Origin of the sequence: Micromonospora sp. NPDC047527 (assembly GCF_040643015.1) — a bacterium.
GTDB lineage: Bacteria > Actinomycetota > Actinomycetes > Mycobacteriales > Micromonosporaceae > Micromonospora.
On record NZ_JBEYTK010000001.1, the window covers coordinates 1,573,564 to 1,688,906 of the forward strand.

The 115,343-nt window shown below is 71.6% G+C and carries 98 protein-coding genes, 1 pseudogene and 1 riboswitch (2 of these 100 only partly in view); of the genes and pseudogenes, 39 read left to right on the forward strand and 60 right to left on the reverse strand.

Annotated features, from left to right (window positions below):
• The 5 genes from ABZ808_RS07020 to ABZ808_RS07040 all read left to right on the forward strand — a co-directional run.
• On the forward strand, positions 1-192 hold the 3' end of the coding sequence (locus ABZ808_RS07020) for a response regulator transcription factor (RefSeq protein WP_357001992.1). It extends 489 nt beyond the left edge of the window; 192 of the gene's 681 nt are visible here — the last part of the coding sequence; its start codon lies beyond the left edge, outside the window; its stop codon occupies positions 190-192.
• Positions 193-207: 15 nt separating this feature from the next.
• The gene (locus ABZ808_RS07025; protein WP_357001995.1) at positions 208-1,665 is read left to right on the forward strand and encodes a HAMP domain-containing sensor histidine kinase; all 1,458 of its coding nucleotides are present in this window, start codon (positions 208-210) and stop codon (positions 1,663-1,665) included.
• A complete protein-coding gene (locus ABZ808_RS07030) occupies positions 1,662-2,564 on the forward strand; it encodes a Gmad2 immunoglobulin-like domain-containing protein (RefSeq protein WP_357001998.1) in 903 nt (300 codons plus the stop codon). Before ABZ808_RS07025 ends, ABZ808_RS07030 begins: the two co-directional genes overlap by 4 nt.
• A 225-nt stretch (positions 2,565-2,789) precedes the next feature.
• Positions 2,790-4,283: an MFS transporter gene (locus ABZ808_RS07035; protein ID WP_357002001.1), complete on the forward strand. Its 1,494-nt coding sequence runs from the start codon at positions 2,790-2,792 to the stop codon at positions 4,281-4,283.
• A gap of 70 nt (positions 4,284-4,353) precedes the next feature.
• Positions 4,354-5,145, forward strand: coding sequence for a maleylpyruvate isomerase family mycothiol-dependent enzyme (locus ABZ808_RS07040; protein ID WP_357002003.1), 792 nt, complete (start codon positions 4,354-4,356; stop codon positions 5,143-5,145).
• Positions 5,146-5,186: 41 nt separating this feature from the next.
• Here ABZ808_RS07040 and ABZ808_RS07045 read toward each other — a convergent pair whose 3' ends face one another.
• From ABZ808_RS07045 to ABZ808_RS07060, 4 genes are all read right to left on the reverse strand, one after another.
• Positions 5,187-6,386, reverse strand: coding sequence for an RtcB family protein (locus ABZ808_RS07045; protein WP_357002006.1), 1,200 nt, complete (start codon positions 6,384-6,386; stop codon positions 5,187-5,189).
• A gap of 385 nt (positions 6,387-6,771) precedes the next feature.
• On the reverse strand, positions 6,772-8,037 hold the full coding sequence (locus ABZ808_RS07050; protein ID WP_357002009.1) for an RICIN domain-containing protein: 1,266 nt from the start codon (positions 8,035-8,037) through the stop codon (positions 6,772-6,774).
• A gap of 209 nt (positions 8,038-8,246) precedes the next feature.
• Positions 8,247-8,984, reverse strand: coding sequence for a M15 family metallopeptidase (locus ABZ808_RS07055; RefSeq protein ID WP_357002808.1), 738 nt, complete (start codon positions 8,982-8,984; stop codon positions 8,247-8,249).
• Positions 8,985-9,138: 154 nt separating this feature from the next.
• Entirely contained in the window at positions 9,139-10,155 is a 1,017-nt protein-coding gene (locus ABZ808_RS07060) for an acetylxylan esterase (protein ID WP_357002810.1), read from the reverse strand.
• Between the two features lie 262 nt (positions 10,156-10,417).
• Here ABZ808_RS07060 and ABZ808_RS07065 point away from each other — a divergent pair, with 262 nt between their 5' ends.
• Positions 10,418-11,455, forward strand: a complete 1,038-nt coding sequence (locus tag ABZ808_RS07065; protein ID WP_357002011.1) for a LacI family DNA-binding transcriptional regulator — start codon at positions 10,418-10,420, stop codon at positions 11,453-11,455.
• A 166-nt stretch (positions 11,456-11,621) separates the two neighbouring features.
• Here the strand turns inward: ABZ808_RS07065 and ABZ808_RS07070 are convergent, their stop codons facing one another.
• The 5 genes from ABZ808_RS07070 to ABZ808_RS07090 all read right to left on the reverse strand — a co-directional run bounded on the left by ABZ808_RS07070 (position 11,622) and on the right by ABZ808_RS07090 (position 17,344).
• Positions 11,622-12,530: a peptidylprolyl isomerase gene (locus tag ABZ808_RS07070; RefSeq protein WP_357002013.1), complete on the reverse strand. Its 909-nt coding sequence runs from the start codon at positions 12,528-12,530 to the stop codon at positions 11,622-11,624.
• Between the two features lie 70 nt (positions 12,531-12,600).
• Positions 12,601-13,941: a D-alanyl-D-alanine carboxypeptidase gene (locus ABZ808_RS07075; protein WP_357002016.1), complete on the reverse strand. Its 1,341-nt coding sequence runs from the start codon at positions 13,939-13,941 to the stop codon at positions 12,601-12,603.
• A 185-nt stretch (positions 13,942-14,126) separates the two neighbouring features.
• The gene (locus ABZ808_RS07080; RefSeq protein WP_357002019.1) at positions 14,127-14,546 is read right to left on the reverse strand and encodes a protein-tyrosine phosphatase family protein; all 420 of its coding nucleotides are present in this window, start codon (positions 14,544-14,546) and stop codon (positions 14,127-14,129) included.
• A gap of 496 nt (positions 14,547-15,042) precedes the next feature.
• Positions 15,043-15,600 carry a hypothetical protein gene (locus ABZ808_RS07085; RefSeq protein WP_357002021.1) on the reverse strand — a complete coding sequence of 186 codons (558 nt, stop codon included), beginning with the start codon at positions 15,598-15,600 and terminating at the stop codon, positions 15,043-15,045.
• Positions 15,601-16,552: 952 nt separating this feature from the next.
• Positions 16,553-17,344 carry a DedA family protein gene (locus tag ABZ808_RS07090; protein WP_357002023.1) on the reverse strand — a complete coding sequence of 264 codons (792 nt, stop codon included), beginning with the start codon at positions 17,342-17,344 and terminating at the stop codon, positions 16,553-16,555.
• A 112-nt stretch (positions 17,345-17,456) separates the two neighbouring features.
• Between ABZ808_RS07090 and ABZ808_RS07095 the strand changes: the two genes are divergently transcribed.
• Complete coding sequence (locus ABZ808_RS07095; RefSeq protein ID WP_357002025.1) at positions 17,457-18,125, forward strand: carbon-nitrogen hydrolase family protein; 669 nt, start codon at positions 17,457-17,459, stop codon at positions 18,123-18,125.
• Positions 18,126-18,146: 21 nt separating this feature from the next.
• Here the strand turns inward: ABZ808_RS07095 and ABZ808_RS07100 are convergent, their stop codons facing one another.
• Positions 18,147-18,488: a DUF1330 domain-containing protein gene (locus tag ABZ808_RS07100; RefSeq protein ID WP_357002027.1), complete on the reverse strand. Its 342-nt coding sequence runs from the start codon at positions 18,486-18,488 to the stop codon at positions 18,147-18,149.
• A 95-nt stretch (positions 18,489-18,583) separates the two neighbouring features.
• Between ABZ808_RS07100 and ABZ808_RS07105 the strand changes: the two genes are divergently transcribed.
• Both ABZ808_RS07105 and ABZ808_RS07110 read left to right on the forward strand, forming a co-directional pair.
• Positions 18,584-19,375 (forward strand): helix-turn-helix transcriptional regulator, encoded by a 792-nt coding sequence (locus ABZ808_RS07105; protein ID WP_357002812.1) that lies wholly within the window; start codon positions 18,584-18,586, stop codon positions 19,373-19,375.
• Positions 19,376-19,401: 26 nt separating this feature from the next.
• Positions 19,402-19,899, forward strand: a complete 498-nt coding sequence (locus tag ABZ808_RS07110; protein WP_357002029.1) for a DinB family protein — start codon at positions 19,402-19,404, stop codon at positions 19,897-19,899.
• Between the two features lie 42 nt (positions 19,900-19,941).
• Here ABZ808_RS07110 and ABZ808_RS07115 read toward each other — a convergent pair whose 3' ends face one another.
• The 6 genes from ABZ808_RS07115 to ABZ808_RS07140 all read right to left on the reverse strand — a co-directional run bounded on the left by ABZ808_RS07115 (position 19,942) and on the right by ABZ808_RS07140 (position 25,028).
• Positions 19,942-20,577: a histidine phosphatase family protein gene (locus tag ABZ808_RS07115; protein WP_357002031.1), complete on the reverse strand. Its 636-nt coding sequence runs from the start codon at positions 20,575-20,577 to the stop codon at positions 19,942-19,944.
• A 33-nt stretch (positions 20,578-20,610) separates the two neighbouring features.
• Complete coding sequence (locus ABZ808_RS07120; protein WP_357002033.1) at positions 20,611-22,116, reverse strand: protein kinase; 1,506 nt, start codon at positions 22,114-22,116, stop codon at positions 20,611-20,613.
• A 124-nt stretch (positions 22,117-22,240) separates the two neighbouring features.
• Positions 22,241-22,444: a hypothetical protein gene (locus ABZ808_RS07125; RefSeq protein WP_357002036.1), complete on the reverse strand. Its 204-nt coding sequence runs from the start codon at positions 22,442-22,444 to the stop codon at positions 22,241-22,243.
• A gap of 2 nt (positions 22,445-22,446) precedes the next feature.
• Positions 22,447-23,511 carry a LacI family DNA-binding transcriptional regulator gene (locus ABZ808_RS07130; RefSeq protein ID WP_357002039.1) on the reverse strand — a complete coding sequence of 355 codons (1,065 nt, stop codon included), beginning with the start codon at positions 23,509-23,511 and terminating at the stop codon, positions 22,447-22,449.
• Between the two features lie 252 nt (positions 23,512-23,763).
• The gene (locus ABZ808_RS07135; protein WP_357002042.1) at positions 23,764-24,651 is read right to left on the reverse strand and encodes a helix-turn-helix transcriptional regulator; all 888 of its coding nucleotides are present in this window, start codon (positions 24,649-24,651) and stop codon (positions 23,764-23,766) included.
• A 137-nt stretch (positions 24,652-24,788) separates the two neighbouring features.
• On the reverse strand, positions 24,789-25,028 hold the full coding sequence (locus ABZ808_RS07140; RefSeq protein WP_357002044.1) for a DUF397 domain-containing protein: 240 nt from the start codon (positions 25,026-25,028) through the stop codon (positions 24,789-24,791).
• Positions 25,029-25,296: 268 nt separating this feature from the next.
• Between ABZ808_RS07140 and ABZ808_RS07145 the strand changes: the two genes are divergently transcribed.
• Positions 25,297-25,941, forward strand: a complete 645-nt coding sequence (locus tag ABZ808_RS07145; protein WP_357002047.1) for a GGDEF domain-containing protein — start codon at positions 25,297-25,299, stop codon at positions 25,939-25,941.
• 272 nt (positions 25,942-26,213) lie between these two features.
• Here the strand turns inward: ABZ808_RS07145 and ABZ808_RS07150 are convergent, their stop codons facing one another.
• Positions 26,214-26,705, reverse strand: a complete 492-nt coding sequence (locus ABZ808_RS07150) for a type II toxin-antitoxin system PemK/MazF family toxin (protein WP_357002049.1) — start codon at positions 26,703-26,705, stop codon at positions 26,214-26,216.
• Between the two features lie 126 nt (positions 26,706-26,831).
• Here ABZ808_RS07150 and ABZ808_RS07155 point away from each other — a divergent pair, with 126 nt between their 5' ends.
• Both ABZ808_RS07155 and ABZ808_RS07160 read left to right on the forward strand, forming a co-directional pair.
• Positions 26,832-27,347, forward strand: coding sequence for an NUDIX domain-containing protein (locus ABZ808_RS07155; RefSeq protein WP_357002051.1), 516 nt, complete (start codon positions 26,832-26,834; stop codon positions 27,345-27,347).
• A 51-nt stretch (positions 27,348-27,398) separates the two neighbouring features.
• Positions 27,399-28,808, forward strand: coding sequence for a hypothetical protein (locus tag ABZ808_RS07160; protein ID WP_357002053.1), 1,410 nt, complete (start codon positions 27,399-27,401; stop codon positions 28,806-28,808).
• A gap of 109 nt (positions 28,809-28,917) precedes the next feature.
• Here the strand turns inward: ABZ808_RS07160 and ABZ808_RS07165 are convergent, their stop codons facing one another.
• The 4 genes from ABZ808_RS07165 to ABZ808_RS07180 all read right to left on the reverse strand — a co-directional run bounded on the left by ABZ808_RS07165 (position 28,918) and on the right by ABZ808_RS07180 (position 32,714).
• Entirely contained in the window at positions 28,918-29,451 is a 534-nt protein-coding gene (locus ABZ808_RS07165; RefSeq protein ID WP_357002055.1) for a DUF2267 domain-containing protein, read from the reverse strand.
• A 69-nt stretch (positions 29,452-29,520) separates the two neighbouring features.
• Complete coding sequence (locus tag ABZ808_RS07170; RefSeq protein ID WP_357002057.1) at positions 29,521-30,858, reverse strand: hypothetical protein; 1,338 nt, start codon at positions 30,856-30,858, stop codon at positions 29,521-29,523.
• Complete coding sequence (locus ABZ808_RS07175; protein ID WP_357002060.1) at positions 30,855-31,676, reverse strand: sugar phosphate isomerase/epimerase family protein; 822 nt, start codon at positions 31,674-31,676, stop codon at positions 30,855-30,857. Before ABZ808_RS07175 ends, ABZ808_RS07170 begins: the two co-directional genes overlap by 4 nt.
• Entirely contained in the window at positions 31,677-32,714 is a 1,038-nt protein-coding gene (locus ABZ808_RS07180; RefSeq protein WP_357002063.1) for a zinc-binding alcohol dehydrogenase, read from the reverse strand. It abuts the gene before it with no gap.
• Between the two features lie 297 nt (positions 32,715-33,011).
• Here ABZ808_RS07180 and ABZ808_RS07185 point away from each other — a divergent pair, with 297 nt between their 5' ends.
• Positions 33,012-33,617, forward strand: coding sequence for a class I SAM-dependent methyltransferase (locus ABZ808_RS07185; RefSeq protein WP_357002065.1), 606 nt, complete (start codon positions 33,012-33,014; stop codon positions 33,615-33,617).
• Between the two features lie 18 nt (positions 33,618-33,635).
• Here the strand turns inward: ABZ808_RS07185 and eccB are convergent, their stop codons facing one another.
• A complete protein-coding gene (gene eccB, locus ABZ808_RS07190) occupies positions 33,636-35,018 on the reverse strand; it encodes a type VII secretion protein EccB (protein ID WP_357002068.1) in 1,383 nt (460 codons plus the stop codon).
• A gap of 131 nt (positions 35,019-35,149) precedes the next feature.
• Here eccB and ABZ808_RS07195 point away from each other — a divergent pair, with 131 nt between their 5' ends.
• On the forward strand, positions 35,150-35,869 hold the full coding sequence (locus tag ABZ808_RS07195) for a spermidine synthase (protein ID WP_357002069.1): 720 nt from the start codon (positions 35,150-35,152) through the stop codon (positions 35,867-35,869).
• A 94-nt stretch (positions 35,870-35,963) separates the two neighbouring features.
• Positions 35,964-36,140, forward strand: coding sequence for a hypothetical protein (locus ABZ808_RS07200; protein ID WP_357002071.1), 177 nt, complete (start codon positions 35,964-35,966; stop codon positions 36,138-36,140).
• 18 nt (positions 36,141-36,158) lie between these two features.
• On the opposite strand, the gene ABZ808_RS07205 is transcribed toward ABZ808_RS07200, so the two are convergent.
• Positions 36,159-37,958: an acyl-CoA dehydrogenase gene (locus ABZ808_RS07205; RefSeq protein WP_357002073.1), complete on the reverse strand. Its 1,800-nt coding sequence runs from the start codon at positions 37,956-37,958 to the stop codon at positions 36,159-36,161.
• 177 nt (positions 37,959-38,135) lie between these two features.
• Between ABZ808_RS07205 and ABZ808_RS07210 the strand changes: the two genes are divergently transcribed.
• Positions 38,136-38,558, forward strand: coding sequence for an MmcQ/YjbR family DNA-binding protein (locus ABZ808_RS07210; protein WP_357002076.1), 423 nt, complete (start codon positions 38,136-38,138; stop codon positions 38,556-38,558).
• 289 nt (positions 38,559-38,847) lie between these two features.
• The gene (locus ABZ808_RS07215; RefSeq protein WP_357002078.1) at positions 38,848-39,543 is read left to right on the forward strand and encodes an alpha/beta hydrolase; all 696 of its coding nucleotides are present in this window, start codon (positions 38,848-38,850) and stop codon (positions 39,541-39,543) included.
• Positions 39,544-39,657: 114 nt separating this feature from the next.
• Here the strand turns inward: ABZ808_RS07215 and ABZ808_RS07220 are convergent, their stop codons facing one another.
• From ABZ808_RS07220 to ABZ808_RS07230, 3 genes are read right to left on the reverse strand one after another with little or no spacing between them, the layout of a single operon-like run.
• Entirely contained in the window at positions 39,658-40,908 is a 1,251-nt protein-coding gene (locus ABZ808_RS07220) for an MFS transporter (protein ID WP_357002081.1), read from the reverse strand.
• The gene (locus ABZ808_RS07225) at positions 40,905-41,573 is read right to left on the reverse strand and encodes a helix-turn-helix domain-containing protein (protein WP_357002083.1); all 669 of its coding nucleotides are present in this window, start codon (positions 41,571-41,573) and stop codon (positions 40,905-40,907) included. Before ABZ808_RS07225 ends, ABZ808_RS07220 begins: the two co-directional genes overlap by 4 nt.
• Before the next feature lie 43 nt (positions 41,574-41,616).
• Complete coding sequence (locus tag ABZ808_RS07230) at positions 41,617-43,188, reverse strand: LLM class flavin-dependent oxidoreductase (protein WP_357002085.1); 1,572 nt, start codon at positions 43,186-43,188, stop codon at positions 41,617-41,619.
• 114 nt (positions 43,189-43,302) lie between these two features.
• On the opposite strand from ABZ808_RS07230, the gene ABZ808_RS07235 reads away from it, so the two are divergent.
• Entirely contained in the window at positions 43,303-43,848 is a 546-nt protein-coding gene (locus ABZ808_RS07235; protein WP_357002087.1) for a MarR family winged helix-turn-helix transcriptional regulator, read from the forward strand.
• Between the two features lie 95 nt (positions 43,849-43,943).
• Here the strand turns inward: ABZ808_RS07235 and ABZ808_RS07240 are convergent, their stop codons facing one another.
• On the reverse strand, positions 43,944-45,452 hold the full coding sequence (locus tag ABZ808_RS07240) for a phosphoesterase (protein ID WP_357002089.1): 1,509 nt from the start codon (positions 45,450-45,452) through the stop codon (positions 43,944-43,946).
• A 223-nt stretch (positions 45,453-45,675) separates the two neighbouring features.
• Positions 45,676-46,338, reverse strand: a complete 663-nt coding sequence (locus ABZ808_RS07245; protein ID WP_357002091.1) for a hypothetical protein — start codon at positions 46,336-46,338, stop codon at positions 45,676-45,678.
• A 430-nt stretch (positions 46,339-46,768) separates the two neighbouring features.
• Here ABZ808_RS07245 and ABZ808_RS07250 point away from each other — a divergent pair, with 430 nt between their 5' ends.
• Positions 46,769-47,731 (forward strand): helix-turn-helix transcriptional regulator, encoded by a 963-nt coding sequence (locus ABZ808_RS07250; protein ID WP_357002093.1) that lies wholly within the window; start codon positions 46,769-46,771, stop codon positions 47,729-47,731.
• Between the two features lie 83 nt (positions 47,732-47,814).
• On the opposite strand, the gene ABZ808_RS07255 is transcribed toward ABZ808_RS07250, so the two are convergent.
• Positions 47,815-48,219, reverse strand: coding sequence for a helix-turn-helix domain-containing protein (locus ABZ808_RS07255; RefSeq protein ID WP_357002095.1), 405 nt, complete (start codon positions 48,217-48,219; stop codon positions 47,815-47,817).
• 87 nt (positions 48,220-48,306) lie between these two features.
• Between ABZ808_RS07255 and ABZ808_RS07260 the strand changes: the two genes are divergently transcribed.
• The gene (locus ABZ808_RS07260; RefSeq protein WP_357002098.1) at positions 48,307-49,164 is read left to right on the forward strand and encodes an SDR family oxidoreductase; all 858 of its coding nucleotides are present in this window, start codon (positions 48,307-48,309) and stop codon (positions 49,162-49,164) included.
• 88 nt (positions 49,165-49,252) lie between these two features.
• On the opposite strand, the gene ABZ808_RS07265 is transcribed toward ABZ808_RS07260, so the two are convergent.
• Complete coding sequence (locus ABZ808_RS07265; RefSeq protein ID WP_357002102.1) at positions 49,253-50,413, reverse strand: epoxide hydrolase family protein; 1,161 nt, start codon at positions 50,411-50,413, stop codon at positions 49,253-49,255.
• A 255-nt stretch (positions 50,414-50,668) separates the two neighbouring features.
• Here ABZ808_RS07265 and ABZ808_RS07270 point away from each other — a divergent pair, with 255 nt between their 5' ends.
• The 5 genes from ABZ808_RS07270 (at position 50,669) to ABZ808_RS07290 (ending at position 55,316) form a co-directional block, all read left to right on the forward strand.
• Positions 50,669-51,616 (forward strand): ion transporter, encoded by a 948-nt coding sequence (locus tag ABZ808_RS07270; protein ID WP_357002104.1) that lies wholly within the window; start codon positions 50,669-50,671, stop codon positions 51,614-51,616.
• A 79-nt stretch (positions 51,617-51,695) separates the two neighbouring features.
• On the forward strand, positions 51,696-52,865 hold the full coding sequence (locus ABZ808_RS07275; protein WP_357002106.1) for an acyl-CoA dehydrogenase family protein: 1,170 nt from the start codon (positions 51,696-51,698) through the stop codon (positions 52,863-52,865).
• The gene (locus ABZ808_RS07280) at positions 52,865-53,710 is read left to right on the forward strand and encodes a PhnD/SsuA/transferrin family substrate-binding protein (protein WP_357002109.1); all 846 of its coding nucleotides are present in this window, start codon (positions 52,865-52,867) and stop codon (positions 53,708-53,710) included. The genes ABZ808_RS07275 and ABZ808_RS07280 overlap by 1 nt, the downstream gene beginning before the upstream one ends.
• A complete protein-coding gene (locus ABZ808_RS07285) occupies positions 53,707-54,924 on the forward strand; it encodes a ferritin-like domain-containing protein (RefSeq protein ID WP_357002111.1) in 1,218 nt (405 codons plus the stop codon). The genes ABZ808_RS07280 and ABZ808_RS07285 overlap by 4 nt, the downstream gene beginning before the upstream one ends.
• Before the next feature lie 38 nt (positions 54,925-54,962).
• Positions 54,963-55,316, forward strand: a complete 354-nt coding sequence (locus ABZ808_RS07290; RefSeq protein ID WP_357002114.1) for a TraR/DksA C4-type zinc finger protein — start codon at positions 54,963-54,965, stop codon at positions 55,314-55,316.
• Positions 55,317-55,425: 109 nt separating this feature from the next.
• Here the strand turns inward: ABZ808_RS07290 and ABZ808_RS07295 are convergent, their stop codons facing one another.
• Both ABZ808_RS07295 and ABZ808_RS07300 read right to left on the reverse strand, forming a co-directional pair.
• A complete protein-coding gene (locus ABZ808_RS07295; RefSeq protein WP_357002117.1) occupies positions 55,426-56,835 on the reverse strand; it encodes an NAD(P)-binding domain-containing protein in 1,410 nt (469 codons plus the stop codon).
• 52 nt (positions 56,836-56,887) lie between these two features.
• Positions 56,888-57,385, reverse strand: a complete 498-nt coding sequence (locus ABZ808_RS07300; RefSeq protein WP_357002120.1) for an N-acetyltransferase family protein — start codon at positions 57,383-57,385, stop codon at positions 56,888-56,890.
• A 99-nt stretch (positions 57,386-57,484) separates the two neighbouring features.
• Between ABZ808_RS07300 and ABZ808_RS07305 the strand changes: the two genes are divergently transcribed.
• The 5 genes from ABZ808_RS07305 to ABZ808_RS07325 all read left to right on the forward strand — a co-directional run bounded on the left by ABZ808_RS07305 (position 57,485) and on the right by ABZ808_RS07325 (position 61,802).
• Complete coding sequence (locus tag ABZ808_RS07305; protein WP_357002123.1) at positions 57,485-57,859, forward strand: metalloregulator ArsR/SmtB family transcription factor; 375 nt, start codon at positions 57,485-57,487, stop codon at positions 57,857-57,859.
• A 40-nt stretch (positions 57,860-57,899) separates the two neighbouring features.
• Positions 57,900-59,009 (forward strand): ACR3 family arsenite efflux transporter, encoded by a 1,110-nt coding sequence (gene arsB / locus ABZ808_RS07310; protein ID WP_357002126.1) that lies wholly within the window; start codon positions 57,900-57,902, stop codon positions 59,007-59,009.
• A complete protein-coding gene (locus tag ABZ808_RS07315; protein WP_357002129.1) occupies positions 59,006-59,413 on the forward strand; it encodes an arsenate reductase ArsC in 408 nt (135 codons plus the stop codon). The genes arsB and ABZ808_RS07315 overlap by 4 nt, the downstream gene beginning before the upstream one ends.
• 293 nt (positions 59,414-59,706) lie before the next feature.
• On the forward strand, positions 59,707-61,101 hold the full coding sequence (locus ABZ808_RS07320) for an enolase C-terminal domain-like protein (protein ID WP_357002132.1): 1,395 nt from the start codon (positions 59,707-59,709) through the stop codon (positions 61,099-61,101).
• A gap of 8 nt (positions 61,102-61,109) precedes the next feature.
• A complete protein-coding gene (locus ABZ808_RS07325) occupies positions 61,110-61,802 on the forward strand; it encodes a FadR/GntR family transcriptional regulator (RefSeq protein ID WP_357002135.1) in 693 nt (230 codons plus the stop codon).
• A gap of 48 nt (positions 61,803-61,850) precedes the next feature.
• Here ABZ808_RS07325 and ABZ808_RS07330 read toward each other — a convergent pair whose 3' ends face one another.
• The 3 genes from ABZ808_RS07330 to ABZ808_RS07340 are packed head-to-tail and all read right to left on the reverse strand — an operon-like array spanning position 61,851 to position 64,769.
• Positions 61,851-62,669 (reverse strand): ATP-binding cassette domain-containing protein, encoded by an 819-nt coding sequence (locus ABZ808_RS07330; protein ID WP_357002138.1) that lies wholly within the window; start codon positions 62,667-62,669, stop codon positions 61,851-61,853.
• Positions 62,669-63,721: an ABC transporter substrate-binding protein gene (locus ABZ808_RS07335; protein WP_357002140.1), complete on the reverse strand. Its 1,053-nt coding sequence runs from the start codon at positions 63,719-63,721 to the stop codon at positions 62,669-62,671. The genes ABZ808_RS07330 and ABZ808_RS07335 overlap by 1 nt, the downstream gene beginning before the upstream one ends.
• Before the next feature lie 40 nt (positions 63,722-63,761).
• A complete protein-coding gene (locus ABZ808_RS07340; RefSeq protein ID WP_357002143.1) occupies positions 63,762-64,769 on the reverse strand; it encodes an ABC transporter permease in 1,008 nt (335 codons plus the stop codon).
• A gap of 668 nt (positions 64,770-65,437) precedes the next feature.
• On the opposite strand from ABZ808_RS07340, the gene ABZ808_RS07345 reads away from it, so the two are divergent.
• On the forward strand, positions 65,438-66,778 hold the full coding sequence (locus tag ABZ808_RS07345) for a hypothetical protein (RefSeq protein WP_357002146.1): 1,341 nt from the start codon (positions 65,438-65,440) through the stop codon (positions 66,776-66,778).
• Positions 66,779-66,918: 140 nt separating this feature from the next.
• Here the strand turns inward: ABZ808_RS07345 and ABZ808_RS07350 are convergent, their stop codons facing one another.
• On the reverse strand, positions 66,919-68,502 hold the full coding sequence (locus ABZ808_RS07350) for a glycoside hydrolase family 43 protein (RefSeq protein ID WP_357002149.1): 1,584 nt from the start codon (positions 68,500-68,502) through the stop codon (positions 66,919-66,921).
• A 291-nt stretch (positions 68,503-68,793) separates the two neighbouring features.
• Between ABZ808_RS07350 and ABZ808_RS07355 the strand changes: the two genes are divergently transcribed.
• Entirely contained in the window at positions 68,794-69,678 is an 885-nt protein-coding gene (locus tag ABZ808_RS07355; RefSeq protein ID WP_357002152.1) for an SGNH/GDSL hydrolase family protein, read from the forward strand.
• A gap of 65 nt (positions 69,679-69,743) precedes the next feature.
• Here ABZ808_RS07355 and ABZ808_RS07360 read toward each other — a convergent pair whose 3' ends face one another.
• From ABZ808_RS07360 to ABZ808_RS07375, 4 genes are read right to left on the reverse strand one after another with little or no spacing between them, the layout of a single operon-like run.
• Positions 69,744-70,898 carry a serine hydrolase domain-containing protein gene (locus ABZ808_RS07360; RefSeq protein WP_357002155.1) on the reverse strand — a complete coding sequence of 385 codons (1,155 nt, stop codon included), beginning with the start codon at positions 70,896-70,898 and terminating at the stop codon, positions 69,744-69,746.
• Positions 70,899-70,901: 3 nt separating this feature from the next.
• Entirely contained in the window at positions 70,902-71,726 is an 825-nt protein-coding gene (locus tag ABZ808_RS07365) for a carbohydrate ABC transporter permease (protein ID WP_357002157.1), read from the reverse strand.
• Positions 71,723-72,694 carry a sugar ABC transporter permease gene (locus ABZ808_RS07370; protein ID WP_357002159.1) on the reverse strand — a complete coding sequence of 324 codons (972 nt, stop codon included), beginning with the start codon at positions 72,692-72,694 and terminating at the stop codon, positions 71,723-71,725. Before ABZ808_RS07370 ends, ABZ808_RS07365 begins: the two co-directional genes overlap by 4 nt.
• On the reverse strand, positions 72,691-74,046 hold the full coding sequence (locus ABZ808_RS07375; RefSeq protein WP_357002161.1) for an extracellular solute-binding protein: 1,356 nt from the start codon (positions 74,044-74,046) through the stop codon (positions 72,691-72,693). Before ABZ808_RS07375 ends, ABZ808_RS07370 begins: the two co-directional genes overlap by 4 nt.
• 372 nt (positions 74,047-74,418) lie before the next feature.
• Between ABZ808_RS07375 and ABZ808_RS07380 the strand changes: the two genes are divergently transcribed.
• Both ABZ808_RS07380 and ABZ808_RS07385 read left to right on the forward strand, forming a co-directional pair.
• Entirely contained in the window at positions 74,419-75,444 is a 1,026-nt protein-coding gene (locus ABZ808_RS07380) for a LacI family DNA-binding transcriptional regulator (protein ID WP_357002163.1), read from the forward strand.
• 39 nt (positions 75,445-75,483) lie between these two features.
• A pseudogene (locus ABZ808_RS07385) lies at positions 75,484-76,467 on the forward strand (family 43 glycosylhydrolase); the annotation flags it as partial.
• A gap of 247 nt (positions 76,468-76,714) precedes the next feature.
• Here the strand turns inward: ABZ808_RS07385 and ABZ808_RS07390 are convergent.
• The 8 genes from ABZ808_RS07390 to ABZ808_RS07425 all read right to left on the reverse strand — a co-directional run bounded on the left by ABZ808_RS07390 (position 76,715) and on the right by ABZ808_RS07425 (position 88,172).
• Positions 76,715-78,361, reverse strand: a complete 1,647-nt coding sequence (locus ABZ808_RS07390; protein ID WP_357002166.1) for an alpha-galactosidase — start codon at positions 78,359-78,361, stop codon at positions 76,715-76,717.
• A gap of 190 nt (positions 78,362-78,551) precedes the next feature.
• Positions 78,552-79,928, reverse strand: coding sequence for an RICIN domain-containing protein (locus ABZ808_RS07395; RefSeq protein ID WP_357002169.1), 1,377 nt, complete (start codon positions 79,926-79,928; stop codon positions 78,552-78,554).
• Positions 79,929-80,131: 203 nt separating this feature from the next.
• Positions 80,132-82,525, reverse strand: a complete 2,394-nt coding sequence (locus ABZ808_RS07400) for a ricin-type beta-trefoil lectin domain protein (protein WP_357002172.1) — start codon at positions 82,523-82,525, stop codon at positions 80,132-80,134.
• Positions 82,526-82,570: 45 nt separating this feature from the next.
• Positions 82,571-83,452, reverse strand: coding sequence for a sugar phosphate isomerase/epimerase family protein (locus tag ABZ808_RS07405; protein ID WP_357002175.1), 882 nt, complete (start codon positions 83,450-83,452; stop codon positions 82,571-82,573).
• A 6-nt stretch (positions 83,453-83,458) separates the two neighbouring features.
• Entirely contained in the window at positions 83,459-84,643 is a 1,185-nt protein-coding gene (locus ABZ808_RS07410; protein WP_357002178.1) for a substrate-binding domain-containing protein, read from the reverse strand.
• Positions 84,644-84,653: 10 nt separating this feature from the next.
• Positions 84,654-85,628 (reverse strand): ABC transporter permease, encoded by a 975-nt coding sequence (locus tag ABZ808_RS07415; protein ID WP_357002181.1) that lies wholly within the window; start codon positions 85,626-85,628, stop codon positions 84,654-84,656.
• 2 nt (positions 85,629-85,630) lie between these two features.
• Complete coding sequence (locus ABZ808_RS07420) at positions 85,631-86,605, reverse strand: ABC transporter permease (protein WP_357002183.1); 975 nt, start codon at positions 86,603-86,605, stop codon at positions 85,631-85,633.
• Between the two features lie 55 nt (positions 86,606-86,660).
• Positions 86,661-88,172 (reverse strand): sugar ABC transporter ATP-binding protein, encoded by a 1,512-nt coding sequence (locus tag ABZ808_RS07425; RefSeq protein WP_357002186.1) that lies wholly within the window; start codon positions 88,170-88,172, stop codon positions 86,661-86,663.
• 520 nt (positions 88,173-88,692) lie between these two features.
• Here ABZ808_RS07425 and ABZ808_RS07430 point away from each other — a divergent pair.
• Positions 88,693-92,241 (forward strand): ThuA domain-containing protein, encoded by a 3,549-nt coding sequence (locus ABZ808_RS07430; RefSeq protein WP_357002189.1) that lies wholly within the window; start codon positions 88,693-88,695, stop codon positions 92,239-92,241.
• 54 nt (positions 92,242-92,295) lie between these two features.
• On the opposite strand, the gene ABZ808_RS07435 is transcribed toward ABZ808_RS07430, so the two are convergent.
• The 8 genes from ABZ808_RS07435 to ABZ808_RS07470 form a co-directional block, all read right to left on the reverse strand.
• Positions 92,296-93,285: an aldo/keto reductase gene (locus ABZ808_RS07435; protein WP_357002192.1), complete on the reverse strand. Its 990-nt coding sequence runs from the start codon at positions 93,283-93,285 to the stop codon at positions 92,296-92,298.
• Positions 93,279-94,157 (reverse strand): amidohydrolase family protein, encoded by an 879-nt coding sequence (locus tag ABZ808_RS07440; RefSeq protein WP_357002194.1) that lies wholly within the window; start codon positions 94,155-94,157, stop codon positions 93,279-93,281. The genes ABZ808_RS07435 and ABZ808_RS07440 overlap by 7 nt, the downstream gene beginning before the upstream one ends.
• Positions 94,154-94,915 carry an SDR family oxidoreductase gene (locus ABZ808_RS07445; RefSeq protein ID WP_357002196.1) on the reverse strand — a complete coding sequence of 254 codons (762 nt, stop codon included), beginning with the start codon at positions 94,913-94,915 and terminating at the stop codon, positions 94,154-94,156. The genes ABZ808_RS07440 and ABZ808_RS07445 overlap by 4 nt, the downstream gene beginning before the upstream one ends.
• Positions 94,912-95,940 carry an alcohol dehydrogenase catalytic domain-containing protein gene (locus ABZ808_RS07450; protein ID WP_357002199.1) on the reverse strand — a complete coding sequence of 343 codons (1,029 nt, stop codon included), beginning with the start codon at positions 95,938-95,940 and terminating at the stop codon, positions 94,912-94,914. The genes ABZ808_RS07445 and ABZ808_RS07450 overlap by 4 nt, the downstream gene beginning before the upstream one ends.
• Positions 95,941-96,207: 267 nt before the next feature.
• Positions 96,208-97,437 (reverse strand): mandelate racemase/muconate lactonizing enzyme family protein, encoded by a 1,230-nt coding sequence (locus ABZ808_RS07455; RefSeq protein WP_357002202.1) that lies wholly within the window; start codon positions 97,435-97,437, stop codon positions 96,208-96,210.
• Position 97,438: 1 nt separating this feature from the next.
• Positions 97,439-98,266: a carbohydrate ABC transporter permease gene (locus tag ABZ808_RS07460; protein ID WP_357002213.1), complete on the reverse strand. Its 828-nt coding sequence runs from the start codon at positions 98,264-98,266 to the stop codon at positions 97,439-97,441.
• A complete protein-coding gene (locus ABZ808_RS07465) occupies positions 98,266-99,189 on the reverse strand; it encodes a sugar ABC transporter permease (protein ID WP_357002215.1) in 924 nt (307 codons plus the stop codon). The genes ABZ808_RS07460 and ABZ808_RS07465 overlap by 1 nt, the downstream gene beginning before the upstream one ends.
• A 64-nt stretch (positions 99,190-99,253) precedes the next feature.
• A complete protein-coding gene (locus ABZ808_RS07470) occupies positions 99,254-100,522 on the reverse strand; it encodes an extracellular solute-binding protein (protein ID WP_357002218.1) in 1,269 nt (422 codons plus the stop codon).
• 148 nt (positions 100,523-100,670) lie between these two features.
• Here ABZ808_RS07470 and ABZ808_RS07475 point away from each other — a divergent pair, with 148 nt between their 5' ends.
• From ABZ808_RS07475 to ABZ808_RS07485, 3 genes are all read left to right on the forward strand, one after another.
• Positions 100,671-101,441 (forward strand): FadR/GntR family transcriptional regulator, encoded by a 771-nt coding sequence (locus tag ABZ808_RS07475; RefSeq protein ID WP_357002221.1) that lies wholly within the window; start codon positions 100,671-100,673, stop codon positions 101,439-101,441.
• A gap of 477 nt (positions 101,442-101,918) precedes the next feature.
• On the forward strand, positions 101,919-103,736 hold the full coding sequence (locus tag ABZ808_RS07480) for a family 43 glycosylhydrolase (protein WP_357002224.1): 1,818 nt from the start codon (positions 101,919-101,921) through the stop codon (positions 103,734-103,736).
• Between the two features lie 218 nt (positions 103,737-103,954).
• Positions 103,955-106,759 carry a glycoside hydrolase N-terminal domain-containing protein gene (locus ABZ808_RS07485; protein ID WP_357002227.1) on the forward strand — a complete coding sequence of 935 codons (2,805 nt, stop codon included), beginning with the start codon at positions 103,955-103,957 and terminating at the stop codon, positions 106,757-106,759.
• Between the two features lie 86 nt (positions 106,760-106,845).
• Here the strand turns inward: ABZ808_RS07485 and ABZ808_RS07490 are convergent, their stop codons facing one another.
• The 3 genes from ABZ808_RS07490 to ABZ808_RS07500 form a co-directional block, all read right to left on the reverse strand.
• On the reverse strand, positions 106,846-107,841 hold the full coding sequence (locus ABZ808_RS07490; RefSeq protein WP_357002814.1) for a ribonucleotide-diphosphate reductase subunit beta: 996 nt from the start codon (positions 107,839-107,841) through the stop codon (positions 106,846-106,848).
• Between the two features lie 50 nt (positions 107,842-107,891).
• On the reverse strand, positions 107,892-110,210 hold the full coding sequence (locus tag ABZ808_RS07495; protein ID WP_357002816.1) for a ribonucleoside-diphosphate reductase subunit alpha: 2,319 nt from the start codon (positions 110,208-110,210) through the stop codon (positions 107,892-107,894).
• A gap of 190 nt (positions 110,211-110,400) precedes the next feature.
• Positions 110,401-110,618, reverse strand: a riboswitch (cobalamin riboswitch).
• An 86-nt stretch (positions 110,619-110,704) separates the two neighbouring features.
• Complete coding sequence (locus ABZ808_RS07500) at positions 110,705-111,931, reverse strand: MFS transporter (protein ID WP_357002230.1); 1,227 nt, start codon at positions 111,929-111,931, stop codon at positions 110,705-110,707.
• Between the two features lie 41 nt (positions 111,932-111,972).
• Between ABZ808_RS07500 and ABZ808_RS07505 the strand changes: the two genes are divergently transcribed.
• On the forward strand, positions 111,973-113,067 hold the full coding sequence (locus tag ABZ808_RS07505; RefSeq protein ID WP_357002233.1) for an ROK family protein: 1,095 nt from the start codon (positions 111,973-111,975) through the stop codon (positions 113,065-113,067).
• 77 nt (positions 113,068-113,144) lie between these two features.
• Here the strand turns inward: ABZ808_RS07505 and ABZ808_RS07510 are convergent, their stop codons facing one another.
• A protein-coding gene (locus tag ABZ808_RS07510; RefSeq protein ID WP_357002235.1) for a GH92 family glycosyl hydrolase crosses the window boundary here: on the reverse strand, positions 113,145-115,343 show its final stretch. The gene runs 3,426 nt beyond the window's last position; the window shows 2,199 of its 5,625 coding nt (coding positions 3,427-5,625); its start codon lies beyond the right edge, outside the window; the stop codon is at positions 113,145-113,147.

The window sequence follows — 115,343 nt, forward strand, 5'->3', positions numbered from 1 at the left end:
GCCCGCCGCCCCGGCCAGGTCTTCACCCGGGAACTGCTGCTGGACCTGGTCTGGAACCACAGCTTCCTCGGTGACTCGCGCCTGGTCGACGTGGCGGTGCAGCGGCTGCGCGCCAAGGTCGAGGACGACCCGGCGCACCCACGGCTGGTCCGCACCGTGCGCGGCGCCGGGTACAAGTTGTCCACGGGCTGAGAAGGAGGGTCGGCGATGGCCGGTCGCGCGGTGGCACCGGGCCGCCTGCGGCGCCGGCTGACGATCGCGTTCGTGCTGGTCGCCGGAGTGTCCGCCGGTCTGCTGGCCGGCGGCACCGGGCTGCTGCTGCGGCAGTCCTGGTTGGACGCCTCGCTGCACCAGGCCGCCGCCGACGCCCGCTACCAACTCGTCCTCGCCGGGCAGTTCCTGCCGCTGACCGAGCAGCGCGGCACCGATCTGCTCACCAGCTTCGAGGGCAGCGGCCGGCACGTGGTGCTCGTCGACGGACCGACCCGACCCTCGCACCCGGCGTACGCCCCGACGCTCGGCGGTCGGCTGCGGGCCACCGTGGCCGAGGGACAGCTCGGCTACCAGCGGTCCGCGCCGGGGACGCGCCCTCGACTCCTGGTGGTCGGCGGGCGCATCCCCGGCTCGACCGCCGAGCTGTACGTGATCACCGAGGAGGACGGCATCGCGGCCGACGTGGATCAACTGCGCAACGCGCTGCTGGCCGGGTGGGTGCTCGTGGTGCTGCTCGCCGCCGGGGTGGGGCACGCGCTGGCCCGCCGCACGCTGGAGCCGGTGGGCCGGGCCAGCCGAGCCGCCCGGGCGCTCACCGAAGGGCTGCTCGCCACCCGACTGCCGGTGCGCGGACGCGACGAGTTCAGCGACTGGGCGGCGTCGTTCAACGAGATGGCCGAGGCGTTGGAGTCGAAGATCGCCGCGCTCTCGGCGGCGCAGGCCCGGGAACGGCGGTTCACCGCCGACGTCGCGCACGAGCTGCGTACCCCGGTGACCGCCCTGGTCGCCGCGGCCTCGCTGCTGCGCGAGCACCTCGACCAGCTGCCCGACGACGCCCGGCCGGCCGCGCGGCTGCTGGTCGGCGACGTGGTCCGGCTGCGCCGGCTGGTCGAGGACCTGATGGAGATCTCCCGGCTGGACACCGGGCGGGAGCGCCCGAGCATTGAGCTGGTGGACACGTCGGCGCTGCTGCACAGGATCGTCGCGGCGCGCGGCTGGTCGGCACGGGTGGTGATCAGTGGCGAAGCGGTGGCGCTGCGCACGGACCCACGCCGGCTGGAGCGGGTGCTGGCCAACCTGGTGACCAACGCGGTCGAGCACGGCGGCGGCGAGATCCGGGCGACCGTGGCCGGGGTGGGTCCGCTTGTCGTCGTCGAGGTCACCGACCAGGGGCCGGGCATCCCGGCCGAGCACCTGCCCCGCCTGTTCGACAGGTTCTACAAGGTCGACCCGGCGCGCTCCGCTTCCGGCAGCGGCCTGGGGTTGGCCATCGCCCGGGAACACGCCGCTCTGCTCGGCGGGGTGCTGAGCGTCCGCAGCGACCCGGGCGCCGGCACCCGGTTCCGGCTGGAACTGCCCGCGCACGGTCCCGACGGGCCGCCCGGCGGCGTGCCACGCCCGGCCGGGCACGTCGACGTGGACACCACCAGCCCAACCGGTGGTGCGGGATGAACCGGCGCGGCGGGCGGTCCGCGACGGGCGTCGCGGTGCTTGTCGCCGTGCTTATCCTCGGCGGCTGCGCCACCCCGCGCTCCGGTGCCCTCGGCCCGGCGCCGACCACGTCGCCGTCGAGCGCCGCACCCACCGAACGCCCCACCCCCACCCCGCCGGCCGCGCCGACACCGTCACCGTCGGCCAGCGGCACTCCGCCGCGTCCGCCGACGCCGGCCACCACCGGCCCGCGCCAGCAGGCGACGGTGACCATCGAGCTGTGGTACGTCCGGTCCGGGCAGCTCGTACCGACCCGGCGGACCCGGCCGGCGACCATCGCGACGTCCCGGCTGGCGCTTACCGAACTGGCCGCCGGGCCCACCCCGGCGGAGGCCGCCACCGGGCTGACCACCCTGCTCCCGGCCGGCGTCGAGGTCACCCGGATCACCGACGGCGTGGCGACGTTGCGGCCCCTTCCGTCCGCCGACGACCCGGCGCGCCGGCGGCTGCGCGAGGCACAGGTGGTGTGGACGCTCACCCAGTTCCCAACCGTGCGGCAGGTCCGCTTCGGCGACGGCTCCCCGGTCGACCGGGCCGACTATCCGGGGCTGCTGCCGCCGATCGTGGTCACCGGCCCGAGCGTCGGTGAGCGGGTCACCGCCCCGCTCACCGTCACCGGCACCGCCGACGCGTTCGAGGCCACGGTCAGCGTCCGGGTCCTGGACGCCGCCGGCCGGGAGGTGGCCACCGGCTTCGGTACCGCCAGCTGCGGCAGCGGCTGCCGGGGCGCGTACCGCTTGGTGGTCGGCTGGCGCACGCCCCGGGAGCAGCGCGGCACCATCGAGGTGTACGAGGTGTCCCCGCACGACGGCGCACGGATCAACACGGTGGCCGTGCCGGTGCTCCTCGCGCCCGCCTGAGCCCGGAGGGCGGAACGTAGCCGCTCTCCCGACCGAATGCGACGTAATTCGCAAAGAGACCCACGATCATCTGACCGCGACCTACCGTCAGTACGACCTCGTTCGGGAGGTCGGAACGCTCGGCGGTCCGCGGGTGGGCCCGGTTGCGGGGTGCCGGCCGCCCGGTGCACCGCTGCCGGACCCAGCGCCTGATCCATCGTCGCTCGCCACCCGAAAGGCTGCACCATGCCCGGAACCGCCTCGACCGCACCCGGCGCACCTGGCGCCGGGGCGTCGACCGGCACGCCGTACCCGCGGCGTTGGCTCGCGCTGGTGGTCATCGCCCTCGCGCAGCTGATGGTGGTCCTGGACGCCACCATCGTGAACATCGCGCTCCCCCAGGCCCAGGCGGACCTGGGGATCAACGACGCGAACCGACAGTGGGTGGTCACCGCCTACACGCTGGCCTTCGGTGGCCTGCTGCTGCTCGGCGGCCGGATCGCCGACTACTGGGGTCGCAAGCGCGCGTTCATCGTCGGCATGATCGGCTTCGCGCTGGCCTCCGCGCTGGGCGGTCTGGCGACCACCGGCGAGATGCTCTTCGCCGCCCGGGCGTTGCAGGGCGTCTTCGGCGCGCTGCTCGCCCCGGCCGCGCTGGCCCTGCTCACCGTCCTGTTCACCGAGACGACCGAGCGCGCCAAGGCGTTCGCCGTGTACGGCGGCATCGCCGGCGGCGGGTCGGCGGTCGGCCTGCTGCTCGGTGGGGTGCTCACCGAGTACGCCAACTGGCGCTGGTGCCTGCTGGTCAACATCCCCGTCGCCGCCGTGGCGATCGCCCTCGCCCTCCCACTGGTGCCGGAGAGCCGGGCGCACGGGAACACCCGTTACGACGTACCGGGAGCGGTCGTCGTCACCGCCGGCCTGGTCTCCCTCGTGTACGGCTTCACCAAGGCCGCCGAGGACGGCTGGGAGGCCGCCGCGACGCTCGGGTTCATCGCCGCCGGTGTGGTGCTGCTCGCCGTCTTCGTGGTGATCGAGCTGCGCTCCAACCACCCGCTGCTGCCGCTGCGGATCATCCTGGACCGCAACCGGGGCGCGGCGTACCTCACCTCGACGCTGATCGGCGCCGGCCTGTTCGGCGCGTTCCTCTTCCTGACCTTCTACTTCCAGGTGGTGCTTCAGTACACGCCGCTGGAAGCCGGGCTCGCGTCGCTGCCGGTCACCGCGGGCGTGCTGATCGCCGCCGCCGGCGCCAGCCAACTGTTGCCCCGGCTGGGTGCCAAGCCGCTGATGGTCGGCGGCGCCGCGCTCGCCGCCGTCGGCATGCTGCTGCTCACCCAGATCGACGTGGACACCTCGTTCCTCACCCTCCTGCTGCCCGCCCAGGTCATCCTCGGCCTGGGCCTCGGTTTCACCTTCGTGCCGCTGTCCAGCCTGGCGCTGTTCGGGGTGCCGGAGCACGACGCCGGCGCGGCCAGCGCAACGCTCAACGCCACCCAGCAGATCGGCGGCTCGTTGGGCACCGCCCTGCTGAACACCATGTACACCAGCGCGGTCACCGCGTACCTGGTGGGCCGGGCACCGAGCCCGGCCACCCAGGTCAAGGCGCTGGTGCACGGCTACAGCGTGGCGTTCGCCTGGGGTGCGGCCCTGATCGTGCTCGCCGGCCTGATCACCCTGTTCCTGATCAAGGTGCGTAAGGGGGACATCCGGACCGGCGGCCCCGTGCACATGGGTTGAGCGGACCGACGGACGCCGGCCGGCGTCGGATAGCGTTCTGGGCAGCGTCGACAACCCGTTGAGGAGACACATGCCCACCCCTGCCGATGAGATCATCGCCGCTCTGCGCGCGGGCCACGAGGAGCTGGCCGCACTCGTCCGGGACCTCAAGGAGGACGACCTGGTCCGACCGTCGGGGGCCAGCGAGTGGCAGGTGTCCCAGGTGCTCAGCCACCTGGGCAGCGGCGCCGAGATCGGCCTCGCCACCCTGACCGCCGCCCGCACCGGCGCTCCCGGCCTGGACGGCGACTTCAACCGCGGCGTCTGGAAGCGCTGGGACGCGATGTCCCCGGCCGAGCACGCCGCCGGGTTCCTGGCCGCCAACGAAGAGCTGGTCGAGGCGTACGAGGCGCTCGACGCCGACACCCGCGCCACGCTGCGCATCGACATGGGTTTCCTGCCCGAGCCGGTGAACGTCGCCACCGCGGGCCGGTTCCGGCTCAGCGAGTTCGCCCTGCACCAGTGGGACGTCGAGGTGGCGTTCAACCCGTTCGCGTCGGTGACGCCGCAGGCGGTGACGCTGCTGCTCGACCACGTCGGCGGCATGCTGGGCTGGACCAGCCGGCCACAGGAACTGGCCGGCCGGGAGGCCACCCTGCTGCTGCGGCTGCACCAGCCGGAGCGGACGTACGGGCTGCGGCTGGGCGAGAAGATCGAGCTGGTCGACGCGCCGGAACAGCCCGACGGCGAGCTGACCGCTCCGGCCGAGGCGTGGCTGCGACTCGCCGTCGGCCGGCTCGGGCCCACGCACACCCCCGACGGGGTGCGGGTGACCGGCCCAGTGACCCTGGACGACCTGCGCCGGGTCTTCGTCGGCTTCTGACGCGTACCGCGCGGGCCGGTCCTCCCGGCCCGCGCGGCTCGTCACCCCTTCACGCAGACCACCTGCTTGAGGTGCGCCACCACCTCCACCAGGTCCTCCTGCTGGGCCATCACCTCGGTGATGTCCTTGTAGGCGCCGGGGATCTCGTCGACCACCCCGGCGTCCTTGCGGCACTCGACCCCGGCGGTCTGCGCGGCCAGGTCGTCCGTGCTGAAGGTCCGCTTGGCCTGCGCCCGCGACATCCGCCGCCCGGCCCCGTGCGAGGCCGAGCAGTACGCGTGCGGGTTGCCCCGACCCCGCACGATGTACGACCCGGTGCCCATCGACCCGGGAATGATGCCCAGGTCGCCCCGCCCGGCCCGGATCGCGCCCTTACGGGTGACCAGCACGTCCACCCCGTCGTAGCTCTCCTCGGCGACGTAGTTGTGGTGACACGAGATCGGCTCGTCGAAGCCCACCTGCGGGAAGTGCTCCCGCACCACGCCGCAGAGCAGCGCCAGCATGACCGCCCGGTTGCGCCGCGCGTACTCCTGCGCCCACCACAGGTCCCGCCGGTAGGCGTCCATCTCCGGCGTGCCGGCGAGGAACACCGCCAGGTCCCGGTCGGGCAGGTCGACGTTGTGCGGCAGCCCGCGGGCCACCCCGATGTGCCGCTCGGCCAACTCCTTGCCGATGTTGCGGGACCCGGAGTGCAGCATCACCCACACCCGGCCCTCGTCGGCGCCACCCTGCTCCAGGCAGACCTCGATGAAGTGGTTGCCGCCGCCGAGCGTGCCGAGCTGCCGCTGAGCCCGGGTCTCCAGCTGCGCCACCCGACGGTCCAGCCCGGCGAACCGGCCCCAGAAGTCGTCCCACCCGGCCTGCTCCAGGCCCCGAACCCGGCGCGGGTCGACGGCCCGGTCCCGCTGGGCGAAGCCGACCGGGATGGTGGCCTCGATCGCGGACCGCAGGCCGGCCAGGTCGTCCGGCAGGTCAGCGGCGGTCAGCGAGGTACGCACCGCCGACATGCCGCAGCCGATGTCGACGCCGACGGCGGCGGGCGAGACGGCCTGCCGCATGGCGATCACCGACCCGACCGTGGCGCCCTTGCCGAAGTGCACGTCCGGCATCACGGCGACGCCCTGCACCCAGGGCAGCGCGCCGATGTTGCGCAGCTGCCGGGCGGCCTGCGGCTCGATGGCGTACGGGTCGGTCCAGACCCGGACCGGCGCCCGGGTACCGGCGAGGGGCGTGAATCCCATCGTGGTCTCCTTGTGTCGTACCGGCACCATCGTCGCAGGGGTGACCGGAAATGATCGCGCCAACGGATCGGCCGGGCGCGGAGAGGCTGGTCGGATACGAAAGGCCGCCCGACCCTCAGCGGGGTGGGCGGCGCCGGACGCGCTGTCGTCAGCGGTGGCGTCGCCCCGAGTGCCGGGTCTGTTCGGGCTGGCCGAGACACCGGCACCCCGCGCCGGACGGCAACGCGGCACCGGCACCTGGCGTGCGCCAGGTGGCGTCGGTGGGTTGGCGTTGCGACACGGCGTACTCCCGGGGTCTGCGCGGTTGACCTTGCTCCAGTGACGCTAGGCGGGCCGAGCCGCGTCCGCAATGGATATTGCGAGCGGCCCGGCCGCGCCGGCTCGGTTACGGCTGCGGCACCAGCCGGAAGGACTGCGCCGCGGTGCCGTTGCAGGTGTACTGGATGAGCTGGACGCTGTTCGCCGTGGACGCCCCCGGCACGTCGAGACACTTGCCGCTGAGACGGTTGACCAGGCGGTAGTAGCCACCACCCTCCGACTCGGCCCGCCACTGCTGGTTGGTGCCGCCGCTGTAGGACCAGAGTTGGATCGGCGCCGAGTCGGCGGTCGACACGTTCGTCACGTCGAGCACCTGGGCGCTGTTGGTGCGGTTGTTGACCCGCAGGTAGCCGCCGCTGGTCGGCGCGAACTGGTACTGCTGGGCGGCGCTGTTGTTGCAGGTGTACTGCTGGATGGCGGTGCCGTTGGCGCTGGCGGCGGCCCGCGCGTCCACGCACTTGCCGCTGCCCCGGTTGACCACGGTGTGCCAGGCGGTCGGCGAGATCGGGCCGGTCGGCGTGGGCGTCGGGGTGGGCCCGGTGGCGACGCCCGCGAGCCAGTGCAGCCCGTCGATCAGCAGCCGGTTCTGCGGCTCGCTGTCGAAGGTGGAGGACAGCCCGGTGTTGGTGCTGTAGTTCATCGCGTTGTGGCCGAAGTTGGCGTACAGCATCTTGTAGTTCCTGTTGCTCCACACCAGCGGGTAGTAGCCGCTGTACCAGGTCTGGGTGGGGTCGGTGCCGACCGGGAAGCTGGACGGGTCGATCGAGGCCAGGATGTCGATGTTGGGGTTCTGCCGCAGGTCGTTGCTCCAGGAGTACCACTCGCTGATCGACGAGGAGAACGTCGCCGGGAGGTTCCGGGTGGCCGCGTGGGTGCGGTTGTCGGCGCGCAGCGTGACCCGGGTCGGCCCCCAGGTGTTCGACTGGAACGCGCCGGTGCCGAGGAAGGTGTTGTAGTACCAACTCCAGCTCGACGGGTTGTCGGTCCACGCGCTGACGTGGAAGCCCAGCCAGCCACCGCCGTTCTGCATGTACTGCTGGAACGCGGCGCGCTGCGCGGTGGGCGGGGCGTCGTCGAGGAACATGATGACCTTGTACTGGGCCAGGTTCGCGGTGTTCAGCAGGCTCCAGTTGGTGGTCGCCTCCCAGGAGAAGCCGTACTGTGCCGCGGCCCGCGGGAACCAGGCGCGGGCGTCACGGACGAAGTCGATGTGCGCGGCGTCCCAGGTGCCGTTGTAGAAGGCCAGGACCTTGAACGTCGGCGCGGCCTGCGCGCCCCGCGAGGCGCCGCCCACGAGGCCGGCGCTCACCGCGACGAGGAGCGCGACGAACACCGACAAGATCCTTCTGGTACGGGTGGAGAGCTGTGTGATCACGTGATCGCCCCTTCGGTGTGGCCCGGGACGCGCGCCGCCGCGTCAGCGTGAACTATCAGTTCACAACCTTTACAGATAGACGAAGATTATGCGCCCCACCGCGAGGGCGTCAATCGCGCCGGCCCATCACCTCGGTGGCCACCAGGTCGACGAGGCGACCGTCGAGGTCAGCCGACCGAGGACCGGGCCACCGGCAGGGCGAAGTAGGTGTCCGGGTAGGGCTCGTCGCGATAGCGGTAGTGCCACCACTCGCGGTCGTAGTTGACGAAGCCGGCGTCGGTCATCAGCCGCCGCAGCAACTGCCGGTTCTCCCGGGCCGTGCCGGTGATGCGGGGGTCCGCGGTGTGCGCCCGGGCGTCGAAGCAATCGAAGCCGGTGCCCATGTCGATGCTGTTGTCGGCGAACCGTTGGCCGACCGGGGCCGTGCAGGCGACAAGCGGCTGCCCCGGCACGAACGGGGGTTGGGTGGCGGCGGGCTCGTCGACCAGCGTCAGGTCAAGCGTGCTGCCCCGACTGTGCGCGGTGGGGGCGCCGATGTAGCCGTCGGCGAAGAGCCGGTCCTTGGCCAGATCCGGATAGAACTCGGCCTTGGTCTGCTGTTCGAGCGGGCTCTTCGACCAGGCGACGAAGTCGTCCACCGCGGGCTGCGGGCGGTAGCAGTCGTACACCTTGAGGCTGTGTCCGCCGGCCAGCGCGGCGTCCTGCACCCGGCGCAGCGCCTCGGCCGCCTGTCGGGTGAGCAGGCACAGGGGCTCGCGGTAGGCGGTGACCGGCCGGCCGACGAAGTTGTGCGCCGTGGCGTACCGGATGTCGGAGTGGATGCGCGGATCGACGTCGGACAGCACCACGAACCCCGGCAACCGGCCCGTGGCGGAGGGCTCAGCGCTCGCCGGCCCCGGGCTCACCGACGTCGTCGCCGGGACCGACGGCTGCTGGCCGGCGGGCGGGTGCGAGCAGCCACCGAGCACCGCGACGACCGCGAGCACGGCGGCGTTGCCCACCCGGCCTGACCTGCGCACCCGTCCTGTCTATCAGCCTGGGCGAGGGGTCCGCGCCGGATCAACCCGCGGCGCCCGGATCTTCCCCCGCCGCCGGCCGCACCGAGTCGGTGTCGTCGACCAGGTGCCCGCGCAGGAACCGCAGCGCCGCCTCGTCGTCGTCGATCCCGCCGCCCTCGTGGCCGTTGTAGCGCCACACCGCCAACTCGGTCGGCCCCGCGTGGGCGTTCACAGCCGCGTAGACCCCCGACGGCGGCACGATGTCGTCCATCAGCGCCACCGAGTACCGGGCGGGCCGGCGGCAGCGCCGCGCGAAGTTGACCCCGTCGACGTACGACAGGGTCGTCAGCACCCGCTCCTCGGCGTCCCGGTGGATCGCCAGGTAGTCGCGGATCTCCCGGTACGGGCGGGCGTCGGTGACCACCACCGCGCGCGGGATGTCGCAGAGGAACGGCACGAGGGCGACCACCGCCCGCACACCGGGTGCCAGCGCGCCGGCCGCGAGGGCCAGCCCGCCGCCCTGGCTGTGCCCGAGCACCGCCACCCGGGTCGGGTCGACCATCGGCAGGGTGCGGACGGCATCCACCGCCCGGACCGCGTCGGTGATCAGCCGCCGGTAGTAGTACGTCCGGGGGTCGGCGATGCCCCGGGTCGCCACGCCCGGCGCCTCCGGACCGGACGTGCCCGGATCCGGGGTGACACCCCGACTCCAGCCCGAGCCCTGCCCTCGGGTGTCCATCTGCAGGTGGGCGAACCCGGCCGACGCCCACAGCAGGTTCTCCAGCGGGTGCCCCCGCCCGCCGCCGTAGCCGACGTACTGCACGAGGGTCGGCAGCGCCGCGTCGGCCCCGCGGGGCACCCGCAGCCAGGCCCGTACGGGCTGACCGGCGAAGCCCGCGAACGTCACGTCGAACACGTCGATGCTGGTCAGAGCGGTCGCCACCGGCTCGACCCGGATCGGCCATCCGGCGGCCCGGGCCTCGGCCAGCGTGCCGTCCCAGAACTCGTCGAAGTCCGCGGGGTCGGTCACCACGCCGCGGTGGTCGCGTAGCTGCTCCTCGGACAGGTCGGTGTACATGGCGTCCTCGGTCCGTCGGATTGACACTGATGCAGGGGGCGGTCGCCGGGGGCGACGGCGCGGGCGTCGGGCAGCACACCGGAAGGTGTCCGATAAGTTACCGGAACCTTTCCGCAACTGTGCCGAACGCTAGAACCGACCTGCCATGTCGTCAACCCCCGTCCGTGGGGCAAGATGACGCGGAGGAGCGGGAATGCCGTTCCGGGACAATGGCATGGCGACGGCTTGCGGTCGCTCTTGCGGACCGGTGAAGGAGACGCGGATGGGCGCGGACGACGGACGCAGGGTGACCATCACCGCGATCGCGCGGGAGGCCGGGGTTTCGGTGCCGACCGTGTCGCGGGTGCTCAACGGTCGGTCCGATGTGGCCCCCGACACCCGGGAACGGGTCGAGGAACTGCTGCGCCACCACGGCTACCGGCGCCGCAGCAGCCGCAGCGTGCGACGTGCCGGCCTCGTCGACCTGGTCTTCAACGACCTGGACAGCCCGTGGGCCGTGGAAATCATCCGCGGTGTGGAGGACGTCGGGCACGGCGCCGGCGTCGGCACCGTGGTCTCCGCGATCCACCGCCAGCCCACGGCCGCCCGGCAGTGGTTGCAGAACCTGCGTACCCGGGCCACCGACGGCGTCATCTTCGTGACGTCGCACCTGAGCCCACCCCTGCACGCGCAGCTCCGCCGCCTCAACGTGCCGGTGGTCGTCGTCGACCCGGCCGGCGTGCCGGCGATGGACGTGCCGACGATCGGCGCCACCAACTGGGCCGGCGGGCTCGCCGCGACCGAGCACCTGCTGGCGGTCGGGCACCGGCGGATCGGGTTCGTGGCCGGGCCGACGCACCTGCTGTGCAGCCGCGCCCGCCTCGACGGCTACCGGGCCGGGCTGGAGGCCGCCGGCGTCCCGGTGGACGACGCGCTGATCTACCCGGGCGACTTCTACCACGCCTCCGGCTTCGCTGGCGGCACGGCGCTGCTCGAACTGGACGACCCGCCGACCGGCATCTTCGCGGCCAGCGACCAGATGGCCTTCGGTGTCTACGAGGCCATCCGGCGCCGCGGGCTGCGAGTCCCCGACGACGTCAGCGTGGTGGGTTTCGACGACCTGCCCGAGGCGCGCTGGGCCTCACCGCCACTGACCACCGTGCGTCAGCCGCTGGTCGAGATGGGCCGGCTCGCGGCGCGGACAGTGCTGCGGCTGGCCCAGGGCGAGAGCATCGACTCGCCCCGGGTGGAACTCGCCACCGAGCTGGTCGTACGGGACAGCACCACCGCGCCGCCGAACGGGTCAGCGCACTCGTCGTGAGGGTCCGAGCCGTTCCGGAAGCGGGTCCGCCCGTTCCGGTCCGGCAGCCGAAATTTCCGGTTCGACCCGGTCCCGCCGCAGGTCGGGCGACGGCCGGCACGTCCAGCGGCGGCCGTCGACGTGCCGGCGCGGTGAGCGACCCGAGCCGCTCACCGCGCCGTACGCGTCAGTGGTGGTGGTGTGCGCGGACAGCCCGACGGATGCTGACCGGCAGCGCGGGCGCGCCGTCGACCGGTGCCGGATCCTCGGCGGTCGGCGCCACTCCCCCGGCGGCAATCCGGTCCAGGGTGGCAAGGCCAGCGGGGTCGACCTCGCCGAAGATCGTGTAGTTGGGGCGCAGCGCCGAGTTGGCGTACACCAGGAAGAACTGACTGCCGTTGGTGTCCGGCCCGGCGTTCGCCATGGCCAGCACGCCCCGTGCGTAGAGCCGGCGCTCCCCGGTCGGGTCGGTCGGCGCCGGCGGCAGATCGGTCGGCAACTCGTCGCGGTACCGGTAGCCCGGGCCGCCCTCGCCGGTGCCGGACGGGTCACCGCACTGCAGGACGCTCAGCGTGGGGTAGGCGGTGAGGCGGTGGCACGAGGTGCGGTCGTAGAAGCGCTTGCCGACCAGGTGCAGGAAGCTCTGCACCGTGCACGGCGCGGCCTCCCGGTCCAGGGTCAGCCCGATCGGCCCATGGTTGGTGGAGAGCGTCACCCGGACGCTGCCCCGGCCCGGGGTCCGGCGGGGGTCCGGCGGCAGCGGCACCGGGCGGGCGGCCGGCTCGTCAGGCGTCTCGGTGTACGCGCACGGGCCGTGCGTGGTGCGCGGCGGCCGGACAGCGGCAGCGGCGGCGACAGACGACGCGGCGGACGCGGTGACCGCGTCGACGGACCCGCCCGGCGCGGTTGTCGCGTCGGCGAGCCTGGCCTGCGCGTTTGTCGCGTCGACGGACCCGCCCGGCGCGGCCACGGCGGCGGCGGAGGCGCCGACGACCAGCGCCCCGGCGAGCGCCGTCACGCCCGCGAGGCGGGTGAGCACGCGCACCGGCCGGCGGGGTGCCGCCGCGCCGGAGGGCGGTTCGAGTTCACTCGACACAGGGATCCTCCTGGACTCGTGGTACTGAAACGACCGGAGTCTATGGATCCCAGAGCCGGTTGTCGATCCGTCAGGGCAGTTGGCGGCGACGCCACAGCAGCCCGCCCAGCAGCACCAGCACCGCCGCAGCGCTCACCGCGGTCACCAGCCACAGCCATCCCGAGCCGGGGTGCGGGCCACTGGCCGCGGCCGGTCTGGGCGCACCGGGTGCGGCCAGCGCGGACGGCAGGGCCGACGGCGTGGCGGTCAACTCGCCCGGCTCGACCAACCGGCCCACGGCGGCGTCGCGGGGCACCGAGAAACCCCAGTCCAGCAGGGCCGCGCCCTGCTCCCAGCCGCGCATCGGCGCCGGCTCGGCACCCAGCAGCGTCGCCACGAGCCGCCGCCCGTCGCGCTCCGCAGCACCCACGTACGTGTGCCGGGCCAGGTCGGTGAAGCCGGTCTTGCCGCCCAGCGCACCCGGGAACCGGTAGATGAGCTGGTTCTCGTTCTGGATCTGGAAACCCTTGGTGCGCTGCGCCGGCTGGGCCGGGATGGTCGCCTGGTCGGTGAGCGCGTACCGCCGGAAGGTCGGCTGCGCGAAGCAGGCCCGGGCGATCAGCGCCAGGTCGTACGCGCTGGTGAACTGGCCCTTGCCGTCCAGGCCGGACGGGGTGACCGCGTGCGTCTGGAGCGCTCCGAGCCGGTGTGCCTGCTCGTTCATGGCGCGGACGCCGCCGGCCGCCCCGTCGGACCCGCCGCCCAGCCGGGCCAGCGCGTTCGCCGCCTCGTTGCCCGAGTTGAGCAGCAGCCCCAGCCAGATGGTCTCGATGGTGTACCGGCCGCCCTCGACCAGGCCGACGGCGGAGGAACCCGGCTCGATGTTCATGTCCGCCGCGGTGACGGTGACCATCTGCTTCGGGTCGAGCCGGGGCATCATGGTCGCCGCCAGCAGCAGCTTCTGCACGCTGGCCGGGGTGCCGTACTCGTGCGGGCCGCAGCCCCCGAGCACCTGCCCGGTGTCCAGGTCGGCGACCAGCCACGACGTGGCCGTGATCGCCGGCGGGGCGCCCACGCCGGCCGGCACGACCAGACCGCTGGTGGCCAGCCCGGCGCCGCCGACGGTCCGCTGCTCGGGCACGTCGGGCGGGGGCGTGGGCCGGGGCGGCCGGGACACCGCCGGCGCCGGCACCCGCGGGCACCGCACGGCGGCGGTCTCCGTGGCGGCAGCGGCCACCGGCGCGGCCGATGCGGCCCGCGTTGCCGGCGCGGCCCGCGTTGCCGGCGCGGCCTGCGTTGCCGGCGCGGCCTGCGTTGCCGGCGCGGCCTGCGTTGCCGGCGCGGTCGATGCGGGCGCGGCCGATGCGACGGTGACCGGCGCGGGAGCGAGCAGGACGACGGTCGCCGTGGCCGCCAACAGCGCAGCTCTCATGTGCCCGACCCTAGTCAACAAGATCGCCCGGCGGGACCGGATGCCGCCGCACGATGGCGGCGGTGACGGGTGCCGACGCACGACGGCGGTGGCCCGGGGACGCGGGCCGGCGCACGACGGCGTCGGGTGGTGGTGGCGGCACGACGGCTTTAGCGCGGCGGTCCGGCGCGTTTGGCGGCTGTGGGTCAGGTGACGCGGCGCAGCCAGCGCCGCTGCCAGGGGGCCTCCACGGCCTTCGGGTGGTAGCCCGCCCGGACCCACGGCACCACCCGCTCGGCCGGCAGGCCGTCAAGGATCGCCAAGGCGGCCAATGCCGTACCGGTGCGGCCCACCCCACCCCGACAGGCCACCTCGACGCGCTCACCGTCGTGCGCCCGCCGCAGGACGTCCCGCAGGGCGTCGAGCGCGTCCGCCCGGTCGAGCGGTATCCAGAAGTCCGGCCATCGGATCCGCCGGTGCGGCCAGGCCGGCTCCGGGCCGGGCGCCAACAACAGGGCGAAGTCGGCGGGCGAGGCGGTCGCGGCGATGCGGCGTCCGCGCACCGGCGCCCCGCTGGGCAGTACGAGCACACCTGGCTGCTCAGACCAGGGCTGAGCGACAGTCACCCGAGCATTGTGCCGCAAACAGGGCCAGGCGTCGTGCCGCTATCAACTCCGACCACCGTGCCGCACTGACTCCCCGGCGTCATGCCGCTATCGGCTCCCGGCCACCGTGCTGCCGTGGGCTCCCGGGGCGTCGTGGCGCCGCCACGGGGCACAGACAGCGCCGCCCCCGACCGGAGTGGGTCGGGGGCGGCGCCGGTGTCGGTGTGCAGGTCGCCACGCCGCCACGCCGCCACGCCGCCACGCCGCCACGCCGCCACGCCGATCTTGGACAGTTTCCGTTAGCTGGGCCCGCCCTGCTAAACGGAACTGTCCAAGATCTCGTGGCCAGCACCAGACGCGGCAAGGCCAACCACCTACCCCGCGCCAGCCAACGACGCGTCGCGCGCCAACCCGACCCACACCAAGCCGACGCCCTGGCCTCCAGACCCCGGACATGCCGCTGGCCGGCCCCCCGCGTTCGGGGTGCCGGCCAGCGGTTCTCTCGTGGTGCCGGGGGTCAGCTGTTCCAGTACTGGCCGACGAGGTCGGCGGCCTGCTGCTCCCACTGGGCGTAGGCGTCCGGGTAGGCCGAGACCTGCACGGTCTGCGCGGCGTCGGTCAGCGGCATGTCCTGCCAACCGTCGACCTGCTTGAGGCCCTTGAGGAAGGCGGTGGTGGAGTAGTCGGGGTCGGTGATCTGCTCCGGCGCACCCCAACCCGAGCTCGGGCGCTGCTGGAACAGGCCCAGCGAGTCGTGGTCGTTACGGTCACCCAGGTGACCCAGGTTCTCCAGCTTCGACTCCTGCAGACTCGTCGCGATCGAGATCACCGCGGCCCGCTCCGGCAGACCAGCCTTCTTCGTCGCGGCGATGATCGCCTTCACGTTCGCGGTCTGCTCATCGTTCAGCGGAATCCGGGACTGCTCGCCCTGCGGCTTGGCGGTCTGGACCGCGACCGCGGCGGGCTTGCCCTCGGCCGGGGTGGCGGCGTGGGCGGCGATCGGACCGGCGAACACACCACCGGCGAACGCGAGACCAGCAACAGACAGCACACTCTTACGAATAATCGTGTTCATGGGTTAGCTCCTTCGGGGGTAAGAACACCCACCCACCAGGGGACGGTGGCGCGGGTGTGAGCACCTCGTCCGGCGCTGCACAAACGGGGGAAAGTCTTAACGTCGGCGGCCTACGGGCGGGGGGCTCGTGGCGCCGGGTCCATGTGTAACGACCGGCGGGCCAGGCACATTCCGGGGGGCGGCCCATCCACACGCCGAACCGGTGCGGCCGGTCGTGGGGGATGTAACGACCGAGGGGCCGAGGTCATTCCGGGGTGGCCCGTCGAGCCGGTGCGGTCGGTCGTAGGGATTACAACGACCGGGCCCGGCCTGGCATTCCAACCCCGGGTGCGGGGCGGGCCGGCGGCCGGTGGTGCTGCGATCGTCAGGGTATGTAACCCGTCCGGGGCCGCCACCATTCCGGCCTCAGGATGCCACCGGTCACACCCAGAAACCACCCATAATCAGACATCCCGCCCGGCGTGCGTGGTGCGGTTCCGGTCAGACCGGCTGTGCGAGGGGTGATCCACTCGACATCGCCGATATCGGTGTATCGACGGCACCCGGATACCCCGATATCGGCGATGTGGAGTCGATCAACTTTGGGACGGCCCAACCAGACCCGGACGACGGCTGAAGTACTGGGCCACCAACGCCCCACAACTGCCCATACCGGACAAACTTCTGCATCGGGCGCGTGGATCCAGCCCGACAGGCAGGCGACAACTCTGCCCGACGCACGACGCACGACGCACGACGCCCACCCTGACGCCCGACCCCGACCACTCCTGATGCCCGGCACCGACGACCCGACGACCCGATGACGCCCGACGCCCGGAACGCCGGATGTCGGACGCCGACGACGTCTGATGCTGATAGCTGACGTCCCGACCGACCGCCCGGCAACCGGCGCGCTGCGCGGTGCCGCCAGCCGAGATCCTCCCGACTGCCGGCTCTGGGTGACGGTACGGCGTCAGCGTCCGTTCGGGGTCCACCCGCCGCTGCGGTACAGGGTTCCCCGACCGCCCGGGTCGGGCACCCCGCGCTGCCCCAGGCCGGCGGGCTCGGCGGGCTCGGTGGGTTCGGGGTTGCGGGCGGCGCGGCGTGCCCGCACCACGCGGGAGCCGACGAACCAGGCGACGGCCGCCACGCAGGCCACGATCACCAGGTTCTGGAGGACTCCGACGTACCCCTCGACGAGGTGCCAGTTGTCGCCGAGCAGGTAGCCGGCGAGCACGAAGGTGGTGTTCCAGATGAGGCTGCCTAGCGTCGTGTAGAGCAGGAAGATCCGCACCGGCATCCGCTCCACCCCGGCCGGGATGGAGATCAGACTCCGGAAGATCGGAATCATCCGGCCGAAGAAGACGGCCTTCACGCCGTGCCGGAGGAACCACGCCTCGGTCCGGTCCACGTCGCTGAGCTTCACCAGCGGCAACCGCTCCACGATGGCGCGCATCCGGTCCCGCCCCAGGGACGCGCCGATCATGTAGAGCGCCAGTGCGCCCACCACCGAACCCAGCGTCGTCCAGAAGATCGCACCGACCAGGCTGATCCGACCCTGCGCGGCGACGAACCCGGCCAGCGGCAGGATGATCTCGCTGGGGATCGGCGGGAACAGGTTCTCCAACGCCACCGCCAGGCCGGCGCCCGGCCCGCCGAGCCGTTCCACCAGGTCGCTGACGTAGCCGACAAGGCCATCCTGGGGCGGTTCGGCCGCAGCGATGGGGGTTCCGGCGGCGAGCACGGCGTGGGACGTTCGAATCATGCCCCTACGCTACGAAGCGATCCTGAGAGTCGACCATGAGGGCGACAGTCCGGCCGAGCGGGCCGACAGCGCCGTAGGGGGTGCGCAAGACCGTACCCCGCTGCGGATCGCGGTGGCGCAGCCTCCGTGCGTACCCCTGGATGTCGAAGAGAACGCGCGGGCGCACGCCGCCGCGGTCCGCGCGGCGCGCGCCCGGGTGGTGGTCTTTCCGGAGCTGTCACTGACGGGGTACGAGTTGGACGGCCCGGTCGTGTCGGTCGACGATCCCCGGTTGGCGCCGCTGGTCGAGGCGTGCGCCGAGGCGGGCACCCTCGCTCTCGCTGGCGCTCCGGTCGCTGGTGAGCACATCGCGACGCTGGCCGTGACCGGCGACGGCGTGACGGTGGCGTACCGCAAGATGTGGCTGGGGGACGCGGAGGCCCGCCGGTTCCGGCCGGGCGGGGCGCCGGCGGTGCTCGATGTGGACGGTTGGCGGGTGGGCCTGGCGATCTGCAAGGACACCGGCGTCGCCGAGCAGGCGGCGGAGACGGCCGCGTTGGGGATAGACGTGTACGCGGCGGGCGTGCTGGAGTCGGCGCGCGACGCCGCCGTGACCGACGAGCGGGCACGGCGGATCGCCACGACGCACCGGGTCTGGGTGGCGGTGGCGAGCTTCGCGGGGTCGACCGGCGGTGGCTACACCGAGGCGGCCGGCGGGTCCGCGATCTGGTCGCCGGGCGGTGACGTGTACGCCCGGGCGGGCACCGAGCCCGGCGAGCTGACCCGGGCCGACATCGGCTGACCGCTTCGGCGGAGCAGGCGGTCACCCCCTTCGGCGGAGCAGACTGGCCGCCAGCTCGGCTGAGCTGTGGTCGGGCTCGACTCCGTCGACCAGGAGCACGTCGCCGGCGAGGTGCCGGGTCCGCAGGGGCTTGATCTGCTGGTAGTCGCTGGAGTCGTACCAGGATCGGGCGCTGGGCAGGTCCGGAAACTCGATGATCACCAGGTTGCCCGGCCAGTTGCCCTCCAGGACGTCGACGGCGCCGCCGTGGACGAGGAACCGGCCGCCGAAGGGGGCGAGGGTGGCGTCGATGCGGTTCAGGTATTCCAGCACGTCGGGGTGGGTGGATGTGGTGCGCAGGTGAGCAAGCGCGTACGCGGTCATGAGGAGATGATTTCGGGGTCCTGGCGCGCTGTCGATTACCTCGCGGGTAATGGTGGGTGCGCCGCTGCGGTCACTAGGGTCGAGGCGTGACGACGATGGCCCGGCCCACGCGACCAGTCGGGGAGCTGCTGCGCGACTGGCGCCGAACGCGCGGGATGAGTCAGCTCGACCTGTCGATCGAGGCGGGGGTGTCGGCCCGGCATCTGAGCTTCGTGGAGACCGGCCGGTCGCGTCCCAGCCCGGAACTGCTCCTGCGGCTGGCCGAGCAGCTCGACATGCCGCTGGCCGAGCGCAACGCGATGCTGCTCGCCGGGGGCTACGCGCCCGCCTACTCCAGTCACGAGCTGACCGATCCGGAGCTGGGCCCGGTGCGTGCGGCCGTACGGCAGATCCTCGACGGGCACAGCCCGTACCCCGCGCTGCTGGTCGACCAGCACTGGCACCTCGTCGAGGCGAATCCCGCCGTCGCCCTGTTCACCGCCGGCGCCGCGCCCCACCTGCTGAGCCCACCGGTCAACGTGCTGCGGCTCAGCCTGCACCCCGACGGCATGGCCCCGCGCATCCTCAACCTGCCCCAGTGGCGCGCCCACCTGCTCAGCCGGCTGCGCCAGCAGGCCGTGACCACCAACGACCCGATCCTGCACGACCTGCACGAGGAGCTTCGCGGCTATCCCGGCGGCAACTCCCGCACGGCGCCGATCAGCGCGGCGGTGTCGCGCGTCGTCGTCCCGCTCCGGTATCGCCACGACGACCAGGAGATGTCCTTCCTCAGCACCACCACCCTCTTCGGTACGCCGCTGGACGTCACCGTCGCCGGGTTGGCCGTCGAGGCCTTCTTCCCGGCCGACCCGGCGACCACCGAAACACTGCGGGCCCTCGCCGGGTAGCAGGCGGGTGGTCCTAGGCTTCGGGCATGACCTCCTTTCCGCCGACCTTCGCCATCGACGTGGTCAACGCGCCCGATCGGGCGCAGTTCGAGGCGTTCATAGAGGAGCACCGCAGCGCGCTCGACGGCTGTCTGGACGGGTTGACCGAGGAGCAGGCGCGCCGGTCGTTGGTGCCGTCCCGCACGACGCTGCTGGGCCTGGTGAAGCACGCCACGTTCGTCGAGAAGGTGTGGTTCGACGAGGCCGTCACGTGCCGGTCCCGCTCGGAGATCGGCATCCCGGCGAACTCGGAGGATTCGTTCCTCCTCGACGACGGCGACACCATCGCCAGCATTCAGCGGGCACACCGCGAGGCGTGTGCGGCGTCCCGCCTCGCGACGGCCTCCCTGAGCCTGGACGACGTGCTGCGCGGCAACCGGCGAGGGCCGTTGCCGCTGCGCTGGGTCTATCTCCACGTGCTCCGCGAGCTGGCGCAGCACTGCGGGCACGCGGAGATCCTCCGGGAGCAGATCCTGAACGAGTAGGGCGGCCGCGCGTCGATCGTCGAGGACGACCGGACGCGCGCTTCAGGCCACGCCGTGGGTGTCGCCGAAGCGCCGGAGCGTCCAGCGGGCCGGGGGCCAGCCCCCGGTGTCGTGGTCGGTGGTCCATTCGGTGATCGAGGCAGGCGCCACCGCCAGGTCGAAGGGCCGGTGCAGCGGCTGGGCGGCGAGCGCGTGGAAGGCCCCTTCGACGGTCGCGGTGTGGCCGACCAGCAGAACGGTGGAGTCGCGGTGCCGGTGTGCGATCTCCGTGATCGCGCGGCTGACGCGGACGACCAGTTCGGCCCAGCTCTCGTTGCCGTCCTCGAACGGCCGGAACAACCCTCCGCCCACTGTGGCGTGCTCGGCCCGGAAGCGGGTGATCGGCAGCCCGTCGGCGTACGGCGGCGTGTGCCAGGTGCACAGACCGCAGTCGGCCACGGGGCGGACGCCGAACGCCTCGGCGATCGGTTGCGCGGTCTCGACGGTGCGGCGCAGCACCGACGAGTAGACCGCCGCCGGCCGGTCGGCGCCGTAGTCGTCGACGAGCCGCCGAGCCAGCCGATGTGCCTGGTCGTGGCCCAACGCGGTCAGCCCCCGGCAACCGTGCGGGCCGCCCACGACCCCGTCGACCTGGTGGACCGACTCGCCGTGCCGCACGAAGATCAGCCGTGTCCGCATCGGACCATCATGCCAGTGAGGCAGGCAGATGGATCAGTCGTCGGTGCGGCCGGTGGAGACGGTGTTGGCCTGGGTGAGCAGAGCGTCGAGCTGAGCTGCCGTACGCGCTGGCAGCTCACGCCGCTCGACCAGCTCGGCGATGCGTTCCCGCAGGTCGGCGACGTTTCTGGCCCGGTCGCGCGGCCGACGGTCCAACTCGTCGAGGTCGTCACGCAGGTCCTCGGCGGTCCTGCGGTCGATGTCGCCACGCGCCAGGGCCTGGGCGAGCACCGCGGCGAACTCGCTGGTCACCTGCCGCAGGCTGACCGGCACCTGCTGGCCGAAGGCCGGAGTCGGGGTCAGGGTCGGAGTCGGTGCGCTGCTGGTGGAGGGTGGTGCGGACGGTGCTGCCGGCGTCGGCGACTGTGTGGTGGCCGAGGGCGCCGGGGTGGAGGTCGCCGACGGGCCGGCGAGCGGCGGGGAACTGGACGAGTTGAGGCCCTGGGCGAGCAGCGCGCCGAGCCCGACCACGGCCGCGAGGCCGCCAGCGGTCAACACGGCGAGCGGCCGACGGGACCGACGCCGACGGGGTGCGACACCCTCCGGCGCGAGGGCCGGAGGGGCCGCCGAACGGTCGATCAGCGTGGGCGGGTGGGCTGCCTGGGCCGACGGCGGGACGCGCAGCATCTCGGTGGGCGGGTGGGCTGACGGCAGCAGCGCGGTGGGTGGCTCGACCGGCTGGGCGGCGCCGAACCGGCGGGCGAGCCGCGCGGCGCTCGGCCGGCGGGCCGGGTCGGCGGCGAGGCACGCGACGGTCAGCTCGGCGATGTCGGCGGGCAGGCCGGGCACCCGCGGCGGCGTCACCGGGGTGCGCTGGCGGTGCACCTCCAGCGCGTCCTCCCAGCTCTGTACGGGCAGCGGCGCCCGGCCGGTGAGGGTGCGGTAGAGCAGCGCGCCGAGGGCGTACACGTCACTGGCCGGGTCGGGTGGGCCGGCGGCGAGGCGCTCGGGGGCGAAGTAGGCGGGTGTGCCCATCACCGGCTCGCCGGACCGGCTGTCGAGCCCGCCGAGCGCGGCGATGCCGAAGTCGAGCACCTTGGCGCCGGTGTCGGTGAGCATGACGTTGCCGGGCTTGATGTCCCGGTGCACGACGCCGATGCGGTGCGCGGCGGCCAGCGCGGCGGCGATCTGCCCGGCCACCCGGACGGCCTCCGGCCAGGGCATCGGCCCGGAGCGCATCCGGTCGGCCAGGTTGTGCCCCTCGACCAGCTCCATCACCAGGTACGGCACGACGACCCCGCCGGCCAGGGTCGCCTCGGCGTAGTCGTACACCTGGGTCACGTGCGGATGGGTCAGCCGGGCGGCCGCGCGGGCCTCGCGCCGGATGGTGGCCCGCAGGTGCGGGTCGGCGGTGAGTTGCCCGGCGAGCACCTTGACCGCGACGGGCCGGCCGAGCACCTCGTCGTCGGCCCGCCACACCTCGGACATGCCGCCGAGACCGATCCGCTCGTGCAGCACGTAGCGGTCGTGGAGACGGAGAGTGGGCGTGAACGGTGACATGGCCTCACCAGTTTGCCTGGCCATGCCCCGCTCGACCACCCGCGATGCCCGGTGCGTACCCGCTCATCCCGTGCGTACCGAAATATGAGGGGTTATGCGGGTGGCACCGGGCCTGGCGAGCTGGTCAGGAGCAGTGGGTGGTGGCCGGCAGCGGTCGCGGCTGGATCCGGTCGGCCAGCCGGCGCAGGGCGCCGGCGGTGGCCTGGCGGGTCGGGGCGAGCAACGGCCGGCGGGGCCGCTCGACCTGGACCGGGGCGTCCGGTCGGGCCGAGTTGATGTGTCGGTTCATCGCGTCGAGAGCGGTGACGTACCCGGTCGGGAATTCCATGGTCAACTCCTCGGGACAGGTCCGGTGGAGGCCCGGACGACGAGTGCGGTGGGCAGCAGCACATGACCGGCTGCGGGGTCCGTGGGTGGGTCGAGCAGCAGTTCGGCGGCGATCCGGCCCTTTTCTTCGGCCGGTTGCCGGACGGTGGTGAGGCCGGCCGACGCGGCCTCGGGAACGTCGTCGAACCCGGTCACCGAGACCGGCGGGTTGTTGCCGCCCGGCCGCTGGGCCAGCGCGTCGAGCACGCCGAGGGCGAGCACGTCGGAGCCGGCGAGCACGGCGGTCGGCGGCGCGGGCCGGTCGAACAGCCCGGCGACGGCGGCGGCCGCGGCCTGGCGGCTGTTGCCCGGGGCGCTGACCAGGGTCAGCTCGGCCCAGCCGACGCCGACCTCGGCGAACGCGTCGGCGAAGCCGGCGAGCCGGCCGCGGGTGGTGGGGTGCCACACCTCGTGCACCCCGGACAGGGTGAGTGGGCCGGCCGGCGCGTCGGGCAGCACGCCGTCGGCGAGCAGGGCCACCCGGCGGTGACCGAGACCGGCCACGTGCGCGGCGGCGCTGTGCGCCGCGGCTCGCTCGTCGATGCCGACGAACCGCTCGTCTGCGCCGGCGTCGTCGTGGGGAGCCGTGCTGACGTAGGGCAGCCCGCGATCCCGGATCACGTCCAGCGCCCATTCCTCGTCGGCCACGCAGTAGACGCAGAAGCCGTCGACGGCGGCGTTCTCCACCGCCCGTCGGGCGTCGGTCTGCCCCGGCGGCAGCGGCACGAGCAACATGCTGGTGCCGTGCCGCTCGGCGGCACCACTCACGCCAGCGAGGAAGCGAATCGCGAAGGGGTCGGTGAAGGCGTACGACAGCTGCGAGGTGAACAGCACCCCGATCGAGCCGACGAAGCCACGTCGCAGGGATCGGGCGGTGGGGTTGGGACCGGGGTAGCCGAGCTGGCGGGCGGCGTCGAGGATCCGCTCGCGCAGGGCTGCGGAGAGCTGGTCGGGACGGCTGTAGGCGTTGGACACGGTGCTGCGGGAGACACCGACCGCCTCCGCCACGGCTTGCAGTGTTGGCTTCACCCGGCACCTCTCTGCATCGATTCAGAACTGTATCGATCCAGAGACTAGCGTCACGGGTCGGCATCGGTCAATGCCACAGTCCGGCGCGTCACGGCACCAGCACCAGACGGCTACCGGCTGACGCCGCTGGGCGAGAGCCTGTTTCCGGCGCAGCGGGCGATCAGGGCGTGGGCCGAGTCGCACATCGCCGAGGTGCACGAGGCCCGAGCACGCTACGACGGCACGGACGCCTGAGACCGCGGGCCCGCCCCGTCACTCCGGGTAGGCGTCCTTCAGCAGCCGGCCGAGGATCTCCGGGGTGCGCTCCGGCGGCTCGGCCTCGACACAGAGGCGCTCCATGGCCACGGCGTAATAGTCGAGGTCGTCGCGCTTGTCCAGGTAGATGGCGCTGGTGAGCTGTTCGATGTAGACGATGTCGGGCAACTCCTGGTCGCCGAAGCGCAGGATGGTGAAGGCACCGCCGGCCGCCGCGTGGCCGCCGGCCGCGAACGGGATGACCTGGAGCCGGATGTGGGGCGACCGGGTCGCCTCGATGAGCGCCTCGACCTGCCCGCGCATCACCTCGACACCGCCGATCGGACGGCGGAGCGCCGCCTCGTCCACCACGGCCCAGAGCTGCGGTGGATCGTCGCGGCGCAGCAGTTGCTGACGTTGCATCCGCAGCGCCACCCGGCGTTCGATCTCGGCCGCGTCCGCCGTGCCGTGCCCGAGCAGGACGACCGCGCGGGCGTACTCCCGGGTCTGCAACAGGCCGGGTACGAATTGCACCTCGTAGCTGCGGATCAGCGCGGCCGCCGCCTCCAGGCCCAGATAGGACTGGAACCAGCTGGGCAGGACGTCGCCGTAGCGGTGCCACCAGCCGGGGCTGTTGGCATCCCGGGCGAGCTTGAGCAGCGCGTCGCGCTCCTGCCCGTCCGTGACGCCGTACAGGGTGAGCAGGTCAGACACGTCGCGTTCCTTGAAGCCGACGCGACCCAGCTCCATTCGACTGATCTTCGACTCAGAGGACCGGATCTCCCAGCCGGCGCCTTCGCGGGTCACCCCGCTGGCTTCCCGCAGCCGGCGCAGTTGGGCACCGAGCAACATGCGCAGCACGGTTGGCCCGGTTGTCGGGCCGCCCTCGGCGGGAACCATCGTCACGTGCGGACCTCCGCATACCGACCACAGGGTCGGGCATCCGGCCCGGCCGACGTGTAAGCATGCCATGGACCAACAGTGAGATGTACTCCTCCGGGCCGGCGATTCAGTCCCATCCCCGGGACGGCCTGTCCGACCGCTCAGTTGATCAGATGATCGAAGTCTCCGTCGCGGGCGCCGAGCACGAAGGCCGCGATCTCGTCCACTGTGTAGATCAGGGCCGGCCCCTCCGGATGCCGCGAGTTGCGGACGGCGATGCCCGCCCCCCCGGGCAGTTCGGCGATTTCGACGCAGTTGCCGCTCGGGTTGCTGCGACGACTTTTCTGCCAGCTCAGCGGGGGCAACTGATGGATCGGAACGCCATTGGGTGGCTGCTGCATGAGAGGCGTCTTTCTGGTCACGAGCCCGCCGATGCCCGTGGGGAGGAGCGGTGACGGCGAGGGTGCGGTATCAACGACGGACAGTTCTGCACGTGCATCTGCTATTGCATCTGCACCGGACGGCGAGCATGATAACGCACGTGATCGGTGCTTATCCGTTCACTTTGAGTGACCCCAACTGGGGCGCCAACGGGGACAACTGGGCCCGACGCGGCAACCGCGCCGCGTCGACCGACGGCTGGAGGCGGTCGCGGCGATGGGAGGTCTCGTGCCGGATCCGATGAGTGTCGCCTCCGGCATCTGTGCGGCGGGAGCGCTGCTGTCCTCCTGGCAACTGCGTCGACGGGCGCTGCGGGCCGAGGCCGAGATCGAGCACCTCCAGGCCGAGCTCGCCGCGGAACGGCACGCCGCCAGCCACGACCCACTCACCGGGCTACCGAACCGGCGGGCCTTCTACCGGCTCGCGGCCGCTCTCCTCACCGACGCCGCAGGCCAACCGCTGATCGCCATCGTGCTCGACCTCGACGACTTCAAGCAGATCAACGACCGGTACGGGCACGCCGCCGGTGACCAGGTGCTGATCAGCGTCGCCGACCGACTGGCCGGCTTCGCCGGGGACAACCTCGTCGCCCGCCTCGGCGGCGACGAGTTCGCCGGCCTGCTCGCCAGCCCGACCATCGACCGGCGCTGGATCGAGCACGCCACCCGACGGCTCAGCGAGACCGTCGCCGCACCGATCCGGCTCAGCGGGTGCAGCGTCCGGGTGACCGCCTCCGTGGGGCTCGCCCCGGTGACCGGCCCCGCCCAACTCACCGAGGCGCTCAGCCGCGCCGACGCGGCCATGTACCAGGCGAAGAGCCTCTCCGGCGCCCGGCCGGCCCACCAACTCACCGACCGCACCCGCCTGGTGTAGCGCGCTGACCGTCCTGACGTCCCCTACCGGGTCGGCGAGGCACTGCACACGGTGGACTACCGCGACGCCGGCCCCAAGCCCGACACCACCGGTCGCACCACGAATGCCCTGGCCCTCAACAGCGCGCACCTGGCCCGGCTGCTCGCCGAGCAGCCGTACCCCCCGCCGGAGGCCCAGGACGCCGCCGGAGGCCCAGGACGCCGCCGGAGGCCCAGGACGCCGCCGTCGGCCCGAGCCGCGAGACGGCCTGACCGGCTTTCACCGGGGTACGGTCAGCGCCAGCCGTAACCGGCGCGCAGCGCCTGCCCGACCCGGTCGAACCGAGGCCGGTCCAGCACAGCGCCCTCCCGACGGATGCTGTCCTCGCGCATGGTGAGCACCCGGTCCAGCCGGACCCAACTGGGCCGGTTGTCCCGGTCCCACTCGCCGGGGCCGAGCGCGAACCAGTGCCGCTGCCCGTCCCGGTCACTCTGGCTGGACAGCATCAGCCCGAACAGCGTCCGGCTGTGCCTCCCGACCACCAGCACCGGGCGGTCCTTGCCCTGGCGGGGGTCGTCCTCGTACGGCACCCAGGTCCAGACGATTTCCCCGGGGTCGGCCTGACCGTCCTGCTCGGGGGCGTACGTCAGCTCCCGCCGCTGCAACGCGTTGACCTGCCGGGGACGGGCCACCCGCGCGGGGGCCGGCCCGGACCGTCGGGGCGACGGGATAGCCGCGCCCACCCGGGAGATGCGTTGCGCCATGTTCCTCAACAGACCAGCCACGGCGGGCAGCCTACCGGCCTCGCTGCGGGCGACCGGAGGCGGCGCTACGGGCGACTGGAGGCGGCGCTACGGCAGGGCTGGTCGGCGCTGCGGCGGAGACGGGCGGCGCTGCGGCAGACTGGCCCGATGACCGAGCTGCCCGACGACCTGCCCGTGTGGGAGCGACGCGCGGTGCGCGTGGTGGTCTGTGACGGCGGCGACCGGGTGTTGCTGTTCCACACCCGCGACCCGGACCATCCCCGACTCGGCACCTGGTGGGAGCTTCCCGGCGGCGGCATGGACCCCGGTGAGACGTACCGCGACACGGCGGTACGGGAACTCCGCGAGGAGACCGGCATCGTGGTCACCGCCGACCAGGTGGGTGCGCCGACCTGGCGACGACGGGCGAGTTTCCTGCACCGCCAGCTGCGCCACGTCCAGGACGAGGTCATCGTCGCGGTACGGCTCGCCGGCCCCGGGCCGGACGTGGACGAGGCGGACCGGCTCGACTACGAGCGGGAGGACTACTTCGGTTTCCGCTGGTGGCCGCTTTCGGAGGTGGTGGCCAGCCGGGAACGCTTCTACCCCGGGCAACTCCCCCAGCTCATCACACCCTTCCTGGCCGGCGAGACCATCGACGAGCCGTTCGAGCTGTGGTCGTGAACCAGGGTCGGTGAGGATGCCGGAGCGGGCGGCGGCGGGCAGAGTGGGGGCATGACGACCGACCTGCACGGGCCGCTCTGCGCGTACGCCGAGCGCCTGCACGCCACGATCGGCGACCGGCACCACGTCGCCTCCCCCCTCGGTGCCTGGCTGCTGCTCGCCCTCAGCGCGGCGGCGTCCAACCCCGACCCGACAGCCGAGCACGCCGGCGTGCCCGACACGGCCGGCGACCCCACGGTGCCCGGCGCGCCTGCGGTGGCGGGCGAGCGCGAGACGGTGGCTGCGGAGCTGGCGGCGGCCCTGGGCACGGACCTGGCCAGCGCGGCGCAGGTCGCCCGCGCGCTGCTGGACGCGCCGCACCCGCTGGTCGCGTCCGCCACCGCGCTCTGGCACCGACCGGGCCGGGGCCTCGACGGTACCGCCGGGCAGCGGGCGGCCCTGCCCGCGACCCGACCGGGCCGGGGCCTCGACGGTACGGCCGGATGGCGGGCGGCCCTGCCGGCGACGACCGAGGTCGGCGCGCTACCCGACCAGGCCGGGTTGGACGCGTGGGCGCGCGAGCACACCGACGGCCTGATCGACACGTTCCCCCTGAAGGTCAGCCCGGACGTGGTGTTCGCCCTGGCCAGCGCCCTCGCGACCCGGATCTCCTGGGCCGAGCCGTTCGAGGTCACCGACGCCCGCGCGCTCGGCCCGGGCAGCGTCTGGGCGCGCGACCTGCGCCGCGTCCTGCGCAGCCCGAGCCACGGTCACCGCGGCGCCATCGCCACGACCACGCGGGCCGGTGACGTGATCGTGCACGCGGCACCAGCCCAGACGGCCGACGGCTCAGGGCTGGTGGTGCTGTCGGTCGCCGCCGCACCGGACGTGCCGCCGGGCGACGTGCTGGCCACCGCGTACCACCTCAGCGCCGGCGCGGCCGACGGCGCGCAACCGGCCGGCCGGCGGTCGCTGTTCGACCTGCCGCTCGGCGACGCTCCGCTGTGGACGATCCGGGAGGAGCGAGTCCGGACCCGGGCCCGCGACGGCCGCGAGGAGCGGCACAGCGCGGTGCTTCCCTGCTGGTCGGCGCGCAGCGAGCACGACCTCACCGCCGAGTCGCTGGGCTTCCCGGCCGCCACGGCGGCGCTGGCGCGAGCGCTCGCCCAGCCGGCACAGGGCTTCGAGGCGCGGCAGGTGGCGATGGCCCGCTACGACCGGTACGGCTTCGAGGCGGCGGCGGTGACCGGCATGTTCGGGACGGTCAGCCTCCCGCCGGAGGGCGTGGCACGCACCGCCGAGTTGCGCTTCGGCCACCCGTACGCCGTCGTGGCCGTCGCCACCGAACGCCGGCCGGACGGGACCACCGGGCCGTGGCACGGGGTGCCGGTCTTCTCCGCCTGGGTCGCCGAGCCCGAGGAACTCTCCGACGCCGCCCCAGATCCGGACCGACGTCCCGGCTCGGCCTCGCGTCGCGCGTGATCGACTCCAGGTCGCCGACATGGCGGTATCCGATTGCCTGGATGCCGCGACATCGCCGATCTGGAGTGGATCTCGACGCGCCGGCCGCGCCGGCGGCATTCGCGACGAATCAGGGCCCGTACGGGTCGGGCGAAACGGGCGCGGCACCGCCGTCATCGTCGCGGGGCAGTCGCGCGACCATCTGCCGGAACTCCCCCACCGTGACCGCCTCGCGCAGGGTCGCGAAGACCGCGCCGGTGCCGGCCCCTGCCGTAACCGGGTCCACGCCGGCTCGCTGGCCCACCCGGCGAAGAAACTCCGCCGGCCCAGCGTCCACCGGCGGCCGGGTCGCAGCAGGCCCACCGACGTCGAGGCCGACGCCGGTGTCGAGCCCATCGACGCCGCTGGCCGGGCCCGGAGTCAGGTCCGAAGGCAGGCCGGTCGGGCCCGAAGGCGGGCTCGGCACGGCGCCGTCCAGGTAGCCGTCCACCTCATCGGGGAGGTGCCCGACGAGGTCGTCGGGCACGCCGCCGGTGACTCGTTCGGCCATCGTCTGGAGCACCGCGCGGGCGAGCGCGGCGGCCTGCTCGGTCGGTAGGCCGGACCGTCGGGACACCGCCTCGATGAAGCGCGGGAACCCGTCGCCGCCCAGGCTGTCGGTCACGCCCGGGCGGTTACCCACGGCCGGTGCCGGCAAACGGCACCGGCAGCGCGGGAGTCCGCAGGCTCACGGTCAGGGCTCGTCGGCCAGCAGGTCGAGCAGCAGCGCGGCGGTCCAGCCGAACGCCGGTGAGCCCAGCCCGGCGCCGGTGTCCGGGTGGAAGTACTCGTGGCAGCCCGCCCCGGCGACCAGCCCGATCATCGACCGGCGCAGCCCGGACGCCAACGCCGGGTGCCCGTGCGCGAGCAGCCCGCGCCGCACCAGCCAGCCGATGTTCAGCCAACTCGGCCCGCGCCAGTAGCGCAGCGGCTCGAAGTCGGGCGCGGTCCGGTCGTGGCTCGGTAGCGGGCGGTCCATCCGCGCGGCCACCCCGAAGCGCGCCGACCGTGCCTCGACGACCAGCGCGTCAACCTGCCGGGCGGGCAGGTCGGGCAGGATCAGCGGCGTCAGCCCGAGCACGGTACGCGCGCCGAGCAGCCGGCCGGCGCGCACGTCGCGGGGCTGGAAGGTGCCGTTGACCGGGTCGTACAGCCGACGTACCAATGCCTCGGTGATCCGGCCCGCGCGGACCCGGTGCGGCTCGGGGTCGGCGCCGATCAGCGCGGCGATCTCGGCGAGGGCGTGTTCGGCGGCCCCGAAGGCGGCGTTGAACAGCGGGCACTCCACCAGGAAGGGATGGTCGGCCAGCGCGCGGTCGGCGTAGCCGTGGTCGCGGTAGGCCGCGACGATCGCCAGGTAACGCGCGTAGTCCAGGTCCGTGGGGCGGTGCGCGGCGTCGGCGTGCGCGGTGTCGTGCCGACGGTACGCGCGCATGACCGCCGCCTCGGCCGGCACCGCGGCCATCGGCTCGTCCCACGCGGGACTGTTGTCCAGGCCCGACTCCCACGGGTGCACGACGCAGATCAGCCCGTCACCGGCCACGTCCCGGTGGTCGGCCAGATAGCGCTGCTGCGCGACCAACGCCGGGTAGAGCCGGTGCAGCGCGGCCAGGCCGGCCTGCCCGGGTGCCCGCCGGTACGCCAGCAACGCGGCGAGCGCGTGCACCGGCGGCTGGACCAGGCCGGAGGTGTGCACGGCCGGCGAGCCCTGCGCGTCGGCGGAGCGCCACAACTCCGGGCCGGGGAAGTACGCCCCGACGCGCAGCGCCGGGTTGAACACGATGTGCGGCACCCGCCCGTCGGCCCACTGCGCCCTGAACAGACTCGCCAGCTCCTGCCAGGCCCGCTCGGGACGGACGTGGGCCAGGCCGATCGCGATGAACGCCGAGTCCCAGCTCCACTGGTGGGGATAGAGGGTGCGCGACGGCACGGTGTGGTCGTGTTCCCAATTGGCGTCGAGGGTGGCGGCGGCGAGTCGGCGCAGCCCGGCGAGATCGGCCGGACCGCCGGTGCGCGCCGGGGCGGCGGTCATGCCGCGGCCCGCCGGGGCAGCGCGTGCCGCAGCACCGTGGCGGCCTGTTGCAGGGCCCGCACCGGGTCGCCGCGCAGCCGGCACTCCAGCGCCAGCCAGCCCCGGTAGTCCAGCTCCAGGAGAGTCCGCACGAGCGCCGGCCAGTCCAGGTGCCCGGCGCCCGGCTGGTAGCGGTTGGAGTCGCTGACCTGCACGTGCCCGAGGTACGGCGCGGCGGCGCGCAGCGCCCGGTGCACGTCGTCCTCCTCGATGTTCATATGAAAGGTGTCGGCGACCACCCGGACCGAGGGCAGGCCGACCGCAGCGCAGAGGGCGACAGCCTCGTCGAGACGGTTGACCATGTGGTCCTCGTACCGGTTGAGGGGTTCGAGAAAGAGGGTGACTCCCTCGGCGCGGGCGTGCGCGCCCAACTCGCCGAGGGCGTCCAGGAGCACCAGCCGGTCGCCGGCGGGCGGGCGCGGTGGCTCGAACGGCGGCAGCCGCCGCGAGAACATCCCCCAGGACGCCGGGGTCATCACCCCGACGCCGCCCAGCTCGGCGATCACCGACAGTTGGGAGCGCAGGTTGCGGACCGCGTCGGCGGAGCGGGCCGGGTCGAAGTCGCCGATGAAGTGGTCCATCTCGACGCAGACGGTGGGCATCACCACCCCGGCGGCGCGGGCCCGGCGTAGCTCGGGAAGCCGGCGGGCGAACGCGCCGTCGCCGCGCCCGCGTAGCTCAATGCCCTGGTAGCCGAGGGCGGTGGCGAGGGCGTACTTCTGGATCAGGTCGGTGCCCGGCAGGAGCTGTTCCTGGCAGGCCAGCGCGATGGTGGTCATCTAGAACCTCAACACCACTTGGAGGACGTCACCGGCGCCGCTGTCGAGCAGCGCGAGGGCGTCGGCGACCGCACTGGCGTCGACGATGTGGCTGACCAGCGGCAACGGGTCGACCCGATGCTCAGCCACCAGCTCCATGAAGGTCTGCGCCACCCGGTCGCCGGTCCACCGGCCGGCCATGCTCGGCGCGGGGGTGGGGCCGGAGACCTGGGCGGCCACCAACTGGATGCGGTTGTGGTGGAACTCCTCACCGAGGCCGAGCCCGTCGGCCTGGCCCTGGTAGAAGCCGGCGGCCACGACCCGGCCGGCGTGCGCCGTGGACCGGATCGCCTCGTGCAGCGCCGGGTACGCCCCGGACAGCTCCAGGCAGACGTCCGCGCCCCGGCCGTCGGTGGCCCGGCGCAGAACGGTGGCGGCGGATTCGGCGTCGGCGTCCACTGTGGCCCGTGCGCCGTAGCGGGCCGCGTGCTCCAGTCGGTCGGGCACCCGGTCGACGGCCACCACCCGGGCCCCGGAGAGGACGGCGAGCCGGGTGGCGAGCAGGCCGATGACGCCCTGCCCGAAGACGCCCACCCAGTCGCCGAGGTGCAGGTCGGCGGCGAGCACGGCGGTCAGCGCGATGGCACCCGGCCGGGCGAAGACCGCGGCGAGCGGGTCCAGGTCGGCGGGCAGCGGACGGACCGCGCCGGCGGCGAGCACGGCCTCGGCCCGGTGCCCCCAGATGCCCCACACCAACTGCCCCGGGTGCCGGTCGGTGACCTCCGGTGCCACCTCGACGACCTCGCCGACTTCCTCGTAGCCGAAGCCGATCAGCGGGTAGGGCACCGGGGTCTGCCGGGGGACGAACATCCGGGCGGCGTCGTCCCAGTCTTTGCTGAGCCGGGGATTGCTGCCCCGGTAGAGGGTCAGCTCGGTGCCGGCGGAGATGCCCGAGTAGCAGGTGCGGACCCGGACCTGGCCGGGGCCGAGCGGATCCGGTGGGCAGGGCTCAAGGCTGATCTGCCGAGGCCCGGCGAGGGAGACGACCCAGTTGCCCATGTGTCACATCCCGGTAGCACTGGGCTCCAGGATAGCAAAAAATCGCCATATGTCTTGTCATTGATCAATCGAAGGCGTTGAATCCGGCATGTACCCTTCGAGAGGAGTGCCACCGATGTCAGCACCTCCGAGGCGGACACTCTCCCATTACTCTCCGTCATCCTCTTCTTCGCCAGCGAGCGGCTGCTCACCGAGGGGCTGACCAGCGGCGCCGAGAAGGGCTGAGCCGCCACGGTGGCCGGGCCGGCTGCTCCGGGTCGCCCGTCGCGCCCCGGTCGGCCCGGCTACCGTGACCGTATGGCCAACCCGACCCGCTGGGCGACCGACACCGGCCCCGAGCACTCGCAGTGGTACATCGAGCGGTTCCGCAAACTCGCGGCCGAGGGCGCGGATCTGGCCGGCGAGGCCCGTCTGGTGGACACGCTTGTCGCGCCCGGATCGCGGATCCTCGACGCCGGCAGCGGCACCGGGCGCGTCGGCGCGGCCCTGGCCCAGCGGGGGCACACCGTGGTCGGTGTCGACGCCGACCCCGCGCTGGTCGACGCCGCCCGCGCCGACTACCCCGGCCCGCACTGGCTGGTCGCCGACCTGGCCGAGTTGGACCTGCCGGCGCTCGGCGAGGCGGAGCCGTTCGACGCGGCGGTCCTGGCGGGCAACGTGCTCGCCTTCGTGGCCGCCGGCACCGAGCCGGAGGTGCTGCGCCGCATCGCCGGGCACCTGCGCCCGGACGGTGTGCTGGCGGTGGGTTTCGGCACCGAGCGCGGTTACCCGCTGACCGCGTTCGACGCCGACGCGGTCGCCGCCGGGCTGCGCCTGGAGCACCGCTTCGCCACCTGGGACCTGCGCCCGTGGCGCGACGACGCGGACTTCGCGGTCAGCGTCCTGCGCCGCCCGGCCGGCTGACACCTGGGTTGGCCTGGGTCACGCCGGAGCGGCCACCGCCCGCGCGGCGGCCGGATCCAGGGTTGCGCCGGCCGGCACGAGGCTGACCAGGCCGGCGGGCAGCCGCACCGGTCGCAGGTCGCGGTAGCCGAGCATCGCCAACACCTCCCGGTCGGCCAGCACGTACCGCCGGCCCAGGTCGGTGACCACGGACACCGCGCCGCCGGACGCGCCGGGCGCCGCGGCGGCCTCGACGACCGCGCCGCGGCCCGGCTCCACCACCACGTGGTCGGCCAGCACGGCACCACCGGCCGGCGCGGTCCGCGGCACGGCGGCCAGGTCCGGCAGGTGTACGCCCCAGCGCACCTCGCTGGCCCCGCCGTCGTCGCCGACGCGGGCGCAGACCGCCGCGTCGGCGGCGGCGAGCCGGGGTGGTGCCGGCGGTGGGGCGGTCGGGCCGCTCGGCGCGAGGTCCGGCATGGTGGGCAGCGCGGCGAACCGGCCGAGCGTCATCGGCTCCGGCTCGCCCTGCCCGGTGCGGGCCAGCAGCAGCCCGGCCTGCAACTCGGTGATCCCGGCCAGCCCGTCGTCGAGCGCCACCGCGTGCTGCCGGCCGCCGCCGGAGTTGCGCACCAGGTAGACCTGACCGATCGTGGCGCCCGGCACTCCGGTGGACGGGCTGCCCGCACCGGGCAGCGCGAGCGGGGCCAGGTCGACGCCGGCGGGCAGCGAGTTGAGCAGGGCGGGCGCCACCGGCACGGCCCGAGCGCTGGTGGTCGCCAGCGCCGCCAGCACCCGGTTGGGATCGCGGACCAGGTAGCGGCGTTGATGCCACACCAGGTGCAGGCCACCGTCGGGGTGGCGCAGCAGCAACGCGTCGTCGCCCAGCGGCCGGCCGCCACCAGGCTCGGTGCCGATGAGCAGCGCGGAGCGGGGCTCATCGCCGCCCGCGCCCGCCGGGGTCGTCGAGCAGACCGTCCAGGGCGACGTCGCCAGCCGGCCCGGCGCGGGCAGCGAATCCGGTGCGTCGGCGATGCCCAGCGGCAACCCGCGCGGCACGCCGTCGATCGAACGGCGGGACACCAGCACGGTCTTGGACCGGTCCGCGCCGACGATCAGCAGTGCCGAGGCGTAGTTGAGCACCGGGTGCAGTCTCTGGTCGCGGTAGACGAACCGGGCACCGGACTCCTTCTCCACGATCACCGCGCCCGGATCGCGCCACCCCTTGCCACCGCCGGCGAACAGGCCGTAGAGCGCCGAACCACCCAGCCCGATCGCCGCGACCAGGACGCTGGCCAGGCCCGCGCCGGCGAGTCGCCGAAACGGCGACTGGGCCGGGTCGGTCTCCCGCATGACCAGGGCGGCGACGGCCCGCTGGACGCTGAACTGGTAGGAGTGCAGCTGGTCCTGCCGCGACGGCATCGGGTCCCTTCCGGTGGATTCGGCCGGCCACAGAATATGCGTTGCGTCGATGTCCCGTGGACCCTGCGTGGCCGGGGATCAACCGAGCGGTAGCATCCGGGGACGAATCCGGCGGCGGAAGGGCACCACCCGTGGGCGCGCGTTTCGAGGAGTTGGCCTGGCGGGAGACCCCGATCGGAGCGATCAGCCTGCGTCGACGCCGGGACCCGGCACTTCAGGTCGAGGTGTACGAGGTCAAGCTCGACGACGAGTACCTGATGTCCAGCCTGTTCCCCGTCGCGGAGATCGAGCTGGCCCGCCTGGGGCTGGCCGAACTGACGGGTGACGCGCTCGACGTGGTGGTCGGTGGGCTCGGCCTGGGCTACACCGCCCGCACCGCGCTGGACGACCCGAGGGTGCGGTCGCTGGTGGTGGTGGAGGCCATCGAGGACGTGATCGACTGGCACCAGCGCGGGCTGCTGCCGTTCGCGGCGGGGCTCGCCGAGGATCCACGGACCCGTTTCGTACGCGCCGACTTCTTCGCGGCGGTGGCCGGCGACGCCGGGTTCGACGCCGAGGCGCCCGGACGGCGGTTCGACGCCGTGCTGCTCGACGTCGACCACTCACCCCGCAACGTCCTGCACCCCAGCCACGCACCCTTCTACGAGCCGGATGGGCTGCGGCGACTCACCGCGCTGCTGCGCCCGGAGGGTGTCTTCGCGCTCTGGTCGGACGACCCGCCGGACGCCGAGTTCACCGCCGCGCTCGCCGAGGTGTTCGCGACCGCGCGGGCGCACGTCGTGCCGTTCGCCAACCCGCTGACCGGCGGCCAGTCCGCCAACACCGTCTACGTCGCCCGTACCGCGTCCTGAACCGGCTCCTCCGCCCGGTTGGGCATGGTGGCGGCGGGATCGGGAAGGTGACCGGCGGGTCGCCGCACGGGCGGGGCCGTCACGGGAGGTCGAGATGCGTGCCATGCTCTGGGTCGTCGGCGTGGTGGCCGGCGTGCTGATCCTGCTCGGGCTGCTCCTCGAAGCCGTCCGCTGGCTGATCATCATCGGGCTGATCGCGCTCGTCGTGGTGATCGTGCTGGGCGTGGTCAAGGGGCGGCAGGCGATGCAGCACCAGAGCCGGCGACGGTGAGACCGGCCAGACCCCCGTTCAGAACCAGTCCGCGCGCATGTCGAGCGTGGTCCGGTCGCGGCTGTTCAGCAGGTCGAACTGGGGGCCGGTGCGGGGCAGTTCGACAGTGAAGAAGTAGCGGGCCGCCTGCCGCTTGCCGGCGTGGAACGCGTCCCCGGACCCCTCCGGCGGCAGCGCCAGCCACTGCTCCAGCCACATCCACGCGATCACCACGTGCCCGACCGCCTCCAGGTAGGCGCTGGCGTTGGCCAGGGCCACCACCGGGTCACCGTCGGCCCAGAGTCGACGGGTGACCGCGACGATCCGGTCCACCGCGGCGGCCAGTCGGTCGGCCAACTCGGCGGCCTCCCCGCCGGCCTTGCGTCCCCGGGTGGCGGCGTCCCCCATCGTCTCGGTCAGCAGGAGCAGACCCGCGCCGTCGTGCATGGTCATCTTGCGTCCCAGCAGGTCCAGCGCCTGGATGCCGTGGGTGCCCTCGTGGATCGGGTTGAGCCGGTTGTCCCGGTAGTGCTGCTCCACGTCGTGATCGCGGGTGTAGCCGGCGCCGCCGAGCACCTGGATCGCCAGGTCGTTGGCGGCCAGGCACCACTGCGACGGCCAGCTCTTCGTGATCGGGGTGAGCACCTCCAGCAGCAGGTGCGCGCGTTCGCGGTCGACCTGTTCCGGGGCGGTCTTCTCCTCGTCGAGCAGCCGGGCGCAGTAGAGCACCAGGGCCAGCGCTCCCTCCACGTAGCTCTTCTGCGCCAGCAGCATCCGTCGTACGTCCGGGTGATCGATGATCGGCACCTGCGGCGCGGACGGGTCCTTCGCACCGACCGGCCGGCCCTGCGGTCGCTCCCGGGCGTACTCGAGGCTCTTGAGATACCCGGTGTAGCCCAGCGCGGTGGCGCCGGCGCCGACGCCGATCCGGGCCTCGTTCATCATGTGGAACATCTGGGCGAGCCCCTGGTGCGGCGTACCGACCAGGTGGCCCACGGCGCCGGCGCGACCGCCCGGGGCGTGCCCGCCGTCGCCGAAGCTGAGCAGGGTGTTGGTGGTCCCCCGGAAGCCCATCTTGTGGTTGAGCCCGACCAGCACCACGTCGTTGCGGTCGCCGAGCGACCCGTCCGGCCCGACGAGCACCTTCGGTACGACGAACAGCGAGATGCCCTTCACCCCGGGCGGTCCGCCGGGGATCCGCGCCAGCACCAGGTGGACGATGTTCTCGGCCAGCTCGTGATCACCGCCGGAGATCCACATCTTGGTGCCGAAGATCCGGTACGTGCCGTCCGGCTGCGGCTCGGCCCGGGTGGTGATGTCGGCCAGGGAACTGCCCGCGTGCGGCTCGGACAGGCACATGGTGCCGAAGAACCGACCCTCCAGCATCGGCCGGACATAGGTGTCGACCTGCTCCGCGCTGCCGTGTGCCAGCAACAGGTTCGCGTTGCCCAGGGTGAGCATCGGGTACGCCGAGGTGGCCACGTTGGCCGCCTGGAACCAGGCGAAGCAGGCGGCGGCGACGGCGTGCGGCAGTTGCAGACCGCCGACCGAGGCGTCCAGCCCGGCGCTGAGCAGACCGGTCTCGGCGAAGCTGTCCAGCGCCGCGCGGACCTGCGGGATCAGCCGTACCTGCTGCCCGTCGAACGTCGGCTCGGCGAGGTCGGCGGCTCGGTTGTGCGAGGCGAACTGCTCGGTGGCCACCCGCTCGGCGAGGTCCAGCGCGTCGTCGAACGTCTCCCGAGAATGCTCGGCGTAGCGAGGACGCTCGACGAGCTGCGACACCCGCAACCATTCGTGCAGCAGGAAGTCCAGGTCGCGGCGTGAGAGCAGGGTGGACACGGCACTCCTCGGTGGGCGGGGGCGGCGGGTGGGTGCGGCGGTCGGGGCAGTCGTCGGGCGTGTGCCGCTCCGGCCTCATCCTGTCGGATCGGTCGGACGGGCACCACACCGACGGGACCGGACTGACGCCCATCGACGGACGAGAATTGTCACACCGGGCGGCTAGGGTCGCTGGCCGTGACCGAACCCGGAGACGTCCCTCCCGAGGTCCTCGACCGGCTGCGGCCGATCTGCCGTGTGCTGCCGGAGAGCTACGAGGAGCCGGCCTGGGTGGGCACCCGTTGGCGGATCCGCAAACGGACCTTCGCCCACGTGCTCACCGTCGACCCGGCCCGCCAACCGGCCCACCCGCGCGCCGCCGAAATGGATCGGCCGGCCTGCCTGCTGATCTTCCGCTCGCCACCCGACGAGATCGCGGGCCTGGTGGCGAGCGGCCACCCGTTCTACAAGCCCGAGTGGGGCCCGACCGTGCTGGGCATGGTCGTGGACGACGACACGGCCTGGGACGAGGTGGCCGAGTTGCTCACCGAGAGCTACTGCCTCCTCGCGCCGAAACGGCTCGCGGCCCTGGTCGACCGCCCCGGTCCGCCACCCGCTTGAATCCAGGTCCCAGCCGCCCAGCGGCCAGCGGCCAGCGGCCAGCGGCCAGCGGCCAGCGGCCAGCGGCCAGCGGCCAGCGGCCAGCGGCCATGATCGACACGAGGTCGGCGATGTCGGGGTATCCGGGTGCCGTGGATACCCCGACATCGCCGATCCCGAGTGGATCATCCGCCTGACCTCGGCCGGGCCGCTCTGAACTGCGGCGAGCGCCCACCAACGACGGCCGTGACCCGCCGGGCTGCGGCCATCGGTCGCCGGACTGTCGCAGGTCGGCGTTAGGGTCCCGGGCATGGCTGATTTCGTGCTGGTAGCGGGGGCGTGGCTGGGGTCGTGGGCGTGGGACGAGGTGGTGCCGCCGCTGCGAGCGGCCGGCCACGAGACGCACCCGCTGACCCTGTCCGGTCTCGCCGAGAGGCGGGGTGTGCCCGCCGGGCAGCAGACCCACGTGCAGGACATTGTCGGCGAGATCGAGCGCCGCGACCTGCGTGACGTGGTGCTGGTCGGGCACAGCTACTCGGGCATCCCGGTGGGTCAGGCCGCCGAGCGGATCGGTGACCGGTTGACCCGGGTGGTCTTCGTCGACTCGGACGTGCCGGTCGACGGTGAGTCGTTCGTGTCCGGCTGGTGGCAGGGGCCCGCGGCACTGGAGTCGGTGCTCGCCGACAACGGCGGCTACTGGCCGCCGCTCGGCGCGGCCGACTTCGACGGTCAGGGGCTCACCGACGAGCAGGTCGCGCGGCTGGTCGAGGGTTCCACCCCGCACCCTGGTGCCACGCTGGCCGAGCCGGCCGTGCTGACCCGGCCGCTGAGCGAGCTGCCGGCGACGTACATCAAGTGTCTGCTCGACGGGCCCGAGCCCAACGCCACCGTGACCGGGCTGCTGACCAGCGACCACTGGCGGCTGGTCACGATGGACACCGGCCACTGGCCGATGTTCTCGCAACCCGCCGAGCTGGCCCAGCTGCTGCTGGAGCAGGCCGGCTGACCTGCGCGGTCGCGGCCGGCGGGCCAGCCGGCGCCCGCCCTCCCCCGAGCCAGGGCCAGGACGGTCAGCGGCCAGGGTCAGGGTCAGGACGGCCGGGGTCAGGGCCGATGCCGGTCAGGGCATCGGGTCGTCGATGGTCGTGATGTGGCGCACCGGCGACGCCAGCAGCCAGAGCACCGCGAGTGTCCCGCCCAGGCCGGCGACGACCAGTGTCGGCCGCAGCCCGATGGTGGTGCCCAGAGCGCCGCCGACCAGCGCGCCGAGCGGCCGGATGCCGTAGTTGACGGCGCTGTACGCACCGGCCCGACGGCCCCGCGCGTCGTCGGGCGTGACGGCGGTGAGGAGGGCGTTGAGGTTGACGTCCATCAGCATCACCCCGACGCTGGAGACCAGCTCGATGGCCGCCAGCAGGGTCACCTTCGCCCAGGTAGGGCCACTGATCAGCGCGGTCAGGGCCAGCGGCGCGGGAAAGAGCACCACGCCGATCATCGCGGTGCGGCCCAGTCCGATGGCGCGCGACACCCGGGGGGCGAGCGCCGCTCCGGCCAGTCCACCGAGCGCGCCGCCGCCGAGCGCGATGCCGATGGCGCCGGCCGACAGGCCGAGCTCACGGTTGGCGTAGAGCACCAGCAGCGCGGTGGCAATGAAGGTGAAGAAGTTGACGGTGCTGGTGCAGCCGAGCGCGGCGCGCAGCACGGGGTGGCGCAGCACCAGCACGAGCCCTTCGCGGACGAGGGCGAGGGTGGACGTTCGGCGCGGCGGCGGGGGCGCCTCGGTGACCGGGATGCGGCCGATCAGCAGGGCGGAGCCGAGAAAGGACACCGCGTCGACGACGACCGCGATCGGCGCGGTGAAAGCCTGGACGAGCCCTCCGCCGACGGCCGGTCCGGCGATGAACGACAGGGAGCGGCTCATGCTCATCTTGCTTGTCGCGTCCACGTACGCCGATCTCGGCACCAGCGCCACGAAGAAGGCCTGGCGCGCCATCGCGAACAACACCGCCCCGGCGCCGGTGAGCAGTGCCACAAGGTAGAGGTGGGTGAGGGTCACCGCGTCGAAGAGGTACGCCACCGGCAGGCTGAGCAGCACCGCCGCGCGGATCAGGTCGGCGATGATCAGCAGCCGTCGCTTGTGGGTGCGCTGGTCCACCCACGCGCCCAGGAACAGGCCCAGCAGGTTGGGCAGCCAGATCAACGCGGTGAGGACGCTGACCTGCGCGGGGGTGACCACGAGGAGGGAGACGGCGATCAGCGGCAGCGCCAACTCGCTGATCCGGTCGCCGAACTGGGAGACCGTCTCGCCGATCCAGAAGGTGCGGAACCGCCGGTCGCGGTGCAGAGCCGGCGCGGCCTCGACGGTGGTCATGACGCGGCGGGGCCGTCGCCGGGCTCGGACGACAACGCGCCGGGCTCGGACGATAGCGCGCCGGGCTCGGACGATAGCGCGCCGGGCTCGGGCAGCAGGTAGCGCAGCATCCGGACGACCTGCGCGCCGGCGGGTTGCGTGTCGTCGTCCTTGCGACGTACGTACGGGGCGAGCAGTTCCTCGATCGTCTGTTCCAACTGCCGCAGCTCGTCGGCGGTGGCCACGAACCGGGTGTCGGCGAGGCCGGCCAGCCCGCGCCATTCGTCGTCGAGCCGGGGCTCGTCGTGCAGCAGCCACTGTTGCGGCGCCTCGGCGGCGCGCGCGAACGTCTCGCCGCGCAGTTGCCGGGCGGCGGCCTGACCCTCGGCGTCATCGGGCAGCTCGAAGCGGAAGCCCCGGGCGGCGGCCTGCCACCAGCGTTCCCGCTTGCTGGTGGCACCGGTGGCACTGTGCGCGTCGGTGACCAGGCCGAACGTCGCGAGGTGGCGCAGGTGCCAGCTGACCACCGACGGTGTGGCGCCGACGTGCGGCGACAGCCCGGTGGCGGTTGCCGGGCCGTGCAGCTGGAGCCGGTCGAGGATGGCCAGCCGGACGGGGTGCGCCAGCGCCCGGAGCGCCTGCGGCTCCGTGATCTCGAAATCCCCGTACGGGTTCTTGAGAGACATGTTTCGAAAGTAGTCTCTCAGATCCTCCGGGCGCAAGCCGTTGTCAGCTCACCCTCAGCCGCGCCAGCGGCTCGACCAGCTCACGCTCCTCGTAGCTGAGGTGCGACAGCAGGGCGTCGGTCAGCAGGTTCACCGCGGCGCGCAGCTCCACCAACCCGTCCGGCGCCCCGACGTACGCGACGAGCGCCTTGTCGACGCCCTCCAGCACCTCGTGGATGACGTGGTGCTCCTGCTCCAGCCGATCGACGACCGGCCGCAGGCGGGGGTCGGCCTGCCGCAGCCGCGGAAAGAGGGCCTGGTCCTCGATGGTGTGGTGGGTGGTGACGATGCGGCAGTAGGACTCGCAGTAGGCGCCGAGGGTCCAGCGGTTCTGCCGCATGGTCATCATGTTGATCTGGGAGCGGGCCGCGCCGGCGTCGATCTCGCCCGCCGCGACCTGCTCGATCAGGTCGTGGATCTGGGCCAGTTCGCCGCGCAGGCCGTCGTGGACCTGCACGAGATGCTGGCCGTTGGCCTGCTCGTGCGCGGTGTAGGTGCGCGTCGGGTCGGGCGTGGGGCCGGTCGGGCGGGCCGACTCGTCCCAGACCTGCCGATCACTGAGCCGCCGACCGTCGTCGGGCGTCGGCACCACCGCGAAGGCACCGCTTGTCACCCTCGCGCGGGCCGGCCGCGCCGACGGCGCGGCGACCGCCAGAGGTTCGGTGACCGGGGTACGCGCCGACGAGGCGTCGCGTTCGGCGGCGACCAGTTCGCGCACGGCGGGCGCCACCTCACCGGCGAAGCGGCGCAGGTCGTCAGGGTCGTCGCTGGCGAGGATGAACGCGCTGATGCCGTCGTTGAGCGCGAGCTCGGCCAGCTCCCGCACCCACTGCTCGGCCGGACCGTGCAGGGGGCCACGCTCGGCGGTCGCGAACTGACCGGAGATGTTGAGCAGCCGGCGGACGTCCCGGGGCGACCGGTCGGCCCGCCGTGCGGCGTCGTCGATCAACTCGTTGCCCTTGGCCAGGTCACCGGGCTGGAGGTAGGCCAGCGAGGGCAGCCAACCGTCGGCCCGGCGACCGGTCAGCTCCAGCATCCGCGGCTTGTACGCGCCGAGCCAGATCGGCACCGCGTGGGCGGGGGCCGGGCCGCGTTTGGCGCCGAGCACGCGGTGGAACTCGCCGTCGACGCGTACGCCGCCGCGCGCCTCGGAGTCCCAGAGCTGGCGGATGACGTCGATGGCCTCCTCCAGCGCCCGCACTCCCTGCCCGGGGGTCAGTCGTCGACCGCCCATCGCCTCGATGGCCTCCCAGAACGCGCCCGCGCCGAGGCCGAGCTCGATCCGGCCGCCGCTGAGCAGGTCCAGGCTGGCGACGCTGCGGGCGAGCACGGTGGGCGGGCGCAGCGGCAGGTTCGTGACGTTCGCCGACAGGTGCACCCGGCTGGTCCGCGCGGCGACATAGCTCAGCAGCGTCCAGGTGTCGAGGAATCTCGGCTGGTACGGGTGATCCTGGAAGGTGACCAGGTCAAGCCCGACCTGCTCGGCCAGGACGGCGAGGCCAACGGTGCGCTCCGGGTCGTCGCTGCCTGGCGTGGTGAACGATCCGAAGATCAGGTCGTGACCGTAGTCGCCCATGGGTGAGCCTCCCGTTTCCCCGACGCCCTGGAACGGTGCGTCATGACATCAACCTTATGCCAGACAGAACATCTGTCGCCAACAAGGTATGCCGAGCCGCGCTATTGTCGGGGCATGACGGGAGCCACTGACGTACGGGACAGGCCCGATCCGCTCGACGACGACCTGGGCTGGATGCTCGGCGTCGTCTTCCGTGGCTACGTCCGGGCCGCCGAGCACACGCTCGCCGACTTTCCCGGTGGCCCGCGCGGCTACCAGGTGCTCACCGCCGCGGTCAACGGGCCGGCCCGCAACCAGGGCGCGATCGCCGAGGAGCTCGGCATCGACCGCACCGTGCTGACGTACCTGATCGACGACCTGGAACGCCCCGCCTACGTCGCGCGCCGGGCGGACCCGGCGGACCGGCGCAACCGGCTGGTGGATGTCACCGACGCCGGCCGGGCGGCCTGGGAGCAACGGCGGCGGGCGCTGCGCGGGGTCGAGTCCCATCTGTTGGGGGCCCTCGCTCCCGAGGAGTCGGCGAGTCTGCGGGTCCTGCTCCAGCGGGTCGCCTGCTCGACCCAGGCCGTCGACCCGCTGCGGGACCTGTGTGAGGTGGTGACGCAGGTCCGGCCCGAGTCGGACGAGCCGCCCCGCGACAGCCGCTCCAAGACCGCCTGAGCGACCAGCCGGACAACGAACGCGGGCCCGCCGGCACCCCCGACCGTCGTGCGTCGTGAGGTGCCGGCGGGCCCGAAGTGCCGCTCCGACGCAGGTCAGCGCACGCGCACGAACACCGGGTTCGAGTAGAACCAGAGGTCCTGCCACGGGCTCTCCAGCCCGTCCGCGAGCGGCTCGGCCTCGTCGGTGCTGGTGCCGCGGACCCGCGCGTAGGTGTCGGCCTCGACGTTGCGCAGGGTGTGCCGGATGACGTAGTCCTCGCCCTGGCGGCGCCAGTCGCGCGGGCCGAACCGGGCCACGACCTTCGTGGTGGGGTTGGTGTCGGCGTCCAGGCTGGCGCTCGGGCCGGTGATCTGCCCGACGATCAGGTCGACCCGGCGGACCTCGGGCCGGTCACCGTTGGCGTTCACGCCGTCCAGCGGGCGGAACCTGATCTCGATCTCGACGTCGGTGCGGTTGCGGCGGCTGACCGTGATGGTCTCGCCCACCCCGGCGGTCTGGCCCTGGGACGTGGCCGTGACGTCGAGGCTGCGGATCAGGTCGCCGGTGGTGACCCAGATCCGGCCGTTGCGCAGACCGTCCATGATGTCGCCGTAGTCCTGGCGTGCGTGCACGTAGGTCTTGCTGTACTCGCCCGGCCAGAAGTCGGAGCCGCCGCGCGTCCAGTGCACGTGCGAGTCCGAGGTCGCGGTGATCCACCAGCGCCGGCCCTCACCGAGCAGCGAGTCCCAGAGCCCACCGACCCGCGCGGTCATCTGGTCGAAGCCGCCGTAGGTGGGGTGGTTGCCGTACCCGCCCCGCGCCCCGCCGTTGAGCGGGCCGGCCTGGTGGCCGGGCGCACCCTCGAACCCGATGTAGACGTCCGGCGCGGCGTTGTTGCCGTTGCGGAACTCGCGCGGGGTGTCCTGGCCGTACACGCCGAGCCCGGGAGCCGAGCGGGACGCGTGGTGGGCGATCACCAGCGGCTTGTGCGGCATGCCCCGGGCGACCTTCAGGAACTCCACCATCTTCGCCTCGGTGTCGCGGGCCGGGTCGGTGGGGAACGCGTCGTACTTGGCGAACCGGCTCTCCAGCTCGAAGAGCTGCTTCGCCTCGTCGTCGTGGCGCGGGATCATCAGCGTGTGGTGGTCCAGCGAGGGCGCGTCGAACTCCATGCCCCAGAACTGGAGCACCTCGGGGACCAGCTTGCGCGAGCGCAGCAGGTCGGGGTACGCCTGCTCGATGTTCACCTTGGAGTGCGTCGGTCCACCGTGGTCGGTGCACATCGCCCAGGTCAGACCGAAGTTCTTGGCCATGATGGCGTTGGTGACGATCGGGTAGACCGCGTCCGCGCCCTTGTGGAACACCACAGGGGATTTCGTGGTGTCGAACTCGCCGCTGTACTCGGAGTGAACGTGGTGGTCACCAGCGCGCCACGCCCGGTTCTTCGTGTTGCCCCGGTCGGGCTTGTCGTTGCCGGGCCGACGCTCCTCGCCGGCCCAGGCCGCACCGCCGCCCACCAGCGGGCTGGCCGCGGCCAGCGTCGCGCCGACGCCCGCGTACTTGACCAGCTTGCGCCGAGACAGCTGCGCGCGCTCGACCTCTTCGGGTTGCTTGTCCCTCACGTGAGAGCCTCTCCTCGATCAAGCGAATGCTCTTTCGATCAAGGAGCCTTGGAGAGCATCGTGAACTCCCCTCGTACGGGGAGCGGGCGCACGATGAACACCCTCGCCGTACCCGTTGAAAGGCTCGGCCAGGGCGGCGGTCGGTCACGCGGCGACCGCGTTGGGTGCCGGCAGGCCAGCGGGTAGCCGACGCGGCCGATGCTTTCCCGGGCGCGTGTCGTCGTCAGATCCGGGCGCGGGGCAGCCAGCCCAGGAATCGGAGCTGGGCACGGGGCAGGGGCAGGGTCGGCAGGTCCTGGGCGGCGGCGACGAGGCAGGAGCCGAGGTAGACGGCGAGGGCGGCGCGCGCTCCCCCGAACTCGGCGAGCAGTTGGCTCTCCTTCGTGGCGCAGGGCCACTCCCGACCGCATCCGGTGCAGGTCCAACTCGGCGGGCTGGGCAGGTGCTCGGGCAGTTTCGGCCGCCGGTACCGGCCCACGACGCTGTTGTCCGCGCGTACGTCCCGTCGCCGCGTCTCCGGGCCGGCGTTGTGGCGCGCGGGCGTGCGGGGTGCGGGCAGGTAGCGCCGGACGGTGCCGAGGAGCACCCCGACGCGGATCAGGGCATCCGGCCCGACGTGGTGCGCCAGCAACGCCGTGAGCAGGTAGTGCCCCAACAGGTCGAGAGAGTCACGGTTCAGACGCAGGTCGCGGCACAGGTCGACGAACCCGGGTGTGGCCAGCGGGACGCGGTCGTCGAGCGCACGGCGCAGCACCTCGCGCAGCGCTTCCCCGAGGCTCTCCAGCGCGTCACCCTCACCCAGTCCGAGGCTGTCCTCGTCCGCCACCCGTGCCAGCGCCTCGGCAACCGCCAGTCGAACGACGCGGTCAGGATGGATGCTGTCCAACGTTCACCTCCGCCTGTTGGCCGGACCTCCGGCAGCGACCCGGACGTCCTCGGACATCCGGGGAGATCATGAACAGGGTTTCGTCGCCGCTACCGAGACCGCTAGGACAGCAGGCGCAGGATCGTGCCGCGCGGTAGCCGGAAAGCGAAGTCGACTCACTGAATCGCGGAAATCCAGCGGCACGCCGCTCGCCTGCCGTAGGGTGGGAATCCCATCAGTGGCAGTCCACATTGGTGGGAATGCCTGAGGCCCTACGGTCAGTCCCCTGGCCGCGCCCCCGCCGCAGCGCCGGGCGGGACCTGGTGCCACCGCCGTACCGCCGGGTCAGCAACGGGCCGCGAACACCGACCCCTCGCGCCCAGACACGTCCCGACCATGCCGCCGGCTCTGGTCCACCATCCGGCGACACTTCCCCGGACGGAGACAGCGGATGACCTCGACCGCGCATTTCCAACGATTCGACAGCCGCGACCCAGCGGCCATCCACCGCTTCCTGGCCACCACGTACGACACCGACCTGCGCATCCGTGCCGGCGACACCGGGTACCACCTCGTCCACCAGCGGGTCGACGCCGGGCCGTTCGCCGTCGGCGCCACGAGTCAGACGGGGCAGCTCGACATCGTGGTGGGCGGCATGGACGCCCTGGTCGTCTGCCGCGCCCGCACCGCCCTGGTCGACCGCACCTGCGACGGGTCCGCCCACCGGTTCGGCCCGGGTGACGTCTTCCTCGCCACCCGACCCAACCGACCGTTCAGCCTGCGCTGGCAGCCTGGGGCGGTGGGACTCTGTGTCCTGGACCACGCGGTCCTGGCACAGGTGGCGGCCGCGGCGCCGGCCCGGCGACCCGGCCAGATCCGGTTCACCGACCTCGGCGCCGCCACCGCGCTTCGCGCCCGGCAGTGGCGAAAGACCACCAGCTACATCAGCGATGTCGTGCTGAGCAATCCGGACGCCAGCGCCCAACCACTGGTGATCGGCAACGCCGCGCGGATGCTCGCCGCGGCGGCACTCGCGGTCTTTCCCAACACCGCGTTCACCGACGAGACCATCGAGGATCGCCGCGACGCCAGCACGGCCACCGTGCGCCGCGCCATCGCCTTCATGGAGGACAACGCCGACCGGGACATCAGCGCGACCGACATCGCCAACGCCGCCGCCGCCTCCCTGCGGGCGGTGCAACTGGCCTTCCGCCGCCATCTCGGGACCACCCCGATGGCGTACCTGCGCCGCATCCGCCTCGATCGGGCCCACCGCGACCTGGTGCGGGCCGATCCGAGCCGCGACACCGTGTCGGCGATCGCCAGCCGCTGGGGGTTCGCCAGCCACAGCAGGTTCACGGCCCGGTACCACGCCAGCTACGGCGTACCGCCGCGCGAGACGCTGAACGCCTGAACCGGCCGCGCCGCCCGGGTCGTCACGGCACGTCGGTGCCGCAGGTCGCGGCGCTCGGCCCCACCAGCCCGAACGCGCGAGGGCTAGCCCCGGGCGCGCTCGTGAGCGTCACGTGCGGACTGCAACTCGGGCACCGCGCTCTCCAGGAGGTCGGCGAGACCCCGTAGCCGCTCGGCGACGCGGGCGCCGAGCGGGGTGAGCGAATATTCGACACGCGGCGGAATCGTGGTGAGGACCTCGCGGGTCAGCATGCCGTCGCGTTCGAGAGCCTGCAGGGTCTGGGAGAGCATCCGCTCGCTGACCCCGTCGACACGGCGGCGCAGCGCGTTGAACCGGTACCGGCCCTCGCCCAGCGCCAGCAGGACCAGCGACGCCCACTTCGAGGTGACGTCCTCGAAGACGGCGCGGGAGGTGCAGCCGCGCGCGAAGACATCGCTGACGAGTTCCTGGGTAGGCCCTGCGGGGTCCGGGGACGGCCGGTCGGTCACGGCACCAGCCTACCTCGTGCTTACTCCTGGCCTGGTGCTATAGATTAGTAAGTGCTTTCGGATCGTCACCGCCCCATGGAGGTTGCCGTGCCCACCTATGCCGTCACCGGTGCCACCGGCCGACTGGGCCGTCTGGTGATCGAGCGTCTGCTCGACACCGGCGTGCCCGCTGCCGAGATCGCCGCCGTCGTCCGCACTCCGGAGAAGGCCGCCGACCTGGCCGCGCGGGGTGTGGAGATCCGCCAGGCCAACTACGACGATCCGGCCACGCTGCCCGGCGCCGTGGCCGGTGTACGCCGGCTGCTGCTGATCTCCGGCGACACTCCCGGTCAGCGCGTCGCCCAGCACACGGCGGTCATCGACGCGGCCAAGCTCGCCGGCGTCGGGCGCCTGATCTACACCAGCATCCTCAAGGCCGACACCACGACGAACCCGCTGGCGCCCGAGCACCGGGCCACCGAGGAGGTGCTCGCCGCCTCGGGCCTGTCCCACACCGTGCTGCGCAACAGCTGGTACACGGAGAACTACACCGACCAACTGCCGCAGTACCTGCAGACCGGCACGATCCTCGGCGCCACCGGCGGCAGCAAGGTCTCGGCCGCGACCCGCGCCGACTACGCGGCCGCAGCGGCGGCGGCGCTCACCCGCGACGAGCACGGCGACACCGTCTACGAGTTGGGCGGCACCGCGTTCACCTTCGACGAACTGGCCGCGGCCGTCAGCGAGGTCACCGGCACCACGGTCGTCCACCGGGACCTCTCCCCCGCCGAACTGGCCTCGACGCTGGAGACCGTCGGCCTCGACGCCGGCACCGCCGGGTTCGTCGCCGCCCTCGACCACTCGATCGCCATCGGCGAACTGGCGACCGACAGCGACGACCTCAGCCGACTGATCGGCCGCCCGAGCACCCCGCTGCGCGACGCCATCCGGGCCGCGCACGCGTAACCGGCGACCGCCGGTCACGTCGGCGAGCACCGACGGGCGGCGGTTTGATCGTGCCGCCGACGCGCCTTCCGGAAATCCGGGCTGGCGCTTACGCCCGCAGCGGTCGGAAGAAGTCTCGCAGGTCGGCGGCGAGCAGGTCGGGCTCCTCCAGGGGCAGGAAGTGGCCTCCCCGGGTCGGGCCGCGCCACTGGCGCAGGTCACGGTAAACGCGCTCGGCGTACTCGCGGGGGTAGTCCCGGTCCTCCGGGGTGAGCCGGACTCCTGCTGGCACGTCGACAGCCCCGAGAGTCGGAGTCCGGGAGTCGTCGTAGTAGGGCCTGAAGGACGAGCCGATCGTCCCGGTCGCCCAGTAAAGAGTGGCGACGGTGAGGAGGAGGTCTTTGCTGAAACGGGATTCGAGGTCTCCGTGGCAGTCGCTCAAGGCCCGGTACTTCTCCACGATCCAGGCGACCAGGCCGGCGGGAGAGTCGAGCAGGGCCGCGGCGAGGGTGTCCGGTCGGGTGCTCTGGATGGCGGCGTAGCCGTCGTCGCTGCCATCGTGCTCGTTCGATCGCGCTTTCAGGTAGGCATCCTCGGCTACGGACAAGGGGTGGGCGTCGTCGAGAACCGGGTGCAGGTTCGGATGGTGGGTGTGGATCCCGACCACCTGTTGCCGGTGCCGGGCGCCGAGAAAGCCGGTGACGTGAGAGCCGATGTCACCGCCGTACGCGCCGAACGTGGAGTAGCCCAGGACATCCGTCATCAGCCGTGCCCATAGGTCAGCAACCACCGGAGGGGTCACCAGGCCGTGAGTCGGCAGGTCCGAGAACACGAAGCCGGGTAGGGACGGAACGACGACGTCGAAGGCGTCGGCCTGCTCACCGCCGTAGGCAGCGGGATCGGCCAGCCGCGCCGCGAGCGGCAACATCTCCACGAAGCTGCTGGGCCAGCCGTGGGTGAGCACCAGCGGCAGCGGGGAGCGGGTGTCGCCGGAGGCCGCGGCGCGCAGGTGCACGAAGTGCACGCTCCGGTCGTCCAGGGTGGCAATGTAGTGCGGCACCGCGTTGAGTTCGCGTTCCCTGGCACGCCAGTCGAAGTCGCCGCGCCAGTACGTCACCAACTCGCGGAGGTAGTCCGGATCCGTGCCTGCACGCCACCCGCTCGCGGTGGGGCGGGGGAAACGAGTGCGCGCCAACCGCTCGGCCAGGTCGGCGAGCAGGTCGTCGGGGACGTCGATGGTGAATGGCACCGCTTGTGGCAGGGACGACATGAGGGCCTCCGTGACCTGGGACGGATGAGATCCACATTCCCCAGGTCAGCTCGCCAGATCGGCTCGCCCGATGGCTGCAAGGGAAGCGACTCGCATGTTACCGGCCACGGCACTGCCTGAGAAGTGCTCACCACGAGGGGGTTGATCTTGGCCTAGTCTGGTGGACATGCCCGGACGCCCCTCGCACCGCCGTCATGACGGCCACGGGTGTGCCCGCCCAACGGCCTCCGAACACGCCACCCGGTCGGCCGGCTGGTGAGTGGAGCACCCGCGCCCGCGCAGCGGGGCACGCCGGCCTCGTCCCCGCACCACCGGCCCCGATGGGCTGACCGCTGCGACCGGCTCGCCCGGTCGCGCCCCTTCGAGATCGTCATCGTCATCGTCATCCTCGCCAACGGGATCGTCCTCGGCCTGGAGACGTACGACGAACTGACCTCGGCGAGCACCCTGCTGCACTCGCTGGAGCTGGCCTTCCGCGCGTTCTTCGTCGTCGAGATCGGCATTCGGGTGGCCGCCTACGGCCGCCGACCACAGGACTTCTTCCGGCACGGCTGGAACATCTTCGACTTCGTGGTGATCGCGGCGATCTTCATTCCGGGCCTGCACGGCGACTCCGCACTGCTGCGTGTGGTGCGGGTCGCCCGAATGCTGCGGCTGGTGCGGTTCTCGCCGGGCCTTCGTACCATCGTCTCCGCCCTGTGGCGCAGCCTTCCGGGCGTCGCAGGGTTCCTCGCCCTGGCCGTGGTGACGCTCTACGTGTACGGCATGGCCGGCTGGCTGATCTTCGGCAGCACCTACCCCGACGCGTACGGCGACATCGGCCGGTCGCTGCTCACGCTGTTCGTGCTGCTGTCGCTGGAGACCCTGCCGGACCTGATCTCGCAGGGCATGGCCCTCTCGCCGTGGACGCTTGTCTACTACGTCAGCTATGTGCTCATCACCGTCAACCTGCTGCTCAACATCCTCATCGCGGTCATCGTCAACTCGATGGAGGAGGCGCGCCGGTTGGAGATGACCGAGCGGCTGGCCCCCGACTACGACGAGGACGGCGACGGCGTACCGGACGAGGTCGACCGCATCGCGCTCACCCAGCGGCTGGACGACCTGCGGGCGGTCATCGCCGAGTTGGAGCGGGAGTTGCGCATCGACCGAGAGGACGGGCCCGTCCGCCCGCACCGCGACGGCAGCCACACCAGACGGTGATCCGACACTCTCGCGCAGTAGCCGTCAGGTTGGATAGTCTCAGCGTCGGTCCCACCGGTTGAGCTGAAGGGACACCCGCATGACGGCCCCTGTCGACGCCACCCACTCCACGACCGACACCACGGCCACCCTCGGCGCTCTGATCGACGACGTGATCCGACCCCAGGCGGCGACCGTCGACCGGGATGGGGTCTTTCCCCGCCAGGGCGTCGACGCCCTCGGCGCGGCCGGCCTGCTCGGCCTGGCGTCCTCGACCGACGTCGGCGGCGGCGGGCAGGGCATGCGCGCGGTCGCCGGGGTCATCGAACGGCTGGCCGCCGAGTGCGGGTCCACGGCGATGGTGGTGCTCATGCACTACGCGGCCACCGCCGTCATCGAGGCGCACGGTCCCCGCGACGTGCGTACGGCCATCGCCGGAGGCGGTCACCTGAGCACGTTGGCCTTCTCCGAGTTCGGCTCGCGCAGCCACTTCTGGTCGCCGACCGGCAGCGCGACAGCGGCCGACGACGGCACCGTCCGGCTCGACGCCCGCAAGAGCTGGGTCACCTCGGCCGGCGAGGTCAACAGCTACGTGTGGTCGAGCCTCCCCCTGGCCCCCGGGGCGGGTCCGATGACCCTGTGGCTCGTACCGGCCGACCGCGCCGGCCTCAGCGTCACCGGCGACTTCGACGGGCTCGGCCTGCGCGGCAACGGATCCCGACCGATGACCGCGGACGGCCTCCACGTCCCGGCTGACGCGATGCTGGCCGCCGACGGCGCCGGCCTCGACACCGCGCTGAGCGTGGTCCTGCCCTGGTTCCTGGTGCTCAACGCCGCATTCTGCCTCGGCCTCGCCAGCAGCGCGGTCACCGAGGCCGGCCGGCACCTCACCCGGACCACGCTCACGCACACCGGGGCGGCCCTGCGCGACGCGCCCGTGACGCGGCGCGCCTTCGCCCAGCTGATGATCCGCACCGACGCCCTGCGCGCGTTCCTCGGCGACACCCTCACCGCGCTGGAGACCGGCCGCGACGACGCGATGCTGCGGGTGTTGCAGGTCAAGGCGCTCGCCGGTGAGACGGCCGCCGACGTGACCGACGGCGCCATGCAGCTCTGCGGCGGCAGCGCGTTCCGCAAGGAGCTGGGCCTGGAGCGCCGGTTCCGCGACTCCCGCGCGGCCCGGGTGATGGCGCCGACCACCGACGCGCTGTACGACTTCGTCGGTCGCGTCGCCACCGGGCTGCCGCTGCTCGACGAGGTCAACCGCTGATGCCCGCGCCGACGGTCCTGATGGGCGCGGTCGCGTACGACCCCAAGGTGGTGACCATCTGGGAGGGCTTCCGCACCTGGCTGCGCGGGCAGGGCCTGGACTTCGACTTCGTCCTCTACTCGCACTACGAGCGCCAGGTCGAGGACCTCGTCGCCGGCCGGATCGACGCGGCGTGGAACTCGCCGCTCGCCTGGCTGCGGGCCGAGCGGATGGCGAGGGCCGGCGGCACCGCCGTCCGCGCGCTCGCCATGCGCGACACCGACCGGGATCTCACCTCGGTCGTGGTGGTGCGCGCCGAGTCGCCCGTGCGGCAGGTCGCGGATCTCGCCGGCCGGGTGGTCGCCGTCGGAGCCGTGGACAGCCCACAGGCGACGCTGATCCCGCTGGGCCACCTTGCCGCCGCCGGGGTCCAGGTCGACGTGCGCGGCTTCGACGTCGGCGTCGGTCTGCACGGCGACCACATCGGAGGGGAACGCGACGCCGCGCGGGCGCTGATGGCCGGGGAGGTCGACGCCGCCTGCATGATCGACGCCAACCACCTGGTCTTCGTCCAGGAGGGCACGCTCGCGCCCGACGGCACCCGGATCGTCGCGCAGACCGCCCGCTACGACCACTGCAACATGACGGTCCGCGAGCCGGCGTCCGTCGGGGTCGCGCTCTTCGGCAGGCTGCTGCGTGGCATGTCGTACGCCGACCCGCAGGTACGGCCACTGCTCGACCTCGAAGGGCTGACCGCCTGGGAGGACGGCCGCACCACGGGATATGACGCCCTCGCCAGGGCGGTCGACGCGAGCGGGTTCTACGCCCCGGACGGACGGGTGACGGCCACGGGCTATCGGCCGTGAGCACCGCACCGCCCGCCGACGCCGAGCTTCACCTGGGCGGTCTGGGCTTCGGTCAGGGAGCGCACCTGCTCGTGCAACGCGCCCTGGGCGGGCTCGCACCGGGTGGTCGGCTGGCGGTCTCCGGGCACGACCCGACCCTGGCCGTGCATCTGCCGCCCTGGTGCCGGCAGCGGGGGCACCGGGTCGAGTGGCCTGCTCCAGCCGACCGGAGCGAACTGGTCGCGGTGGTCGTACGCGGCTCGGCTGTCGACGACCGCTGGTTCGGCGCGGAACGGGCCGGGCCGGCCCTGCCCTCGGCGCTCAGCAGCCACCCACCGCCACGGTGGGGTCTCGGTGCCCGCGGCGCGCTGCTCGAAGCCGGCGGCCCGGAGGCGCGCTTCGACCTGGACGACCGGGATCTGGTCTGGGCCGACGTCGCGCCCAAGCTCTACGCGCAGGCCGCCGCGCGGCAGTGGGACCCGGAGACCGCGGTGCCCTGGGACGACACGTTCGCGCTGCCGCCCGACGTCGAGGCGGCGGTGGTGCAGGTGATGACCTACCTGGTCGAGAACGAGCAGGCCGCACTCGTCGTGCCGGCGCGATTCGTCGGTCGCATCCACCCACACTTCCGCGAGGTGATGCAGCTCCTCGCCGTGCAGATGGCCGACGAGGCTCGACACATGGAGGTGTTCAGCCGGCGGGCGCTGCTGCGCGGCGCCGAGTTGGGCACGTCGTCGGCCGGCGGCCGGCAGTCGCTCTTCACCCTCGTCGCCGAGTCGGACTTCGCGCTTGCCTCGTTCCTGCTGTCCGTGCTCGGTGAGGGCAGTTTCGTCGACCTGCTCTCGTTCCTGGAACAGCACGCACCGGACCCGGTGACCCGCCGGATCTGCTGGCTGGCGATGCAGGACGAACGCCGGCACGTGGTGTTCGGCATGGCGCATCTGGAGCACCAGGCGACCGTGGACCCGCTGCTGCGTGACCGGCTGCGCGCGGCGATCCACCGCCGCCACGACGCGCTGGTGGACACCGCCGGGCTCAACGCGGACGTCTTTGACGCGTTGGTGCTGCTCGCGGCCGGCGGGTGGAGCCCGGAGGAGATAGCCGTCGGCTTCGGCCGGGTGCGGGACCTGCAGGCCGCGATGGACCAGGGCCGCCAGCGTCGGCTGGTGCGGCTGGGCTTCCGGCCCGACGAGGCGGCGGCGCTCTCCGTCCTGCACACCCGCAACTTCATGTAGCCGCGTACCAGACGGGGCAGGCGTACCGTGGACTGGCCATGAACAGGGATTTCTCCGCGACCCGCGCGGAACTGCTGGGCCTGCGCGACGCCACCGAGGCTCAGGTGCGTGCGCTCAACGGCGACCTGCGGGCCCTCTTCGAGGCGTCCCGGTCGTCCAACGCCGACGACGAGCACGACCCCGAGGGCAGCACGATCGCGTTCGAACGGGCACAACTCACCGCGGTCCTGGCCGCGGCCCGTCAACGCTTGGCCGAACTCGACGTCGCGGTGCAACGCCTCGACGCCGGCAGCTATGGCGTGTGCGAGCGCTGTTCCCGCCCGATTCCTGACGAACGCCTCGCCGCCCGCCCTTCGGCGCGTACCTGCGTGGCCTGCGCCAGCCGGCGGTGACGGCGCGCGGCCGACGGCAACGCCCGGCTGGCGGCGGCGCGCGGCCGACGACGCCCGGCGGCGGCGGGATCCTCGGTGCCCGCCGGGTTGGCGGGCACCGAGGGGGGTGTCAGCTGGCGCAGCAGCCGCCGGCCTGGGCGTCGGTGGGTACAGCGACGAGCGTGAGCGGGGTGGCCAGCAGACCACCGGAAATCCCGGTGGCCAGCCCGCGTCCGGTCGGCTCGGCGGACGGCGCCGGCCCGCAGCAGCCGCCGTCGGTCGCCGAGTCGACGGGGTTGCTGTTGCAGACGCCGGTCTCGGGCAGGTCGAGCTGGACGTCCCGGGCGGCGGCCCAGTCCCCGGCGAGGGCGGCGACGACGCTGCGGGCCTGTTCGTAACCGGTGGCCATGAGGAACGTCGGCGCTCGACCGTAGGACTTCGCGCCGACCGCGTAGTAGCCGGGCTCGGGGTGGGTGAGCTGGTCGACGCCGTGCGGCGGGACGGTGCCGCAGGAGTGCTCGTTCGGGTCGATCAGTGGGGCCAGCGCCCGGGTGGCGCCCATGATCGGGTCCAGGTCGAGGCGCAGTTCGGCGGCGATCGAGTGGTCGGGACGGAAGCCGGTGGCCGCGACGACGCGATCGGCGAGCACCGTCTCCTCGCCGCCGTCGGCGTGCCGGACGACCACGGCGACGCGCCCGTCGGCCGGGGTGAGCGCGTGCACCGAGAACCCGGTGAGCAGCCGGATCCGGCCGGCGTCGACGTGCTCGCGCAGGCGCGATCCGAGGGCGCCGCGCGCCGGGAGGGCGTCGGCGCTCCCGCCGCCGTACGTCCGCGTCGGCGAGTCGGTCCGGATCGCCCAGCTCACCTGCGTGCCCGGCTGCTGGGCGGCCAGGTCCGCCAGGGCCAGCAGGGTGTTGGCCGCCGAGTGGCCGGCGCCCACGACCAGGGTGTGCCGCCCGGCGAACCGGTCCCGGTCGACGCCGAGCACGTCCGGAAGCGCGTGTTCCAGGTACGCGGCCACGTCGGCCTCGCCCCGGGCGGGCAGGCCGGACGCGCCAAGGACGTTCGGGGTGCGCCAGGTGCCGGAGGCGTCGATGACGGCGCGGGCCAGCAGTTCGTCGCCGTCGGCGAGGCGGATGAGGAACGGGGTGGTGTCGCGCCCGGCGCTGCGCAGCCGGTCCAGGCCGAGGCGGCTGATGGCCTCGACCCGGGCGCCGTAGCGCAGGTGCGGTTTGAGCTGTGGTGACTGCGCGAGCGGCTGGAGGTAGTCGTCGACCAGTTCGGCACCGGTCGGCAGGGCCTCGGGGTCGGGGGCGATCCATCCGGCCTCGTCCAGGATTCCGCGGGCGGCCGGGTCGATGTTGTAGCGCCACGGGGAGAACACCCGTACGTGCCCCCACTGCCGCACGGCGGCGCCGGCGGCGTGCCCGGCTTCCAGGACGAGGAACGGCAGGTCGCGCTCGTGCAGGTGGGCGGCGGCGGCCAGGCCGACGGGGCCGGCGCCGATGACCACGACGGGCAGGTTGTCCAGGGCACTCATCAGGAACTCCTTCACGGGAAGCTGTCAGGTCGGGCAGGTGCAGGCTGGCGCGTCAGGTGACGGTGGGGCTGCGGCGTTCGAGCAGGACGACGTCCCGCCAGCGGTCGTGGTGACGGCCGACGCGTTCGCGGACGCCGACGACGCGGAACCCGGCCCGCTGGTGCAGGCGCAGGCTGGCGGCGTTCTCGGGAAAGACGCCGGACTGGATCGTCCAGATGCCGGCGGCCTCGGTCGAGGCGATGAGCGTGTCGAGCAGCAGCCGGGCGATTCCCCGCCCCTGGGCGGCCGGGTCGACGTAGACCGAGTGTTCGACCACGCCCGCGTAGACCGCGCGGGTCGAGGTCGGCGACACGGCGACCCAACCGCACACGGTGCCGACGCGGTCGACCGCCACGAAGCGGTGCGCGGTCAGCCTGGTGGCGTCGAACGCGGCCCAGGTCGGCGCGGTGACCTCGAAGCTGGCGTTGCCCGCGTCCAACCCGGCCTGATAGATCGCCAGGACACGGTCGGCGTCGGCGTCGGCCATGGGACGCACGCTGATGTCGGCCATCGGCAGGCTCCGTTCGGGTCGGCCACGATCGGACACCTGTCTTGACGTCCGTCGAATCAAACACTTGCACACTGTTTAGATAACCGTCAAGCTAGAGGAATGTCGAAACAGTCGACCCCCCTCGCACCCGTCGACCCGGCCGTGGACGCGCCGTGCTGCCCGCCCCTGACCGAGCGCCGCGTGCCGGCCGAGACCGCGGCCGTGCTCGCCCCCGCGTTCAAGGCCCTGGGCGACCCGGTACGGCTACAGCTCATGTCGATGATCGCCTCCGCCGAGGGCGGGGAGATCTGCGTCTGCGACCTCACCCCGGCGTTCGACCTGACCGGTCCGACCATCTCGCACCACCTCAAGACGCTGCGCGAGGCGGGGCTCGTCGACGCCGAGCGTCGGGGCACCTGGGTCTACTACCGGGCACGGCCGGCCCTCCTGCGCCAGCTCGCCGCACTGCTCGCCATCGAGCCGACGCAGTCGTGACCGACGACCGTCGCACACCAGCCGACCGACCGGAGCACCCGTGAACACCACCCTGCGGCCCCAACCGACCGAGAGCGTGGTGGTCGGCCGACTCTCCCGGCTCGACCGGCTCCTGCCAGTCTGGATCGGGTTGGCCATGCTCGCCGGGCTCCTGCTCGGCCGCCTGGTTCCCGGCCTGAACAGCGCCCTGGACGCGGTGGCGGTCGGCGGGATCTCACTGCCGATCGCGATCGGTCTGCTGATCATGATGTATCCGGTGCTGGCCAAGGTCCGCTACGACCGGCTCGACACCGTCACCGGCGACCGTCGACTGCTGATCGCCTCGCTGGCCCTCAACTGGCTCGTCGGCCCCGCCGTGATGTTCGCCCTGGCCTGGATCTTCCTGGCCGACCAGCCGGCGTACCGGACCGGTTTGATCATCGTCGGCCTGGCCCGCTGCATCGCCATGGTCATCATCTGGAACGACCTCGCCTGCGGCGACCGCGAGGCCGCCGCCGTCCTGGTGGCGCTCAACTCGGTCTTCCAGGTCCTCGCCTTCGGCCTGCTGGGTTGGTTCTACCTGTCCGCGCTTCCCGGCTGGTTGGGCTTGCCCGGCGCCGAACTGACGATCTCGGCCTGGGACCTCGCCGGCAACGTGCTCGTCTTCCTCGGCATCCCACTGCTCGCCGGCTACCTCACCCGCCGCCTCGGCGAACGCGCCAGGGGCCGTGACTGGTACGAGAACCGCCTCCTGCCGAGGATCGGCCCCGCCGCCCTCTACGGGCTGCTGTTCACCATCGTGATCCTGTTCGCCCTACAGGGTGAGGCCATCACCAGCCGGCCCGTCGACGTGGTCCGCATCGCCCTGCCCCTGCTGGTCTACTTCGCCCTCATGTGGGCCGGCTCCTTCGCGCTCGGCCGGGCCATCGGTCTCGGCTACGCGCGGACCACCACACTCGCGTTCACCGCCGCGGGCAACAACTTCGAACTCGCCATCGCCGTCGCGATCGGCACCTTCGGCGTCGCCTCCGGCGAGGCGCTCGCCGGGGTCGTCGGCCCGCTGATCGAGGTACCCGTCCTGGTCGGGCTCGTCTACGTCGCCCTGTGGGCGCGCCGCCGCTACTTCAGCACCGACTCCGAGACACCCCTGACCGGAAAGGCAACCCCGTGAGCGACAAGCCCAGCGTCCTGTTCGTCTGCGTGCACAACGCCGGCCGTTCGCAGATGGCCGCCGGGTGGCTGCGCCACCTCGCCGGCGACAGCATCGAGGTCCGCTCGGCCGGCTCAGCCCCGGCCGAGACGGTCAACCCCGCCGTCGTGCAGGCCATGCGGGAGGTCGGCATCGACATCGCCGACCAGACCCCCACGATCCTGGAGTACGCCACCGCCGAGTCGTCCGACATCATCGTGACCATGGGCTGCGGCGACGCCTGCCCGGTCTTTCCCGGCAAGCGCTACGAGGACTGGAAGCTCGACGACCCGGCCGGCAGGGGCGTCGATGCCGTCCGCCCGATCCGCGACGAGATCCGTGCCCGGGTGCAGCGACTCATCGTCGACCTGCGCACGACCGCCTGATCGGCAGGAGGGGTCGGCACGCCGCTTCGGCGATACGGGGTGCCGGCCGGCTCCGCCTCCAGATGACCACCGGCGTCTGGGCAACGTGGCGGCCCGCAGCCCAGGTCGGCGGCCGCACGTGCTGAGAAATCTACAAAGATGTGATGTATCGAGTCAATGATCGTAACGAATGGCTCCCACAATCTGCGCTCCTCATGGGGCCGGGAGTGGTCAAGTGCCGTTGACGCCCGGATCAACGCGTCCGTATACTCCGGTTGATCATCCGATCTTTTGTCGAGTCGGGCGAGGAGCGCATGCCGCAGATCACCGCCGTCACCGTCGACGACGTCCGCTTCCCCACCTCGCTGACCGCCGACGGGTCCGACGCCATGAACAAGGACGGCGACTATTCGGCGGCCTACGTCACCCTGCACACCGACGGCGTCGACAGCGCGGGTGCGCCGCTGGCGGGTCACGGGCTGACCTTCACCATCGGCCGGGGCAACGACATCGTCGCTGCGGCGGCGGTGCACCAGGCCAACCGACTGGTGGGCATGGACGTGGCCGCGATGGCCGCCGACATGGGGGCGGTCTACCGTCACCTCACCTCCGACTCGCAGTTGCGATGGCTCGGCCCGGAGAAGGGTGTCATCCACCTCTCGTTGGCGGCCGTGTTGAACGCGGCGTGGGACCTGGTCGCCCGGGTCGCCGACAAGCCACTGTGGAGACTGCTCGCCGACATGTCCCCCGAGCAGCTCGTCGACATCGCCGACCTGCGCTATCTCTCCGACGCGCTGACCCGGGACGAGGCCCTGTCCATCCTCCGCGCCCAGGAGAGCACGAAGGCCGATCGGCTGGCCGAGCTGGCCCGCACCGGATACCCCGCGTACACGACGTCGGCGGGTTGGCTCGGCTACGGCGACGACAAGCTGCGTCGGCTGTGCCAGGAGGCGGTCGACTCGGGCTACGGGTACGTCAAGCTCAAGGTGGGCGCCGACCTCGACGACGACATCCGCCGGTGCGGGATCGCCCGGGAAATCCTCGGCCCGCACCGCCACCTGATGATCGACGCCAACCAGGTGTGGGACGTCGGGCAGGCCATCGAGTGGGTCACGGCACTCGCCCGCTTCGAACCACTGTGGATCGAGGAGCCGACCAGCCCCGACGACATCCTGGGGCACGCGGCCGTCCGCCGTGCCGTGGCCCCCATCGGCGTCGCCACCGGGGAGCACTGCCACAACAGGGTGATGTTCAAGCAGCTGTTCCAGGCCGGGGCGATCGACTTCTGCCAGTTGGACACCGGCCGGCTGGCCAGCATCAACGAGATCGTCGCCGTGCTGCTGCTCGCCGCGAAGTTCGGCGTCCCCGTGTGTCCGCACGCCGGCGGTGTCGGGCTGTGCGAGATGGTCCAACACATCTCGGTGCTCGACTACGTCGCGATCTCCGGTGATCTCACCGGGCGGGTCACCGAGTTCGTCGACCACCTGCACGAGCACTTCACCGATCCGTGTGTCGTGCGGGACACCGGCTCGGGCAGCGGCTACGTCCTGCCCAGCATGCCCGGCTACTCCACCCGGATGCGCCCGGAGTCGGTCGCCCTCTACCGGTTCCCCGACGGCCACTACTGGGCGGCAGCGGGGCCGGCTACCGTGTCATCTCCGGAGCCGTACGTCGTCGCGGGTGGAGCAGCCACCCCGGCCGCCCGCTAGGAGGTGCCATGTCTCGCACCGACGAGGTGGTGAACGGCATCAAGCGGATGATCCTTGAGGGGTCGTTCAAGCCTGGTGACCGACTGCCCATCGAGAAGGACCTCGCCGAGTCGCTCGGTGTCTCGCGCGGGTCGCTGCGCGAGGGCATGTCGGCGCTGTCGATCCTCGGCATCGTCAACATCCGCCAGGGCGACGGCACGTACGTCACGAACCTCGACGCGCCGCAACTGCTGGCCCCGATGGGTTTCGTGGTCGACTTCCAGGGCCAGGGCGACCCTCGGCACATCCACACCGTTCGCCGCCTGTTGGAGTGCGAGGCGGCCCGCCTGGCGGCGACCAGGATCACCGACGAGGCACTGGCCCAGGCCGAGGAACTGCTCGACGAGGCGGCCCGGATCGTCGGTCAGTCGCCGCAGGACCACGAGCGGATCATCGAGATTGACATCGCCTTCCACCGGATCATCGCGGTGCACGCCGACAACCCGGTGCTCACCGGTCTGATCGAGGCGTTCGCCGGGCGCACCGTGCGGGGGCGGCTCTGGCGGAGCCTGCACGAGGAGGGCGCCGACCGCCGTACCCACGACGAGCACGTGGCGATCCTGAAGGCCCTCGTGGCACGCGACCCGGAGCGGGCGCGCATCCGGATGGCCAACCATCTGATCGGGGTGGAGGAGTCGTTGCAGGGGTTGCCCGAGGAGTGAGGCGGGCGTCGAGCCCGCCGGGTGCCCGCCCCCTCCCGGCTGCGTTCTTCACCGTTCGTCCCGCTCGACGCTCGTGCTCCCGGTCATCGCCGCGACCAGGTCGTCGGTGGTGACCTCGTCGGCGCGTAGCCGGGCGGCCCGCCGACCCAGACGCAGCACCTCCACCCGTTCGGCGATCTCCAGCACCTGCGGCATGTTGTGACTGACCAGCACCACCGACATGCCGGCGTCGCGGGCACGCCGGACGACATCGAGCACCCGGGCGGTCTGAACGACGCCGAGCGCCGCGGTGGGCTCGTCGAGGATGACCACGTTGGTCGCCCAGATGATCGCCCGGGCGACAGCGACACACTGCCGCTGCCCACCGGACAACATCGCGATAGGGGTGGTGACCCGCGGGATCCGTACGCCAAGTTGGTCGAGGGCCGCAGCGGCGCCCTGCCGCATGGCGCGCTTGTCGAGCAGCCCCAGCCGGCCCAGCGGCCCGGACCGCAGGATCTCCCGGCCGAGGTAGAGGTTGGCGGCGACGCTGAGGTCGTCGGCGACTGCGAGATCCTGGTAGACGGTCTCCACGCCGGCGCGGCGGGCGTCGACGGGGGTGGCGAACCGGACCGGAACGCCGCCCACCCGGATTTCGCCCTCGTCGGGTGTGTGCACTCCGGACAGCGTCTTGATCAGCGTGCTCTTGCCGGCGCCGTTGTCGCCGATGAGCGCGACGACCTCGCCCCTGCCGACGGTGAAGTCAGCGCCGCGCAACGCTTCGACGTGGCCGAACCGCTTGACGATGCCACGGGCTTCGAGCACCGGCGGCTCGTCGGGGATCCGCCGGTGCTCGCCGTCGGTGACCGCCGAGGGACTGGTCGCCATCACTGCACCGGCGGGTTGGCGCAGCTGGGTTCGAGTACGGCCTTGACCTCCGCGGAGTCGATGTTGGCCTTGGTGACGAACGTGACGCCGGTGTCCGCCGACGCCAGCGGCGCCTCGTCGCGCAGGTGCTTGACCATCTTGTCGACGCCGAAGTAACCCATCTTGAACGGGTTCTGCACGACCAGCGCCGAGATCTGGCCGCTGCGCAGCCCGGCGATCTCGTCGGGCGCGGCGTCCCAACCGATGATGACGACCTTGCCGGACTTGTTCGCCGCCTGGATGGCCTGGGCGGCGCCGAGCACGCTCTGCTCGTTGGCCGCGAAGACCCCGGCGAGGTTCGGGTTGGCGGTCAGGATGTTCTCGGTCACCCGACGTGCCTCGTTGACGTCGCTGCGGCTGGGCTGCTGCCCGACCAGCTTCAGGTTGGGATATCCGGCCAGGCCGCTCTTGAAGCCCTCGACCCGCTCGGTGTTGGTCTGCGACCCCGGCTGGAACTCGACAAGCGCCACCTCGTGGTTGCCGGGGCCCAACTCTGTCGCGAGCAACTTCGCCGCCTCACCGGCTGCGGCGCGGTTGTCGGTGGCGAACAGCGGCACCGTGGGCGGCTGCGGGCTGGTGCCGGAGTCGATCATCGCGACCGGGATGTCCGCGCCGAGCGCCTTTTCGGTGGCCGGCGCCAGCGCCCGGGAGTCGGTGGCCGCGTAGACGATGCCGTCGACCTTCCTGGTGACGAAGTTCTGGATCAGGTTGACCTGGCCCTCGACGTCCGTCTCGGTCGTCACGCCGTCCCACAGCACAGTGACGTCACCGGCGCGCTGGGCGGCACACTCGGCGCCGGCCTTCACTGTGTTCCAGTAGTCGGCGCCGACGGCCTTGGGCACGACGGCGAGCTTCAGCGGACCGCTGGCGTCGGTCGACGCGCCGTCGCCGCCGTCGCGGACCTCGACCCCGCCGCAGGCGCCGAGCAGGGCGACGACCGCAGCGGCGGCGAGCAGGGCCGGCGCGCGTAGGCGCCGTCCTCGGGTCCGCCGGCTGGTGGTGGTGTGTGCCATGGTGTGCGTCCTTCCTCTGTCGGACTGCGGGAAAAGCGGGTCAGCCCCGGGACTCCAGCCGCCGGCGGCGGTACTGGTCGAAGTAGACGGCGGCCCAGATGATCACGCCGACGATCACCTGCTGGTAGTGGATGCTGATGTCGAGCAGGACGGCGCCGTTGCGGACCAGCGCGATGAGGAAGGCGCCAATGATGGTTCCGACGATCCGACCCTGGCCTCCGAAGAGGCTGGCGCCACCGATGACCGCGGCGGCGATGACGTCGAGTTCCAGCGAGATGCCGTAGTTCGGCTGGCCGGAGTTGACCCGGGAGGCGGCGATCATGCCACCCAGCCCGACCAGGACGCCCGCCAGGACGTAGACGCCGGTCAGGTGGCGGCCCACGCGGATGCCCGAGCGCCGGGCCGCTTCCAGGTTGGAGCCCATCGCGTACGTGTACTGGCCGAAGCGCGTCTGGGAAAGCAGGAACGCGACCCCCACGGCGACGACGGCGGTGATCACCACGGCGAACGGGATGCCGGCGATCTCACCGTTGCCGAGCAGTTGGAAGGACCGGGGCAGTCCGTACACCCCGACGGCTCCGGTGATGATGAAGACCAGGCCACGACCGGCGGACATCGTTCCCAGCGTCGCGATGAACGGGGGAATCCGGGCCACGGTCACCAGCAGGCCGTTGACCAGCCCGGCCAGCGCACCGACGCCGATCGCGACGGCTGTCGCCGCCAGCAGCGGGAAACCCAGGTCACGGACGACCATCGCCCCGGTCACACCGGCGAGCGCGGCGACCGATCCCACCGACAGGTCGATGCCCCCGGTGATGATGACCATGGTCTGGGCTGCGGCGATGATGGCGATCACCGCCGTCTGCGCGCCGATGTTGAACAGGTTGTCCGCCGTCAGGAAGTACGGGCTCGCGACGCTCAGCGCGACGAACAGGACGACGAGCGCGGTGGCGGCGGTGAACTCGGCGACGGCGTGGGAGACCCGCTCACGGAGCCGGTCGGTGAGCACGCCGCCCCGTGCCGACGGGGTTGCCTCGGCGGCGCTCATCGTCGGGACCGACCTTTCCCGACCGACTCGCCGACGCCGGGCACGGCCTCGCCGGTGAACCGAGCACTCATCAGCAACCGGACCTCCTCAGGAAGTCACGCACGGCCCCACACCTACGCGATAGATCAGATGTTTCGGTTGATCAGGCGTTACCATGCCACGGATTCGTCGGCATTGCCAAGGTACTGCCGCCATGTTTTGCCGTCGCCGCTCGCGTTTCGGAGCACATACGTCTGATCAAACTCGCTCAGCCCTTGTCGGCGGGCAGCACGGGACCGCCTGATGCGCCGGGCAGCCCACGCCGGACGCACCGGCATCGCCGTGCAGCGACTCCCGGCAGCCCTGTTAGCGGTAACGCCTCATGCCCGAACCCGTCGCAGGGTGGCCGGCCCGGCGACTCCCAGTGCGCATGTTATCGATAACAGGCGATGTTCCGCCACGGCATGCCGTCCGCGTCCCCGCTCGATGCCCGACAACCCGGCGCGTCGCGGCCGTCGCACTCTCGGAGACGGCGGCAGCCGAGGGCCGGGGGCGCCGATTTCCGGCTCGGTATTGACTCTCACCAGGAGCGGCAATCATGCTCTGCTAAATCAGTTTAGCGGGCACTCGCCCGTCCCCCTCTCGATGTCGAACACCAGAGACGGGTGCCCGCTCGAGAAAGGACTCGCATGAGACTGCGAAGAGGACTGGTCCCGCTTCTCGCCGCCCTCGTCCTGACCGTCGCCTCCGGCACCGCCTACGCCGCCACGGGCGGTGGCACCGGCCCGGCCCACGGCAGCGGAGACGGGATCCGCAGCATCACCCCCATCACCACGGTCTACACGTACGGCCAGAAGGTCTCCGCCGTGGCCATCGAGTACGGCGCGACGGTCAACCCCCGCACCCTCGACAACACCACCTTCACGGTCGCCGACACCATCTACAACTTCCGCTTCAACCCGATCGAGGACCTGCCGAAGCTCGCCGACCGGACCATCACCCACACCTACACGAACGACGCGCCGAACACCCGGACCGACCAGCGGTCGGCACCCGGCCGGTACGTCATCGTGGAGCTGAACCCCGCCGACACCGGCGGCTGGACGGTCATCGTCTCCAAGTGCCCCACCTTCCTGTGCACAGTGAAGGTCAATCCCGAGCTGCCCACCCGCGTCGTGCAGCGCAAGGACGTGCACGCGCAGCCCGGTAAGGGCGCCGGAAAGGGGCCGGTGCTCGCCAGGGCCACACCGCGCGAGTCCCGCCCGGTCACCGAGCAGCCGGTCAACAAGCTGGTCGACGAGTTCACCTACGGCTCGTTCCTCAGTGGTGGAATGGTGCTGCCCTACCACTACCACCTGCCGAAGAACTACCAGCCCGGCCGCACGTACCCGCTGATGCTCGTCCTGCCCGGGCACGGCATGGGTTGGGACGGTGACAACCTCGGCGTCCAGCTCGCCGCCGACATCCCGGCGACGGCGTGGCTGCAGTCCAGCTGGACCGGCAGCTCCGAGGACGTGATCGTCCTGGCGCCGCAGCATCAGCGGGTGGGTGGGGCCGCCGAGGCTGACCTGCTGGTGAAGCTGCTCGACCAGTTCGTCCGTCAGTTCCCCGTGGACACCCGCCGGGTGTACGCCACCACCGTCTCGTACGGCTCCCAGCTGCTGTGGGAGGCGTTCGCCAAGCGTCCGGGCCTGTTCGCGGGCGGGTTGGTGACTGGCGGCTTCCCCGTCAACGCCACGCAGGCCAACGCGATCGCCGCGGGCGAGGTGCCGGTCTGGATCACCCACGGTGAGCACGACCACCTGCTCAACGTCACTGGCGCGCGGAACTCCTCCACGCTGCTGCGGCAGGCGTACCAGGCCCGGGGCAAGAGCCCGGAGCAGGCCGCGAACCTTGTCCGCTACACCGAGTACGCCGACTCGGCGTTCTTGTTGCCGGACTACCACGCCGCGTTCGGGCCGACCTACGAGGACAGCAGCATCCTGCGCTGGCTGCTCGGCCAGGCCAAGCCCGCCGGGGCTGGCGGCTGACACCCCGACAGGCGATGTGCGGCTCCCCGGGCGACGTCGCCCGGGGAGCCGCTGTCGTCGCGATCGGCGTGCGTCGTGCGCGCAACGGCCGGTGGCTCGGATGGGCTCGGGCGCGAGTCACGGCACCTGCGCGCTGATCGTCACCGGCAGCTCGGGCTGGGCGCGGTGGCCGCCTCGAAGGCCCAGGAGTCGATCTCGAAGAGTTCGGCTCCGGCCGGGCCGCTGAAGGTGAAGTAGACGTCGTGCACGCCGCTGACGCCCGTCAACTCCGCGCGTACCTCGGCCCACTGACCGGCCGGGCTGTCGACCGCGATCGTGCCGACCACCGGACCGTCGACAACATCCAGCCGGACCTGGATCCGGGCGCCGGTGGCGAGGGCCCACACCGTGGCCGTGACGCTGCGTGCACCGTCATCGCCGAAGTCCACTGACGACAGCGCCGTCCAGTCGCCGTCGTGGATGTCGCGGACCACCAGGTTCGGTGCCGCGGCGTCGAACTGCGCGGAGGGGCGGTCGGCCTTCGCGGTCGAGACACCCTTGCTCCAGCCGAAGGTCTCGGCCTCGAAGACGCGGTACGGGTCGAAGTGGCGGACCTGGTCCACACCGGCGTACGTGCCGACGACCTGCTCGATGGTGCCGTCCGGGCGGAAGGTCAACTCCTGGATGTGCGGGCTGCGGTAGCCCTGGGTGGTGTCACCGTTGATGCGCTTGTTCAGCGTCGGGGCGTGGTAGGTGAAGTAGTACCGCCCCTCGAACTCGAACACCGACTGGTGGTTGTTGCCACCGGTGCCGGCGCCGAAGAACTGGGACTGGTTGGGGAACAGGACGCCGGCGTAGGTCTCCTTCGGCCACGACATCGGGTCGTCGGAGATCAGGTAGCCGATCTGGCCGGCATCGGGGTAGCCGGGAAGCGGCTGCTGGCTGCCGCCGAAGTCGCTCCCGCCGAAGTGCGACGAGTACGAGAAGTAGTACCTGCCCTCGCGCGTGAACACATGGCCCGCCTCGAAGGCGACGGGGGCGTCGACCACCACTGCCGCCCCTTCGGTGGAGACCATGTCGTCGCCGAGTGCGATGACCCGGAGGTTCTTCGGGTTGTTGAAACGTTCGGCCGGCGGCATGCCCGTCGACGCGGGGCCGCCGCCGAAGTAGAGGTAGGGCCGGCCGTCGTCGTCCACGAAGGGCGTCGGGTCGAACTTCCACGCGACGTCCACGGCACCGGGGGTGCTGTCGTTGATCAACGTGCTCGTCCGCTCGCTGGTCCACGGGCCGAGCGGGGTGCTACCCGTGATCACGTTGGTGGAGTCGCCACTGTTGGCGTAGTAGAGGAAGAACTTCTCCTCGCCGTCGACCATCGTCCTGGCGATGCCGGGCGCCCACGAGTTCGCGGTGAAGGGTGCCACCCCGTCCGGGCCCGCGACCTGGATCTCGCCGTGGTCCGTCCAGTTCACGAGATCCTCGGAGGAGATCACCGTGATCTGGTTGATGTCGCCGTAGTTGATTGCCGGCGAGACGCCGGTGACCGGATCCGGGGCGTAGCCCTGGGTGTCGTTGGTCAGGTACAGGTACACCCGGCCGTCGTGCACGAAGCCGAAGCCGTCGGCACCGAACTTGTGCCCGATCAACGGGTTGTGCTCGCCCGGCAGTTTGCCGACGACCTCGATCGTCTTCGATCGGGGTGGTGGCACGGTACCGGCCACCGCCACGTCATCCAGTGTCAAGTCCATAGGTGCGGCTCCGGGTCGGTCGAGGGGTGCTCGTCAACGGGGTCTCGCCGAACAGCCGCGCCGTGGGCGCGTTCTGCCCAGCCGGGATCGCGAACGTGAAGGCCATCGTGTTATCGCTCACATCGGCTGTCAAGGGGACCGATGACACGTGCCCGAAGTATCCCCGCAACACCAGCGCGCCATCGCGCCAGAGCCATAGCCGACAATCTTTATGGACGAATGTCTATATTCGTGACGGCGTCATCGGGTGAGGATCTTGGCACCACCACCGCGATGCCTCTGGGAGGCGCCATGAACCGTCCCCTCCTGCGGGCAGCCCTCCGGCTGACCGCACTCGCCGCGGCGACCGCCGGCGTGCTGCTCACCGCCGCCGCACCCGCCACCGCCGCCGCACCCACCGGCCGCTACGTCGCACTCGGCGACTCGTACACCTCCGGCCCACTGATCCCCACCCAGGTCGACCTGAACTGCCTACGGTCCAACCGCAACTATCCGTCGCTTGTCGCCGCCTCCGCGGGCTCGTCGTCGTTCGTCGACGTGAGCTGCTCCGGGGCCACGACCGACGACATCCTCTACGGCGGCAGCGGCCAGTTGGGCATCGCGACCCCACCGCAGATCAACGCGGTCACCTCGAACACCGCCCTGGTGACCGTGCAGATCGGCGGCAACGACATCGGCTTCGCGGGCATCATCGGGGACTGCGCGGAGGCGAGCCTCAGCAGCCCACTCGGGTCGCCGTGCCGGGACCGCTACACGGCCGGAGGCACCGACCAACTCCAGGCCAGGATCGCCGCCACGGCGCCGAAGGTGACCGCTGTGCTCCAGGCGGCCCGCCGGGCCGCTCCCGGCGCGCGGGTCGTGGTGCTCGGCTACCCGGCGATCGTGCCGGACACCGGCTACGGCTGCTGGCCCGTCGTGCCGATCGCCTACCAGGACGTGCCGTACCTGCGGACCATCGAGAAGTCGCTCAACTCCATGCTGGCCCGCACGGCCGCCGCGAACGGCGCCACCTACTCCGACGTCTACACCCCGTCGATCGGCCGGGACGCGTGCAAGGGCAGCGGCACCCGCTGGGTCGAGGGCCTCGTGCCACAGAACTCGGCGGCCCCGTTCCACCCCAACGCCCGTGGCGAGCAGGGCATGGCCACCGCCCTGCTGGGCACCCTGAACAGCTGACCGCACACGCCGCCACCGGCCCCGCCCACGCGGGGCCGGTGGCGTGTTGTCGACGCGCGAGGGCGTCAGACCTCCAGGCAGGAGCGGACGGCAGCGGTCAGCCGGTTGGCGCGCTCGTCGCCCGCCCCGTACATCTGGTTGACCACGTAGCCGAAACCCACCTCGTGCCGCGCATCGCCGAAGGCGAGGTTCCCGCCGGCGCCGTCGTGGCCGAAGCTGGCCTCGCCGAGCAGCGGCCGGGCCGGCGGCGAGTGCAGCAGGAAGCCGGTCCCCCAACGCTGCCCGGTGTCCGGCGGGCCGTGGCGCTGCTGGCCCCGCGAGCGGACCACGATGGCGTCGTCCACGGACGCGGCACTCAGCAGCGGTCCGCCCCGGATGTCGGACACGCAGGCCGCGTAGAGGCGCGCGAGGCCGTCGGCGGTGCTCACCGCGCCCGCGCCGGGGATGCCGGCGGCCTGGATGGCGGGGTCGTTGAAGCTGACCAGGCCGTCGGCGTCGGCGGGAAAGGCGAAGGCGCCGCCCATGGTGATGCCGCGTTCGGCGACGGGGTCGACGAACGGGTCGGCCTCCGGCGGTGGGGCCAGGTTCCAGGCGACGGTGTCGCGCTCGGACGCAGGCAGCCCGAGCCAGGTACGCAGGGCCAGCGGCTCCGCGACGGCGTCGCGGAAGAACGCGCCGGGCAGTTGCCCGGTGACACGGTGGATCACCTCGCCGACGAGCCACCCGTACGTCATCGCGTGGTAGCCGTGTGCCGTGCCCGGCTGCCACAGCGGGGCCTGCGCCTCGATCGCCTTGATGACCGGATCCCAGGCGAGGGTCTCGTCGAGGGTCAGTGGTCGGTCCAGGGCGGGCAGGCCGGCCTGGTGCGTGAGCAGCCAGCGCACCGGAATGTGGTCCTTGCCGTGCTGGCCGAACTCCGGCCAGTACCGCGTCACGGGCGCGTCGAGGTCGAGCCGGCCCTGCTGCGCCAACAGGTAGGCGCAGATCGCCAGGATCCCCTTGGTGCAGGAGAAGACGACGACCGGCGTGTCCGCCTCCCAGGGCCGTCCGGTACGGGTGTCGGCCAACCCGCCGTACAGGTCGACGACCTTGCGTCCCCGCACGTAGAGGGTGACCGCGGCACCGACCTCACCCCGGGAGGCGAAGTTGTCGCGGAAGACGTCGGCGACGCGCCCGTAGCGGTCGTCGACGTCGCCGTGGATCTGCGGCTGCGTGGCCACTGCCTATCCCTTCACTGAGCCCTGGATCAGGGCCTTGATGAACTGTCGCTGGAAGATCAGAAACACGATGAGCGTCGGGGTGAGGATGAGCAGCGAGCCAGCGCACAGCAGCACCAGGTCGGTCCCCCACTGACCCTGGAACGCCCCCAGCGCGCCGGCCATCGTACGTTTGGTGGCGTCGTCGACGAGGACGATGGCGAGCAGGAACTGGTTCCACGTCCAGAGGAACATCAGGATCGTCAGCGAGGCGATGGCCGGGCGGGCGAGCGGCACCTGGACCCGCCAGAACATCTGCCACGTGCTGGCGCCGTCCACCCTGGCCGCCTCGGACAACTCGACCGGCACGTTGGTGAAGTGCGCGCGCATCCAGAACACGGCGAACGGCATGTAGAGGCCGATCAGCGGCAGGATGATCGCCCATCGGGTGTTGAGCAGACCGAGGTCCTGCATCTGGTAGTAGAGCGGCGTGACCACGGCCTCGAAGGGCAGGGTCAGGCCGAGCAGGAACAGGCCGAAGACGAACCGGCCGCCGGGCACCCGCAACTGGCCGAGCCCGAACCCGGCCATCGTGGCGATGAGCACCGACACCGGCACGACACCCGCCACGATGAGCAGGCTGGAGCGCAGCAGAGCGCCCATGTTGGCGGCGGTGAAGGCGTCGGCGAAGTTCCCCCACTGCGGGTCGGACGGCCACGCCAGGCCGCTGGGCACGGTGCCGCGCGGCTGCAACGCCGCCGACAGCATGCTCACGAACGGCAGCAGGGTGACGAGAATGAGGGCGATCAGGAACAGCCGGCCCGTCACCTGTTCACGTCGGCTCAGGTTCACGGCTTGTCCTCCCGGGTCAGGCGCTGGATCGGCAGCACGAACGCCAGCACCAGCGCCATCAGCACGACGGCCAGGGCCGAGGCCAGCCCGACCTGACGCTGTGAGAAGGCGAGGCGGTAGATCTCCAGACCGGGAACGGTGGTCTGGAGGCCGGGGCCGCCGCTGGTGGAGATGTAGACGATGTCGAAGCTGGCGAGCGCGGCGATGATCGTCACGGTGAGGCAGACGCCGATCTCCTGCCGCAGGCTGGGGAGGGTGACCGCGAGGAACTCACGGACCGGCCCGGCGCCGTCGAGGCGGGCGGCCTCGTAGAGCGCAGGATCGATCTTGCTCATGCCGGTGACCAGCAGGATCGTGCAGAGACCGAGCAGGACCCAGGCGCCGATCACGCCCACGGCCGGCAGCGCCGTGTCGAAGTCGCCGAGCCAGGCGCGGGCGAGGCCGCCCAGACCGACCGCGCGCAGCACCTGGTTGATCAGCCCGTTCGACGAGAGCAGCCAGCTCCACGCGATGCCGGCCGCCACGAGCGGGATGACCTGTGGCAGGAACAGGATCGTCCGGACCACGGTCCCGAACGCCCCGGTGGTGATCCGCCGAACCATGCTCGCCACCAGCAGGCCGAGCGCGACGGGGATGAAGCTGAAGAAGACGATCAGGATGATCGCGTTTCCGATGATCTTCAGCAGGTCGCTGTCGGTGAACACGGTGAGGTAGTTGTCCAGCCCCGCCCAGCGGGCCACGCCGATCCCGTTCCAGTCGTACAGCGAGTACTGGACGGTCAGGGCGAGGGGGCGCAGCACGAAGATCGCGTACATCACCAGGGCGGGCAGGACGTACAACCAGCCGGTCCCGGCCGCGCGGGCCCACCGACGTCGGTGGGCCCGCGTGGACGTGGGGTGGGCGGGACGATCCGGCGACGACACCGCGTCGTCCCGCCCGGTTGGTGCGCTGCCGAGGGCAGACGTCATCGGGACAGTTCCTTCTCGTACTCGGCCTGGACCGCCTTCACGTACCCCTCGGGCGTCTGCTGACCGGCGATCAGCTTCTGCATCTCGGGCGTGATCGCGGCGGCGAAGATGCCACCGGTCGCGTTCGCGGTGAAGTCGACCGCGCCGTTCTCGGCCCCGAGCTGCTGCGACGCCTTGAGCGTCTCGGCCAGGACGGTGTTCGGGGCGGCGGCCGGCACCGGAAGGTCGCTCGGGCCGCCCGGGCTGGAGCCGCCGACCGTGACCGCGATCTCACGGGCCTTGGCGTTGGTGTGGACCCAGTTCAGGAAGTACGCGGCGGCGTCCGGGTTCTTGGCCTTGGCGGAGACGCCGAAGGTGTTCGGTGCGGACATCGCCACGTGCTTGCCGCCGGCGGACTCGGTGGGGAACAGGAAGAAGCCGACGTTGCCGGGCATCGCCTTGTCGAGGTTGGCCGACTCCCAGTCACCGTTGAACATGAACAGGCCGTTGCCCTTCTGGAACTCCCCCACCATGCCCGCGTAGTCCAGGGCGTTGGCGTCCTTCGGGAAGTAGCCGGCTTGGGCCCACTTCTGGATGGTCTGGGTGGCCTTCAGCGCGGCCGGGGTGTCGAAGGTGGCCCCCGGCTTCTGGAAGATCCAGTCGGCGACCTGGGTCGGGTCGCCGAACTGGTTCTGCAGCGCCTGGTGCGGGAAGTTGATGCCCGCGGTGTTCTTGTTGAACTGCATGATCGGCTGGACGCCGCCGGTCTTGGCCTTGGCGAGCAGCTCCTCGAACTCGGCCACCGTTGCCGGCGGCTGGGTCATGCCGACCTGCTCGGCCAGCTTCTTGTTGTAGAACACGCCGGTGACGCTGTAGCCGAGCCCCATCCCGTACAGCGATCCGGAGCCCCGGATGTTCTCGCCGACACGCAACTGCATCAGCTGCGAGGCCGGGAACTTGTCCCAGCCGTACGCGGTGAAGTACGGGTCGAGGTTCTTGAGCAGGCTGTCCTTCACCAGGTCGACCATCGTGGGCAGCCGGATGATGTCGGGCGAGTTGTCCGAGGCCATCACCCGCGGCGCGTTCTCCACGATCACCGTGAACTGGTCCTCGCGAATGTTGAACGTGACGTTCGAGTGCTGCTTGGAGAACTCGTCGGCCAGCGCCTTGGCCAGGGGGAAGCCGGTCTCCGCGTACATCTCCAGGGTGATCGGCGCGGTGCCGAGCTCGGTCTTGACGGCGGCGTCGGGTTCGGCGTTCGACGACCGGTCCGTGCCCGGTGCGCTACAGGCCGTCGCGGCCAGCCCGATGGCCAGCAGCGGCGCGAGGATCACCGCTCGACGTCGCGACAATTTTGTCAGCATTACTGCCATCTCATGACTCCTTGATTCCTCCGCGCGTCCCGCGACCGAGGCCGCGCGACGGCTCCACCGGGACCGCCGCGGCCGGAGGGACCGACACGACGCGCACGTCGCGACCGGTCGCCCCGCGGCAGCACGCGTACCGTCACCAATGACCCCTCAGTGCGGCGACCGAGAGCGCCTGCCGGCGCGCTGAAAGTGGTCGCTAAACTGATTTAGCAGAGCATGCGCGTGGCGCGGGGAGCTGTCAAGGACAACCCTGCAACGGTCTGGAAACATCGAGTTCACACCACTGCGGGCATGACCGGGGCTGGCGCTCGGAGGCCGACGCATCATGATGGGCAGGAGCGGTGCCCGTGGCGCCGCGCCTGATTCGGAGGACTGATGGGCCGCAACAGAGCAACCCTGGCCGACGTCGCGCGGCGGGCCGGGCTGTCCAAGACCGCCGCGTCGATGGTGCTCAACGGCCGGGAGGGCACCCGACTGTCGGCCGAGGCGCACCAACGCGTGTTCGCCGCCGCCGAGGAACTCGGCTACCGGCCCAACCTCGCCGCGCGCAGCCTGCGTACCCGCAAGACGGCCACCATCGCCTTCGTCTCCGACATCGTCGCCACCACCCGCTTCGCCGGCGGCCTCATCCGCGGCGCCCTCGACGCGGCCCGGGAGCGGGACCACGTGCTGCTCATCACCGAGACGCAGGGCGACGCCACCTTCGAGCAGTACGCCATCGAGGCCATGCTCGACCGGCAGGTCGACGGGGTGATCTACGCGGCGATGGCCACCCGACGGCTCACGGTGCCGCCGGCCATCCTCGGCGGCCCGGTGGTGCTGCTCAACGCCACCAGCTCCGACACCCTGCCCTGCGTGCTTCCCGACGACGAACGGGCCGGCCGTTCCGTCGCCACCGCCCTGCTGGAGCACGGCCACCGCGACGCGATCGCGCTCATCGGCCGCAACCGGCTAAAGGAGGGCGACCCCGAGGTCTCCCTCGCCGCCCGCGCCCGGCTGCGCGGCATCCACCAGGCGCTCGGCGACGCGGGCGTCACCCTCCTGGCCGAGTGCTTCTGCACCGACTGGCTGCCCGAGCACGGCTACGCCGCGATGCGCGGGCTTCTGAACAGGCAGCAGCGGCCCAGCGCGGTCATCTGCATGAACGACCGGCTGGCCTTCGGCGCGTACCAGGCGCTCGGCGAGGCGGGGCTGACCGTCCCGGACGACATCTCGGTGATCTCGTTCGACGACGACCCGATCGCCGCCTGGCTGCGTCCCAGCCTCGCCACCACCGCGCTGCCCCACGAGCAGATGGGGCGGCGCGCGGTCGAGCTACTCCTGGACGGCGGGGCCGCCGAGCCGACACTGGTCGGCATGCCCCTGCGCCGCCGCAAATCCCTCGCGCCTCCCGCCGGGTAATCCGGGCAGTCGCTCCGGAAGCCCGCCGACGATTCCCAGCTAAAACGGTTTAGTGCTAGGTTTCCGGCCATGCTTCGTCTAGCCGACCACTGGGTGTGGGACAGCTGGTACGCGCAGGACGACAACGGCCTCTGGCACATGTTCTTCCTGCGCGCGTCCCGCGCCCTGCACGACCCGCACCGCCGCCACCACCGCGCCACGATCGGCCACGCCGTTTCGACGGATCTGCGCTCCTGGCACCTGGTCGCCGACGCCGTGGTCCCCGCCGACGCCCCCGCATGGGACGACCTGGCGACGTGGACCGGGTGCACGGTCCGTGGCCCGGACGGGCGGTGGTACCTCTACTACACCGGGGTGGGTCGTGCCGAGAACGGGCTCGTCCAACGCATCGGCCTGGCCGTCTCCGACGACCTCACCACCTGGCACCGGTACGGCACCGAGCCGATCGTGCGGGCCGACCCGACCTGGTACGAGCTCCTCGACAAGAACCTGTGGTACGAGCAGGCCTGGCGCGACCCGTGGGTGTTCCCCGACCCCGACGGCGAGGGCTGGCACATGCTCATCACGGCCCGCGCCAACACCGGGCCGGCGGACACCCGTGGCGTCGTCGGCCACGCCACCTCCGCCGACCTGGTCACCTGGACCGTCCAACCACCGTTGTCGACACCGGCCGGGTTCGGCCACCTGGAGGTCCCCCAGGTGGCGGTCGTGGACGGGCAGCCCCTGCTGCTGTTCTCCACCGACGCCACCTCCAGCGCCCGGCGCGACGACCACCGGATCTGGGTGGCCCCCGGCACGAGCGTGCGCGGCCCGTGGGACATCGAGGCCGCCCAGCCGTTCACGCACCCGCACCTGTACGCGCCCCGACTGGTGCCCGGACCCGCCGGCGACTGGTCACTCATCGGCTTCCTCGACCACGTCGACGGAACGTTCGTCGGCGAGATCACCGACCCCATTCCGGTGCGCTACCGCGCGTCGGTCGGGCTGACCGCGAACCCGGTGGGGACCGCCGCGCCACGGTGACGCCCGCGCCCGGCGTGCCAGTCTGACCAGCTGACGCCCGCGTGCGGGAGCGGGCGCCCACAGTGATGGCGTGATGTCTCTCCGACATATTGATGTCGGAGAGACATCACACCTGGGACAGTGGCCGGCCCCCACCGCGTCCGCGACGCACTGAAGCCCTGCCCCGACCCCGCCGGTCGGCCGGCTCACCCGCGACCCGGGCAGTTGCGGTCGCGGCTACCTCACCCACGGGGTCGGGGCCGCTCGTCTAGCGCTGGGTCCAACGCTGGTTGGCCGCCCCTGTGCACGTCCAGAGGATCACCGGCGTGCCGTTTGCCGTTGCGGCGTTCGACACGTCGAGGCACAGACCCGACTGGGCGTTGCTGATCGTGCCGTTCGCGTTGACGGTCCAGCGCTGGTTGGTGCCGCCGTTGCAATCCCAGATCTGGACCTTCGCGCCCGCCGAGGCGTTCAGCGGCGCGTCCAGGCACTTCCCGAGCGACTGAAGGGTCTGGCCGTTCGCCGTCCAGCGCTGGTTGGCGGCGCCGTTGCAGTCCCAGATCACCGGCTGGGTGCCGTTTGTGGTGTTGCTGTTCGGGACGTCCAGACAACGGCCCGAGGCGGCGCTGGCCAGCGCGCTCGAGGTCGTCGGCGGCGGGGTGGTGGTGCCGCCGCCACTGACCCGGTACACCACCGTGCCGTGCGCCGGGACGCTGGCGGAGATGGTGCCGCTGCTGCTGGTGGTGGCGTTGCTCCAGGCGTCCACCAGCGTGAAGGAGTTGCCCGACTTGCCGATGGCGGCGGCCGTCGTCGAGATCGTCGTCGCCGAGCCGCCCTGGTTGAACAGGGCGACGGCCACGTCACCGTTGGCCAGCCGCTTGGCGAGCACGCGACGGGTGCCGTCGAACGAGACCTGCGTCGCCTGCAGACCGAGCGAGTCCTGGTTGATGGCGACCAGGTTGCGGTTGGTCAGGATGGCCTGGGTCGCCGACGACATGGACCGGACGTCGTTGCCGGCGATCAGCGGCGACGCCATAACCGCCCACATCGCGAAGTGGCTGCGCATCTCGGTGTCGTTCATGCCGCCCCGACCGACCTCCATCATGTCCGGGTCGGTGAACCCGCCGGGTCGGGCGTACCGGGCCAGCGGGACGTTGACGTTGATGATGTTCTGGATCCCCATCGGGTAGCCGTTGGTCTGGCCGGTGTCCCACGCGTTGGTGATGTCCTCGGTGGTCCGCCACATGTTGGACACATCGCCCCAGTCGCGCTGCGGGCCGGTCTTCGCGTGGATGCTGTTGGGGTTGATGCTGTAGACGATCGGGCGGCCGGTCGCGGCCAGCGCGTCACGCATCTTCGCGAACGTGGCCACCTGCTCGTCGATGCTGCCGTTGGGCGAGCACCAGTCGTACTTGAGGAAGTCGACGCCCCAGGCGGCGAACTGCCGGGCGTCCTGTGCCTCGTGGCCCTGACTGCCGGTCGCACCGGGGTAGGCGCCGAAGTACTGGGCGCAGGTCTTGTCGACCGGCACCTGGTAGAGGCCGAACTTCAGCCCTCGGGCGTGCAGGTAGTCGCCGAGCGCCTTCATTCCGCTGGGGAAGCGGGTCGGGTCGCCCTGGAGATTGCCGGACGCGTCCCGGTTCGGGTTGAACCAGCAGTCGTCGACCACGACGTACTGGTAGCCGAGGTCGCGCATCCCGCTGTTGACGATGGCGTCGGCCGACTGCCGGATCAGCGTCTCGTTGATGTTGCAGCCGAACGAGTTCCAGGTGTTCCACCCCATCGGCGGTGTCCGGGCCACCCCGTTCTCCAGCGCCTGGGCCACCGGGGCGCGGATGCCCACCAGGACGGCGGCGAGCAGCAGCGCCGCTGCCGCTGCCCGCCCCCATGTGCGGGCTCGGATGATTCGCTTCATGCGCAGGCCATCCTTTCGGTGATGTCGTCCACCACGGACGGGTGCCGAACCAGGCGGACGGGGCCTTGCTGTTAGCGTTAACAGAAGCGCAGGTCATGTTACGGAGACGTTTCCAGGAATTCAACTACTTCCATGTGTTGGACCGGGTGGACGGCCCACGGCGTCGCCGTCGACCGTCCACCCGTTCACGTCACGAGAACTGCGCGAAGAACCGCCACACCTCACCCTTGGTCCAGGTGGTGATGCCACTCTCGGCGTACGTGCCGTCCACCGGGCCGGGCATGTGGCCGTTGTCGAACGCGGCCCACTGCACCGGATAGCCGGCCCGGCATCCCGAGTAGGCGGTGGTGACGTGCGTCCGACTGCCCGCGGCGGGCTCACGCGGGCTCTGCGCGGCGCAGCCGTTGTTGCGGACGAACGTGTCCCGCAACGAGCGGCCCGCCGAGATGGCGAGCACCGAGTCGCTGAGGCCGTGCAGTCCGAAGTACGCGATCGGCTGGGTCCCGCCGCTGCACCCGCTGAGCTGGGCGCCGCTGAAGACCGCAACCGCCCGGAACACGGTCGCCCGCGCGCAGGCGAGCGCGTAGCTCATGCCACCGCCATAGCTGAAGCCGAGCGCGAAACGCTGCGCCGGGTTGACGCAGAGGTCACCCTCGATCAGCCGGATCATGTCGTCGACGAACGTGACGTCCTCACCACCGGAGTTGGCCCAGCCGTTGCCGAGGCCCTGCGGCGCGACCAGGATCGCGGTGTTGTTCGACTGCTCCTGCTGCCCGTAGTAGGACCACGGTGTCCCGCTGGTGCCACCCGAGCTGACGTCGCCCGCGGTGCCACCCCGCCAGTGGAACGCGAACATCAACCGGTAGCGGGTGCCGCTGTTGTAGTTGGCGGGGATCCGCAGGATGAAGCTGCGACTCTTGCCGTTGCTCTGGATCGTGTGGTTGCCGCTGTAGAGCGTGGGGTTCTTGCCGCAGCCCCCGCCCGTCCCGCTGTCGCCGGACACCTTGACCAACTGCCACTGCTGGTTGGCGCCGTTTAAATCCGAGTACTGCACGACGTTGGCGCCGTCGGCGGTCGAGGCGCCCTGCACCTCCACGACCTTGCCGCTGAGCCGGCTGACCAGCCGTACGTTGCCGGCGTCCGAGTCGGTTAGCCGGAACTGCTGGTTGGTGGCGTTGTTGTCGGTCCACTGCACGATCGCCGCCCCGTCGGCGGTCGACCGGTTGCTGACGTCGAGGACCTTGCCCGAGTGCCGGGACTTCAGCCGGTAGAAGCCCTCACCGGAGTCCACGAACTGCCACTGCTGGTTGGCCCCGTTGTGGCGCGTCCACTGGGTCGCCCGCGCGCCGTCATTGGTGGCCTGGCCGTACACGTCCAACGCCTTGCCGCTGTTGCGGTTGACCAGGACGTACCAGGCGGTGGTGTCCACCGTCGCCGCCGAGGCCGGCGCCGGGTTGGCCGCGACGAGCGCGCCGGCGGCGAGCAGGGCCGTCGCCGCGGCGGCCAGGCCGGACCGCCAGCGACGTCGCGGTTGCGGGGTGGGACGAGCCGCACCGTTTGTTCTCATGATTCACTCCCTGGATAGGGTCGCGCGTGCGGTGCGCCGCGATGGCGCGGCCGGCCCACATTCACGGCCGCGCGTTAGCGCTAACACGCCTACTTATCAATGACGGGTATCAATTGCCTGGTGTGGGCCGTGCCGACAGACGGTCCACGGCGTACGGTGTGCCCCGGCCGACCGTGAGCGACGGCCGACCGGGGCGAGCCGGATCAGCTCCGCAGTTGCCACTGCTGGTTCGCGCCGCCGTTGCACGACCAGAGGATGAGCTTGGTGCCGTTCGCCGTCGCGGCGCCGTTCGCGTCCAGGCAGAGACCCGACTGCACACCGGTGATCGTGCCGTTGGCGTTGAGGTTCCACTGCTGGTTGGCCTGGCCGTTGCAGTCCCAGATCACCACCGTGGTCCCGTTGCTGGTCCCCTGCCCGGTGGCGTCCAGGCACTTGGTGCCGTACACCATCAGTTGCCGGCTGGCGGTGGCCGTCCACCGTTGGTTGGTGGCACCGACGCAGTCCCACAGCTGGGCCTGCGTGCCATTGGTCGTGCTGGAGCCGCCGATCTCGGCACAGCGCCCCGACTGGACGCCCACGATCTGCGTGTTCTGCGGGTTGGTGCCGCCGCCACTCTGGACACCGGCGGCGTTGATCACCGTCTGCGCGCCCGACGGCCAGTTGCCGTTCGAGACAGTGACGTTGCCGGAGACGACATTGCCACGATCACCGTTGGTCACGTTCGTGCTGTTGTTGGTCGACCAGTTGTTGGTGACGGTGAAGTTGCCCATGTTCTCCGCGTACCAGTAGTTGGCGGTGGCCCAGGTGCCGGTGGAGGAGAACACGTTGTTGCGGGCGGTGTAGTAACGCGAGCCCTCGTCGAAGTAGAGGCCGAACCAGCCGTTGGTGCGCAGGCAGTAGTTCTCGTTGATGGTGCCGCCCTGGTTCGCCGAGAGCGTGTAGATGCACCCGCCGTCGGTCATCTGCTGCATGACGTCGTGCACGTAGTTGCCGATGACCTGGTTGTTGGCGGCGGTGGTGGCCGTCGTGTACCGCGGCTGGTAGTTGTAGAGGCCACGGTTGGCGTAGTGCTGGCTGCCGCCCGCGTCGTTGGCGCCCCAGCCGTAGCCGACCGACAGCCCGGTGTACGGCATGTTGTAGACCTCGTTGTGCGAGATCAACGCGGTGTTCACGTAGGTGGTCAGGATCGACACGACGCCCCGGTACTCCAGGCCGAGATCGTGCACCCGGTTGTTGCTGACGGTGATGTTCCGGTTGACCATCCGCTGGTCGCTCGGGTGGTGGGCGTCGGCGCGTACGCCGCCGACCACGATGCCACCGGCCGAGTTGCGGGCGATCTCCGAGCGGGTGACCGTGATGTTGCTGGCCCCCAGGCCGACGCCGCTGGCGTGGGCGTTGGCGTCGTTGCCGATACCGATCGCCGTCTGCCCCAGGTTGACGAACTGGGAGTCGCTGAAGGTGATGGTGTTGGCGGCGGAGACCTGCACGGCGGCGGGCATCTGGTTCCAGTTGGGCCGGGTGGCCTCGAACTGGGGGCAACCCGCCTGGCAGGAGGTCAGCGCGTCCGACGGGCGGGCCCAGGTGCCGGTGATGTGCGCGCCGGTCTGCTGGTCGGCGAAGCCGTTGCTGCTGCTGGGGCCGAGCCAGCTGGTGCCGGTGAAGGTGATCCCGCTGAACGAGATGTGGTGCGCGGGCGCGTCGTAGGTGCCGCCGACGTTCACCAGGGACTGCAACTGCGGCAGTTCCACGCTGACGGTGCTCATGTTCTGCCCGGCCAGGGGGATGTAGTTGAGCTGGCCGTTGCCGGGGTTGAGATACCACTCCCCCGCTGAGTCCAGGAACTCGTACGCGTTGGTGAGGTAGAACGGGCCCGCGCGGTGCGGGCTGGAGAGGGTGTCGAACCCGAAGGTGTTGTTGTTCCACGCGGGCTGCTGCATCGTGAGGAAGTTCCCGCTGATGCTCTGCACCGGCGAGTACCGGTCGGTGAACGAGCCGACACTCTCCACCTCGACCCGGCTCTGGTTGCCGAGGTTGTTCAGGTAGTTCAGCGCGCTGTTGCTGAACCGCATGCCGCTGGTGGTGAAGGTGAAGTCGGACCGGTTCACGGCGGTACGCGCCCGCGTCGCGACGGCCCCGTTGACGTAGAGCTGACGGCTGTCGAGCCCGGCTCCGACGTTGGCTCGCCAGATGTTGCGGCCGGAGTCGACGAGCGACCAACCGGTGACCGCCCGGGCGCCGGTGATCGTCGGGCGCGCGGACGCGGCCGCCCGCCAGATCACCTGGTAGCCGTTGTTGCCGGAGTCGGCGGCGGTCAGTCGCAGCGGCGACGAGAGCCGGTACGCACCGTCGGCCAACTCCACGACGATGTCACCGGTCATCGCGGTGTTGAGGCTGCGCACCGCGGTCTGCGCGGCCGTCAGCGAGCACGGTTGGCTGGCGGAGCAGGTGGTGCCGGTGCCGGAGGGCGACGCGTAGAGGGTGGTGGTGGCCGCGAGGGCCGGGGATGCCGAGGCGGTCACCGCGACCAGAGCGGTCAACGCTGTCGCGGCGGCGCCGGCCAGCAGTCGGCGCAGTGGCGGACTGGACGAGACGGACACGGGACGGTCTCCTGACACGAGGGGGTGTGGAGGCGACGGATCGCCTCAACGAGGTGGGGTTGGCGCGCGGCGGGGGGCCCCGAGGATCTCCCGGAGATAGCGCAGGCCATCGGTGGCGAGACGGTCCTGCGAGGGTGCCAGCGGACGCCAGATCGACGCGGCGGTCGCGATGGTCTCGTTCTCCGCCGTGAACGACTCGATGCAGACCGGGCCGCGGTATCCGGTGGCCCGCAGGACGGTGAAGAAGCGGGGCCAGTCGAAGTGGTCCGCGCCGGGCGCGCCGCGGTCGGTGCCGCTGACCTGGACATGCTTGACGTACGGGCCGGCGGCGGCGAGGGCGGCGTAGGGATCGGCCTCCTCGATGTTCATGTGGTACGTGTCGATCATGATGCCGACGTTCGGGGGCAGCCCGTCGATCAACTCGACCGTCTGCTCGACGGTGTTGACGACACTTGTCTCGTAGCGGTTCAGCGCCTCGACCCCGATGCTCACGCCGTACTCACCGGCCCGCTCGGCCACCGGGGCCAGGGCGCGCCGGAAGTCCGCGTGGCACGCCGCGCGGGCCGCCGCCGACATCCGCCAGGTGCGACCGACGGCCGCGTACACCGGCCCGCCGACGCACGGCGCGCCCACGGCCGCCGCGCTCGCCACGCACCCCATGAGGTACGCCACTGTCGACTCGACGACGGCCGGCGCGGCGTTCACCAGGTCCCGACCGGGCGGGGTGACCGCGCAGACGCCGGCCGCGACGAGGCCGTGTGCCGCAAGCAGGTCCCGCGTGCGGACCGGATCCCAGTCGCCGGGCTGCTCGATCGGCAGCTCCACCGCGTCGAACCCGAACGAGGCGATCCGTGGGATCAGCTCGGCGAGGGCCGCGTCGTCGACCGGTGAGGCCCACACCCAGGGGTTGACGCCGACGGCGTACACCGGGCGCTACTTCCAGCGCTGCGGATAGCCGGGCAGGTCGGTGCAGCCGCACATCGCGTAGTGCAGCGGCGGCATGCTCGGGTCGAGATACCGGTCCAGGTTGTCCTGCGTGATCGTCGGCTGCGGCAGCTTCCACGGGTTGGAGACGGAGGTGCCGTCGAGGATGTTCAGCGCGGCGATGATCGGCGTACGCCACTGGTAGGTCGGGTAGGTCGGGGCGATGGCCGTGAGGTTCTTGTCCTTCCAAAGCTTCAGGAAGTCGAGCTGGTCCTCGCCGTTCATCGGCGGTACGGGTTTGCCCGCGTCCTGGAACGCCTCGACCGCCGCCACGGCCACCGCTCCGGCGTCCATCCAGACACCGTCGATCGTGCCGTACCGCTGGATGTAGTCGTTGACGATCTTCTTGGTCTTGGCGGGGTCGCCGTCGGTGAACTCGACGCCGACGACGTCGACCTTCGCCTTGTCGAACGCCACCTTCGCCGCCGACCAGCGGGTCTCCAGGACGTCGACACCGGGCAGGATCCGCAGGGCGAGGACCTTGCCGCCGGGCTTCATCCGCTGGCTGACGAACGCGGCTCCGACGTGACCGAAGCCGTACCCGCCGATGGGGTTGATGAACGTCACCGGGCACTTCGTGTTGACACCACGATCGAAGACCACGACCGGCAGCCCCGCCGCGCAGGCCGCCTCGACAGCCGGGGTGAGCGTGGCGGTGGTGTTCGGCGAGACGATCAGGGCGTCGCAGTTCTTGCCGAGCAGGTCGTTGATGTCCGCGATCTGCTTCTGGTCCTTGCCCTCGGCGTCGACGTGCACGAACTCGCTGATCCGACTGCGCTGCGCCTCGACCTCGGCCTGCATGGTCTTGAACCCGACCTGCCGCCAGGGGTTGTTCAACGCCGCGTTCGAGAAGCAGATCTTGTGTGGACCCTTCTTCTTGAACTTGGCGGTGTCCACCATCGTCGGGTTGAGCACCTGCTCCCACGGTTTGTCGGCGGGCCCGGCCGGGGCGACGTCGAGCAGTGCCAACTCGTTGTCGTAGTCGGCCTGCACGAAGAACTTCGACTGCTCCCCCGTGCCCGCCCCCGCAGCCGCGGAGGTGGTGGCCGACGGGGACGCGGTCGGCTCGTCGGTGGCGCAACCGGCGAGCACCAGCAGGCTCACGGCTGCCAGCGCGGTTATGGAACGTCTCATCGATTCCCCTTCATCTGGAGGAAGAACGCAGGGCCGAGACCGCCACGGCAAGTAGAATGATCGCGCCCTGGACGGTTGATCTGAGGGCGCCGGAGACGCCGGTGAAGTTCATCAACGCGAAGAGCGTCTCGAGCGTCAGTGCGCCGAGCATGGCGCCGACGACCGAGCCGCGACCGCCGCCGAGCACGACCCCGCCGAGCACGACGGCGGTGATCGCCCCGAACTCCAGGCCGACGCCAGCCTGGAACGACACCCCGCTGTACCCGCCGAGGAGGATCGCCGCGACCGCCGCCACGAGCCCGCTGAGGACGAACGCGATCGTCCTGGTACGTCCGACCCGTACCCCGCTCAGCTCTGCGGTACGCGGGTTGTCGCCGACGGCGACCAGCGTGCGGCCGAAGTCGGAGCGCATCAGCAGCACGGCGACCACCGCCACGGCCACCAGGACGAGCAGGGCGTACGGGATGCGACCGAGCAGCGGCACGTCCTCGATGGCCCGCCGGCCGAAGCGGCGGAAGTCCTCGGAGAGGCCGCCCTTCGGGGCGCCGTCGGACCACAGGTACACCGCGCCGACGAGGATCAGGAACATGCCGAGGGTCGTGATGAACGACGGCACCCGCAGCACGGTGGTGACGAGGCCGTTGACCAGCCCGACGAGCGCGCCGCCGACGAGCAGCAGCACGACCACCGGCCAGGTGCGCGACGGGTCGCTGTCGATGAGCCGGGCGGCGACGACGACCTGCGCCGTGACCAGGGACCCCACGGAGAGGTCGAACTCCCCGCAGACGATCACGAAGTACTGGCCGGCGGCGAGCAGGATGATCGGCGCGGAGCGGCCGAGGAACGACATCAGCGACGGCGGGGCGAGGAAGTCGGGCTGCACGGCCGCGACGAGGATCAGCAGCACCGCCAGGATCGCGGCGATCGGCACGACCCCGTCGGTGCGGATCCGCAGTGGCAGTGCACGGCGCTCGGCGATCCGCATGGCTACGATCCCGCCTTTCTCAGAGCCCGTCGGGCGTAGACGGCGACCGCCGCGATGATGATCACGCCTCGGACCACCTGCTTGAAGAAGGCGTCGACCTCGAGCTGGTTGAAGATGGCGTCGATGCTCGCGAGCAGCAGCACACCGCCGACCGTGCCGAGAACACCGCCGCGCCCGCCGGCGAGGGCGGTGCCGCCGAGCACCACCGCCGCGATCGACTCCAGGTCGTAGAGGCCCTCGGTGCCGACCCGGGGTGCGCCGGAGCCGAGCCGACTCGCGAGGTAGACCCCGGCGAGGCCCGCGCAGAGCGAACACAGCACGTGGGCGGTGACGAGGACCCGGTCGTTGCGGACACCCGACAGCCGGGCCACCTCCGGGTCGCCGCCCACGGCGACCAGGTGATGGCCGAAACGGGTACGCGTGAGCGCGAACCACGCCGCCCCGGTCACGGCGAGCAGCAGCAGGAACGACACCGGCACCGGCCCGATGCGCTGGTAGCCAAGCGTCCGCACGAGGGCGGGGGCGCTCTCGCCGGCCGGGCCGTCGTAGCCGTTGTCGAGGTAGCCCTTGAGCAGCAGCCCGACGCCGAGGGTCGCGATGAACGCGTTGATCCGCAGCTTGGTGACCAGCAGCCCGTTGAGCAGGCCGACGGCGGCACTGACCGTGAGCGCCAGGCCGATCGCCGGGAGCATCGCGCCGTCGCTGCCGCTCATCGCCTCCGCGCCGACGAGGGTGCTGAGGCTGATCACGTACGCCACCGAGAGGTCGAGCGAGCCGCCGAGAATGACCAGGGTCTGGCCGACCGCGACGAGCCCCAGGCCGGCGGCGACGTGCAGCAGGCTCACCGTCGTCGACTGGTTGAAGAGCTGGCCCCCGTCGACCAGGACGACCAGCCAGCCGACCACCAGGGTGAGGGTCAGAGCCACGAACACGCCCGGGACGGGACGTCGCGCCGGCAGGAGGGACAGCGCGCTCACGGTGCCACCTCGGTTCGCGACTGCGGGGCTCGCAACCCCGGCTCACTCCTCGCGCTCACTGGACAACTTCCCGTACGGTCCCGACCGCCAGGGCCACCACGTCCTCCTCGGTCGCTCCGGCGGGCAACTCGCCAGCGACGCGGCCGTCGCGCAGGACGATGATCCGGTCGCTCATTCCCAGCAGCTCGGGCAACTCCGACGAGATCATCAGAACGGCCGCGCCGTCGCGGGCGAGACTGCGCACGAGGTCGTGGATGGCCGACTTCGCGCCGACGTCGATGCCCCGGGTGGGTTCGTCGAAGAGCAGGATCCGCGGGTTGATCGCGAGCCAGCGGGCCAGGACGACCTTCTGCTGGTTGCCGCCGGACAGGAACCGGATCTCCTGGTCGTCGCCGGCCGCGCGGACCTGGACGGCGGCGAGCAGCTCACGGACCCGGACGGCACGGGCGGCACGGCCGGACCGGGTCGCGAAGACGGCCCGGCTGGCGAGCAGCGCGTTGTCGAGCACCGACTGCCGGGCGACGATCCCCTCCCCCTTGCGGTCCTCGGTGACGTAGGCGATGCCCGCCCGCATCGCGGCGCGCGTCGACCGCAGCCGGACCGGTCTGCCGTCGAGCGTGACCTCGCCGGTCGTGAACGGGGACACGCCGAACAGCGCGCGGGCCAGCGCCGACCGCCCGGCGCCCTGGAGGCCGCCGACACCGAGCACCTCACCGGCGCGCAACTCGAGGTTGACGCCCCGCAACTTGCGGTTCCCCGCGTCGCGGACGGTGAGCCGGACCGGACCGACATCGGCGGGGTCGGCCCGGTCCGGGTAATAGCTGGACAGCTCCCGGCCGACCATGTGCCGCACCAACTCGTCGGCGGTGGTCGTCGCGGTATCCACCGTGGTCACCCGGCGGCCGTCCTTCAAAACCGTGATCCGGCTGGACAGGTCGAAGACCTCCGTGAGCCGGTGTGAGACGTACAGCAGGCCGATGCCCCGCTCCTGGAGCCGGCGTACCAGCCCGTAGAGCAACTCGACCTCGTGGTCGGCCAACGCCGCCGTCGGCTCGTCCATGATGAGCAGCCGCGCGTCGAGGGCGAGCGCCTTGGCGATCTCGACGACCTGTTGTTGCGCGACGCCGAGCCTCCCCACCCGGGCGTCGGCCGGCAGCGCCGTCTCCCCGATCGAGGCGAGCAGCTCGGTGGTGCGGTCGAGCATCGCCCGGCGATCGACGAGCCCGCGGCGGACCGGCTCGTGCCCGAGGTAGACGTTCTCCGCGACCGTGCGTTCCGGCAGCAGGTTGAACTCCTGGTGGATGATGCCGACGCCGGCCCGCTGGGCGTCACGGGGCCCACGGAACGCGCGTGCGACGCCGGCGAACTCGACGGTGCCCTCGTCCGGGGCGTACCCGCCCGAGACGATCTTCATGAGGGTCGACTTGCCGGCACCGTTCTCACCGACGACGGCGTGCACCTCGCCCGGCGCGACGTCGAGGTCGACACCGTCGAGGACACGGACCCCGAGGAAGGATTTGCCGATGCGTCGAAGGGCGAGCAGCGGTGCAGGACGCGGATCTGACATCCCGGTAGCCCTTCACAGATAGTAGTCATGGACGACATCGGTAACCGACTCGGAGGCGGCTCGGCGCACATGGGCGACGCACTTTCGTTGCCCGCCATGGATGCTTACGTCTTTATGGCGCAAACATTCTCTTGACATCGACGAAACATCACACGTATGAAGATAGATGTTTGGATGCGACCGCGCAATCCTCGGTCCGCGACAACAGCCAGGTCCACCCCTCGCATCGCCAGTGGCGTCGACACGGGGGAACCGGGGGCCACCCCCGCCACCCCGGGCAAGATCAGATGTTAACCATTCGATTGACAGATGTCGATGGCAGGCTCATTCTGGCGTCGACACCCGCAGGACCTCACACCGCCCACCTCACGCTGTGTGACGTCCTGCGGGCCTGACTGCCGTTTCGGCGGACGGCACGACGACCGGTCAGCACTCGTGCCCACACGTGTCCACACACAACCTGACGCGCTGTCCGGCACGTGGTCGCACACCCCGTTGCCCGCCCGACCTAGGAGACGGCATGCGTCGCAACACACTGATCATCGGCATGATCGCCAGCCTGTTACTCGTGCTCGGCCTCGCCCCACCAGCGGCGGCGGCCCCGGCCTTCCGCGCCCTGCTGTTCACCAAGACCGCCGGCTACCGGCACGACTCGATCCCCGCCGGGATCAGCATGTTCCAGCAGCAGGCGGCCGCCAACAACTTCGAGCTGGTGCAGACCGAGGACGCGAGCGTCTTCACGCCCGCCAACCTGGCCACCTTCGACGTCATCATCATGTTCCAGACCTCGGGCATGGTCTGGACCTCGGCGTCCCAGCGCCAGGCCATAGAGGGCTACCTCGCCAGCGGCAAGGGCATCGTCGGCGTCCACAACGCCACCGACATGGGCATCGAGTCCGAGTACCCGTGGTGGGACCAGACCATCAACGGCGGCGCGCACATGCCCGAGCACTCCCCCGGCGTGCTGCCCGGCACCGCCATCGTCGCCGACAAGCAGCACCCGTCGACCGTCGGCCTGCCGGACCGCTGGAACCGCAGCGAGGAGTGGTACAACTTCGACACCAACCCGCGCGGCAACGTCCACGTCCTGGTGACCGCCGACGAACGCACGTACAACCCGGGCTCCCGCGCGATGGGCCCGGACCACCCGATCTCCTGGTGTCGCAACACCGGCGGCGGCCGGGTGTGGGCCACCGCGATGGGCCACGCCATCGACTCCTACAGCGAGACGAACTTCCGCAACCACGTCCTCGGTGGCGTGAAGTGGGCCGCCGGCAACGTGCCCGGCGACTGCGGTGGCACCGTCTGGGGCAACTTCGAGAAGCGCACCCTCGACGACAACACCGTCGACCCGATGGCGCTGGCCGTGGCACCCGACGGCCGCGTGATCTACGTCCAGCGCGGTGGGCAGGTGAAGATTTTCAAGCCCTCCACCAACAGCACCGTGACCGCCGCCACGCTGAGTGTCTACACCGGAGGGGAAGACGGCCTCACCGGGCTGGCGCTGGACCCGAACTTCGCGAGCAACGGCTACGTGTACCTGTACCACTCACCGGCGAGCAGCAGCACCGACGTCAACCGCGTCTCCCGCTACACGCTCACCGGCGACACGCTCAACCTGTCCAGCGAGGCCCGGATCATCGACATCCCGGCGTACCGTGACCGCACCTTCCCCGAGCCCGGCCACACCGGTGGATACATCGATTTCGGTCCGGACGGGAACCTCTACATCGCCACCGGTGACGACACGCCGCCGAATCTCGACCCCAACTGGCAGGGCTACGCCCCGCTGGACTGGCGATCGGGCAAGGCCAACCTCGACGCCGCCCGGTCCGCCGGCAACACCAACGACCTGCGCGGCAAGCTGCTGCGCGTCCGACCCCAGGCCAGCGGCGGCTACACCATCCCGTCGGGCAACCTCTACGCCCAGGGCACCGCGCAGACCAAGCCGGAAATCTACGCGATGGGCTTCCGCAACCCGTTTCGCTTCTCGATCGACCCGGCCACCGGTTGGGTCTACCTGGCCGACTACGGACCGGACCGCAACCCGCCCACCACCAACCGTGGCCCCGAGGGCCTGGTCGAGCTCAACGTGATCAAGTCAGCCGGCAACTACGGTTGGCCGTTCTGCCACGGCGACAACCAGCCCTACGCGCCGTTCAACCCGGACACCGGAGTGGTCGGGGCGAAGTTCAACTGCTCTGCGCCGGTCAACAACTCGCCCAACAACACCGGCCTGACCAGCCTGCGACCGGTCGTCGCACCCAACATGTGGTACGGCTACGGCACCTCGCCGACGTTCCCGGAGCTCGGCTCCGGCGGCTCCGCGCCGATGGGCGGCCCGGTCTACCGCTACGACGCGGCGAACCCGTCCGCGACGAAGTTCCCGCCCTACTACGACGGTGTGCACTTCTTCTACGAGTGGTCGCGCAGCTACATCAAGGAGGTGCACTTCGACTCCGCCACGGCGGTGACCCGCACCAACCCGTTCCTGCCGACCGCGCGGTTCAACAAGCCGATGGACATGGAGTTCGGCAAGGACGGCTCGCTCTACCTGCTGGAGTGGGGCACCAACTTCGGCGGCGGCAACAGCGACTCCGGGCTTTACCGGATCGACTACATCCAGGGCGGCCGGTCGCCGATCGTCAAGGCCGTCGGCACGCCCACCAGTGGCAGCGCACCGCTGACCGTGCAGTTCAGCAGCGCCGGCACGACCGACCCGGACCCCGGCAACACGCTCAGCTACCAGTGGACGTTCGGCGACGGCACCACCTCCACGGCGGCCAACCCGTCGAAGGTGTACACCACCAACGGCAACTACACGGCGCAGTTGAAGGTCACCGACAACACCGGTAAGACGGGCTTCGCCAACGTCCAGATCACCGTCGGCAACAGCGCGCCGGTCGTCACCATCACCACCCCGCCCAACGGAGGCATGCTCACCTTCGGCGACAAGGTGTCGTACCAGATCAGCGTCTCGGACCCGGATGGCGGAACCATCGACTGCTCGAAGGTGATCCTCAACCCCGCGCTCGGTCACGACGACCACGCGCACGAGACCACGGAGTACCCGGGTTGCTCGGGCACCATCTCCACCGACCTGCTCGGTGGTCACCCCGATGGCGCCAACCTGTTCTACGTGCTGAACGCCCGGTACACCGACAACGGCGGCGCGGGGGGCGCGGCCCCGCTCACCGGGACCGCGCAGGTGATCCTCCAACCCAAGCAGAAGCAGGCCGAGTACTACAGCAGCCAGTCCGGCACCCGGGTCGTCGATCAGTCCGGCGCGGAGAGCGGCAAGCGCGTCGGCGACATCTCCAACAACGACTGGATCGCGTTCAGCCCGATGAGCCTGTCGGGTATCACGAGCGTCAGCTACCGGCTGTCGTCGCCGTCCGGTGGCGGCTCGATCGAGCTGCGAGCCGGCTCGCCGACCGGCACGCTGCTGGCCACGACAACGGTGCCCAGCACCGGTGGCTGGGACAACTACCAGTCCACCGCGCCGGTGAGCGTTGCCGCCACGAGCGGGACGCAGACGCTCTACCTGGTGTTCAAGGGCAGCGGCAACAACTGGTTCGATCTCGACTCGCACACCTTCGGGGGCTCCGGCGTCGGCGTCCCCAGCAGCGGCGGTGGCGTGGCGGGCAAGACCTGGACGCTCACCGCGCAGCACAGCGGCAAGCTGATGGACGTCAGCGGTGTCTCCACCGCCGACGGCGCCCAGATCACCCAGTGGGCGGCCACGGGAGGCAACAACCAGAAGTGGCAGGCCGTGGACGCCGGGAGCGGCGCCGTCTACCTGAAGGCGGTGCACAGCGGTAAGTGCCTCGACGTCGTCGGCGGGTCCACCGCGCAGGGCGCCTTCCTGCAACAGGGCACCTGCACGAACGCCAACCAGCAGAAGTTCCTCGTCACGGCGACGACCACCACCGGTGTTTACACGGTCAAGAGTGTGCCGAGCGGGCTCTGCATCGATGTCAACGGCGCGTCCACGGCCGACGGGGCCCGGCTGTTGCAGTGGGGCTGCCACAGCGCCACCAACCAGCAGTGGCGGTTCAGCGCGGTATAGCGGCAAACGCCGGCCACCTGATCGTGAAGGATCGGGTGGCCGGCGCGCCGGGGTTCAGCCGGGTGTCGGCGCCCCGAGCAGCCCGGCCGCGCGCAACGCCGGCCAGAGCTCGTTCGGGACGTCGACCTCGGACCGGCGTAGGGTCTCGGTCACCTGGGCGGCGTCGCGCAGGCCGACCACCGTCGAGACCACGGCCGGGTGCTGGCGGACGTACGCCAGCGCGGCCTGCGGCAGGGTGACGCCGTACGCCGCACACACGTCGGCGATCCGCCGGGCCCGCTCGATCAGCTCCGGTGGGGCCTGCTCGTAGTTGTAGACCGCGTCGGCCGGCGGCCGGTCCCGGGCCAGCAGCCCCGAGTTGTAGACCCCCGCGATCACCACGCCGACCCCGCGGGCCTGCGCGGCGGGCAGCAGGTCGGCCAGCGCACCCTGCTCCAGCAGCGTGTACCGGCCGGCGCACATCAGCACGTCGACGTCGGTCTCCTCGACGAACCGGGCCAGCATCGCCGACTGGTTCATGCCGGCGCCGATCGCGCCGATGACGCCCTGGTCGCGCAGTTCGACGAGCGCGGGAACCGCCTCGGTCGCCGCCTGCTCCCAGTGCTCGTCCGGGTCGTGCAGGTAGACGACGTCGACGCGGTCCAGGCCGGTGCGCTCCAGGCTGGCCTCCAACGACCGGCGTACGCCGTCGCGGCTGAAGTCCCAGACCCGCCGGTGGTCGGCCGGCACGTCGAATCCCTCGGTGTCCCGCTGGTGTGCGGTCTCCGGCGACGGTACGAGCAGCCGCCCCACCTTGGTCGACACCACGTACTCGTCGCGGGGGCGGGATCGCAGCGCGGCGCCGAGGCGCCGTTCGGACAGCCCGAGCCCGTAGTGCGGCGCGGTGTCGAAGTAGCGGATGCCCGCCGCCCACGCGGCGTCCACGGCCGCCGCGAACTCGTCATCGGTCGTCGCCCGGAACAGGTTGCCGCCCTGTGCGGCGCCGAGGCCCAGGGCGGTGAGACCGACCGCCGGCCGGCGCGGCAGCGCCCGGGGGGTCACCACTGGCCCAGCCGGTAGGCGCGGCGGGCGGTGTCCCGCCAGATCGCCGCCCGCTCGGCGTCGCCGAGCGGTGCCAGCAGTTCGGCGAGCACCCTGACCCACCCGGTGTACGAGCTGGCGAGCAGGCACACCGGCCAGTCGGAGCCGAACATGAGGCGCTCCGGGCCGAACGCGTCGAGGGCGTGGTCGACGGCGGGCCGCAAATCCGCGGCCGACCAGGATGGCACGTCCACCTCGGTCACCAGGCCGGAGAGCTTCGCGGTGACATTCGGCTGGGCCGCCAACGCCCGCAGGTCGCCGGGCCAGTCGCCGAGGCTGCGCCGCCCGAGCGCGGGCTTGCCGAGATGGTCGAGGACGAACGGCACCTCGGGCAGGCCGCGGACGAGTCGGGTGGCCGCGGGCAGTTGACGGTCGCGGACCAGCAGGTCGAAGGTGAGGCCGGCGGCGCCGACCGCCGCGATGCCCCGCCGAACGTCGCGCCGGTCGAGGTACGCCGGGTCGGGTTCGGACTGGACCAGGTGACGGATGCCGACCAACCGGTGCCCGCCGCGTGCGGCGCGGAGCCGGTCGAGGCGCTCGTCGATGTCGTCGGCGGTGAGGTCGACCCACCCGACGACACCGCCGATGAGGGGGTCGTCGGCCGCGACGCCCAGCAGATGCTCGGTCTCGGCCACGGAGGCGATCGACTGCACGACGACGGTTTCAGTGACGCCGGCAGCGCGGGCCGCCGGGGCGAGGTCCGCCGCCGTGAAGTCGTTGTCGATCACCGCCATGGTGTCCGGGTCGATCCACGGTTGCGGGTGCCGCGCGCGGATCCAGAGGTGGTGATGGGCGTCGACGATGCCGGATCGTCCGGCCTGCTGGGTCGCGGTCATCGGCCGAGCCAGCCGCCGTCGACGGGCAGGACGGTGCCGTGCACGTAGTCCGAGGCCGGGGCGGCCAGGAAGACGACGGCACCGGCCAGGTCGTCGGCCCGTCCCCACCGGCCGGCCGGAATTCGGCCCAGGATGGCCTCGTTGCGGTCGGGGTCGTCGCGGAGCGCCTGGGTGTTGTCGGTGGCGACGTAACCGGGTGCGATGGCGTTGACGTTCACCCCGCGCCCCGCCCACTCGTTGGCCAGGGCCCTGGTCAGCCCGGCCAGGCCGGACTTCGCGGCGGTGTAGCTCGCGACGTTGACGCCGCCCTGGAAACTGAGCAGCGACGCGGTGAAAATGATCTTGCCGCGACCTCGGTCGACCATCTGCCGACCGATCTCCCGGCTCAACACGAACTGGCTGGACAGGTTGACCTGCACCACCCGGTCCCACATCTCGTCGGGGTGATCCACCGCCGGTGCGCGGGCGATCGTGCCGCCGTTGTTGACCAGGATGTCCACCGACCCGAGCGCGGCGACCTCCTCGGCCAGCCGGTACACCGCCGCCCGGTCACCCAGGTCCGTGCGGAAGCCGGTGAACCGGCGACCGGCCGCCCGGACCCGCTGCTCCACCTCGCTGCCCTCGGGCTCCAACTGCGCCGACACCCCGATGATGTCCGCGCCGGCCAGCGCCAGGGCCTGCGCCATCGCCAGGCCGATGCCCCGCCGGGCGCCGGTCACCAGCGCGGTGCGTCCGGACAGGTCGAACAGCGCGCTCATCGGCCCTCCTCCCGCCAGTCCAGCAGCACCTTGAGTACGCCCCCGCCACCCTCCAACGCCGTGAACGCGTCGGTGACACCCTCGACCGGCAGCACCCGGGAAATCAACTCCCGGGCCGGAACGATCCCCTCCGCGACGAGCCGGATCGCTTCGGCCACATCGGCGCGCTGGTACAACCGCGCACCGACCAACTCCAACTCGCGCCAGAAGAACCGGTGCAGGTTCACCGCACGGGGCTGCGGGTGGATCGCCACCAGCACCAACCGGCCCCGGGTCGTCAGCACGTCGACGGCCGTACCGACCCCGCCCGCCGATCCGGACACCTCGAAGGACACATCCGCGCCCGCACCGCCGGTCCGTTCGTTCACCAGCGCCACCACGTCGGTCGGCCCCGGATCGACCGTCTCGATCCCGATGCCCGACGCCACCGACCGGCGGAAGCCGTCCGGCTCGACGAGGAGGACCTCCGCGCCGCGCGCCCGGGCCACGGAGGCGATGAGCACACCGACCGGCCCGCCGCCCACCACCACGACCTGCTCGCCCGGCGCCACCCGGCCCCGGCCGACGTCGTGCACGGCGACCGCCACCGGCTCGACGAGTGCCGCCTGGTCCAGCGGCAGGTCGTCGGGGAGCGCGAGCACCAGATCCGCCGGGACCGTCCACGACGACTGCATGGCGCCGGGCGAGTCGATGCCCAGGAAATCCATGGCGTGACAGATGTGCGAGTTGCCCCGGCGGCACGCCGCGCACCGCCCGCAGGCGCGCGTCGGCATCACCGTGACGGCCTGCCCGACGGACCAGCCGGTCACACCAGCGCCGAGCGCGGCGATCCGGCCCGACATCTCGTGCCCGAGCACCGCCGACGCGCCTACCCGAGCGTCCATGTCGCCGTGGAAGATGTGCAGGTCCGTACCACAGATCCCGGTGTACGCCACCGCGATGCGTACCTCCCCGGGACCCGGCGCCTGCGGGGTGCGCTCCTCGATCGCGAGGTCCCGCGCCCCCCGGTAGACGACTGCCTTCACCGCTGCTCCGTCTCGACGTGGTGGGTTTCCGCCGCTGCGTACGGTCGCGGGTGCGTCGTTGACCGGCGTACCCGTGAGCTGAGGTTCGCCGTCCCGGCCCGGGCGGTGCCGGGGTGGCTCGGCCGGGTGGCCCCGGCCGGCGTGGCGGGCGGCCGGGCGTCGGCGACCGCCGCCGCTGATGTCCGTCTGGAGGCTACGCGCGTGGGTGGCACTCAAGATCCTTTCGGGTACGGGTGGCACGGGTCCAAGAGGTGTGGCCCGGTGCGGTCAGTGCCGGACAGGTGCGGCGCCCTGGCGGGCCGCGACGGAGTTGGTGAGCAGGGATTCGACCCTCAGCTCCGGCACGGTGTGGTCGGCCTCCGCCAGCAGCCGGAGGCCGGCCCGCTCCGGGCGGACGTTCGGGCTCTGGGCGGTCGGGCTGCCCGGTCGGTGTCCGGCCGCCACGATCGCCGCCTCGTCGACCCGGACACCGAGGCCGGGTGTGTCGCCGAGGACGAACGCGCCGTCCTCGATGTGCAGATCGACGCCCAGGCCGACCGGTGGCCTCAGGTCCTGCAACTCGCTGACCAGGTGGTTGGGGACCGAGGTCGCGGCGTGCAGCAGGCCGATCGGGATGTTGCCGATGGGGCTGACCGGCAGGTCGTGGGCGTGCGCCAGGGCCGCCACCCGCAGGAAGTGGGTGACGCCCCAGACGGCGGCCATCTGCACGATGTCGACCGCGCCCGCGCCGATCAACGGCCGGTACTGCTCCAGCCCGGTGAGGTTCTCACCGGTGGCGACGGCGGCCCGGACTCCCCGACCGACGGCGGACAGACCCTCGGCGTCCCACCGCCGGACCGGCTCCTCGATCCAGACCAGATCCAGGGTGCGCTCCAGTTCGCAGACGTGCCGGACGGCCTGCTTGCGCGACCACGCCTCGTTGACGTCGAGCATCAGGCCGGGTCGACGCCCGTGGCCCGCCTCGGTCAGCACGTCGCGTACCAGGGTGAGCCGCTGCCGGTCCCGCTCGACGTCGAGGCCGCCCTTGAGCTTGGCGGCGCGCAGGCCGTACCCGGCATAGGTCTCGTACTCCGCGACGAGTTCGTCGTCGGTCAGGCCGATGTCGAGACCCGAGGCGTACGCGGGGACGTGCCGGTCCCGGCCGCCGAGCAACCGCCAGAGCGGCTCACCGGCAGCCTGCGCCTTGATGTCCCACAGCGCGGTGTCGAGCGCGCCGATGGTCCCGAACACCAGGCCCGCGTGACCGGCCTTGAAGGACTGCCGCAACATCCGGTCGTACAGGGTGGTCACCGCGCGGGGATCCTCCCCGTCGATCGCCGCGAAGATCGTGTCGATCTCCACGTGCGGCCCCAGGCCGACGCCGCTGATCCCCTCGTCGGTCTCGACGATGACGATCGATACCGGTGTGACACCGTGCGGAAGGATGCCGTTGGCGTCGCCGACGGGCCGACCCCATTGCTGGACGGTGGTCAGGGTTCGATACCCGGTGATACGCATGTCAGCCTTTCGTGGAACCAGCGGCGACGCCGTCGGCGATCTGGCGCTGAAGGAACAGGTAGACCGCCAGGACGGGAATCGCGGCGATGAGCACCCCGGAGGCGAACGTGGGGATGTCCTCGGAGTACTGCCCGCGCAGCGAGGTCACCCCGACCATCAGGGTGCGGTGGTCGGCCGAGGGCATCATCAGCAGTGCGATGAGCACGTCGTTCCAGCAGAACAGGGTGTTGAGGATGCCGACCGACAGCAGCGCCGGAGCGCCCAACGGCAGCATGATCCGGCGGTACACGCCGTACACGCTGTTGCCGTCGATCCGGGCCGCGTCCACGATCTCCGCCGGGATGGTCCGGTAGTAGCTGGTCATCAGGAAGATCGTGAACGGCAGGAACTGCGCGACGTACGCGAGGACCAGCCCCGGGTACGTGTCGACGAGACCGCTGTCGGCCATGATCCGGGCCAGCGGCACCATGATCACCTGGAAGGGCACGAAGAGCGCGGCGAGACAGCCGATGAACAGCGCCGACGAGCCGCGGAACCGCAGTTGGCTCAGCGCGAAGCCGGCCATCGACCCGAACAGCAGCAGCAGGAACACCGAGCAGGCCACCACGAGAACCGAGTTGGCGGCGTATCGGGCCATGCCGACGCTGCTCCACGCCGTGGCGATGTTCTCCCAGCGCAGGGAGCCCGCCAGTGCGAAACGGTCGAGAATGTACTCCCGCCGGGTCTTCATCGCGACGTTGGCGGTGAACAGCAGAGGGTAGATGGTCGCGAGGGCGAGGAGCCCCATCGGGATGACGAGCAACCAACCGCCCAGTCGGACGCGGGACATCAGTCCTCCCTCCCCGCTCGGCGGAGCAGTTTGAGTTGCAGCAGCCCGACGACGAGCATGATGACGAAGAGCACCGTCGACGCGGCCGACGCGAGCGCGGGACGGTTCATCTGGCCCTGCTGGATCCAGATGTAGTACTCCGGCAGGTACGTCGACCCCTCCGGCCCACCGCTGGTCATGACGTACAGCAGGCCGAACATGGAGGTCAGCATCCCGATCATCGTGGTCACGAAGACGAACTGGATGGTGCGGGTGAGGCTGGGAATGATCACGTGCCAGATGACCTGGCGCAGTGACGCGCCGTCCACCCGGGCGGCGTCCAGCAGCGCGGCGTCCAGGGTCGCGAAGCCGGCGAGGAACACCACCAGGGCCATCCCGAACGTCGCCCAGATGTGCACGCCGACGACGGCGAACATGGCGACGTCCGGGTCGCCGAGCCAGTCCACCGGGCCGATGCCGACGGCGCCGAGCACGGTGTTGACCGGGCCGTCGTAGGAGAGCAGCAGGTTGAAGATCGCGCCGACGATGACCGGGGACAGCACGGCCGGGAAGAAGTAGACGCTGCGGTAGAACCGGTGCCCCGGTACGCGCAGGTAGATGAAGGTGGCGAGGATGCCTGGGATCGCCACCGCCACCGGCAGGAGCAGCACCAGCAACCCGACGTTGCGCAGCGCTCCCCGGAACAGCGGGTCGTGGAACAGGTCGACGTAGTTGTCGAAGCCGACGGCCGCGCCGTCGCGCTCGCCGTCGCCGGTGAAGGAGAAGTTGACGCCGAGCAGCAGCGGCCACAGCCGCAGCAGCACGAGGATCAGAACGGCCGGGGCGACCAGCACGAACGGCGCGAGCAGTTCGGCGCGGCGACCACCGGCGACGCGGCGGGCAGCGGTACGACCGCGGGGTGCCGGCGGTGGTGTGGGCTGCACCCCGCCGGTCCGTCCGGTCGAAACCGGACGGACCGACGGGAGCGACTTTCCGATCGGCACGAGATCAGCCCGCCGCGTCGGAAGCGGCCATCTGCTTCGCGACCTCGTCGACGGTGACCGAACCGCTCAACAGCTGCTGGGACAGCCGCCCCATCAGGTCGATGGTCTTGGAGGAGAGCGCCACGTGCGGCGCGGGCTTGCCGGTCTTGATCTCGGAGACGAGCGTGGTCACGGCCGGCCCGCCCTGCGACACGTCGATGGTGGTGTCGGCGGTGATCGCGCCGGCGTTGGCGTAGAACGCCGTCAGCGCGTCGGTGGAGGTCAGCGAGCGCACCAGGTCGGCGGCCATCTTCGGGTCCTTGGTCCACTTGGCGACCGCGTAACCGATACCGCCGTCGTACGGCAGGCTCGGGGTGGTGCCGGCGGTCACGACCGGGGCCGCCATGACGCCGAGCTTCTCGGGCGTGACGAACTCGTTGAAGTCCTTCCAGTGCCCGATGTCGGACATCAGGCCGATGATGTGCGCGGCCTTGGCGGACTGGAAGACGGCGAACGCGTCGTTGAACATCGCCGTGGAGTTCGCCCCGTCGTTGTTCAGCCCCGCCGTGCCGGTGTCCTTCCACAGCTGGAAGATCCGCTTGACGTTGGGCGAGTTCCAGTCCCGCTTACCGGCGATCCAGTTGTCGTACTCCTGGGCGGTGAGGATGCCCGACGCCATGGCGGACAGGAAGAACTGGATGCCGATGCCCTCCTTGTTGCCGACGGCGAAGCACTTGGCACCTGTCGCCTTGGTGATGGTGGAGCAGTTGGCGAGGAAGTCCTGCCAGGTCGTGGCCGGTTTCGCCGGGTCGAGGCCGGCCTTCTCGTAGAGCGCCTTGTTGTAGTAGATCGGGTGCCCCTGCAGGGTCACCGGGGCGGCGTAGGTCTTGCTGTCCTTGGCGAACGCGTCCCAGCCGGCCAGTCGCTGCCGGTCCTCGGCCACGTACTCGTCCAGCGGCAGGAGCGAGCCGACCCGGTCGCGGATCTGGCCGCCGCCGTTGAACAGGATGACGTCCGGCCCCTTGCCGGACTGGATGGCCGCGCCCAGCAACGTGTAGTACTGGTCGAACGGCTGGGCGACGAACTCGACCTTGACGTCCTTGTGCTTCTTGGCGAAGTCGGCCTTGGCCTTCTCCACGTACGCGGCGGCGTTGGCCTCGCCGGACTTCCAGTCCCAGACGACCAGTTTGTCGGCCGAGCCCGAGGATGACGAGCCCGATCCGGTCGCGCTGCCACAGCCCGTCAGGGCCAGCCCCGCAACGAGGACTGCGGCCCACACTGCTCGTTGCTTCATCGTTGCTCACCTTCATATGGAGAGTGGCCGCAGAACCGGCCATCGATGCAAGATTGACCGAGAACGTAACTCGTATGACGTATCACGTCAACGTTTACCCGTACACTGGGGCGGAATCGTGGCTCCGGGCGGCCACGCGGAGGTGGACATGGCGGCATCGAACGAGACGACCGTGAACGGATCGGCGACACGCACGTGGGCGCGCCGACCGACCAACCTGGCACGGGCGATCACCGCCGAGTTGGTGAACCGAATCGTCCAGGGGGTTCACCCCTCGGGCACCCCGCTGCCCCCCGAGCCGGTGCTCTGCGAGACCTTCTCGGTGAGCCGGACCGTCATCCGGGAGGCGGTGAAGATCCTCCAGGAGAAGGGCCTCGTGCAGGTCCGCCAGGGCAGCGGCACGCTTGTCACGCCACCATCGTCGTGGGACATGCTCGACGAACTCGTCCTCGCGGCGACCATCGCCGAGGACGACAGCCTGGCGATCCTCGACGACCTGGTGGTCACCCGACGGGTGCTGGAGTCCGACATGGCCAATGTGGCCGCCCGACTCGCCGACCAGGAGACCATCGACCGGCTGCGCGCCCTGGTCGACCGGATGGACGAACTCGTCGACGACCACCTCACCTACCAGGAGCACGACCGCGCCTTCCACGACACCGTCATGCAGGCATCCGGAAACCGGATCGCGCGGGGCGTCGTCCGGTCGCTGGAGAGCCAGGTCGTCAACACCGCGCGGTACATGGGCCAGCCCGAGCGGGCCCTGTGCGTGGCATCGAACCAGGGGCACCGGCGGATCTACGAACGCATCGCCGCCCACGACCCGGACGGCGCCGCCCAGGCGATGTTCACCCACATCACCGAGGCCTGGCTCGTGCGTCGCAGCGGGCCGGGCAGCCCGACGCGGCTGCAGCGCTGACGACCGGGCGCGACTGGCGGCTCGGGTCGCCACGACCGTGACGTGAGCGGCCGACAACCGGGCGGGTACGGATTCAATGCCGTCCATGTCTTGTGAATGTTAGCGATAACAGACTACCCTCGGGCCGCAGAGGCGAAGGGCACGCTTCACCGCTCCAGCCGACCCCCGGGCCGGTGGAGCCGAGCACGAGCAACGCCCCGCTGGCGGGTGTCCGGGCCTCTCCACAGGACGTTGAGCACCGCCGTCGACACCGGCGGCCCGCCCCGCGCGGGAGCCACGGTGGGCATCCGACCAACCCCGTGTCGATCCGCGACACCGCCACGCGCCGAGTCGAGCACCGTCCCGACGACCGGCCTCCGGGCGGTGCCGTCACCGCCCGCCCACCGCCCGGGCGGTCCCCCGCCGTGTGAGTGGCGGACCTGTGCGCTGAGCCAATCCCGATCAGTCAGGTGAGCGTCCCATCCCTGGGAGGTACCGATGCAATCCACACCCACACCGCCGACGAGGACCCGACTCCGGCGCACGGCCGCCTGGCTGGTGAGCCTGCTGCTCGTCTCGACGTTGCTGCCGGCCACCGCGGCGCGTGCGGACAATCCCATCGTCCAGCACATCTACACGGCCGACCCGGCACCGCTGGTGCACGACGGCCGGGTGTACCTCTACACCGGCCACGACGAGGACGGCTCCACGTACTTCACCATGAAGGACTGGCGGGTGTGGTCCTCCGCCGACATGGTCAACTGGACCGACCACGGCTCACCGCTGAGTGTCAGCACCTTCAGTTGGGCCAGCGCCAACGCGTGGGCCGGCCAGGTCATCGCCCGCAACGGAAAGTTCTACTGGTACGTCCCGGTGACCGCCCGGGCCACCAACTCGATGGCCATCGGCGTGGCGGTGGCCGACAGCCCCACCGGGCCGTTCCGGGACGCCATCGGACGGCCGCTGGTGGGCAACGGCGAGATCGACCCCACCGTCTTCGTCGACGACGACGGCCAGGCGTACCTGTACTGGGGAAACCCCAACCTGTGGTACGTGAAGCTGAACGCGGACATGATCTCGTACAGCGGCAGCGCCACCAAGATCCCGCTCACCACCGCCGGCTTCGGCGCCCGGTCCGGCAACGCGAACCGGCCGACGCTGTACGAGGAAGGCCCGTGGGTCTACAAGCGCAACGGCGTCTACTACAACGTGTTCGCGGCGGAGTGCTGCTCGGAGTTCATCGGCTACTCGACCGCGACCGGCCCGACCGGCCCGTGGACGTACCGGGGAACGATCATGCCTCGGCAGGGTGCGAGCTTCACCAATCACGCCGGGGTCATCGACTTCAACGGCGGCTCGTACTTCTTCTACCACAACGGCGCGTTGCCCGGCGGCAGCGGCTACACCCGCTCGGTGGCCGTGGAGAAGTTCACCTACAACGCCAACGGCACCATCCCGACGATCAACATGACCACGACTGGCGCACCGCAGATCGGCACGTTGAATCCCTACGTGCGGCAGGAGGCCGAGACGATCGCCTGGGGTTCCGGCATCGAGACGGAGCCGGCCAGCGAGGGCGGGATGAACGTCGGCTTCATCGAGAACGGCGACTACATCAAGGTCAAGGGAGTGGGCTTCGGCGCCGGCGCGACGTCGTTCAGCGCCCGGGTGGCCTCGGCGACGTCCGGCGGCACCATCGAGCTGCGCCTCGGCAGCCCCACCGACACGCGGGTGGGCAGCTGTGCCGTGCCGGGCACGGGCGGGTGGCAGAGCTGGCAGACCGTCTCCTGCGCGGTCACCGGCGCCAGCGGCAACCAGGACCTGTACCTGCGCTTCACCGGGGGCAGCGGCAATCTGTTCAACGTCAACTGGTGGCAGTTCCAGACCGGCGGCAACCCGACGCCCACCCCGACGCCCACGCTGTCCCCGACTGCGGCCCCGACGCCAACCCCGATCCCGACGCCAACCCCGACTCCCCCGCCCACGCCCACGCCGACGAGCCCGGGTGGACAGTCCTGCGCCGCGACCCACACGGTGGTCAACTCCTGGCAGGGCGGCTTCGAGGGACGGGTGACGGTCACCAACGCCGGGTCCATCCCGATCAACGGCTGGCGGGTCACCTTCACCCTCGCCAGCGGGCAGACGGTGGCGCAGAGCTGGAACGGCACCTTCACCCAACAGGGCAACCAGGTGACCCTGGCGAACGCGACCTACAACGGTCAACTCGCGGCGGGATCGTCGACCACGGTGGGCTATCTCAGCGCGAGCACCGGCGGTAACCAAGCGCCGAGCAACGTGGCCTGCACGCCGGCCTGACGTCGGCGGCGCTGGCCCGCCGCGTCGGGGCAACGACGAGGCGGGCCAGCCCCCGTCGGCCACTCAGGCCCGTAAGCATCATATCTTTTCCATTGAAATTGCTCTATGGTTTCGTCATTGTGACGAGCGCATGACGAGGCTCCACCCATACACACCTGCGCAGATAGCCAACGGGGAGCCCGTCAGCCCCGACGAGCCCCGCCCTGAGGAGGCCCGAGATGTCAGATGTAACGCGTAGGCAGGCGCTCACGATCGGGGCAGCGGGCGCCACCGGAGCGCTGCTGCCGCTCTCCCTGCTCGCCGACGACCCGGCCCCCGCGTCGGCCCAGGCGGTGGCCGCCAACGAACTGGTGCTGTGGTACGACGAATCGGCCGGCACCGAGTGGCTGCGAGCGTTGCCGATCGGCAACGGTCGCCTCGGCGCCATGGTCTTCGGCAACGTCGACCGCGAAACGCTCCAGCTCAACGAGGACACCGTCTGGGCCGGCGGGCCACACGACCCCAGCAACACCCGGGGCGCCGGATCGATCGCGGAGATCCGCCGACGGGTCTTCGCCAACCAGTGGACACAGGCGCAGGATCTGATCAACCAGACGATGCTCGGCAACCCGGTCGGGCAGTTGGCGTACCAGCCGGTGGGGAACCTGCGCCTGACGTTCGGCACCTCGGGCAGCGCGTCGCAGTACACCCGACGGCTCGACCTCGCCACGGCGATCACCTCGGTGGCGTACGTGCTCAACGGCGTACGCCACGAGCGGGAGGTCTTCGCCAGCGCGCCGGACCAGGTCATCGTGGTGCGTCTGACCGCCGACCGGGCGGCCTCCCTCACCTTCTCGGCCACGTTCGACAGCCCGCAGCGCACCACGGTGTCCAGCCCGGACGGCGCCACGATCGCCCTCGACGGCACGTCCGGCAGCCAGGAGGGTGTCACCGGGGCGGTCCGCTTCTACGCCCTGACCCACGCCACCGTCACCGGTGGCACCGTCACCAGCTCCGGCGGAACGCTGCGGGTCTCCGGCGCCACCAGCGCGACGCTGCTGATCTCGATCGCCTCCAGCTACGTCACCTACCGCAACGTCGGTGGCGACTACCAGGGCATCGCCCGCCGGCACCTCACCGCCGCCCGCGCTCGCGGTTACGACGAACTCCGCGGCCGGCACGTCGCCGACTACCAGGCGCTGTTCGGGCGGGTGAGCCTCGACCTGGGTCGCACCGCCGCCGCCGACCGGACGACCGACGACCGGATCGCGCAGCACAGCACCGCCACCGACCCGCACTTCTCCGCGCTGCTGTTCCAGTACGGCCGGTACCTGTTGATCTCGTCGTCGCGCCCCGGCAGCCAGCCGGCGAACCTCCAGGGCATCTGGAACGACCAGATGGCCCCCTCGTGGGACTCGAAGTACACGATCAACGTCAACCTGCCGATGAACTACTGGCCGGCGAACTCGACGAACCTGGCCGAGTGCCACCGACCGGTGTTCGAGATGATCAAGGATCTCGCGGTGGCCGGCGCGCGAACCGCCCAGGTGCAGTACGGCGCCGGTGGATGGGTCACCCACCACAACACCGACGCGTGGCGGGCCACCTCGGTCGTCGACGGCGCGTTCTGGGGCATGTGGCAGACCGGCGGCGCCTGGCTGAGCACGCTGATCTGGGACCACTACCTGTTCACCGGTGACGTCGAGTTCCTGCGGTCGTACTACCCGGCGATGAAGGGCGCCGCGCAGTTCTTCCTGGACACCCTGCAGACGGAGCCGACCCTGGGTTGGCTCGTCACCAACCCGTCGAACTCACCGGAGCTGTCGCACCACTCGAACGCCAGCGTCTGCGCCGGGCCGACAATGGACAACCAGATCCTGCGTGACCTGTTCGACGGCTGCGCCCGGGCCAGCGAGATCCTCGACGTGGACCCCACGTTCCGGGCACAGGTCCGGGCGACCCGCGACCGGCTCGCGCCGACCCGGGTCGGCTCGCGCGGCAACGTCATGGAGTGGCTGTACGACTGGGTGGAGACCGAGCCCTACCACCGGCACGTCTCACACCTGTACGGCCTGCACCCCAGCAACCAGATCACCCGCCGGGGCACCCCGCAACTGTTCGAGGCCGCGCGGCGGACCCTGGAGCTGCGCGGCGACGACGGCACCGGCTGGTCGCTGGCCTGGAAAATCAACTTCTGGGCCCGGCTGGAGGACGGCGCGCGGGCACACAAACTCCTGCGCGACCTCGTCACCACGGCGAGGCTGGCGCCGAACATGTTCGACCTGCACCCGCCGTTCCAGATCGACGGCAACTTCGGCGCGACGGCGGGCATCGCCGAGATGCTGCTGCACAGCCACAACGGTGAGCTGCACCTGCTGCCGGCGCTGCCCGCCGCCTGGGGGCAGGGCCGGGTCAGCGGCCTGCGGGGGCGCGGCGGGTACACCGTCGGCATCGCGTGGAGCGGGGGCCAGGCACAGGAGATCCTGATCGGCGCCGACCGTGGCGGCACGATCCGGCTGCGCTCGCGTCTGTTCACGGCGACCCACTCGGTCGTCGACGCGGCCACCGGCGCGCCGGCCCGCACCACGCGGATCGAGTCCGACGTCATCGAACTCACCGTGCAGGCCGGGCAGTCCTACCGGGCGTACGCCGGGACCGCGCCGACACCGACGGCCACGCCGACACCGACGCCCACCCCCACTCCCACCCCGACGCCGTCCGCCACCACTCCCCCGCCGTCCGGGTCGGCGACCGCCGCCTACGCCATCGTCAACTCGTGGGCCGGCGGCTTCCAGGCCACCGTGACCGTCACCGCCGGTTCCACGTCGATCAACGGGTGGACCGTCTCCTGGACCTTCCCCAACGGGCAGACCATCGGCCAGCTCTGGAGCGGCACCCACACCCAGAACGGATCGGCCGTCCGCGTGACAAACGCCGCCTACAACGGCGCGCTCGCCGCCGGCGCCTCGACCACCTTCGGGTTCACCGGCGCCTGGAACGGCACCAACAACCCGCCGACCAGCCTCACCTGCACCACGAGCTGAGTCGCCGATACCCCCGCGCGGGAGCCGGGGCTCGGCCACCCGCCGACCGGGCGGCGGGTGGCCGAGCCCCACGCGCAGACCGCCGGCTAGAAGTCGTCGTCGAAGGCGACCGCGCCCGTCACCCCGACCTGGTACGCCGACACCCGCCGCTCGAAGAAGTTGGACAGCTCCTGCACGTCCTGCAACTCCATGAAGGCGAACGGGTTGGACGACCCGTAGTGCGGCGCGATGCCGAGCTGGGCGAGGCGGCGGTCGGCGACGTGCTGGAGATACTCCCGCATGTCGGCCAGGGTCAGGCCGGGCACGCCGTGGCCCACCAGGTCCTCGGCGAACTGCACCTCACACTCGACGGCCTCGGTGAGCATCTGACGGACCTGGTCGGCGAGGTCGTCGTCGAACAGGTCCGGCTCCTCGGCGCGGACGGTGTCCACGACGTCGAACGCGAACGCCATGTGCATGGACTCGTCGCGGAACACCCAGTTGGTGCCGGAGGCCAGGCCGTGCAGCAGACCCCGGGAGCGCAGGAAGTAGACGTAGGCGAACGCGCCGTAGAAGAACAGCCCCTCGATGCAGGCGGCGAAGCAGATCAGGTTGAGCAGGAACGTGCGCCGGTCCTGGCGGGTTCGCAGCTCCCGTAGGTCGCTGAGGGAGTCGATCCAGCGGAAACAGAACTCGGCCTTGCGTCGGATCGAGGGGATGTTCTCGATGGCGGCGAAGGCCTCGAACCGCTCGGTCTCGTCGGGGACGTACGTGTCGAGCAGGTTGAGATAGAACTGGACGTGCACGGCCTCCTCGAACAGTTGCCGGGACAGGTAGAGCCGGCCCTCCGGGCTGTTGACGTGCTGGTACAGGTTGAGCACCAGGTTGTTGGCGACGATCGTGTCGCCGGTGGCGAAGAACGCGACCAGGCGGCTGACCAGGTGCCGCTCGGCCGGCGAGAGCCTGTCGAGGTCGGCGAGGTCGGCGTGCAGGTCGACCTCCTCCACCGTCCAGGTGTTGCGGATGGCGTCGCGGAACCTGTCGAAGAAGTGCGGGTAGCGCATCGGGCGGAGGGTGAGGTCCATCCCGGGGTCGAGCAGCATGTGCGTGGTCCTCGTGTCGGTGACGGTGTCGGTAGTGGTGTCGGCGGCGGTCACTGGCAGGCCTCGCACGACTCGGGGTTCTCCAACGAGCAGGCCAGCGCGTCCGCGTCGGTCGTCGACGGCGCGAGGACCGCGACGGTGGCCTGCTGGATCCGCGTGGCGGGGCGGGAACGCAGGTAGTAGGTGGTCTTCAGCCCGGCCTTCCAGGCGTACAGGTACATCGAGGAGAGCTTGCCGATGGTCGGCGAGGCCAGGAACAGGTTCAGCGACTGGGACTGGTCGATGAACGGGGCACGAGCGGCGGCCAGGTCGATCAGCGCCCGCTGCGGCAGCTCCCACGCGGTGCGGAACAGCTCCCGGACGTCGGCCGGCAGCTCGGTGATGCCCTGCACCGACCCCTCGGCTCGCTTGATCGCCGACCGGGTCCGGTCGGTCCACAGGCCACGGGCCTTGAGCTCGCGTACCAGAGCGGTGTTGACCTGGAGGAACTCACCCGACAGGGTCTCGCGCTTGAACAGGTTGGACACCTGCGGCTCGACGCACTCGTAGCACCCGGCGATCGAGGCGATGGTCGCCGTCGGGGCGACCGCCACGAGCAGCGAGTTGCGCAGCCCGTTCGCCCGCACCCGCTCGCGCAGCGCGGCCCAGCGCGCGGTCTGCGTACCCTCGATGCCCCACAGGTCGGGTTGCAGGTTGCCCCGCGCGGCCCGGGTCTGCCCGAACGCCGGGTGCGCGCCGAAGCGGTGCGCCAGGTCGGCGGAGGTCTCCAGCGCGGTCAGGTACAGCTCCTCGCTGATCCGGGTGGACAGCTCCCGCGCGGCCGGCGAGTCGAACGGCAGCCGCAGCGCGAAGAACACGTCCTGGAGGCCCATCAGCCCGAGCCCGACCGGCCGCCAGCGGGGGTTGCTCGCCGCCGCCTGCGGGGTCGGGTAGTAGTTGATGTCGATGACCCGGTCGAGGAACGTCACGGCGGTGCGGACCGTGGCGCGCAGCCGATGCCAGTCGATGCCGTCGGCGGTGAGGTGCGCGGCGACGTTCACCGAGCCCAGGTTGCACACCGCAGTCTCGGCGTCGCTGGACACCTCGATGATCTCGGTGCAGAGGTTGGACAGGTGCACGACGTTGCCCGGCTCGGCCGTCTGGTTGCACAGCCGGTTGGCGGCGTCCTTGAACGTCATCCACCCGTTGCCGGTCTGGGCGAGGGTCCGCATCATCTTCCCGTACAGCTCCCGCGCGGGGACCTGCCGCACGTAGCGGCCCTGCGCCTCGGCCTCCCGGTACGCGGCGTCGAACCGCTCCCCCCACAGGTCGGGCAGCTCCGGCACCTCGTGCGGGTCGAACAGCGACCACATCTCGTCGGCCTCGACCCGGCGCATGAACTCGTCCGGGATCCAGTTGGCGAGGTTCAGGTTGTGGGTACGCCGGGCGTCCTCGCCGGTGTTGTCCCGCAGTTGCAGGAACTCCTCGACGTCCGGGTGCCACGGCTCCAGGTAGACGCAGGCCGCGCCCTTGCGCCGGCCGCCCTGGTTGACCGCGGCGACGCTCGCGTCCAGCGTGCGCAGCCACGGCACGATCCCGTTGGACTGCCCGTTGGTGCCACGGATCAGCGCGCCCCGGGACCGGACCCGGGAGTACGCGATGCCGATGCCACCGGCGAACTTGGACAGGTTGGCGACCTGCGCGTACCGCTGGTAGATCGAGTCCAGCTCGTCGCGCGGCGAGTCGACCAGGTAGCAGGAGGACATCTGCGTGTGCCGGGTGCCGGAGTTGAACAACGTCGGGGAGCTGGGCAGATAGGCCAGGCTGGACATCAGCCGGTAGAAGCCGACCGCCTCGTCCGGCGTACGGGACAGGCCGCAGGCCACCCGCAGCAGCCAGTACTGCGGGGTCTCCAGCACCAGCCGGCTGGTGGGGTGACGCAACAGGTACCGGTCGTACACCGTGCGCAGGCCGAAGTACTCGAACCTCCGGTCGCCGTCCGGGTCGATCGCGTCGTCGAGCATCTCGGCGTGCGTCGCGACGAACGCGGCGGTGCCGTCGCCGATCAGGCCCTCGGCGTGGCCGATCCGGATCGACGCGCTGAACGAGGTGACGCCCTGCCGACGCACCTCCTTGTCGACGTAGCCGGACAGCAGCCGGGCGGCCAGGCGCGAGTACTGCGGTTCCTCGCCGATCATCTCGGCCGCGGTCTGGATGGACAGCCGGTCCAGCTCGGCCGTGGTCGCGCCGTCGTACAGGCCGCTGATCGTGCGGGTCGCCACGCGCATCGGGTCGACGTCGGCCAGGTCGTCGGCCCACCGCTCGACCGCCCGGACGATCCTGTTCACGTCCACGGGCTCGGTGGCGCCGTCGCGCTTGCGGACCTGCATCGGCGTCCGTCGCAGCGCCGTCTCGCCGCTGACCGGGGCTACCTCGGTGACTGTCACCACTCACTCCTCGCGAGTTCGAGACCAGATGGCCCTCGGACGCGAGGAGACAGACACCGGCGGACGCCACGCTGGGCGTGGGTCAGGTGGCGTCAGCCGTCCCACGCGGCCTCGGACCGCCGCGCACCCGGGTGCGGGTACGCGGCGCGCTGGCAGGTCTTCGGACTCGTGGGCACGACCGGGCTCGCCGGTCTCCTACTGGCCGTCGCTTCCCGGGCCGATTGGTGGCCCAGTGCCGATGACGGCTGTCGTTCCCACTCACCGCTGCGGGACAGTCCCGGATTCCCACCGGGTTCCCTCTTGCCTCGACCACTCCGAACGAGCGGCCGAACCAGCTGCGCTCGACACCATATATAGGGGCAGCAGCGTTTGTCACACCCCACATGTCGACGTCGGCGTGTCGGCGGCACCGACGCCCACCACCATCGATCGACGGGTCAGCCCGCGAGTGCGACTGTCTCCGCGGCCCGCGTGCGTCGCTCGACCGAGAAGCTGATCCCCGCCAGGCCCAGGCCGGCAATCGCAAGGACCACGCCCACCCAGGCCGGCGCGAGGTAGCCGAAGCCCGCGGCGATGACGACGCTGCCCAGCCCGGCACCGAGGCTGTTGGCGATGTTCATGGCGGACTGGCTCATCGCCGCGCCCATCAACTGCGCGCCCGGCGCGACAGTGATCAGGCGCGCCTGCAGGACCGGCCCCAGGTAGAGGCTTGTCGCGCCCACCAGGAACGCACCGACGAACAGGCCGACGCCGTTCGATGCGACGAGGCCGAAGACGGCGATGCTGACGATCATGGCGACGAAACCGACGTACATGCTCCGGCGCAGGTCCCGGTCCGCGAGCCAACCGCCCAGGGCGTTGCCGACTGTCATGCCCAGGCCCACCGCAACGAGCACCCACGGCACGGTCGTGGCCGAAAGGCCGGCGACGTCGGTAGTGACCGGCGCGAGGTAGGTGTTGACAGCGAAGAGACCGGCGAGGCCCACCGAGCCGGTGGCCGCCACGAGCCACACCTGCGAGGTCCGCAGGGCCCGCAACTCGGCGGCCGGCGAGGCGTCGACGGCCGCCACGACCTCCGGAACGACAGCCAGCACCGCCAGCAGCGTGAGCACGAACACACCGGCGATGACCAGGTACGCGGCTCGCCAGCCGACCGCCTGCCCGAGCCGCGTGACCGCCGGCACGCCCACCAGGTTGCTCACGGTCAGACCACCGAGCACGGCGGCGAAACCCCGGGCCTCGTTGCCGGGGCCGAGCAGGGCCGCCGCGAGCAGACCCGCCGCGCCGAAGTACGCGCCGTGCGGCAGTGCCGCGACGAACCGGGCCACCAGCACCAGGTCGAACGTCGGCGCGATCGCCGAGGCGACGGTGCCGACGATGAAGAGGACGAGCAGACCGAGCACCAGTTTCTTGCGCGGCAGTCGGGCGGTCAGCGCGGCGATCAGGGGCGCGCCCACCACCACGCCGAGCGCGTAGGCGCTGATCGTCCACCCGGCGCGGGCCACCGCGTCCGACGACGACTCGGCGTACTGCTGCGGGAGCAGGCCGCGTGCGATGTCGGGCAGCAGGCCCATCGCCGCGAACTCGGTGAGGCCGACCGCCACACCGCCCAGCGCCAACGCGAGAACCGCCCCCAGGCGTCGATTTCTGCTCAGTGCATGCACCGAGCGAATTTAGCAACAGCGTTGCGTAATAGGGTGGTGAGATGACGCGCACCACAGCCGACGTCACCTTCCTGCGCGGCTACAACCAGGCGTTGGTCATGGCCGTGGGACGTACCGTGCGGACGTTCGAGCGGTCGACCGTGGTCGACGCCACCGGCCTGACACCCCAGGCGGTCTCCAAGGTCATCGCCCGCCTGACCGCCGACGGCCTGATCCGTCCCGCCGGCGTCCGCCGCCCCGGCATCGGCAAGCCGGCGATCGTCTACGAACTCGTCCCCGACAGCCGGTACGCGATCGGCGCCCACGTCGCCCGCCGTACGCTGCGGCTGGTCCTGGTCGACCTGGCCGGCACCGTGCACCACTCGACGGTCAGCCCACTGCCCGGCGACTTCACCCCGGCGCAGCTCCTCGACGCGCTGAGTTCCGGCATCGACGCGATACCCGGCAGCACCGACCTGCGGGGCAGGCTGACCGGCGTGGGCATCGGCATGATCGGCCCGCTGGACCACGCGCGGGGCCTGGTCCGGGACGCCCACGGGCTGCGGCACTGGCACGACATCCCGCTGCGCGAACTCGCCGAGGCGCACCTGGGCCTGCCCGTGCATCTCGACAAGGACGTCACCGCGGGGATCACCGCCGAGGCATGGCGGCACGGCGGGACGTTCGGCGACGCGGTCCTCATCATGGTCGAGTCCGGCATCGGCGGGGGCTTCTGGCTGGGCGGCACGGCCCACCGGGGCGCGCACACCAACGCCGGGGAGTTCGGCCACACCGTCGTCGCCCTGGACGGGCCGCCATGTGTCTGCGGGCGGCACGGATGCCTGGAGATCGTGCACCACCACGCCGCCGAGGCCGGCGACATCGAGCGGGCGGCCCGCGTCCTGGCGGTCGGCGTGGTCAACCTGCTCCAGACCCTCGACCTCTCCCGCGTGGTGCTGGCCGGCGCCGACCTCCTGCGGCACGCGGATACCTACCTCGCGGCGGTCGAGGAGGCCGTGCACACCGACGTGCCCCGCGCGGACTGGCTCACCACGGACGTGACCCTGTCCAGCCTCGGCGCGGACGTGATCGCCGCAGGCGCCGCCATGCAGGTCCTCGACCAGCACTACGGCGTTCCGGATCTCGCCCCGCTCTAGAGCTGTTCTGCCCGCGGCGAGCCGCGTGGGGCAGGCCGTGGTCACGGCCCGCCCCACGCGGCTGCGCTACCCCCGGCTCAGTTCGCGCCGGTGACGGTGAACGGCCGGGACACCGTCGTCGCCGACGTGGCGCCGCTGAGCGTGACGCTTGTCGCGCCCGCCTTCGCCGCACCCGGGACGACGACAGTCGCGCCGGAGATCACACCGTCGCCGTTCGCCCGCACGGTGGTGCCCGCGAGGCCGTCGCCGAAGGTGATGGTGACCGTCTCGTTCGGCGCGAACCCGAAGCCGTCGACCGTGATCGACGTCCCGCGCGGAGCCGCAGTGCTCAGCAGCGCCACCCGAGGCTGGTAGCTCGGCGCCTCCGCCCGCCCGGTCACCTGGACGGTGGCCGTGGCCGGCGTACGAGTGGACGCGCCCGTCGCGGTGACGGCGTACCGTCCGGGTTGCGCGTCGCCCGAGGTCGGGACCGAGGCGCGGACCGTTCCCGTCGCGGAGGCCGCGACAGTCGTGGTCCGGGACGGGTCGGTGCCGACGCTGACGGTCACCTGCTCGCCGGCGGCGAACCCGCTGCCGTCGACGGTGATCGCGTCGCCGGTGGTGACGGTGCCGGCCTTCGACAGCGCGATCGTCGGCTGGGATCCGCCCCGGGCGACGGTCACGGTGAAGGCCGTGGTGCTGCTCGCCAGCGTGTCCCACGCCGTGACGTGCACCGTGTAGGTGCCCTCCCGCGCGTAGGTGTGCTGCCCGCTCATCGCGCCGGACGACCCGATCGTGACGTCCTCCGGAGCCGTGCCGTCACCCCACTGGACGCGGGCGCGGTAGCCCGTCGTGCCGGGAACGCCGCCGCTCACCGAACCGAGGTTCGCCGCGAGGGCCTGCCCGGCGTTCGCCGTCTGGTCGGCCGGGGCGACGGTCGCCAGCGCGGGGGCCTGCGTGCCGTCGTTGGCGACGGCGAACACGTGGATCCGGCCCGCCGAACGGGGGTCACCGGTCTGCGTCGGCAGGGTCACCGACACCAGCGTCTTGCCCGCCGGGATCTGGTACGGCGCGGTGGCGAACAGGAACGGCTGGGCGCCGTCCCGGCTCGTGCCGGACAGCCGGTACGCCGTCTTGGCGACGACGATGTTGCCGTAGGACGGGGTGCCGTTGGCGTTGCCGCCCAGCGTCCAGTCACTCATCTGGATCGGGATGCTGGCGGTGCTGCCGTCGCTGAACCTCGCCGTGCCGGTGGCGCTCTGGTTGCCCTGCGTTCCGGCGCCGATGAACGAGATGCTCGTGGCGTCGTCCGGCAGGTCGAGCACGACCGTCGCCCCGTTGCCGGTGGCGTTGTCCGGCTGCCCGGCCGGGATCACCGGCAACGTGAACCGCAGCGCCGTGCCGGGGACCTGCTGCTGCTGGCCCTGGACCGCGCCGCCCTCCCTCAGGGCTGCCCGCGAGTACGCCCACGACTTCGCGTCGCAGTCCGCCGCGAGGACGCCTTCGTCACCGATGCAGACGCTGTCGAACGCGGCGGTGAGGCCGGACTTCGGCACGTACGCCACGTCGACGCCGACCGTCGCGGAGCTCTGGCTCTCTCCGTCGGTCACCGTGACGTTCGCCTGGTGGTAGCCCGGCGTGGCGTACGTGTGCGACCCACCGATGCGGTAGACGGCCCGCGAGTTCAGCGTGATGGTGCCCTCGGTGACGGGTGTGCCGTCACCCCAGTCGATCGTGGCCCGGTAGCCGTCGGCGTTGCCGCCGGTGACGGTCGCCAGGGGCACCGACGCGGGTACGCCGGCCGTCGCGTGCGCGCTGTCCGCGGCCGTCACCGCGATGTCACCGCCCCCGAGTTCGACGTCACCCCCGGCGAGCAGTTCGACCTCGGCGAGGGTGGTCTGCGCGGCGCCCACGGTCTTCGTCACGGCGAGACGGAACTGGGCGAACCGTCCCGGCTTGTCGATCGTGTACGGGCGGGTCTGGTTGCGCCACGGGAACACCTGGTCCTTGCGGGAGTCCACAGTGGTCCAGGTGATGCCGTCGTTGGAGCCCTGCAACCGCCAGTCTGCCGGATCGCCCGCACTCGCACCGGACGTGACGGTGTAGAAGGTCGGCTTCTGCTTGCCACCGCGGAACGCCCAGGTGATCTGCGGCGTCGCCGAGGCGAAGGTCAGCTGCGTGGTCGACGAGTCGTCGAACAGCTTCGACGCGTCCTGACCGCCGGTGGCGGTCGCGGTGCCCAGACCGGGGCCGGTGGTGTCCTGCAACGGCTTCGGCGCCTTGTCACCCTTGGTCAG

Coding starts and splice junctions, on each gene's coding strand:
- ABZ808_RS07025 (WP_357001995.1), top strand. CDS start 208: ATGGCCGGTCGCGCGGTGGCACCGGGCCGCCTGCGGCGCCGGCTGACG.
- ABZ808_RS07030 (WP_357001998.1), top strand. CDS start 1,662: ATGAACCGGCGCGGCGGGCGGTCCGCGACGGGCGTCGCGGTGCTTGTC.
- ABZ808_RS07035 (WP_357002001.1), top strand. CDS start 2,790: ATGCCCGGAACCGCCTCGACCGCACCCGGCGCACCTGGCGCCGGGGCG.
- ABZ808_RS07040 (WP_357002003.1), top strand. CDS start 4,354: ATGCCCACCCCTGCCGATGAGATCATCGCCGCTCTGCGCGCGGGCCAC.
- ABZ808_RS07045 (WP_357002006.1), bottom strand. CDS start 6,386: ATGGGATTCACGCCCCTCGCCGGTACCCGGGCGCCGGTCCGGGTCTGG.
- ABZ808_RS07060 (WP_357002810.1), bottom strand. CDS start 10,155: ATGTACACCGACCTGTCCGAGGAGCAGCTACGCGACCACCGCGGCGTG.
- ABZ808_RS07065 (WP_357002011.1), top strand. CDS start 10,418: ATGGGCGCGGACGACGGACGCAGGGTGACCATCACCGCGATCGCGCGG.
- ABZ808_RS07075 (WP_357002016.1), bottom strand. CDS start 13,941: ATGAGAGCTGCGCTGTTGGCGGCCACGGCGACCGTCGTCCTGCTCGCT.
- ABZ808_RS07085 (WP_357002021.1), bottom strand. CDS start 15,600: ATGAACACGATTATTCGTAAGAGTGTGCTGTCTGTTGCTGGTCTCGCG.
- ABZ808_RS07090 (WP_357002023.1), bottom strand. CDS start 17,344: ATGATTCGAACGTCCCACGCCGTGCTCGCCGCCGGAACCCCCATCGCT.
- ABZ808_RS07100 (WP_357002027.1), bottom strand. CDS start 18,488: ATGACCGCGTACGCGCTTGCTCACCTGCGCACCACATCCACCCACCCC.
- ABZ808_RS07105 (WP_357002812.1), top strand. CDS start 18,584: ATGGCCCGGCCCACGCGACCAGTCGGGGAGCTGCTGCGCGACTGGCGC.
- ABZ808_RS07110 (WP_357002029.1), top strand. CDS start 19,402: ATGACCTCCTTTCCGCCGACCTTCGCCATCGACGTGGTCAACGCGCCC.
- ABZ808_RS07115 (WP_357002031.1), bottom strand. CDS start 20,577: ATGCGGACACGGCTGATCTTCGTGCGGCACGGCGAGTCGGTCCACCAG.
- ABZ808_RS07120 (WP_357002033.1), bottom strand. CDS start 22,116: ATGTCACCGTTCACGCCCACTCTCCGTCTCCACGACCGCTACGTGCTG.
- ABZ808_RS07125 (WP_357002036.1), bottom strand. CDS start 22,444: ATGGAATTCCCGACCGGGTACGTCACCGCTCTCGACGCGATGAACCGA.
- ABZ808_RS07140 (WP_357002044.1), bottom strand. CDS start 25,028: ATGCAGCAGCCACCCAATGGCGTTCCGATCCATCAGTTGCCCCCGCTG.
- ABZ808_RS07155 (WP_357002051.1), top strand. CDS start 26,832: ATGACCGAGCTGCCCGACGACCTGCCCGTGTGGGAGCGACGCGCGGTG.
- ABZ808_RS07160 (WP_357002053.1), top strand. CDS start 27,399: ATGACGACCGACCTGCACGGGCCGCTCTGCGCGTACGCCGAGCGCCTG.
- ABZ808_RS07170 (WP_357002057.1), bottom strand. CDS start 30,858: ATGACCGCCGCCCCGGCGCGCACCGGCGGTCCGGCCGATCTCGCCGGG.
- ABZ808_RS07175 (WP_357002060.1), bottom strand. CDS start 31,676: ATGACCACCATCGCGCTGGCCTGCCAGGAACAGCTCCTGCCGGGCACC.
- ABZ808_RS07180 (WP_357002063.1), bottom strand. CDS start 32,714: ATGGGCAACTGGGTCGTCTCCCTCGCCGGGCCTCGGCAGATCAGCCTT.
- ABZ808_RS07185 (WP_357002065.1), top strand. CDS start 33,012: ATGGCCAACCCGACCCGCTGGGCGACCGACACCGGCCCCGAGCACTCG.
- eccB (WP_357002068.1), bottom strand. CDS start 35,018: ATGCCGTCGCGGCAGGACCAGCTGCACTCCTACCAGTTCAGCGTCCAG.
- ABZ808_RS07200 (WP_357002071.1), top strand. CDS start 35,964: ATGCGTGCCATGCTCTGGGTCGTCGGCGTGGTGGCCGGCGTGCTGATC.
- ABZ808_RS07215 (WP_357002078.1), top strand. CDS start 38,848: ATGGCTGATTTCGTGCTGGTAGCGGGGGCGTGGCTGGGGTCGTGGGCG.
- ABZ808_RS07220 (WP_357002081.1), bottom strand. CDS start 40,908: ATGACCACCGTCGAGGCCGCGCCGGCTCTGCACCGCGACCGGCGGTTC.
- ABZ808_RS07225 (WP_357002083.1), bottom strand. CDS start 41,573: ATGTCTCTCAAGAACCCGTACGGGGATTTCGAGATCACGGAGCCGCAG.
- ABZ808_RS07230 (WP_357002085.1), bottom strand. CDS start 43,188: ATGGGCGACTACGGTCACGACCTGATCTTCGGATCGTTCACCACGCCA.
- ABZ808_RS07235 (WP_357002087.1), top strand. CDS start 43,303: ATGACGGGAGCCACTGACGTACGGGACAGGCCCGATCCGCTCGACGAC.
- ABZ808_RS07250 (WP_357002093.1), top strand. CDS start 46,769: ATGACCTCGACCGCGCATTTCCAACGATTCGACAGCCGCGACCCAGCG.
- ABZ808_RS07265 (WP_357002102.1), bottom strand. CDS start 50,413: ATGTCGTCCCTGCCACAAGCGGTGCCATTCACCATCGACGTCCCCGAC.
- ABZ808_RS07275 (WP_357002106.1), top strand. CDS start 51,696: ATGACGGCCCCTGTCGACGCCACCCACTCCACGACCGACACCACGGCC.
- ABZ808_RS07280 (WP_357002109.1), top strand. CDS start 52,865: ATGCCCGCGCCGACGGTCCTGATGGGCGCGGTCGCGTACGACCCCAAG.
- ABZ808_RS07290 (WP_357002114.1), top strand. CDS start 54,963: ATGAACAGGGATTTCTCCGCGACCCGCGCGGAACTGCTGGGCCTGCGC.
- ABZ808_RS07295 (WP_357002117.1), bottom strand. CDS start 56,835: ATGAGTGCCCTGGACAACCTGCCCGTCGTGGTCATCGGCGCCGGCCCC.
- ABZ808_RS07300 (WP_357002120.1), bottom strand. CDS start 57,385: ATGGCCGACATCAGCGTGCGTCCCATGGCCGACGCCGACGCCGACCGT.
- ABZ808_RS07305 (WP_357002123.1), top strand. CDS start 57,485: ATGTCGAAACAGTCGACCCCCCTCGCACCCGTCGACCCGGCCGTGGAC.
- ABZ808_RS07320 (WP_357002132.1), top strand. CDS start 59,707: ATGCCGCAGATCACCGCCGTCACCGTCGACGACGTCCGCTTCCCCACC.
- ABZ808_RS07325 (WP_357002135.1), top strand. CDS start 61,110: ATGTCTCGCACCGACGAGGTGGTGAACGGCATCAAGCGGATGATCCTT.
- ABZ808_RS07330 (WP_357002138.1), bottom strand. CDS start 62,669: ATGGCGACCAGTCCCTCGGCGGTCACCGACGGCGAGCACCGGCGGATC.
- ABZ808_RS07335 (WP_357002140.1), bottom strand. CDS start 63,721: ATGGCACACACCACCACCAGCCGGCGGACCCGAGGACGGCGCCTACGC.
- ABZ808_RS07340 (WP_357002143.1), bottom strand. CDS start 64,769: ATGAGCGCCGCCGAGGCAACCCCGTCGGCACGGGGCGGCGTGCTCACC.
- ABZ808_RS07345 (WP_357002146.1), top strand. CDS start 65,438: ATGAGACTGCGAAGAGGACTGGTCCCGCTTCTCGCCGCCCTCGTCCTG.
- ABZ808_RS07350 (WP_357002149.1), bottom strand. CDS start 68,502: ATGGACTTGACACTGGATGACGTGGCGGTGGCCGGTACCGTGCCACCA.
- ABZ808_RS07355 (WP_357002152.1), top strand. CDS start 68,794: ATGAACCGTCCCCTCCTGCGGGCAGCCCTCCGGCTGACCGCACTCGCC.
- ABZ808_RS07370 (WP_357002159.1), bottom strand. CDS start 72,694: ATGACGTCTGCCCTCGGCAGCGCACCAACCGGGCGGGACGACGCGGTG.
- ABZ808_RS07375 (WP_357002161.1), bottom strand. CDS start 74,046: ATGGCAGTAATGCTGACAAAATTGTCGCGACGTCGAGCGGTGATCCTC.
- ABZ808_RS07380 (WP_357002163.1), top strand. CDS start 74,419: ATGGGCCGCAACAGAGCAACCCTGGCCGACGTCGCGCGGCGGGCCGGG.
- ABZ808_RS07390 (WP_357002166.1), bottom strand. CDS start 78,361: ATGAAGCGAATCATCCGAGCCCGCACATGGGGGCGGGCAGCGGCAGCG.
- ABZ808_RS07395 (WP_357002169.1), bottom strand. CDS start 79,928: ATGAGAACAAACGGTGCGGCTCGTCCCACCCCGCAACCGCGACGTCGC.
- ABZ808_RS07410 (WP_357002178.1), bottom strand. CDS start 84,643: ATGAGACGTTCCATAACCGCGCTGGCAGCCGTGAGCCTGCTGGTGCTC.
- ABZ808_RS07415 (WP_357002181.1), bottom strand. CDS start 85,628: ATGCGGATCGCCGAGCGCCGTGCACTGCCACTGCGGATCCGCACCGAC.
- ABZ808_RS07425 (WP_357002186.1), bottom strand. CDS start 88,172: ATGTCAGATCCGCGTCCTGCACCGCTGCTCGCCCTTCGACGCATCGGC.
- ABZ808_RS07430 (WP_357002189.1), top strand. CDS start 88,693: ATGCGTCGCAACACACTGATCATCGGCATGATCGCCAGCCTGTTACTC.
- ABZ808_RS07440 (WP_357002194.1), bottom strand. CDS start 94,157: ATGACCGCGACCCAGCAGGCCGGACGATCCGGCATCGTCGACGCCCAT.
- ABZ808_RS07445 (WP_357002196.1), bottom strand. CDS start 94,915: ATGAGCGCGCTGTTCGACCTGTCCGGACGCACCGCGCTGGTGACCGGC.
- ABZ808_RS07455 (WP_357002202.1), bottom strand. CDS start 97,437: ATGCGTATCACCGGGTATCGAACCCTGACCACCGTCCAGCAATGGGGT.
- ABZ808_RS07460 (WP_357002213.1), bottom strand. CDS start 98,266: ATGTCCCGCGTCCGACTGGGCGGTTGGTTGCTCGTCATCCCGATGGGG.
- ABZ808_RS07470 (WP_357002218.1), bottom strand. CDS start 100,522: ATGAAGCAACGAGCAGTGTGGGCCGCAGTCCTCGTTGCGGGGCTGGCC.
- ABZ808_RS07475 (WP_357002221.1), top strand. CDS start 100,671: ATGGCGGCATCGAACGAGACGACCGTGAACGGATCGGCGACACGCACG.
- ABZ808_RS07480 (WP_357002224.1), top strand. CDS start 101,919: ATGCAATCCACACCCACACCGCCGACGAGGACCCGACTCCGGCGCACG.
- ABZ808_RS07485 (WP_357002227.1), top strand. CDS start 103,955: ATGTCAGATGTAACGCGTAGGCAGGCGCTCACGATCGGGGCAGCGGGC.
- ABZ808_RS07490 (WP_357002814.1), bottom strand. CDS start 107,841: ATGCTGCTCGACCCCGGGATGGACCTCACCCTCCGCCCGATGCGCTAC.
- ABZ808_RS07495 (WP_357002816.1), bottom strand. CDS start 110,210: ATGCAGGTCCGCAAGCGCGACGGCGCCACCGAGCCCGTGGACGTGAAC.
- ABZ808_RS07505 (WP_357002233.1), top strand. CDS start 111,973: ATGACGCGCACCACAGCCGACGTCACCTTCCTGCGCGGCTACAACCAG.